This window comes from Nocardia sp. NPDC060255 (assembly GCF_042727395.1).
Lineage (GTDB): Bacteria > Actinomycetota > Actinomycetes > Mycobacteriales > Mycobacteriaceae > Nocardia.
Window position 1 is genome coordinate 1 of sequence record NZ_JBHXAU010000007.1, and the last position, 115,343, is coordinate 115,343.

Below are 115,343 nucleotides of genomic sequence, written 5' to 3' on the forward strand. Positions count from 1 at the left end.
TTGCCCGCGACGATCGCCGCGAATCGATCGCGGCCGGCCGTGCCACTTGCGGCGATGAGATGGTCGGTCGGCACATTCGCCGCCACGGCGTTGCCCGACGAGATCAGCACGCAGGCAATCGAATACGGCTGTGCGCTAAGCGATCACGGCAGCACGACGCATGCGGGGCCGAGGTTGAGGCCGGTCCCGACGGTCACCGTCGTCATGATGTAGGACTCGCCTTGGACGTACTCGGCGGCCCAGATGTCGTGCTTGCCCTTCTTGACGGGGGTCCAGGTGGTGCTGGCCTTGCCGGATGCGTCCGCGACCTGGGTGACCGGCTTGAACGTATCGATGGTCCGGCCGCCCTCGACATCGTCGAGGTACGTCACGGTGGCGCCGGGTCGTGCGGTCGCGGTGACCGTGTAGGAGCAGCCGGTGCCGTAGCCGCCGCCCGAGCTACCGAAACTTAGTCCGGGCGCGACGTCGACGCGGGTGACCGCGGCCCCAGCGGTCGGTGCGGCCAGCGCGATCGCGGCGGTCAACGCGCCGAGCGTGGCAGCGGTCTTCTTTGAAACGGTCACAGCAGATCCCTTCCGACAAACCGATTTCCCCACGGGGGGCCGCCCCGACACTGACACAGGCGGTGTCCGCGATCAATGGCCCGGCGCGGATCGACGGGCCGTCAGTTCCTTGGGGTCTGCCAGCGAGTTGCCGTTGACTCGTGGTGCGCTGGCATCGAATCAGGGAGGTCCCTGATGTGCAGCCACGGCTTTCGGTGGTTTGCTCGCTGTACTGGCCGGACGAATCCGCCGAAGGAGCGAGTGCCGTGCACGCTGCGATAGTGAGTACCTGGGTGTGGTTGGCGCTCGAGGTCGCCCTGCGGGTGCGGGATCGCTTGCGTAGCAAGGGATCGACCGAGCACGACCGCGGCACCCGGCTGACCATCGTGCTGCTCGTCGCGGTCGCCGTCAACGGTGCCATCGCGGTCGCGTCCTTCCTGCCCGCGACCAGCGTGTTCCAGCTGCCCGGCCGATCGCATCTGCCGTGGGAGATCGCCGGGCTCGCGATCATGTGGCTGGGGCTGGTCGTGCGAGTGTGGGCAATCACGGTGCTGGGCAGTTCGTTCCGGACGACCGTCGAGGTCGACAGTGACCAGACGGTGGTCGACCGGGGCCCGTACCGGTGGGTGCGCCATCCGTCCTACACCGGTGTCCTGCTGATCACGACCGGCCTGGGCCTGGCCGCGGGGAATTGGCTCTCGCTGCTCATCGCCGTCGCGCTTCCGGTCTATGCGTTGAGCAGGCGGATCGACGTCGAAGAGCGGGCGTTGGTCGAGACCATCGGCCGCCCGTACGAGACATACCGAGCCGGTACCAAACGGCTCGTCCCCGGCGTGTGGTGAGCAGTCGTCGCCGGTTCGCTGATAGTCATCTAAGAATCCGGCAAACGAGACACTTTTCGGGTGTTCCGGTGCGTTGAGACTGGTGAGAAGGCCAACCCGGCCACCACGAAGGAGTTCGGAATGAGCCTTATCGGGACCGTCATCGGTTACGCACTGACGATATTCATCGTGCTGCTGCTCGCGCGCATGGTGTTCGACTGGATGCTGGCCCTCGGCAACAGCCCGAGCTGGGCCAACCGCCCCCGCGAACTGGCGCACGCCGCGACCGAACCGATCATCGCACCGGTCCGCCGCGTCCTGCCACCGATCCGCGCCGGCGGTCTCGCGATCGACCTAGCCTTCACCGTGGTATTCATCGTCGCACTGGTCCTACGCGGAATCGCCTTCAGCCTCTAGGCCATCGCGCCCAGGCTGACAACTGCCGCACCTTCTCTCGGGATCGGCACTGTCTTTAGGGCCCTAAAGACAGTGCCGATCCCGAGAGAGAGTGCGGATTATGCTGTGCGCGGAGGGTCAGGCGGCGGGCCGTAGGGGAGTAGGGTGCGGAGGCCGCGGGCCAGGGTTTGCGGGTCGATGTCGCCGATTATCAAGTGTTGCAACATGAATCCGGGTATCACGCCCATGATGGCGGTGGCTACCGCGTGAATGTCGGCGTCGGCGGGTAGCCAGCCTGCGTCGCGCATGCGTTCGGTGTATTCGTACCAGCAGTTGCGGATGGCGAGGATGGCTTCTTTGACGTACTCGGCGGCGTCGGGGTGCACCAGCGCCAGCGCCCACGCTTGCGGGACCAATCGCAGCGGGTCGTCGGGTCCGCTGCGGGCGGTGACGTGCTCGGCCAGCGCGGCGACGAGAACGTCCGGTGGCGGCAGCGGTTCGCTGCGGATCAGCTCGGTCATCAGCGCGCGCAGGGTGACTGTCGTCTGGCTGGCCAGCGCCCCGATGAGGTCGTCCTTGCTGTTGAAATAGCGGTAGACGGCCCCGGCGGACAGTCCTGATTCGGCGAAGACATCCTGCATGGAGGTCTCGTGGAAACCCTTGCGGGCGAAGCACCGGCGGGCGGCGTCGAGGATCTGCTGCCTGCGGCGTTCCAGGTGTTCTTCGCTGACTCGGGGCATGCTTCTAAAGTAAAACGAACATCCGTTCTTGACAAGCTCATGGGTGCGGGCGACGATGAGTGCATCGAAAGAGAACGGTCATTCGATTTACGGGAGAACGTCATGAATACCACGCAGCGTGCGCTCGCCGTCGGCGTCGGCGCCGCTTTGCTCCAGGCTCTGATGCTGATCGCCTTCGCCTGGCCCGCCGCCAATATCGCCCCCCGTGATCTGCCCATCGCGGTCACCGGCCCGCAGGCCGACGTGGTCGTCGGCCAGCTGACCGAGCACGGTCCCGACGCCTTCGATATCTCCCGCCCCGCCGACGAGGCCGCCGCCCGCGCCGCCATCGAGGACCGAAAGGTGTACGGCGCCATCGTCACCGGCGACGGGCCGCTGCGCGTGTTGATCGCCTCCGCCGCGAGTCCGGCTGTCGCGCAACAACTCACGCAGATCGGCCAGCAGCTGTCCGGCCTCCCGGCGGTGCGAGTGGACGACGTGGTCGCCGCCGACTCCGACGATCCACGCGGCACCGCGTTCGGCGCCATGGTGCTGCCGCTGGCGTTGTCGGGCATCGCGGCGGGCGTATTGCTCAGCTTGCTGATCCCGACGATCGGCGGAAAAGCGTTGGGGCTGGTGACCTTTGGCATCGTCGGCGGATTGTTGAGCATGGAGATCATCCAGGGCTGGATGTCGGTCGTGCCGGGTGCCTACCTCGAACTGGCCGCCGTCGCCGGCTTGGTCTCGTTCGCCGTCTCGGGCGCGGTAGTCGGCCTCTCCGCCGCCATCGGCCGGGCAGGCATCGGCATCGCCGCACTGACCATGCTGCTCATCGGCAACCCGTTCTCCGCCGCCACCTCCGCACCCGAACTGCTCCCGCAACCGTGGGGCGCCATCGGCCAACTCCTCCCGCCGGGCGCCGCCGCCGCACTACTACGTTCGGTCGCCTTCTTCGACGGCGCCGGCGCCACCAGACCCCTTGTGATACTGCTGATCTGGGCCGCCGCCGCCCTCGCGCTCCTCGGCATCGGCGCCCTGCGCGCCCGCACCCCCGAAATCCCCACCACCACCCCTACCCCCATCCCGGCCACCATCGGCTGAGCTTCGCCGAACGGGACGTCGTCAAACGTCGAGTAGACGCGCCGTCATGTCCCGTTCGATGGCCCGCACCCTTGGTGGGGGTTATCGCGCTAGCAGCGGTCTTCCTTGCGGGTATCAGTTCAAGATAATTTTCGGTGGAAGCATCGGAAGGATACCGATGCGCAGGGTCGAGCGCCCGAGGATGTGGCGTCCGGCTGCTCCGGGCAGCAGAAAAGCACCGGCGGCCGAAAAGTATTCGGGCGCCGGCGCTTTGGGGTATGCGTGGATCAGCTGACGGTGAACGCCAACGTGGGTGCGGTGGCCGCGCCGTCCGCCTTCTGGCTGTTGTAGGTCAGGACGTAGTTGCCGGTGGCGTTGGCCGGAACGACGAAGACGACGAAGTCCTTCGCGTTGTCGATGGTCTGGTTCGCGCCGAGCAGTTCGTTGATCGGGCTGCGATCGTCGGCGACCAGGCTCTGTCCGTCCGGCGTCTTCAGCGAGAAGTACTCGGTGAAGATGTTGCTGCCGCCCGCCGAAACACCGGACCCGCCAATGATTTTGATGTGTAGCGCGAGCTCGTACTTGCCGTGCTCGTTCTTGGTGTAGCTCGGGCTGAGCTTGCCCGCGGTCACCTCGATGGTGGTCTGGTCCTGGGTCAGCGTGCCGGTGACGGGCAGTGTCTTCGGCTGCACGCTGTCCACCGTGCCCGCGGCGCTGAGCGGAATCTTGGTCTGGTTGTCTGCGGCCTGCCCGTACACCACGGTCATCGTGTCGATCAGATGCTCGGCGTCCTTGGCGGACTTGACCGACGTGGTCACCTTGCCCGCGGCCGATCCGCCGCCGGGCACCGTCGGGTTGTCCCAGCTGGCGCCGCCGTCGACCTGGCCGCCGACCAGCAGCGAGGTGTTGCCGCTGATCGTGTTGTTCTCCAGGGTGGTGTTCTTGTAAGTGATGTCGATCAGCACCTTCGCGCCACCGAATTCGTCGGGCACCACGGTCGCCTTGTTGACGGTGATGTCGAAGCCCTCGTACCAGCCGGTCTTGCCGACGGTCCGTACCGTGGACTGGCTCGCGTTGTTGCTGCCTGGCGCACCGTTGCTGCCCGGCGCACCGTTCGCGGCCACGCTGGTGGCCGGTGTTGCCGAAACCGGTTTTGCCGCACCGTCTTTGTCGTTGCAGGCGGTCAGGACCATCGCGGCCGCGCTGAGCAGCGCGACCGCACCCGCGGCGGTGCGGATTCGGCGGCTACGCGCCGGAACTACAGATGAAATCAGGGTCGTACGCACGCTGAGCCTCCCGGAAATGTGCAAACCCCAGAGCGCGACACCCGGGTCGGCCGGGCGTTCGTGGGTTCGCGTTGAAATCTGCACGGGGAGGCGCGGTGTTAACCAGAGCTCGGTCCGCTGAGTGAACCGAGGCGTGGACTACAACGTGGTGCGGCCGTCGCCGTTGCCCGCCGACACACAGGACGCGCAGGTGCCGAACACCTCCATGGTGTGGCTGACCTCGGTGAACCCGTGCTCGCGCGCGATCGCACCCGCCCAGGCCTCCACGGTCGGGCCCTCCACCTCGACCGTGCGTCCGCAGTTGCGGCACACCAAATGGTGATGGTGGCCAGTGGAACACTGGCGGTAAACGGACTCGCCGGTGTCGGTCCGCAGCACGTCGACCATGCCCGCGTCGGCCAGCGACTGCAGCGTGCGATAGACGGTCGTCAGGCCGATGCCCTCGCCGCGCTTGCGCAACTCGTCGTGCAACTCCTGTGCGGAGCGGAACTCCTCGATGTCGCCGAGCAGTGCGGCGATGGCACTGCGCTGTCTGGTGCTGCGGATGCCGACCGCCTTCTGCGGAACGACACTGTTCTCAGGCACGAATTACCCTTCCTCGGCGTGCGCGACGGCGTCGACCACGATATGTGCGAGATGGTCGTCGACGAGTTCGTAGAGCACCTCGCGACCGGACCGCTCGCCGTGGACGACGCCTGCGGACTTGAGGATGCGCAGATGCTGACTCACCAGCGGCTGGGTCACCCCGAGCGCGTCGACCAGCTCGTGCACGCAGCGCGGCGACTCGCGCAGCTGCAGCACAATGGCGATGCGAACCGGTGCGGCCAGCGCGCGCAGCAGCTCGCCCGCATCCTCCAGGACGGTTCGCGCCGGTACCGCCGCGGGCGCGGGCGAGCGGTACGGGTTGTGCGGATGGGCGGTGGTGGTCTCGGCGGTCATGGCACCAACTCCTTATTGGAAAGCGATCCCATTTTGATATGCACAGTTGCGCATGTCAAACGGGCGCGCCGCGGCGTGCGCGTTTTCCGCGAAGCGCCGACGGTTGCCCGTGCGGTGGAAACTGGGTTGGGCAGGGCCGATAGTCTGTCTTCGTATCGTTGCGTACTCGCAAAACAATGGCCTGAACGCACAATCCGACTCGTAGTGGATGGAGAATTCTCGAGTGGCACCCAAGTCGAAGGTGGACACCGTTGCCAACCTCGCCAAGCGCCGGGGTCTGGTGTACCCGAGCGGTGAGATCTACGGAGGCACCAAGTCGGCCTGGGACTACGGTCCGCTGGGCGTCGAGCTCAAGGAGAACATCAAGCGGCAGTGGTGGCGGTCCATGGTCACCAGCCGCGAGGACATCGTCGGCCTCGACTCGTCGGTGATCCTGCCGCGCCAGGTGTGGGTGGCCTCGGGCCACGTCGGTGTCTTCAACGATCCGCTGGTGGAGTGCCTGAACTGTCACCACCGTTTCCGGCAGGATCACCTGCAGGAGGCGTACGCGCTCAAGCACAAGATCGACGATCCGGACACGGTCTCGATGGAGCTGATCGCCTGCACCAGCTGCGGCACCGTCGGCAAGTGGACCGAGCCGCGCGACTTCAACATGATGCTCAAGACCTACCTCGGCCCGATCGAGTCCGAGGAGGGCATGCACTACCTGCGGCCCGAGACCGCGCAGGGCATCTTCGTCAACTTCGCCAACGTGATGACCACCGCGCGCAAGAAGCCGCCGTTCGGCATCGCCCAGATCGGCAAGAGCTTCCGCAACGAGATCACTCCCGGCAACTTCATCTTCCGCACCCGCGAGTTCGAGCAGATGGAGATGGAGTTCTTCGTCAAGCCCGGCGAGGACGAGCAGTGGCACAAGTACTGGATCGAGACCCGCTTCGCCTGGTACACCGACCTCGGCATCAACCCGGACAACCTGCGGCTCTACGAGCACCCGAAGGAAAAGCTGTCGCACTACTCGGCGGGCACCACCGACATCGAGTACCGCTTCGGCTTCCAGGGCAACGAGTGGGGTGAGCTCGAGGGCGTGGCCAACCGCACCGACTTCGACCTCAAGACGCACTCCGAGCACTCGGGCACCGAGCTCAGCTTCTTCGACCAGACCACCAATGAGCGCTACGTGCCCTACGTCATCGAGCCCGCGGCCGGCCTGACCCGCTCGCTGATGGCGTTCCTGGTCGACGCCTATGCCGAGGACGAGGCGCCGAATGCCAAGGGCGGCGTGGACACTCGCACCGTCCTGCGGCTGGACCGCAGGCTCGCGCCGGTCAAGGCAGCGGTACTTCCGTTGTCGCGCAACGCGGATCTGACGCCGAAGGCGAAAGACCTTGCGGCGCAACTGCGCCGGAACTGGAACGTGGAGTTCGACGACGCGGGCGCGATCGGCCGTCGCTACCGTCGGCAGGACGAGATCGGCACCCCGTTCTGCATCACCGTCGACTTCGACACCCTCGACGATCAGGCGGTGACCATCCGCGAGCGCGACACGATGACGCAGGAGCGGATCGCGCTGGACAAGGTCGAGGGCTACCTGGCGCAGCACCTGCTGGGGTCGTAGGACATTCGCGAAAACGAAACGACCCGCGCCGAGTGATCGGTGCGGGTCGTTCTTCGTTTCAGTGCGTCGGTGGCAGCGGCGGAGTCGGTGGCGTCGGCGGTAATTGCGGACGCTCCGAGCCGGAACTGTTGCCCCGCACGGTGATTCCGATCGCGGTCGGAATGAGCAACGCCATGCCCCACGGCACCGCCACCCAGAACGGCCAGAAGTAGCCCGCGCCGGTGGCCACCCAGATCAACAGGGTCAGCATGTTCACGAAGACCCACGGGGTCCACATGATCACGACCCACTGCGGCACCCGCTTCGATACCGGCGTGCGCGAGTCGCGTTGGGCCGGAAGGTCGGCCAGCACCGGCGTCAGTTCCCCGTAGGTCTTGGCGCTGTACACCTGCTGCAGCCGGTCGTCGTACTCGTGCAGCGTCAGCCTGCCCTCGTTCATCGCGTGCCGCAGCTGGTCGACGATTTTCTCGCGGTCCGCATCAGACGCCCGCACATTCTCCGCACCCACGAGTGCCAGCGTAGGGCGGTTGCGGACGATCCGCGCTTCAATTGCCGCCCGGACATTCAGTGGCAGTGCGGCGCGGCCGAGTCGTAGCTGTCGTGATGCACGGCCTCGCCGACGTGCTTTTGCCTGCCGAGCGGGGTGAGGTCCAGGTAGTTGTGGGTGCCGATGTGGATGTCGCCGCCGCGGGCGTAGGACGAGTAGGTATGGAAGACGGCATCGTCGTCGTCGCGCCAGAAGACGCTGGTGCCCGGCTGTTCACCGTCGAGCTGCCAGGTCTGCCCGCCGGCCTCGATCTCGGCCTCGGTGCGGAAGTTGTATTCGATCGGGGTGATGGACGCGTCCTGGGTGGCGTGGTAGTCGTAGTTGAAGTCGCTGCCGTGCGAGGAGTACATGGGGAAGGTCCAGCCCATGCGATCCTGATAGCCCCGCAGCACATCCCACGGTCCGCGCGACACCACCGCGAACGAGGTGTTCTGGTGGTGCAGGTGGGCGAGGTGCCCGACATTGTCCAGCAGGAACGCGCAACTGGGACAGCCCGCGTTCAGGTCCCAGCGCCACATCATGTGATAGACGATGAGCTGGCGGCGCTGCTCGAACAGCTCGCTCAGTGTGAGTTTGCCTGTCGCGCCTTCGAATACGTACTCCTTGTCGATCGCGACCATCGGCAGGGCGCGGCGCGCGGCCGCGAGCTCGTCCTGTCGGCGGGTGAGCGCCTTCTCTTCGGCCAGCAGGCTCTTGCGGGCCGCAAGCCATTCGTCGCGGGTTGCTACGGCCGGACGGTTCATGAGGTTCTCCCTTGATTCGGGCACAGTGATCCGTGTGTGTAGACGGGATGTTCGGGGCGAATACATCTGCCGGTAGGGCACGGGTGTGTTCAGCGGGCTTGACGGACCGGGGGTGATCTGGGTTTTCGGACTCGCTGTCGCGGGAAATAACCGGGCCGGGTGGGCCGTTGACGCTCGATGTGCCTTAAGTCACCGAAGCGAGGAGCTCAGCATGGCAAGAGCGGTGAAGTTCGATCGGTATGGCGGGATCGACGAGTTACGGGTGGTCGAGGTGGCGACGCCGACCGCCGGGCCTGGGCAGGTGGTCGTCGCGGTGGTCGCGGCGGGCCTCAATCCGGGTGAGGCGGCTATCCGCAGCGGGGCGCTGCACGATCGGTGGCCCGCGACGTTTCCGTCGGGTGAGGGCACCGATTTCGCGGGGCGGATCGTGGAGATCGGTGCGGATGTCGGTGGTATCGAGGTCGGGGACGAGGTGCTCGGGTTCACCGACGACCGGGCCAGTCATGCGACGCATGTTGTCGTGCCCGTCGCGCAGGTGACGCCCAAGCCCGCCGGACTGGACTGGGATGTCGCCGGCGCGTTATATGTCGCTGGCACAACAGCTTTCGCAGCGGTGCGGGCGGTGGAGGCCAACGAGGGCGATACTGTCGTCGTATCCGGTGCCGCCGGCGGCGTCGGCTCGATCGCGGTGCAGCTGTTGCGTGCGCGCGGGGCCGAGGTGATCGGTATCGCGAGTGACGGCAATCATGACTGGCTGCGGAAGATCGGGGCGACGCCGGTTGCGTACGGGGACGGGCTGATCGACCGGCTCCGGGCTGCCGCACCGGAGGGTGTGGACGCGTTCATCGATACGTTCGGTGCCGATTATGTGGACATCGCCGTCGAACTGGGTGTTCCGGTGGAGCGCATCGACACCATCATCAACTTCGCCGCCGTGGAGAAGTACGGCGTGAAGGCTGACGGCAATGCTGCCGCGGGCACCATCGATGTGCTCACCGAGCTGGCCGATCTCGCGGCGGCAGGCACCATCGAGGCGCCGATTGCCGGTGTGTATCCGATCGACAAGGTGCAAGAGGCGTACCGCGAGCTGGAGCAGCGGCACACTCGCGGCAAGATCGTGCTGCGCCCCTGATTCCCGCACGCCTCTTGATTTCCCGCGCCTGAAATCGCATGCGGATTTCGGTCCCAGCTGCGATTCCAGGCGCGGGAAATCAAGAGGCGTGGGTCTTCAGCGGGGGACATCCCAGAAGGCGAGCTCGTGGCGCATGCCTTCGCGGAAGAGGTGTTCCGCGCGGTCCGGGTCGGCGCCCGCCTCGTCGATCATCTGGGCGCAGCGGCGGGTGAGGGCGGCGAAGGCGGGGTCGGCGTAGGTGTCGACCCAGCGGCGGTAACGCGGTTCGGCGGGCGGGTTCTCGGCGAGGCGCGCACCCAGGGTGGAGTAGCCCCACATGCACGGGTACATCGCGACCAGACCCTCGGCGTAATTGGCCGCCGAGTCGAGCAGGAACTTCGTATATCCCGCGCAGGCAACACCTTTGGTGACACCGCCGAGGTCGGCGCCGAACTCCGCGGCCAGCGAACGGTGCAGCGCGAGCTCGTCGTGATACGTGGCGTGCGCCAGATCCACCAGGTCGCCGAGGTGGTCCGCCGGGGCCTGCCAGGCCAGGCGGCTGAACACCCGGACGTAGTCGAGCAGGAACAGATAGTCCTGCTCCAGCCAGGAACGGAAGATCGGCTCGGGCAGGTCGCCCTTGGCGATGCCCGCCACGGTCGGATGGTCGAGCTGATGCTCGACCAAGGGACGGCCGAGTTCTTCCAGATGCGCGGCGAGACTCATGTTGTCCAGTGTTCCTCATCCGTTCATTTGCGCCTCGAGCCGGTGTTGCCGCACGCTTGCGAGGTGTGGCGGGATGAGGACTACGTGGTGCGCGTATTGGCACCATCGGAACAGCGATTTGTACGGCACGGCACCTACACGGGCCGGTCGGTGTCGGTATCGGGAGAACTCGATCCGGCAGCGTTGAAAGAGGCTTTCGCCGCATTGCAGCTGGCGTTTCCGGTCGTGATGTGCCGGATCGAGGAAGACGCGGCCGGGTCGGGTTATCTACTGTCCCCGGGAGATTCGCGAGTCGGAGCTTCGATCACCGCGGGCGACGTGGCGACTGTGAGTTTGCCGGCCACCCCGGTGGACCCCGCGACGCAACTGGCGTATCTGGACGCGGTGACGTCCGGCGCCGGTCGGTGGCGGGTCACGCTGTTCGCGCATCACAGCATCGCGGATGCCGGGCACTGCGTCGAACTGCTGTCGCGATTCTGGGACTTTTACACCGACATCGTCGAGGCCGCGCCGATAAGTGTTGTGCCGCAGGACTATCCGCAGTCACTGGAATGGCATGTGGCGCAACATGGCATTACCGAGGGTCGCGTGTCCGGCTTCGAGGGCGTGACGCGACCGCTGCCACCGACGGGAGCGCCTGTCCCCGTTGGCGATCCGGCACCCAGTTCGCTCGTCCAGCCGAGGCGCGCTCGACTCGACCAGGCCGCGACAGCACGGATCGTCGGACTCGGGCATCATCGGGCCGTGAGCGTCAACGGGTTGGTCACGGCCGCACTGTTGCGCGCTTACGCGTCCGAAACATCCGATGCCACAAGCGGTCCGGTCCCGCTGAGCTGTCTGTATCCGGTGGACATGCGGTCGCGGCTGGACCCGAGGGTGGCACCCGCCGCGGGCACCAACATGGCCGGACTCGCGTCGTTCGCCGCCGGGATCGATCTCTCGGACAACGTTCTCGAACTGGCCCAACGGATTTCGGAACGACTACGCGACGACCTGGCCGACGGCATCGTGCAACAGTCGGTACTGCACTTCCCCGACTGCTACGGAACCAACCGAACTCACGCCTTGGCCGAGCACGTCGCGATCACCAATACCGGCGCTGTGCCACCGTTCCGGACACCCGCCGGACTCGTGCTCACCGACTACGAAATCGTCTACCTCTCCGCCCACCCCAGGCCGTCGGCAGGTGCTTCCGCCGCGGTCACTTTCCTGCTCTACACATTCCACGGTCAACTGACCATCGGGCTGCTCGGCGGCGGTGCCGACGCGGACCGGCTGCTCGCCGCGGTAGGCAAAGAACTGACCGCGCTGTCCGAGGAGACGATCGAGCTGGCCGCTACTGGTAGCCGACGCGTTTGGGTCGCATGACCAGCACGACGGCGGGGGAAACCGGCTGGCCGATGCTGCGGTTCGGGCAGAATGCTTGGTGACAGCGGACGATCGGGTTGGAAGCGGGTGTGCCGGCGGTGGTGACGAACGGAGACCGGAGCGGGGTCGCAGCGGCCGTGGTCGGGGTGGCGGCGCTCGGGGCCGGCGAGGCGATCGCCGCGACCCGGGGTGGCTCGCTGATCGACACCCTGGGGCGTGCGCTCATCGATGTCGCGCCGGTGCCGGTCGTCGAGGTCGCCGTCGCCGCGTCCGGTCGGCACGACAAGGTCGCCACTCGGCTCGGTGTCGCCGCAGGAGTGGTCGCGGCCACCGTCGGGCTCGGTGCCTTGCCCGCACGGCTGCGCACGCCGGTCGCGGTGGCGTCCGGTGCCGGTGCGGCCGCGTTGGCGACGCGGCTGCCAACGCGCTCGACGTCCACCGTCGCCGGTGCGGTCGCAGCCGTCGGGGTGCTCGCCGCCGGTCTACGCCGTAGGCCGCACGGACTCGGCGCACTGGCCTGGCTGGCGACGGGCGCCGGGATGTTCGCGGCCGCGCATACCTTGCAGCACGATCTGGACCGCAAGCAGGACAACGACATTCGCCGGATCGGCCCGATGGGCGCGCTGGGTGTGGTGCCACAGGACGGGCTCGAGGACGAGCCGGGGCTGTCGCCGCTGGTCACCGCGGCACACCGAATGTATGTCGCCGATGTCAACCTGCGCCCGCCCCGGATCGATCCAGCCCACTGGCGGCTGTCCGTCACCGGCAAGGTCGCGCACCCGCTGCGCTTGTCGCTGGACGAATTAGCCGATGACGCAGTGGAATTCGACGCTGTCATGGTGTGCGTGCACAATCACCCCGGCGAAGGCCGGGCGGGCAACGGCCGCTGGTTCGGCGTCCCGCTGGCCGATCTGCTGAAACACGCCATCCCGGAATCCGACGCCACCCGCCTGGTCACCAGGGCCGTCGACGGCTACACCATCTCGCTGCCGCTCGACCCGCTGCGCTCCGGCGAATGGCCCGCCTACGTGGTGATCGGCATGAACGGCGAACCACTCACCCCCGCCCACGGCTTCCCCGCCCGCGTCTTCGTCCCAGGCCTCTACGGCCAATACACCGGCGCGAAATGGCTTGGCGAACTGGAACTCACCGACGACACCCACGTCGACTACTGGTGGCGCCGCGGCTGGCCCGCGGGCCCCCTCGCGGTAACACCACAGGCCCGCATCGACGTCACCGCACCCGGCCGCGCCGCCGCGGGCACCACCACGATCGCCGGAGTCGCCTGGGCCCCACCGCACGGCGTTGCCGACGTGGAGGTCCGCATCGACGAAGGCGACTGGCGCCCAGCCGATCTCGCCACCGAACTGGCCCCCGCCGCTTGGCGCCGCTGGCGCATCGCCGTGGAACTGGCACCGGGAGACCACCGAATCCAGGCCAGAGCTACCAGCCGCTCCGGCGAAGTCCAGGAGGGCCGACACCGAGCACCCTTCCCCACCGGCCCATCCGGCTTCCACACGATCACCATTCAGGTCTGACCGCCCGGCCGTCCTACTTGTCGCTGCGACGCTCATCGGCCGCAGCCCTCGCGGGGTCTGTGCGATTTCTGGGTACCCGCACTGTGTGCGGCTCCCGAGAAAGAACGCGGGACTCGACGCCGTCGACCCTGTGGTGTCGCGTCCCGGAGTTTACGATCAAGATCAACGGGAGCTGGTGCTGGCATTTCCCGAGGAAGCCACCAGCACCAGTTCCCCCTGATCTTGAAGACGCGGGCTACTTCGGGACGATCGGCTCCTGTAGTTCGGTAACCCAGCCGCTCGTGTCTTCGGTGTAGACCAGCGTTACCTCGCGGCTGGGGCCGCTGAGGCGGTAGCCGTTTTCGTCGACCCAGCGGCCGAGGGCCTGCCAGGGTTCGAGCACCTCGTTCATGCTGCCGCGGTGGACCAGCGTGGCGGCCTGTGGGATGGCGGGCAGGTCGACGACGGTGAAATCGTGGGTGTCGCTCGGGGCGAGGTCGACCGGCACTGCGGCGTGCGCGAGCACTGTGCCGTCCTCGAGCTGGTCGTAGTAGGCGATGGCGCAGCCGATGATCGGCACGTCGGCCTTTTCCAGCCGCCTGCAGATGTCCTCGAAGAGTGGGCCGATCACCGGTCCGATCGATTCGGGCTCGAAATCGGCAGCGACAGCAGACAATTCGGCTACCCGGACCGCCGGAATGGATTTGATGATCACGTCGTGGACAGGCATGGCGCCCTCTTTCTCGATGATGCGGAGCCGCGTTTCGACCTGGACGAGCCGGGCGCGGTCGCTCGCGATGCGCTGTTCGAGTTCGGCGCGGCGCAGGGTGAGCATGCCGCGCAGTTCCGCGCCGCTCACCTGGTCGTCCAGGATCTGGCCGACCTGCTCCAGCGTGAAGCCGAGATCCTTCAGTGCGACAAGGCGATTGAGCCGGGCCAGCTGCCCGCCGGAGTAGAAGCGATAGCCGCTGTGCTCGTCGACCCGATCCGGGCGGAGCAGCCCGATCGCGTCGTAGTGGCGCAGCATGCGCACCGACACCCGGCCGTGTCTGGCGAAGTCTCCGATGGTGAACATAACGACTCCTGGTCTATGACCTCACACGGTGTCAGGGTCAAGTCTCAGAACCGGCCGCCGCGGCTGATCCGCCGCGAGCCCGTCGAACCGCCGTAGGAGCCCGCGCTCCAGCCGCCCGACCCGGAGCGACGGCCGCCGCTCGCGGCGCCGCGCAGCAGTCCGTCGATCAGGATGCCGCCGAGCACCGCCCCGGCCTGCGATGTTCCCGACACCGGTTGGGCCGTCTCCCACGCTCGCACGCTGGCCTGCGCGGCCTGCAGCGCCCGGCCGCCGAGGTCGGCGGCGGCCTGGGCGCTGGTCAGTGCCTGCGCGGGATCGGTGGCGCTGAGTTGTTGCGCCGCATCGAGATTGCGTTGTGCCTCGGACAGCCGGGTGCGTGCCTCGGCGTCGATGCCGCCGCGCCGGGTGGTGAGGTAGTCCGATGCGGCGCTCACGCGGGAGCGGGCGTCGGTCAGTGCCTGGTCGAGCCTGCGCCGCAGATCCTCGGCGGCGAGTTTGCGATCGGTGGCCGCGGCGATGGCGCGGTCCAGTTCGCCGTCGGCGGCTACCGCGTCGTGGAAGGCGTCGAGTGGGTCGGCTGTCGCGGCGGCCGCGGCCTTGTCCAGGGTGGTCTGCGCGGTCGCTGTCGCGGCGGCCAGCTCCGGGCCGCCGTAGCCGGAAAGCTCGGTGGCGGAGGCGATATCGCGGCGCAACTCGTCCAGCACCGCGGCCAGGCCGTCGCGCGCCTGCTGGATGTTGGCGGACGCGTTGTCGATTCCGTCGAGCAGGGTGCGGGCCTGGCCGACCGCTGCCTCCGCCGCGCGGATCGCGGCGACCGCGCCGCCCTGCTTGCCCACCGGCTGGGTGAGCGCCGCGCGACCCGCGTCGATGTTCTGTTCCGCGAAGGTGATTCGTTCGCGCGCCATGGTCGCGTTGTCGTGGATCGGGGCGAGCACGCTGGCCGGGTGCGCGGCGGTGAGCCGGGTCAGTTCCGCCTCGGACGCGGGCAGGCGGCTCTTCAGCTCGACGAGATCCCTTGTCAGCCCGTCCAATCGGTCGGCGGCGTTGATCAGCAGATTGCGCATAGCGTCGAATTCGGCGACCTGGGCGTCGAGTTCGCGATCGGCGCGGCCGACCGCGCCGATCAGGTCGACCAGGAGCGTGCGCTGTTCGTCCGGCGTCTCCGGGATGTCGTCATCGAGGCGCTGCCTGATCGAGAAGGCTTTGGAGGCAGCTGTTTTCGCGTGATCGAGCGCGGTGTTGAAGGGCAGCGCCGCGGTGGTGCCGAACTCGCCGGTGGCCAGCTCCAATTCCTCGGCGCTGGTGCGGATCGCATTGTCGATCTCGACGAGCGCCTCCCGCGAGCGCGCGTGCAGCGCCTCCAGCGGAAGCGCGCCCAGCGCGGCGGTGTTGTCCGGGTCCACCTCGCGCGCCACCGCGAGCTCGGCCTTCGCGCGGTCGCGCCGCCGCTTGCGCGCGAACAGCACGAACCCGCCTGCCACGAGCACGACCAGCACACCGATGACGAGCAGGAAGCCGACGTTCACGCCGCCGCCCCGCATCGCCGACTGCAGCCCATCCGCCGTCGCGACACCGGCATCCGCCCACCGGCCGTCCCGTAGCGCGGGCTCCACGTCACGGGTCAGCAGGCTGTTCAGCTTGGAATCGCTGACACCGCTTGGCAATTCCCCATAGAACCAGTACGAGCGATCCTGGGTGGCGACCGCGAGCAACAGGTCGCGATCGCCGAACCCGGACTGCGACGCGGTGCGCTGCGCCCACACCTCCGGCCCGAGCCCACCGAAATCGCGGACGTAAACCACCCACAGCCGCACCTGCTGATCGGCATACAGCTGATCCACCGCCGACCGCACCTGATCGAGCTGCCCGCCGTTCAGCGCCCGCGCGGAATCGACGACGTAAGTGTCCATCCGCAGCGGCGCCTCCGCCGTCCCCGTCGGCGCACCGACCAGCGCGGCCCCGGCGAACAGCACGCTGAGCACCGCCCAGGAAGTCCAGCGGGCAACACGATTCGGCAGCGACATGGCACGAATCTATCGCGCGACCGCGCCATCGGGCTGCTGGTCAACGCCGCAACCGGAAGTTCCGGGCCGGACGCACGTGCATTCCGTTGGCGCACGAGCCACCGCATGCCTCGGACGAGGCTGTGCCCGGCGGACCCGAACGCTGCCGACCAGCTGGGGAACGCGCGGAATGGCAGCCGATCGCGCCGGTCGATAGCATCGACGGTGTGATCAACATCGATCGCCCGTATACCGGTCATGTCTCGCCGGGTTCCGATCCGCAGCAGCATGACGTTCCGGGTGCCCGCATCGTCAAAATGTCCGTCGGCGGCATGGACAATAACTGTTACCTCGTGCAATGCACGGCCACCGGCGCGGCGCTACTCATCGATGCCGCCAACGAGGCCGAGCGCGTCGCGGAACTCATCGACTTCGTGGCGCCGGGTCAGATCGGCGTCATCGTCACGACGCATCAGCACCCTGACCACTGGCAGGCGCTGAAGGAGACCGCGGCCGCCACCGGGGCGCCCACTGCCGCACACGAACTCGACGCCGACCCGCTCCCGGTCCGCCCCGACCGGCTGCTCGACGACGGCGACCACATCCACATCGGCGAGCTGACCTTCGAGGTCATCCACCTGCGCGGCCACACGCCGGGCTCGGTCACCCTGGCCCTCACCGACGGCGACCAACGAGTCCACCTGTTCACCGGCGACTCCCTGTTCCCCGGCGGCCTCGGCCGCACCACCAGCCCGGCGGACTTCGACTCCCTCTACCGCGACGTCACCGGCAAGCTCTTCGCCCGCTACTCCGACGACACCGTCGTCTACCCCGGCCACGGCGACGACACCACCCTCGGCACCGAACGTCCGCACCTGTCCGAGTGGCGGGAACGCGGCTGGTAGCCGGGATCCGGACCTGCCCGACTCGGGTAGATCCCCGAACAACCCGGGCGAAGCACCCGTACTGGCAGACTTGGGGAGTGGATTCGCCAACGATGCGCGCTCGAGCCGATGCGGCGCCCGGTCCCGTCCCGCCGCGCGGCTACGGCGCCGGCGTGCTGCGGTGGATTCGCCGACTCGTTGCCGGGTCGGTGTTGATGGGGTTGGTGCTGGTCGGCGGGACGGCATTGCGGGTGTGGCAGGTCGCGCGCATCGACGATTACACGACGGCCGACGCCATCGTGGTGCTCGGCGCCGCGCAATACGCCGGCACACCGTCGTCGGTGTTCGAGGCGCGACTCGACCAGGCTTACCGGCTGTTCCGGCTTGGCGTGGCGCCGCGGGTGATCACCGTCGGCGGCAAGCAGGAAGGCGATCTGTACACCGAGGCGGCGTCGGGCAAGAACTATCTGCAGTCGCGCGGGGTGCCGAGCGACAAGATCCTGGCCGTCGAGACCGGCTCGGACACCTTGCGCAGCATCGAGGCGGTCGCCACCGCCATGCAGGCCCGCGACATGGGTTCCGCGGTGCTGGTGAGCGATCCGTGGCATTCGCTGCGCACCCGCACCATGGCCCGCGACGAGGGCCTCGACGCGTGGACCGCGCCGACCAGGACGGGCCCCGCCGTCTACACCCGCGAGTCGCAGGCGCACGGAATCGCCAGGGAGACAGGCGCTTTGCTCTGGTATCAGCTCACCCATTTCGCAGCGGACTTCCGATATACGGCAGGACAGTAGTGGACGGCTATACCGAACACGATTACGAACGGCTCGTCGTCGAGCGCGCCAAGACCGCCGGACTCGGGCCGCCGCGCAGCGAATTCGAGTCCGGTCACCGCACCGAATTCGCCCGCGACCGGGCCAGGGTGCTGCACTCCGCGGCACTGCGCCGCCTCGCCGACAAGACCCAGGTGATGGGCCCGCGCGACGGCGACACCCCGCGCACCCGGCTCACCCATTCGATCGAGGTCGCCCAGATCGGCCGCAGCATCGCCGACGGCCTCGGCTGCGACGCGGACCTGGTCGACCTGGCCGGGCTGGCCCACGACATCGGCCACCCGCCCTACGGACACAACGGTGAGAAGGCACTCGACGTCTTCGCCGACGCGCACGGCGGTTTCGAAGGCAACGCGCAGAACCTGCGCATCCTCACCCGCCTGGAACCGAAGGTGCTCGACGCCGACGGCGTCAGCGCGGGCCTCAACCTGACCCGCGCCTCCCTCGACGCCGCCCTCAAATATCCTTGGGGCAGAACGGGTCCCGGCACCAAGTTCGGCGCCTACGACATCGACACCGAGCGCCTCGACTGGATCCGCAAGGGCGCGCCCGAGCGCCGCCGCAGCCTGGAATGCCAGATCATGGACTGGTCCGACGATGTCGCGTACTCCGTGCACGACGTCGAGGACGGCGTGATCGCGGGCCGCATCGATCTGCGCGCGCTGGCCGATCCCGTCGAACAGGATGCGCTGGCCAGCCTCGGCAGGCACAAGCACTACTCCCTGTCGGCGGACGAGTTGGTGGCTGCGGCCCAACGACTTTCGGAGCTACCCGTCGTTGCCGCAGTGACCGTTTACGACGGCACGCTTTCCAGTTCTGTTGCGCTCAAACGACTTACGAGCGAATTGGTCGGCCGCTTCGCCACCGCCGCCATTCTCGCCACCCGCGAGACCGCCGGCGGCGACAACCTCTCCCGCTACGATGCCGACCTCGAGGTCCCGCACGTGGTCGCCGCCGAGGTGGCCGTGCTCAAAACCGTCGCCCTCCGGTACGTCATGTCCGATCCCGACCACAAACTCCGCCAAGCCGCCCAACGTGACCGCATCCACGCCGTCGCCGAAGGTTTGCTCGCCGCCGCGCCACAGAGTCTCGATCCGCTGCTGCTGCCGTGGTGGGACGCCGCCGACGACGACACCGCGCGAGTGCGGGTGATCGTGGACCAGATCGCGTCCTACACCGAGAGCAGGCTGGAGCGGGTCGCGGCGTCGTTCGGTCACTGATCGGCGTCGCGCAGCTTGCGCATGATCCGGGTCATCGTGGCTGTTTCGGTCGCCGTCAGCGCGTCGTAGATGTGCCGCCGCGTCGAGCGCACCGCGTCCGCCAGGCCCGCGTCGGTGAGTGTGACGAGGATGACGCGGCGGTCGGTGGGAGGTACGCCGCGCGTCGAATTCCGCGATCCGGCCGCCGCGCACAGCCGGTTCGACGCGCCGGAGTTTCAGGAACTCGAGGCACTGCAGCGGTCCGGCGCGAGCGCCGACGCCAGCTTCTTCGAGGGTGAGCCGCCGGAGTTGCGGTCGAGCGAGCAGCCATAGGTGAAAGACGTCGGTCCCGGCGGGTACGCTCACTGCCGTGCCCGGACGACTCCCTGATCGCGATATCGCGGCGATACGTGACCGCGTCCGCATCGAAGACATTGTGGGGGAGTACGTCGCGCTGAAGCGCGCGGGCGCCGACTCCATGAAGGGGCTGTGCCCGTTCCACGACGAGAAGTCGCCGTCGTTCCACGTGCGGCCGAATCACGGCCTCTTCCACTGCTTCGGCTGCGGTGAAGGCGGTGACGTCTTCGCGTTCCTGCAGAAGATCGACCACGTCGGCTTCGTCGAAGCGGTCGAGCAGATGGCCGACCGGATCGGCTATCAGATCAACTACGAGGGCGGCGGCACCTCGGTGCAGCGCGATCGTGGCACTCGTTCCCGATTGGTCGCCGCCAACGCCGCCGCGCACGAGTTCTATATGGCTCAGCTGCGCGAGCCCGGCGCCGAGACGGCCCGCAAGTTCCTCACCGATCGCAATTTCGATGCCGCCGCGGCCGAGCAGTTCGGCTGCGGTTACGCGCCCGCGGGGTGGGACACGCTGACCAAACATCTGCTGCGCAAGGGTTTCGAGTTCAAGGAGCTGGAGGGCGCCGGGCTGTCCCGGCAGGGCCAGCGTGGTCCGATCGACCGGTTCCACCGTCGGCTGCTCTGGCCGATCCGCAACCTCGGCGGCGACGTCATCGGGTTCGGCGCGCGCAAGCTCTTCGACGACGACACCATGCCGGGCAAGTACATCAATACCCCGGAAACGATCCTGTACAAGAAGTCTCAGGTGCTGTTCGGCCTCGACCTGGCCAAGCGAGACATTGCCAAGGGACACCAGGCCGTCGTGGTCGAGGGCTACACCGACGTGATGGCCATGCACCTGGCCGGCGTGAAGACCGCCGTCGCCTCCTGCGGTACCGCGTTCGGCGAGGAGCACCTCGCGCTGCTGCGCAGGCTGCTGCTCGACGACAACTTCTGGCGCGGCGAGATCATCTACACCTTCGACGGTGACGCGGCGGGCCAGGCGGCGGCGCTGAAAGCCTTTGCGGGCGACCAGAAGCTGGCCGGGCAGACCTACATCGCGGTGGCGCCCGACGGGCAGGACCCGTGCGAGCTACGCCAGCACTCAGGTGACGGCGCCGTCCGCGATCTGGTGGCGCGGCGTACTCCGTTGTACGAGTTCGTGATTCGTGGACTGCTCGCCGATCACAACCTGGACACCGCCGAGGGGCAGGTCGAGTCGCTGCGCCGGGCGATCCCGGTGGTCGCGCAGATCAAGGACAACGCGCTGCGCAAGGCGTACGCGACGAAGCTGGCCGGCTGGGTCGGCTGGGACGATATTCAGACCGTGGTCCGCCGGGTCGGCGACGAGGCCAAGCGCAACCGCATGGGCGGCGGTAACAGCGCCGGTGGACGGCAGGCGCCGCCCGCACGGCAGGCCGAGGTGATCGCCGAACATCCTGCGGCGCGGCCCAATCCGAACGATCCGACGCTCATGCCGCAGCGGCAGGTGCTCGCGGCGGCACTGCAGTACCCGGCGATGGCCGGGTCGGTGTTCGACTCGCTGGAGGCGGACGCCTTCACCCATCCCGCCTACGCGGCGGTCCGGTTGCTGATCTCCGAGGTGGGCGGCACCGGTACCGGGCTCGGCGGTGCCGAGTGGGTCAATGCCGTTGCGGATCGCACCGACGATCTGACCATGCGTGCGTTGCTGTCCGAGCTGGCGAACGAGCCGCTGCCGGTGAAGAACGCGGCCGGTATTCCGCGGTTCGTCGCCGGAGTGCTGGCGCGGACACAGGAGGCCTGGGTGGGCCGCCAGATCGCCGAGCTGAAGTCGAAACTGCAGCGGGTGTCGTCCACTGAGCAGCAGGACGCTTACATGGCGTTGTTCGGGGATCTGGTGGCGTTGGAGCAATACCGCAAGAGTCTGTTGACCCAGGCGATGGGTAACCACAACGACTTTGCCACCGGGGCTTAGTAACACATTCCTGCCACTCGATGGTCTCGTGCGCGAGTCGCCTTGGGCGCCGTGCTCAGCGGCGCAGCTGATCCTGGGGCACCAGGATGGTGGTGCGCTCGTCCAGCGGCTCCATCGGTTCCAGCCGCGGCTTGGTGCTGAGCTTGTCCGACAACTTCTGCCTGCCGACCAGCACCAACTTGCGGGTCACCGGGCTTTCCGACAGCGCACGGGTCGCGGCGCTGATCTGCTCGTAGCGAGCCCGCCCGGCCTTGCTGCCGAGTACATACCCGGCCGCCACGCCGATGATCAACCGCAGCATCTCGATGTGCTCCTCCCAGTTGCCTGTTCGCGGCTCTATCCTGCCCGACGCGCGGTGGCCGTGTCGATCCGGATGGCGGCTTCGGGCAGCTCTCGCGCGCGCCCTGGGTGCGTGAATTCGGCAACCGATCACGGAAAGCGGTAGGGGCCAGCGAGAATCGAGCCCATGACTGGCCTCTCGCTGACGACCGAGCGCCGGAACGAGCTGGCGGCGCTGCTGGATGACGATCATCGACTCCGCACCGAGTATCCGAAGGTTGCGGACTATCTCGATACCGCGCCGATGCTGGGTGATGCCGGTGCGGACGCTGCGTTCGATCTGCGGTTTGTGCACTTCATGACGGGTGGGGAGTCCGCTGATCCGTACTGGGACATCGTCGGGCCGTCCGTGCGGATGGACGGTGATCGTCGGGTGGTGAATGGTGGTCGGTCCAACGGGAGTGCGCGTCTGGGGTACGCGCAGACGATCTTGCAGTCGGTGTACGCCTACGCCGTGCCGTCGCCGGAAACATTGAGCTGGGTGCAGCGATTCGCGGAGGGGAGACGGGTACTGGAGCTCGGTGCCGGTCGGGGGTACTGGGCACGGCAGCTCGCACGGCTCGGCGTCGATGTCGCGGCGTTCGATTCGGAACCGCCGGACAAGTCCGAGAACCTGTCGTTTCCAGGAGCAACGGGCCAGCGGGACGTGTGGCATCGCGTCGGTGATGCGGCCGAGTACGCCGGTGCGCCGAAAGCGGAGTGCGTGCTTTTCCTGTGCTGGCCGCCCGGCTGGGGCGATCCGATGGCCTCGCGTGCGCTGCGCGACTTCGCGGCGGCCGGCGGGGAACGGCTGATCTTCATCGGCGAGCCGAAGGGCGGCAAGACGGGCGACGACGCGTTCTTCGATCAACTCGCCACCGCATGGGCACTGGAAAAGCAGGACCCGCACCATGTTTCGTGGTGGAACCTCGGCGATATCGCACAGGGGTGGATCCGCCGAAAGTAGACGGTGTCGGCCTGGCCGGGGTCACCCGACCAGGGGTCGAGACCGGACGTAGCTCAGGCGGCGAGTTCTTCTCGCTTGGCCCGATGCTCCTCGCACAGCTGTCGCGTGCTCCGGCGGATGAGCGCCGGATCCAATCGTTGCGCGAATGTCAGATTCTCGTTGCGCCAGCAATCGCCGCATGTGAACTCGCTCATGTCGGCCTCCTCGTTCCTTTGCTCAGCGGGTTGCTGAGGAGTGCCCACTTCGCCACGCGCTCAGCGTCTATGTATTCATACTCGCCCCCGATGGTGGCCGTACCGTTACTTCCATGTGAGAACGGTCGAACACGCCCCGTTTCATGAACCTCTCATCTAGCGCGGCCACCGTTGGCGTCATGCTGCACGGGACTTTCCGAGACGTGACCCTCGCCGCGGCCGCCGCGCTCCTGGGCGGGCTGCTCGTTGCCCATCGAGTGCTGCCGGAGATCGGCGGGATTCGCCAGGTAGTCGGCAGTTTTCTGCCGTGGTTGCTGGTCCCGGCGCTGCTCCTCGCCACTGCCGCGCTGGCCACCGGCTCCAAGATCGGCCTTGCCGCTGTCGTGATACCGATCCTGGCGTGGTCGATACTTTTCGTGCCGCAAATCATCGAACAGCCGTACGGCGGGTCATCCACCGGCGTGTTACGTGTCGCCACCCAAAACCTCGGCGCGCACGGCACCGCCGCCGAATTATCCGACGCCGCAATAATTTCGGTCCAGGAACTCACCGATCGCAACCGCCCCTCCGTCGTGGCAGCCTTGGACCGAAACCACCCGCACGTCGCCACAGTCGGCACCGTCGGCCTGTGGAGCCGCTATCCCCTCGACGACGTCGAACGCCTCGACCTAGGCCAAGGCTGGGCTCGCGCCTTACGCGCCAGAATCGAAACACCCACCGGCGACATCACCGTCTACGCCGTCCACCTCGGTTCCGTCCGATTCGGCGAAACCGAATCCCGCAACCGCACCCTGCACACCCTCATCAACCTGGTAGCCCGCGACCCGTCGGACCGCCTACTCATCCTCGGCGACCTCAACACCGCCTCCACCGACCCCGAGTTCGCCCCGCTCACCCAAACCCTCCAAGACGTCCGCACCGGCCTCGCCTTCACCTGGCCCGCCGACTTCCCCCTCACCCGCCCCGACCACATCCTCACCCGAGGCTTCACCCCCCTTGACGCAACCGTCCGCCGAACCACCGGCAGCGACCACCGCGCCGCCACCGCCACCCTCAACTTGACCCCACAAGTCAGCAGGTAGCGACGCGATTTGGGCGGGCGCCCGCCCATACGCTAAAGTTTCTCCTCGGCCCGCCTAGCACAGACGAGCCAAGGATAGTCCCCTATAGCTCAATTGGCAGAGCAGCCGACTGTTAATCGGCAGGTTTCTGGTTCGAGTCCAGATGGGGGAGCCTGAACGGCCCCTGACCAGGAGTTATCATCCCGGTCAGGGGCCGAACTCGTACCAAGACCCTCCGAGTCGACAAAAAGTCGGCGAAAAGTCTCCGCGTGTCCCTTCCCTGTGTGATCTTGATGGCCGTGCTGTACGCCATCTCATGTGGCGTGTCCCGAGACCCATCCGTACCTCCGTCCGGTACGAATCAGATTCGTTATCAGTCGGTTTTCAATAAGGAGGGCTTCGGATGAGAGTGCTCAACTATGTTGGCCGACTGGTCCTTGTCGGCTGCCTGCCCGGCGCTGTAGCGGTAGCCGGCGCTCCGGCAGCGCACCTGGTCATCCCGGCCGACGCGATCGCTGATGCGACTGGCGCGCACGACGACTGCGTGATTCGTCCCGTGTCCGAGTCCAGAGGCACCATGGACGAGACCACCACGCTCAGCCCGGATGCGGCGGCCCGCGCCGAACAGGACTTTCACCAGCGCTCAACTGTTCAGCAGCTGATCGCGGCCCGAGCAGCCCCGGCGACGATCAATGTCGTCGTGCACGTGATCTACCGCGACAACTCTCGCGCCGGCGGCAACGCCCCGGACGCCCAGATCTCCAGGCAGGTGGACGTGCTGAATACCGCTTTCAGTGACACTGGCTTGCAGTTCAGGCTGGTGAGTATCGATCGGTCACTCAACGCGAACTGGTTCGACAATGCCAAGCCCGACAGCGAGCAACAGCGAGAGATGAAGAATGCGCTGCGTAAGGGCGGCACGGCAGATCTCAATCTCTACACGGTCGGGCTCCCCGCGGAAGCCGGGGGCTACCGGACACTCGGTTGGTCGACACTCCCATCTTCCGTCAAGCAAGACTCTGCCGACGATGGTGTGGTCATCGCCGCGGACACACTGCCGGGTGGCTCCTTCAAGCCTATCGACCTGGGCATCAACGCAGTCCACGAAATCGGCCACTGGGTGGGGCTCTACAACACCTTCCAGGGCGGATGCGATTCGCCGGGTGACTACGTCGATGACACCCCGGCAGAACGCTCTCCCGCGTCAGGCTGCCATGAGGGCCGGGACAGCTGCCCAGACCTCCCGGGGAATGACCCGATCCACAACTACATGGACATGAGCGACGACGCCTGCCGCAACCAATTCACCCCCGGCCAGATCACGCGGATGCGCGACCAGCTGGCGACCTATCGAGGATTCCCCGCCTGACCCATGCCGCACCACATACTCGGCGCGAACACCCTCTTCTGCCGCGACCCGCGCGTTGGTCGATCGTCCAAACCGGCTGGCTGGCAGCACTTCTCAATGTCGCTTCTGCCAATTTCAGTACGTCGCAGCCGTAGCAGCATCGATCGCAAGCTCGAGGCTGTTTATCCGGATCTCACGAACGTTTGCGTTCGATCCAGTGGGCTCGACATCAACGGCTACCTTTGTTGTGGCAGTGAGTGATTCGACTGAGAGGCAGGGCAACCGGCATGTCTGAGCAAGATCAGAAGAGCAATGACCAGCCACGCTTGGCGTTGGAGTATCGAGACGGCTTGCCAGTGATCACGGTGACCGGCGGCAACGTCATCCCGGGCGGCATTCGAGTGGAGACCGATTCAGGTGCCCCGGTAGCGATCTACAAGGCCGAAACCCTCGAACAGGTCCAGAGTCGGCAAGCGAGGGCCCTCGGGCCTGACGTCCTCCTGACCCTTTTCGAGGAAGTCCCGGACGAGATTGAATTGTCAGAGCCCCCGGAGGGTCTCAGTTTCGGTGTGGACAACAGGTAGGCGCGGCTTTTGGTGGTGCCGTTACCCGCGCGGGTAGCGGCACATCTCGTTTGGACCGAACGCACGGTATGCCGCCTGGCGCGCGTTGCCCAAGTCAGCTCATCTCGGTCAGGTGTGTTACCGACTGGCTGAGCCGGACCGCACCGTATGGCGTTTCGAGCGGTGATCGCGATGGATTCGCGCTCGGCGCTGGAGGGGTTGGTCCACGATTCGTGTCGGTCCGTCGACTTAAGGTGTTGTCTGTGAAGCTGACTGAGCATCTGGCGTCATCCGAGCGTGAGAAGGTCGAGGCGAGGCTTCGGTCGAACCTCATGGCGTGGCTGACGACGGTCGACCCTCGGGGACGGCCGTCCAGCGTGCCGGTGTGGTTCCTGTTGCAGGACGATGAGACCGTGCTCGTCTACAGTCAGGCGGGCAAGCAGAAGCTGCGTAACCTGGCAGCGAATCCGCACGTGGCGTTCGGCCTGGATGTGACCGATATCGGGCGCAGCAACGTTCGGATCGCGGGCGACGCTCATGTTGGGATGGGCGTGCTGCCTGCCGACCAGAATCCCGCCTACATGGCGAAGTATCTCGAGCGCATCGGTGCGTTGTTCGGCACCCCAAATGCCTTCGCTGAGTTGTTCACGGTCCCGCTGGTCATTACACCGGATCGACTCATGACGGGCCCGTAATCCTCGCGGGACGCGCGATCCGGGCGGCCCCCGCGAGGTACCCGGAGATCAACACGGAGATGCCGAAGTGCGGGCTTCGGTCAGCACCTGGCCTCGCTCCGTGGCGTACTGTACGGTCTTGACGCGCGAAACAGCTTGTCCCGCAGGGTGTTGCGCCGTGACGTTCTGGATCGTGATGAGAGGGGCCCGACCACATGGCCGATACGACTGATCTCGAGCTGCCCGACAACTGGGGCCGGTGGGGATCCGACGACGAACTCGGCACGCTCAATCTCATCGACGACGACGTGCGTGCGAAGGCCGCCGCGGAGGTGCGGACCGGCCGATGGGTGTCGCTGGCCCAACCGATCACACCGAACCCGATGATCAGCAGTCCTTTCGCGCCGACGACGGTGGAGGTCTCTCCGGTACAGCAGATGATGTCCCACACCGGAGTGGGTGTGGCGGCCGATCTGTTGCTGGTCACGAATCATCACGCGAAGTCGACGCACATCGATGCGCTGGCGCACTGGTCGACCGACGGCGAGGTGTATCCCGGTCGCCCGAGGGACCAGGTCGTGACGGCCGCGGGCGTCACTTTCGCCTCGACGACCGCCTTCGCTGCCGGAATCGTGACGCGGGGTGTGCTGCTGGATCTGGCTGTCGAAGCGCCGCTCCCATCCGGGCACGCGGTGACATCGCGCGACTTGGAGGAGGCCGAGCAGCGCCACGGCGTCGAGGTGCGGGCGGGTGACGCGCTGGCGGTGCGGTTCGGCTGGCCGGCCGACCCGCTGATGCCGGGCCGGCCGACGCCCGGAATCAGCCTCGACGCAGTGCGTTGGATGGACCGCCGCGGGGTAGCGCTCTACACGGGCGACCGGGGTGATGCGTACCCACCACTGGACCCGGGTGGACCGCCTCCGATGCACGGTGTCGCGTTGGGTCGGATGGCGATGCCGCTCATCGATGGCGCGCAGCTCGACGATCTCGCACAGTTGTGCGCAGAGCTCGAGCGCTACAGCTTTCTGCTCACCGTCGGCCCGCCGCGCATCCACGGTTTGACCGGCGTCGCGGTCAACCCCATCGCCGTGTTCTGACCACGCGACCGGGCCGATCGCCAACGCCTCGGTCGCCGACCTCGGCCGAATGCTGACCGCGATCACGCGCGCCGAGCGATGCCATGGCAGCACAGCTGCGCGCTCGCCCGGCGGCACCCTCCGCAAAGTCCTGCTCGCAACGGATCAGAACTTCCTAGCGTTCCAAGCAGTTCGACGAGAATGAGACAGCGGGCCTGCGAACGTCCGCAATCGCCGCTGCGGGTGTCCGGAACTGCCGTTGTATGAATCGGTATCCGCAGACCCGAATTTCGCGCCGAACCGAAATGCAGAGGCGTACGCGCGCGCTGGGCGGGCGGTCTGCGCGGGGAGATCGACTGCGGCGCAGAACGTCCGGTATTGCCGATTACAGGATGTTCGAGGAGCGGTGACTCGACACAACCGACGTCATCGCCACGCCAGAACACCTGGCGGTGAACCCAGCCTCCGGGATCTGACGATTGTTCCGATTATCTTCCTCGTGTGGGCCTTCCCCGCAGCGCGGCAGGCTTCACATGCTGGTGACAAATCCGGTGAGGCTGTCGAGCTTATCGATGAGATACGTAATCGGTGATCTGTTGTGCCCGAGCTGAGGCAAACAGAGGTGGTCAACAATCCGGAGGGGTCATGAGCGACAACACGACGTCGAACACGCCGAAACTGCGGACGATCGCGCTCGAGGAACATTTCGGCCACCCCTCAGCGCTGGAGAAGACCCCCGCCGGTGACGTGGACTTTGTCGCCTTGAGCAGGTCTGAAGGGGTCCCGGCAGAGGTGATGAAAATGCTGTGGGGACTGCTCACCGATTTCGAGCAGACCCGGCTGTCGGAGATGGACGCGCACGGAATCGACGTGTCGATCCTGTCGCTGACCACTCCAGGCGTTCAGGGGATGACCGACCCCGTTGCAGCCGTCAGCACCGCACGAGAGATCAACGACTTCCTCGCTGATCGGGTCGCCCGGCACCCCAGCCGTTTCGCTGGCTTCGCTACCGTCGCACTGCAGGAGCCTAAAGCTGCCGCCTCCGAGTTGGAGAGGTGCGTGCACAAGCTCGGCTTCAAAGGCGCGATGATCAATGGTTACACCAGCACCCCCGACGGCGGGGGCCAGTATCTCGACGACCCCCGCTTCTTGGAGTTCTGGGAGGGCGCCGCGGATCTCGGCGCCCCCATCTACCTGCATCCCAGACCTGCCCTGCCTCCGGTGCCCGCCTACGACGGTCACCCCGAGTTCGGCACGGGGGCTGCCTGGGCCTACGGAGTCGAGACCGCCAACCACACGCTCAGGCTGATTTTCAGTGGCCTGTTCGACCGGTTCCCGGGCCTGACCCTCATCCTGGGCCACCTCGGCGAGTTGCTCCCGTACACACTGTGGCGCACCCAGTACATCTTCGAAAGATTGCCGTACGGCAAGAAGACCGACAAAACGTTGGCCGAGTACTTCGCCGACAATATCTACATCACCACCTCCGGCGCGTTCAGCGATCAGACCCTGATCTCCGCACTGCTGCTCGTCGGCTCGGACCGAATCCTCTTCTCTGTCGATTACCCGTACGCCGAAATGAAACACGCCGCCGAATGGCTCGAGCGCGCGCCCATCAGTGTGTCGGACCGGCGCAAGATCGCCCACGGCAACGCCCAGCGACTGTTCGGCCTATGACGCTGCGCCGGAATCATCCAGCAACCCATCGGAGGTCCCGGGGCCCTTGATGCCCGGATATCCGGTCGGGTTGCAAACCGGGTCCAGTCGTACACCCACCATCGGCGAACACGGGCGTTGTGTGGTCAACCTCGGAGGTCGGTGACGATTGCGGTCAGCCCAACGTCCGATATGCCGCGACCCGCGCGGTCCGAAGTGGCCAGCGCAAGTCTGCGGAAGATCAACCGGCCAAGCGATTCCCGACCGCCGGGAGTGCGCGCTCATGCCGATGTGCGTGCGTCCATCACCGATTTTGGCCGCGCGGAAGGCCCGCCGACAAACCCTGCGACGTCGATCTTGCCAGGGGGCTTTGGCTGCGCAGGGATATATCAGGCGGGACGCGGTGGACTACTGGCGTGCGCGGCCCGCCGACGTGGAAGTGCGCTCTGTACGCGAAACGTGCCGTCGGGGCGGGCGGTGGTCGTCGCGCCGCCTGAACCGTTGATTGTCGAGGGCCTGAGGCGAAGTGTGTCCCCGTCCGTGACGGGCGCGGCAACGAATAGTGCAGCATGTGCTACGCAAACATCTACCGCAACTCCGCGACCACTTTTCCGGTGAGGGCGTTCATCATCGGCGCGGTCGCCGGGCTGGCTCTGTCAGGGGTGGTCACGTTGGCTTCCTCGGCGCACGCCGCGCCGCCGAAACCAGTGCAGCTGGGTGCATTCGAGGTCATTGCCCCGTCTTCAGCAATGAAGGATCTCAATGCCTTTTTGGGCGAGTACTGTGCGTCGAACAAGCTGGACAAAGAAACGGTCAAAAGGATCTCCGACGGAGCGTTACCTGTGATGACAGAACTCTTGGCAGGTGAAGCCGAAGAAATCATGCCGATCATTGAATCCTCCTTCGAGTCGTCGGAAGCCGTGGCAGAACGGTATGAGGATCTGTGCACAAAAGATGCTCAAGCGGAGATAGCGAAGGAGCAAAAGAAGATCTCGGAGTCGCACCCGAAGGCGAAGGTGATGTACGCAAAGAACAAAAAACTGATCGACGGGGCGGTCGTCGAGGCGGTCGCAAAGATCCGCGAGATCCTCGCTGGCTGACCTCGCGCGACAGCGCACCCTCCCACATCAGCGTAAGACGTTCTGCACCTCACTCATCCACGCTGACTTCAGTCAGAACGAGTGAGCGATAGGGCGTTAGACGGCGGCGACCTCTCCTATAGTGCGTTGTTGGAGAAGGCAGAGAACCCTTGATCGCCCACGCCGCGCGTCGATAGGGAGCGATAAGAGCGCCAGGATCCGCCGCGCGAACTACGTCCGATAATGCCGCGACCCGCGCGTTCAGTGGTCTCGTGTAGGGCGTCGAGTGTGCGCCGTGTCGTGGGTGCTGATGTCGCTAGAGGCGGCGGCAACGATACCTGGTAAGACCCGATCCGAAGGCTGTTCGGGAACGAATAGGTCATTGGAGGCGAGTCGGATTGGCTGGTTTGCCCCGAGGATCAGGAGGACGGATTGCCTTTCACTTCGGGGCGACTCGCAGCGTTCGTGACCGTTTTTGGGTTGGCTGCCGGATCGTGGCTATTGACAGCACCGGATGCCTACGCGGCAGACCAGACGACTTACAACTGCGATAGCGCCAAACTCCAGGACGGCACGCTCACAGCCTCGGGATGCTCCCCGACAGGTGGGCACGTAAACAGCAAGGGAGAAGCCACGAACACCCTCGTTGCGTACCGCAAGAGGGCAGACCTCAGGAAGAGAAAGTCCTCCGGCTCCGTGCTTTGCGCCAAAACTGTCATCAAGGATAGGGAACTGACCGGCACTTCTTGCCAACTCAACTAGTCTGCCGGAGAGAGTTGTCCGGTGTATTGATACTCGGTCCCGGCTTGACGCGACGCACCAACACCGGTCTGTCCGACCGCCGGTAACGCCCGATTACCGGCGGTCGGCATCCGAACGTCCACGTCGGCGCAAGTCGTTTTGCATCGCACGACTCCACGCTGACTTCAGTCGGAACGAGTGAGCGATAATGCCGCTTACGGCGCTGAGCGTGGCGGCCATAGAACGCGCCGTCGTCTCGGCCACGACACTCTATGACCGAGACCCACTCGGAGTAGAGGCGGGCAATCACTGTGGGACGGCATCCCGAGGTCGGACGGAGCAGTCCAGGATTCGGCCGTCGAGGGTTCCGATCAGCAGGCGGCTTGGCTCGGCAACCAATGACATTGGCACTACCGGTATTTCACGAATTGCCAGTGGTTGTCGCCAACGCATTTCTCCGGTCGCGGCATCCAGAGCGAGCAGTTCACCGGAGTAGAGCGTAATGAACACCGTCTCGTCGTTGCCGTCGAGTGCGGTAATCGGGTGGTCGGCGGTGAAGACCCACTCGGGTGCGCCATCACCTAGGTGCCGTCGGACCACGAACCGGTTCCCCGGCAGCGCTGCACGATTGCTCGAAACAGCGCCTGCGTGAATGATGGTGTCGCGTACCTGGATCGCCGGACCGGCGCTGCATGCGTAACCGTCGGGTTGATCCTCCCACTCCAGAGGAAACAGGGGTGTCACTGTGCCCGACGTCGCGTCGACTGACATGACCTCGGTGGCGTCATTCCAGATGCTGTCGCCGCAACCAGCGACCAAGTAGAGCGTGGAGGCTCGGCGGACCTGAAATGAGTAGTTGAGAGGGTCGAGTCGACCGAGCCTCACCGACTCTACGGATTGATTGTCCGGCCCGACCAAGACCATCTCGGTGGGATTCGCGGCGTACTTCGAATTGCGTAGAGCGAGCCACCCTTTGGTATCCATTGTGGCGATCACCGGGAAGCCCGGAGTCAATGTCTGGATCACCTGGCCGTCAGCCAGCGAGACCCTGGCCACCGAGGAGAACGGGTCCATCAGCCCTGAGCTGGTCCAGACCTGATCCGATGCGGTGTTGGTCCAAGCCGATTGCTGATCGGCACAGACTTCGATCTGCCTGCCAACAGACTGCGAGGTGAGCACCCATTCACGCTCACCGGAAGGCAGCCACGACTCCAGCTGAACGCCACCCAATGCCGCCAGCACACGGCCGTCAGCCAGCCGAGCCATGTCCCATACCTGCCGACGCGAGGTCCGATCCACATTCGGCCGCCTGGTCACTCGCTCGCAGTCGATCTCCGGTCCGGCCAGTTCGGCACGACCGATCGAACGTTCGGAGACCGCGGACCAGTCGCTTCGTTCTATTTTCACGTCGACCCCTCGGGTCCACGGCGCCTCGACATCGTGGTCACTGATCGGCCCGAGGATCATCCGGAGCGTTTGCTCTCCGTGCCACTGCACCTTCCGGACCTCACGTTCATCCTGGAGTGCACGGGTCAGGCGCCCTGATTCGGCATTGAGCAGCAGGAGTTCGCCTTTGAAGAAATAGCCGCCGTCATAGTCCCCGACGCCGATCGCGATGAGCGGCAACGTCGGATGGATATCGATCGAATGGACCGGATACCCCGTGGACATCAGATACCTGCACCGCCCCTCCGGTGCGTAAACGCCGAGCTGCCAACCCGTAGACCAGCCACCCGCCTGACTGCCGATATCGAACCGCAGTCGGCCGACATCTCCTGCTGCCACGGTGATTTCGCCCCGCGTAACCACCTGCCCCAACATCCCCATCTCAGCGAAGGGTCCCTCGCCGAGAACTCTTTCCACCGTCAATCCCGCTGAACTGGTCATATGCCTTGAGCATAAACGCAGCAATGGGCTGTCCGGCGGAACCGCCTACCGCGGAGAACCTGCGGCACCGGAACGTCGGCTATTACCGCGTACATGTCGAACCGAGCCCGACCCGCTCAGCCAGAAGGTGCAGAGCTGGTGATATCACGACAGGTTCATCGCGGGTAAGGCCTCTGGTGGTGTGCTGTACGCCGCTCGGCGTAGCGCGGAATACGTTCGGCGGCGCAGGCGCGACCGCCGGACGCGGCCTACGCTGGGGGACAGCATGATTCGTTCCCCTGGTGAGGCGGTTGACATGACCGATTTCGATCCCACCGTGTTCGGGCCGCCAACCCTGCGTGTCGGCACCGCAGAACGCGAGCGGGCAGCGGAAATGCTCGGTAAGCATTTCGCGGCCGGTCGACTGGACGTCGATGAATACGACGAGCGCGTCGGCCGCGCCTACACGGCCAAGACGGCCGACGAACTGGCAGTGCTGTTCACCGATCTGCCGTCGCCTGCTCCGCCAGTCACGGCAACCCCTCCCGCAGGGCGCCCGTGGAGGTTGCTCCCGGTCGCCGTGGTTGCCGCGCTGGTGTTCGCCACAGTGGTCGTCGTGACGACGCACTTCGTTCCGTTCTTCGTGTTCCCGCTGTTGTTCTTCGCTCTCGTCCGCAATGGCCGAGGCTTCAGGCCCGGCTACCGCGGCGGAGCCCGTCGATACTAGGTGGAGATCACTATCACGGCTTGGTCGGGCACTGCTTCCACGCGAAGTGATAGACGGTGACAATACTTGCGTCCGTGGAATCCATTGTGATGAAGCTGGTGGTCGTGTCCGGGTCCGATGTGCCGGCTTTCACACGCAACTGGGTATTGATATCGAAGTCGCGGGATTCGCCACAGGGCAGGAAAGAGATCGCCCCGACCGGGGTCGAGTCCGTCGTTTGCCAATCATCGTTCATATAACCATTGAACGTGTGGTCGACGTACGCGGTCGGCGAATCGCCCTGGAAATAGTACCTGGCCCTTTCCAGTGCGTTTGCTCCTTTTTCCAAATGTGCGAATCCACGGTAATCCGCCGACGCTATCCCGTAGGTGAAGCCCTGCGGGATATGCACTCTCAGGTCGAGCTGACAATTCTTCCGGAAATCGATCGGGCCTGCCCCCGCACCCACTTGTGCGGTGTATCGGCTATAGGTCACCGTGAAGGCCGTGTTGTCCTCCGCGACCGCCACGGCCGCAGTTCCATTCGGACAACCAGATCCATTGACGGTCACCACGTCGATGACAATCTTGTCCGGAGGGGGTGTGTTCAATTCGGGTGCCGGTGCTCCGAAAGCTTGTGAACCCGACATCGGTAGAGCGAGTGCGAATACTGTAGCGCCTACAGCGGCTAACTTTTTATACATGGCTCACTATAAACGCGAAGTGAGTGGCATCACATTTGCCGAATAGTCGCTCGGTGGATGGTCTCCATGCTGCTTGCTGCCGATTCAGGTAATTGCCCGCTGCCAATCTCGATCGCCATCCGATCCGCGTCATCCTCGTACCTCGGAGAAGCCTTTCTCCGACCCTCGCCGCCATTTTCTACACCACTTTACAAACGTAAACTAATGAGTTCGCTGTCCGGAAGCTTCGAGAATCCCCAGATACTCCCCAGACGGATTTATGCGATATCCGGCCAAGGCTCCAGCTGGGCTTTGTGATGTTGGGCTGTCGACTGCGCCCGCAGCCCAGGTGATGTGCCGGCCAGCCTGACGTGGTGGCGGCGTGAGTGTAAGCAGCGCAACAGGTTACGTTGCGGCGTGGCTGCGGTGAGGGCCGCCGCCGGGAAGTTCCGCCACCGCCAACGCTGCCACCGTCCACCCACCCGCGCCGCCGCCGGGCAGGTCTGGCGAAGGCACTCACGCTCGTTTAGGCGCAGCATCAGTCATTAGTTCGCAACTCGTCCATCGCTGCGGCGATCATGGCGCGCGCATCCTGGCCGTGGATTGCTACGTCCTTGAGCCGGTGGAAAGCCTTGTCGTACAACGCTATCTCGCTGGGTTGGGTGATCGTCAGCTCAGCCGAGATGGTCTCGACCTGCACCATGCGGGAGTCGAACATGATGAAGTTGTTCATCACAGGCGTGCGGTAGTCGCTGCTCGTCGGCACGATGCCCAGCACGACGCGAGGCAGCGACGTCGCCGTGAGCAAGCGGTCCAGCTGTTCGAGCATCGTGTCTGCGGTGCCTACACGGGCATGCAGAACCTGTTCGCCGACGAGGAAGAAGAAGCGGTGATTGCCTCGGTACAGGACTTGCTGACGTTCGAGGCGCGCGGCTAACCCAGGTTCGAGGTCGGCGGGTGGGTCGTCGTAAAAGTCGAGAACCATAGTCAGCAGTGCCGCAGCGTAGGGCGGCGTCTGCAATAGGCCCGGCACCACGACGGGCTCGTACCAGCGCATGAGGTTGGTCTGACCTTCTGCGGCGATGGACTGCTTTTGCCTGTGCGGCAAGCGCATTCGCTTCTGTTCAAGGTAGGCGGTTTCGACGTTGCGCAGGTTCGCGACGAGATCGGGCACTTGATCGGCAGTGTGCGTGTGGATGCACCAGACGCGCACGTCATCGTTGGTCGGCGTCTGCTTGCCGTACTCGATCTTCGAGACCTTGGAACTGTGCCAGCCGGCAAGCTCAGCGAGTTGCCTACCGGTCAGCCCAGCATCCCGACGGAGGTTGCGCAGGCGCTCACCGAACGCCTCGCGGGCCTCTTTCGCGGTTGTGGTCACGCCTTGACGTAATCAGCGTGGGGTACTGCTTTGTCCCACACCCGATTCCACACCACCCGTATGTGGTCAACGATCACGGGGTCTTGCGTGAACGCACCGCCCACGAACTGGCCTGACGGCTCGAAGACAGTGAACGCTACGAGGTTGTCATCGAACAGCCAGAAGTCGTCTGTAGTCAGCTCGGACGGGTCGATCAGGTGTCGTGCGAGATAGCGGATCTCTTCGCCCGCAGCGATGTTCTGTTCTGCGACGACGAGACCCCACCTGCTGTAGTCGGTGTGTGGCTCGGTGATGACGCGGGCACGTCGCATCTGCTTACCGCTGGAAGTGATCGCGTGCACCTCGTCGGCCCAGTCCTTGAACCACTCGTAGTCGTCGGGTTCGCCGGCCAAAAACTGCTGAAACGGCTCGGACTCTTCCGGTGTCTCGTACGTGTCGAGGACTTCGAGGTGGTACGCGGTGCGCTCGAACGTGTGGAAGAACTCGTCGAACGCTTCACCTTGTAAGAGCTGCATCGCCCCTGATCTCCTGTCCTACGGGAACCTCGAAGCAAGTTTCGTGGTCCGGTATATCCATCTGCGACAACGCTTCCGGGTCCCTGACTACGTCGCCGGACAGCAAGAACGTTCCGTGCCCTGTGTCCTGAAGCGGCACGCCCAAGCACGTCCCTGGTTCGAGGAACGCGAGTAGCGGGTGTGGGATCTCCAGAACGTCGCTGCGGCCCGGGACCCGCCAGCCCTGCACGATGTACGTGCCGCGATCGGTCAGGAACAGAGACGGGCATCCGTTCTTGTTCGTGTTGTTTCCGAGGAACCGTAACTTCATGGGTTCTTTCCTTCGCGAGGAGTTGCGCACGTTTTCTTGCGCATGTCGATCGTCAGTGACCAGGAGCGACCAGTCAACCAAAATCGTCTCCGCTCGCAAACCGCAGCAAACCTGTTCAGAATTTCGCCCTCAGTTCCTTAGGTTCGACGGCAACGGGTCGGGTGAGCTGTCGTTGTCGTTCACCCGATCCGGAACCAATCGTTCGCCGAAAGGTTCTGGCGTGCAAGACAATCAGTGCCACGTTCGCATCGTGTTCGGGTCTCTCGTCTTCGACTACTGCGCGGCGCGGCAAGCGGCGATTCTGTACGCGCACGACGTAGGCGAGTGGCTCGGGGTTCCCGTGCTCATAGACGATGAAGTCCGCGACGATATGCCGCATCTGCCTTGCGAGTCGTTATGGTCGTGACCGCCTTCAACGTCGCCGTAGTCGCGATCCTCGGCCTATTCTTGCTGAAGCGGGTCCTTCGGCGCCGCGATGATCCTCTTCGCCACCGAGATCGCTACGACAACCTTGCTGAACCTGCGCGGTCACGCCGTCAGTCAGAGAATGCCCATCAGCGTTCGATTCCGCGTCCTACCCAGTCGGCGAACTCTTGGACTTTGTCTGCCAGTTCTCTGTCCTCGCGGACACCTTCGATGATCGTCTTGTGGCCGTACACGCGGATGAGGTTCGCTGCGGCGTTCAGGGTTTCGACATCGGGGACGAACTGACGCCCGTAGTCGGCAACGGCGCGATCGTAGGCGGCCTGGTCGATGGGCGGCGGCTCAGCCGGGGCCGGAGTGACCGTTATCGCGTACTCGCGGCCGGCCGCGGACGTTGCCGTGAACACGCCGTGTCCACGAAAGCTGAACGCCACGCCACCGTCATCCTCGATGCCGCGTCGAATTACCCCGGCGAACTCCGCAAGCTGACCATCGCGCCACTGTTCGCTCATATGCCTCAACATGCCAGACGAGTTCGGCGGCCTTCGCCGAGGCCGGTTCGCGGCTTGTTTTGATCACCGGCGTTGTACAGCCGAATTTCGGGTGCTGGAATATACCCTTGCCGGGTGACTGTCTATGCATCCGGCAGTGGGTGGGATATGTCGGTGGAGAATCGTCCGATCCCGTCCCCAGATCATCTGGGGACGTTTATTCGGCGGGTGCGGGCGGAGGTGCCGGAGTCGTTGTGGCGGGTGATCGAGCCGTGGTCGCGGCTGCCTCGTCGGTGGGTGCCTGAGGCGTATGGCATCGATGTGCCGCCGGTGGGTGAGGCGTTGTGTGAAGTGCATGCGCCGATTCGTTGGCACGAGGTCATCGAGGAGGTGCCGGTGGCGAGTTTGTTGCATCCCTCGCCGACAACGGAGCAGTTGCGCGTCATGTGGGAGCAGCTGGAGGCGGCTGGGTTGCGGCCGGCCGCCTGTGTGCACCTCGGGCCGTGGAACCCGGGTTGGTTGCGTGACGGTCGGGCGCCTGATGAAGGGATGTGGGCCGTCGATGTGGTCGGGGTCAGTGCGATCGGGTGCGTCGAACCGGAGCATGCGCAGGAGCTGGCCGGGTTGATCGATGGTCGCGTCGATACGATCACCAGGTGTCCGGAATGGGCGTATTGGCGGACTTGCTGATCGGGGCCTGCTCGACCTTGGACTGTTTGCAGATCCGTTGCCACACTTGGCAAATCCCGTTATGATTGCGGCGCTGCGGTCGGTGAGCGACTCCCGAGCCTGGAGCAAGAGTGCTGTCGGGGGTAGCTGCTCGGGTACCTTTCGGTTCGAACGGGAGTCCGGTTATGGAAATCAGTCAGGCGGAGTTGGACGGCGCGCGGCCGTACTCGCCGATGATGCTTCGCGTCTACGATCTTTATGTGCTGGGTTTCAACAACCGGTTCGTGTGGCGTTGTCCCACAAAGAATCTGAGGCGGCTGTACGACGGCAACATCTCCGGCGATCACCTCGACATCGGTCCCGGAACCGGTTGGCAGTTGAGCCATGCCAAGTATCCTGTCGCACACCCGAAGGTCACCCTGGTCGACCTGAATCAGCATCCGATGGCGATGACCGCCCATCGGCTTCGTAAGCGCGGCATCGAACCCGTCAGCCACGTCGGCAGTGTGCTGCAACCGTTGCCGGTCGATCGCCGATACGCCTCTGTCGCAGCGAGTTTGCTCATGCACTGTGTGCCGGGCAACTGGGACAGCAAAGGCATCGCTTTCCGGCACATCGCCGATGCGACCACCGATGACGGGGTTTTCTTCGGCGCAACCGCCTTGTCGCACGGTGTCCCGAGTACGGCACTCAGCCGTGCCACCTCCAGAAACTTCCAGCGCCGCAACGGATTCCATAACCAAGATGACGATCTGACCGGCCTGGTCGACGCGTTGGAGCGGGCGTTCGCCGCAGTCGAGGTGAACACCATCGGCTCGTTTGCGCTGTGGACCGCCCGCGGGCCCCGCCGCACGGAACAGCCGGGCACCGCCGTTCCGGGCACTGACGACTAGCCTGCCTTGCTGGTCGCGGGCACGAGAAGGATCGCCAACGGAACCTCAGCGGCTTGCCGAGCGTTCGGCACCGCGAACGTGGCGACATTGAACCGGGACCCCTCGATCGAAATCGTCTGTTCCACAACGGTTTCGTGCGACGTCGCCGGGGTGATCCGTTTCATGTCGATCTGGTCGAGCACCCGCCGGAGCAGCGGTTCGTCGCTGTCGAAAGCCGGCGCCAGTTCGCCCGTGGTGCTCACGACGAACCCGGAGCGGGCGTCCACCATCAGCAGCGTGGAGTTGGTGTACCGGACAAGGGTGCTCATCCGGGTGTCCATCTCACGATGACGCAGTTGCGCGGTGAGCCCGTACACGGTGCGATCACGGTCGCCGGACGCGCCCAAAGCCGTTGTGCTGGACCAGAAATGCACCCACTGCCCGGGATCGTCGGGGCGACGTACCGACCAGGAAGCCTCGGTGAGCCTGCCCTCTTTGCCGTTCTGGGCGCCGTAGTACAGCGCCAAGAACTCGCCGGCGTCGTCGGGGATCATGTGTCGTAGCAGGTGCCGGATCGCCCGTTCCTCCCCGGCCTTGCGGCCGTCGCCGATGATGCTGAGGTTGTCACCACCGCTGCGCGTGGCTACCTTCTGCAAATCGAGAATCCACGAGTTGTAGACCGGACGAGGCGTCGTGGGCGGGGCCGCTATCCAGACGACCAGCCCGACTGCCTGGCCGTCGGGAGCCGCTATCCAGTGCGTATGGCACTCGATGCCGCCCTCCGTCCGCACATGATCCACCTGCGGACCGGCCATGATGTCCGTGATGACACCGGTGAACAGCGCTTCACCCTGACGGTCGAACCCCAGCTGCGATGCGACGCGGCGTAACGGCCGGGCGACTCGATGTCCGTCCGAGGAATGGATGACGATCTGCTCGTGCAGGAGGGTGGCGATGACGTCGACGCTGAACCAACGTCTAGGCAGCTGCATACCGAGGCAGCGTAGTCATTTCGAGCCGAACTAAGAACAGATACTGCGGAGTCCAGCACAAAACGTCAGCTTATGACAGTCGCCGCCGCTGGCCGGTGATGCTAGAGTATTGGGCGCACCGGCTGGTGAGCGACTCCCACGCCCGGAAGCAGACATCCTCTTACGTTGGGGATCGCTTTCGGTTGCGTCTGATGGGAGGGCCTCATTAGCAATGGGAGTGCAGCATCATCTACGACACGCAGCGTTGTCTGGGGAGACAACTGTGCGTGGGATTGTTCGAGAGAGTCACCACGCGCTTACTCCGAGCGCGAATTGCTGCGCCCGGTTTCCGGAGCATGGGGTGATCACATGAACGATTCCGGTGGCACTCGCGTCATGACCGACAGGAAGATGCACGGCGATCGCACGTCGACTCCGCAGCGGTCGGCGATGACATCGCTGGAACGTTGCCCGTACTGGTGCGAGCGTCCGGACGGCCATGGCTGGGAGGACGGCGCGGCGTTCGGTGAACTGATGAGGGTACACCGACACACCTTCCCCATTCCCGGCACCGATCACGGCAGCTTCATGGTGCTCGCTACCGAGTGCCTCGGCCGGGCCGGTATCGAGCGTGAACCGATGAGCTATGTCGTCGATACCGGCATCGGCAGCGACGGCGACCTCGGCCCCGCCGGTGCCCTTGGCCTCGCCCAGGTGCTGGCTGCGGCGCTCGCCCTCGAAACCCACGGCTGGGCAGGTAGATCCACGGCTTGCCCGGCCGGTTGGACAAGTACATCGGATATCGATGAATGAGGTGCACCAGAGATTGCCGGGTGGTACGGGCCACGCCTGATCCTTGGCTCGACAGAGGGGATCGAGCCAAGGATCAGGGCGGTCTGGTCGACCACCGGCAGGTGTCCGGCACCAGGCACCACAACGATTCGGCTGTTATTTCCATTTCGGGGGAGAACATGACTATCAGTGCATTTCCGGCAACTATGAATGTGCGGCTAGGCGATCGGATCAGTCTGCTCGACATCATCGCCGCCTATGGTCCCGATGCGGTGGTGGCGCGCATCGCGGCACTGCGAGCCAATGGATGTCGTTCCGCCGCGCGGGCAATGGAGCGCGAACTGAACACAATCGACTTCCGCAGCAGAAGCCTTGATTGATTTGCGGCCGAACCTTGGTCGAGCGGCGGACTCACCACGCGGGAGACGACGACGATGACGGACCTGGGAATCCTGCTCGCATTGCGTCGGGAAACACCGGAGCCCGAATACTGGCGTCGCCGGGTTGCCGCCGAGCAACCCCGCGCCATGTGCACTCTCGGCATCCTGCACGCCGAGCGCGGTGAGATGCCGGAGGCGGAGAACTGGTTCCGGCGGGCCGCGAACGCCGACGACTCCTGGGCGATGAACATTCTCGGCCTCTTCCTCGCCGAGCGTGGCGCCACGCGGAGTGCCGAATACTGGTTCCGTCAAGCCGTCGCCACTGGTCACCCTGACGCGATGGTCAACCTGAATATCATGCGGGCCGGGCGATTCGAGGAACGCGACGCCGAATTCTGGTATCGCCAGATCGCCTACGCAGGCCACCTCGAGGCTATGACCACCGTGGCCACCATGCACGCTGAGCGCGGCGAGACGGACGAGGCCGAATCCTGGTTCCGCTGGGCGGCCTGCGGCAACCACCCTCGTGCGATGGACTGCCTGAGCAGGCTGCTTGCCGACCGCGGTCAGCTCGACGAGGCCGGCTACTGGCGTGGACGGGCCGAAAGCAGGTAGCGGCTCACTTCGGTGGCAGTGTCTGGATCAGTTTGCGCAGCAGGGGGATCAGGGTTTGCTGCTCGTCGGTGGTCAGGCCGGAGAGTAGTCGCGTTTCGTTGCGCAAGTGCTGTTCGAATGCCTTGTCGATGACGTCGCGGCCGCGGTCGGTCAGCTGGATCAGGCGGCCACGAGCGTCGTCCGCGGCCGCACGCCTGTTGACCAGTCCGGCGTGTGCGAGGCGGTCGACGCGCTTGGTGACCGCGCCCGAGGTCACCATCGTCGAGTCGCGTAGTTCGCCTGCGGTCAGCTCGAACGGGGGACCGGAGCGGCGCAGGGTGGCGAGTACGTCGAATTCGCCTCGGCCCAGGTCGTAGTCGCTGAAGACACGATCGAGCTGCTCGTCGAATGCCCAGTGCAGGCGGGTGATTCGGCCGATCACCTGCATCGGGCTCGGGTCGAGGTCGGGACGTTCGGTGCGCCATTGGCTGACGATGTGGTCGACGGCGTCGGGTTCGGGTGGGGTGTGGTCTACGGCCATGCCTTGACTGTACCTTCCATGGAAGATAATCTATCTTCCATGGAAACTAACTGACGGGACCGTGTTCCTCCCTGCTCGACTGTTCACCCGATGGTGGGTGGGGGAGTCGCCAATTCGGCGATGGCCGAGTCGTTTTCGTCTGACCGATCACTGCTCCGATATCGCGAGCGGTCCGCTATTGATCGGCCATCTTCGAGGGCTTCCGGTAAGCCCGAACAATCAGAAAGAAGCAGTTGGCTACACAGGATGAACACCAGAATTCTGCCCTGCGATCGTGGCTGGGCGTCGCGGCGATTACCGCCAGTTTGTTCGTGTTCGTCACGACCGAGCTGATGCCCGTCGGTCTACTTACTCCGGTGAGTACCAGCCTGAGCATATCGGTGGGCGTCGCCGGGCTGATGGTTACTTTGTACGGCATCTCGGCCGGGCTCGGCGTGCCGTTCATCGTGGCATGGACCAGGCGCGTCAACCGGCGCATGCTGCTCTCCGCGCTACTGGCGATATTGGCGCTCGGCAATCTGATCACCGCTCTCTCGCCGAACTATCCGCTGGTCCTGACGGCAAGGCTGGTCATGGGATTCGCCAACGGCGTGTTCTGGGCTATCGGCGTCGGCATGGCGATGCGCCTCGTTCCGGAACGGCACGCGAGCAGGGCGGCCGCGGTCGCGTTGTCCGGCATCTCGATCGCCACGGTGGTCGGCATGCCGTTGGGAACGTTTCTGGAAAGCCTAACCAGTTGGCGGACCACGTTTCTCATCTGGAGTGGTCTCAGCGCGCTGGTCTTCCTCGCGGTCGCGGCGATAGTTCCCTCGCTGCCCTCGGACAACGCGGTCTCGGTCCGGGAAGTATTCGGGCTGCCGCTCAAAAATGTACAGCTGCGTTTGGTGATGGTTACCGTAATATTGTATGTACTCGGCCATTTCGGGGCATATACCTTCATACGTCCCTTCCTGGAAGGCAATTCGTCCGTCACACCCGCCTACATCACCGGATTGTTGATCATTTATGGCGCAGGCGGCGCGGCCGGGAACTTCATCGCCGGATATACGGTGACCAAGAATCTGCGGGCCAGCTTCATCGTCGCCTGTGCGGGACTTGTGGCTTCCTTGCTGTTGCTGCTCATCATCGGTCACAGCGCGGTCGGGCTGATCATCTCGCTGACCTTCTGGGGAGTGTCCTTCGGTGCGATGAACCTCTGTCAGATCAACATGACGCTCGCCGCCGCGCCGAACACCTTCGAGGCCGCCATGTCGCTGAATACCTTGGGCTACAACACATCTATCGCCCTCGGCGCGCTCTTCGGCGGACTGTTCGCGGATCACCTGGGTGTCCGAAGTGTGTTCTGGTTCGGTGTGGCGCTGACCGCCGCTTCGCTGCTGCTCACGCTCAGTACTCGCCGGAGGGCCGCCGATCCGGTGCCGGACGAGGCGCTGGTCGCCGCTAGCTAAGCCGGTGCTATGTCTGGCAGAGTGTCGAGCGGTGCCAATGTTCGCGGACCGGGGGGTTAGAGACTTGCGTAGCAACGGAATCGGCTTGGAAAGTGACGCCTACTCGGTGTCCGGAATCCTCGGGCGCGACGGTTGGTATCGAGATCCGATGTGGGCGGTAGCTTTTCGGCTGACCCCGGTGGAACAGCAATTGCTGCGGACTTGGGAGTTGCGGCGACTGCAGTTCATCGCGCACGCCGGTGCCGCCGCTCTGACGACGAACCAGACCTACACCCGACTCGAACACAGTCTCGGATTGCTCACACTGGTAGCGCATTTCGCGCCGGACGATGAGGTCGCCAGGGTCGCGGCGCTCCTGCACGACATCGGGCATCTACCGTTCAGTCACACCTTCGAAGGCGTGGCCGATCTGAACCATCACGAGCTGGGTCGGCAGCGTATCCGCGGGCTGGCACCGCTGCTGGCCGCACACGGCATGGACACGGAGACCGTGCTCCGGGTGGAAGAGCCGGGCGGCGTGTCGGTGCTGCGCGGACTGCCCGGAGGGCTCAAGCTCGATCACCTCGAGTCATTCGTGCGCAGCGGCCGCACCCATGCTCGATTGTCCGAATCACCACCGGACACGTTGGCGAAGCTGCGATTGGTCGACGGGGCGGTGCACACCGACCGGGCCACGGCCCGCTATCTGGCGGACCTGGCGTTCGGCGAAGCGCTGTACCTGTGCGGTTGGGACAACGTGCTGCCGAACGGTGCGCTGCGCGGGCTGGTCGGTGTCCTGCTCGACGAGTCTCCCGAACGAGCCGCCGACATCGCGCCGATGACCGATGACGAGTTATGGGCCCTGCTGCTCACCGATGCGCGGACGGCCGAACTGACCCGGCACCTCCGCCGCGATCCCTTGGGCTGGCAACTGCTCGCCGACGGCCACCCGGACGCCTCGCTCGGCTGGGTGTACCAGGTCGACCGTCTCTACCTGGACACGGCCTGCGTGGATGGGGTGCCGCTCGGGTTCCGGGCGGAGCAGTCGGCCGAACTGCCCCGGCTGCCGTGGCGGTGCGTGGTCGTCCCGCCGAGCTGAACGGCGGTTCAGTTGGTGATATTGGCGACGGTCCACGCTTGCGTAGGTACCTAGACCTCCAGGAACCGTTGAAACGCAACAGCTCCCATGGTTGACCCCGACGTGATCGCATTCGTCGCCGTACCCTCGAACGCAGTTACCGCAGACGAAGGGATCGACGCGATGGCCGAAGCGGCTTACCTCACCATCGCGGACGACTACGCACGACGGATACGCAACGGAACCCTCCCCGCCGATGCTCAGCTACCCAGCCACGCTGAGCTAGCCGAGCGGCACGGCGTATCGCGTTCGGTGATCCGGCAGGCAATCCAACTGCTGGCCAATCAGCAACTTGTGCGGACCGTCCCGCGGCGCGGGACCTTCGTCGTCGGTCAATCGCAGGCCCGGCAGCCCGACCCCGTCCAGTTGGACGACGACGTCGACGAGATCCGCTCTGTCGCGCACCCCATCCGGCGGGCCCAGCTCGCGGGCAACCTCATCACCCACTACCAACTCCGCATCGCCGAACTCTCCGGCATCCGCCAGACCGCGATCGAAGACGCCCACGACCACGGTATGAGCATCGCCGACATCGGCGAACGACTCGGCCTGACCAACGGACACATCGGCTAGTTCGCTGCGGACAAGCCGCGATGGCGCGGATTCCCGGCCGCTGAGCCAGCCCGCTCTCGGACTCGTAGTGGGGGATGAAAGCGTGCCATATGAAGATTGCTAGAAGTTCGCTGGACGTAGATTGTTGCGCTGTAATCTGGGTCACTTCGGCGAGATGTCAAGGGTTTCCGACGTCGGCATCCCGTAAAGATAATCCGCGGCGGATTAGTTGCTAAAACGCTTCTACCTGCGAGGATATGCAAAAATCTAAACTTGTTTGTTGACTCGCCCTGATGCCGTCCCAAGCCTGGATGCATGAACAGAAACACGAGCTGCGCAACATTAGCTGCCGTCTACGTGTCGACCATCGTGTGTTCGGTGTTCGTCGCGGGCTCAGCCTCGGCTGACCCACCTCCTTCCGGTTGCACCTCCGACTACGCGGTGCCCAATCAGCTCACCATCACCTGCGAGCCGGGGTCCGGCGCCGGACAGCATGCGTACATCCGCTGCCGCGATATCGGCGGTGTCCTGCACACCCGGATCGGCACCACCGTCGGATCCAACGGCGGATGGTCACGCGCGGTCTGCGCGACCGGCGAAAGCGGCCCGGTCTAGCCCACCCGAATTCGTCGTCGTTCGGAGAGCTCTGCGCGAGCTCAGCCTGCCCAGTCGAATCCGGCTGGGTGTTCGCTGCCTCACCTTTTCGATCGAAAGGTTGTCCCATGTCCGCAGCCAACGAACGTTCTCGAACAACCAAGCGCGCCGCGCGGCATCGCAAGGTCACCAAACGTAATCGCAAGGGTCTCTACGCGGCGGCCGCGTTCGCATCGCTGGCCACCGTCATGGTGTCGACCGGCGAGGCGTCGGCCGAAGCACCTGCGTTCCCCTCGATCCCGGCAAATCCGACCGACCTTATCCCCGGCCTGAACGCGGCCGTGCCCGGTCTCGCTGACACGGTCAACGGGGCCGTCACGGAATTCGGCGGATCCGTACCGGATATCGGTGCGGCGGTCCCCGAACTCGGCAACGTCGCGACGAACCTCGGACCGGCCGGCCAGAACGTGATCGACCAGGCGTTGAACGCGCTGGACAACGTCACCGCAGGCACCCCGGTGGAAGGTGCGGGCGAGATGATCCGCGGCTTCACCACACCGCCGGCCACGCAGGCCGATCAGTCCGCACCCGCGGCTACGCCCCTGGCTGCCACAGTGCCCGGCGCTACCGCCGCCTCGGGCCCGATCGGCCTTGTGCCGTCCTCGGTCACCGAGCTGGCCGCCGTCGCCGAGCAGGTCATCAGCACCGGCGTCGATCTGGAGCAGCTGGCCGGGTGGGCGGACAAGACCTTCCCGAGCGGCCCGCTGCGGCAACCTGTCGAGGATCTGCTCTCGTTCGTCAACTCGGCGATCGAGCAGGCCGGCGCCCGCCGCGACCCGATCGCCTCGCCCATCGAGGACCTGATCAGCCAGGCGCGCACGCTGTTCGACTTCCCCAAGGACGGTCCCGACACCGTGCAGGCGTTGCGCGACCTGTTGACCCCGATGCTCGGCCAGACCGTAGGCGACGGAGATCCGTTGCGGGGCTTGGCCGAAGGCGTTCAGCAGCTCCTCGCGGACCCGGCGGGCACGCTGCACGCGGCCCTCGCGCCGGTGCTCACCGAAATCCGCAGCATGCTGAACAACGACGGGTTGTTCAGCACCCGGCATGCGGCCCTGCCGCTGCTGGCTTTGCCCGTCATCGTCGCCGTGGTCATCGGTGTCTTGGCGATCGGCGCCGTTGCGCTGCTGGCCGCGCCGGTGATCATCGCGGCTCTCGTGGTCGGTGCCATCGTGCTGGCCGCGATCGCCGTGCCCGCGCTCATCGTCATCGGCATCGTGATTGCCGTAGTGGCGCTGCCGGTTCTGGTGGTGCTCGGCGGTATCGCGCTCGCCGCCGTGGCGTTGCCCGCGCTGGTCGTGCTCGGCCTCGTCGGCTTGGGTCTCGCCGGCACAGTGACGCTGGCCGCGCTGGCCCTGGCCGCGGTGGCGACGGTCGCGGTGCTGGGCTTCGCCGCGCTGGTGGTCGTGCTGGTACTGGGCTGGACCGGATTGCCCGCGTTGATCGCGCTGGCCGCCATCGGTCTGGCCGGTGTGATCACGCTCGGTGCGCTGGTATTCGCCGCTGTCGCCGCGCTGACGGTGTTCGCCGTGGTCGAGACGATCGCGCTGGCGGCGCTCGCCCTCGCCGCGCTGATCGTGATCGCCGCGGTGACCTTCGCCGCGCTGGTCGCAGTCTTCGCGCTGGGCTTGCCCACGGCAATCACGCTCGCCGCCATCGCATTCGGTGTCGCGGTTGTTGTCGGCGTGCTCGCCCTTGCCGCAGCGATCGTCTTCCTCGCGTTGGGTTGGACGGGACTGCCCGCGCTGATCGTGATCGGCGTCATCGCCGTGGTCGCGGCGATCGTGGTTGCCGCGGGTTTGGTGGCCTCGGTAGTGGTGATCGCCGCGTTCGCAACTGCTTTGGTGGCCACGCTCGCAAGCCTCGCCGTCGGCGGAGCTGTCACTCTCGCGGCGCTGGCCTTCGCCGCGCTGGTTGTCATCGCCGTGTTCGGCGGACCCGCGCTGCTCGCGTTCGGCGCATTCGCCGCAGTGGTCACCGTCGCCGCCGTGGCAGCCCTGATCGCGCTCGCAGTTCTCGCTGCTCCGTTTGTGCTGGGTGCACTTGCGATTGCGGCGGTGGTCGGGGTCGGCATTCTGGCCGCGATTGCTGCTCCGTTCGTGCTTGGTGCGCTAGCGATCGCCGCGGTGGTCGGGCTTGCGCTGCTTGCTGCTCCGTTTGTGCTTGGTGCACTGGCGATTGCGGCGGTGGTCGGGCTTGCGGTGCTTGCATTGCCGGTGCTGGCGCTGGTTGTCGGCGCGGTGGTGCTGGCTGCGATTGCCGCTCCGTTTGTGCTGGGCGCGTTGGCGATCGCCGCGGTGATCGGGCTCGCGGTGCTTGCCGCGATTGCCGCGCCGTTTGTGCTCGGTGCGCTCGCGATTGCGGCGGTCGTCGCTGTTGTCGGGATCGGTGCGCTGATCGCCACGGGTGCGGCGATTCTGGCCGCGTTGGTTATCGGCGCAGCCGTGTTGGCGATCGCGGCGGCACCCATTCTGCTCGGGCTCGGCGCGGCTGCGCTGGCCGTGCTCGCGGTTACCGCGGCGGTTGTGCTCGGTGCGCTCGGATTGGGTCTGGCGGGTGTGGTGACGCTCGGTGCACTGGCTCTGGCCGGTGTGGTGACCACGCTGGTGCTCGCGTTCGCCGCGCTGGCGGTGGTCGTGTTGCTCGGCTGGACCGGCATTCCCGCATTGATCGCGCTCGCCGCTATCGGTCTTGTCGGCGCGATCGTCCTCGGCGCGCTGGCCCTTGCCGCGGTCGTCGCACTGACCGCGTTCGGTGTCGCGAGCACGATCGGCCTGGCCGCGCTGGCACTGGCCGCTGTGGTCACGGTCGTCGCGGCGACCCTCGCCGGACTGGCTACGCTCGGCGCGCTCGCGTTGGGCACGATTGTCACTCTTGGTGTACTGGCCCTCGCCGCCGTGGCGGTCGTGGTGTTCGCGGGCTGGACCGGACTCCCGGCGCTGCTCGCGCTCGGTGCGATCGCGGTCGTCGCAGTGGCCGTGGTGGCCGCCGCTTTGACTGCTGCTGCGGTCGTGGTTGCCGGTCTCACGGTGGGCACGCTGACCGTGCTGGCAGGCTTGGCGTTCGCCGCCTTGGTGGTCACCGCGGTGCTCGGCTCGCCGGTGCTCGCCGCGCTGGCCGGTCTGGCCGTCGCGGTGGCAATCGCCGCTCTCGCAACACCATTCGTGCTCGGCGCGCTCGCCATTGCCGCGCTGGCACTGCCTGTGCTCGGTGTGATCGCACTCGCTGTGCTCGCAGCACCGTTCGTGCTCGGCGCGCTCGCTATCGCCGCGCTGGCACTGCCCGTCGTCGCGGTGGTGCTCGGCGGGCTGGCCCTGGCGATCGCGCCGTTCGTGCTGGGCGCGCTTGCCGTTGCGGGAGCGATCGCACTGGCGGTGCTCGCGGCTCCGTTCGTGCTCGGTGCCATCGCGCTGGCGTTGCCTGCGCTGATTGTGCTGGGTGCGTTGGCACTTGGCGCGGCCGTAACTATCGGTGCGGTGCTTGCGGCAGGTGCTGTCGCGCTCACGGCGCTGGCTCTGGTTGCGGCGCCGGTGATCCTGGCGGTGCTCGCAGTTGGTGCCGTGCTCGCGCTGGGTGCGCTGCTTGTGGCCGGCGCGGTCACTCTCGCCGCGCTTGCTATCGCGGCACCGATTGTGTTGACTGCCTTGGCTATCGGTGCTGTCATCGCGCTCGCCGCGCTGGGGTTGCCGGTCGCGGTGGTACTTGGGGCGCTGGCCCTGGCCGCGCTCGCCACCGCCGCTGTGCTCGGACTGCCTGCGCTCATCGCGTTCGGCGCGCTGGCGCTCGGCGCGCTGGTCACCCTGGGCCTGCCGGTGGCGATTGTGCTCGGCGCCTTGGCCTTCGGCGCGATCGCGGTGGCCACCGCACTGGCACTGCCCGGCTTGATCGCGTTCGGCGCACTCGCGCTGGCCGTTGCGCTGCCCGGGTTGATCGCGTTCGGCGCGCTCGCGCTGGCCGTGACTGTCACGATCGCCACCCTGGTCGGGGCGCTCGCGCTCGGCGCGGTGATCACGACGGCGGTGCTGCTGACCGTCGGCGCGGTCTCGCTGGCGGCGCTCGCCATCGCACCGCTGGTGGTCGGCGCCGTCGTCGTCGGCGCGGTGATCGCGTTGCTCGGTGCGGGGGCGGCAGCAGGCCTGCTTGCCCTGGCCTTGGCGGCGTTGCCGCTGCTGGCGCTGGCTACTGCTGTCGCAGTGGCGGTTTCGGTGGCCGTGACAGCCGCCGTGGTGACCGCGGTGATCGGTCTGCCGCTCATCGCCTTCGGGGTGCCTGCGGCGCTGGCCGCGCTGCTGACCGTCGCTTTGCTGGCGACGCTGCTGGCGGTGGCCGTGCCGGTCGGCGCGGCGGCCGCACTCGGCGCGGCCGCGCTGGCGGGCCTGGCGCTGGCCGCCGGTGGGGCAGCCCTCGTCGGTGCTCCGCTGCTGCTCGCCGCGGCGGCGACCCTGCTGCTGGCCGGCGTGTTGCCGGTGGTGGTCGTGGTGCCGTTGCTGCTGCTCGCGGTGATCGTGGTGGTGCCGCTGGTCGCGCTGTCGAGCCCGGATGTCAAGTCCTACCTCGTTTCCGCGATTCGGGCCTGGCGCGACCAGAACACCCCGCGCGGTGACTCCAACAGCGGTATGACGCCCACCGGAACTCAGTTCCTGGACGACATCCAGGACACCGCGAGCCTCGAAGACCTCATCGCGTCCCTGCAGAAGGCGCTTGCCCCCGCGCACGCCGCCGCGCCCGCCCCGCACGCCGAGATCCCGCTGGTCGGGAACGGCGCGGCGGACGGGCACACCACGAATGCCGACGACCGCCGTCTGGTCGCCGTTTCTCTCTGAGTCACTTCGAAATCACTGTCGCGCAACGCGATACCAACAAAGGAGACAATCATGAAGCCTGAGCCGAGCAACGTCGACACCGAACTCAACCCCGAGTACCCGACTCTGCACCTGGAGTACCTGTACGGCCCGCAGTGGCGTGACGTCGCCCAAATCGTCGAGCGTGCCGCGCAACTCACCCCGGGTGAACGTGAACAGCTCAACACCACGGCGGGCAACGGTCTGCAGGACGGGCTGTCCACACTGTCCGGCGGCGCGGGTGTGGCCGGCTTGTTCGCCAGCATCGGCGCCTCCTCGGAGCACTCGCAACCGGTGCAGGTCGCGGCCGAGACGGCTAAGGAGTTCGGCCGCGCACGGCACATCCAGATCGCGGGAACCATTGCCGGACAAGCGGTGTCACCAACATCGGGGCCCGGCGCCGATGACATGGGTGCGCTGCTGAAGTCACTCACCTCGATCGGCGCTCTCGTCGTGGTCCATCGAGCGGTCACCGCGGCAGTGCTCGGCGATCTGGTCGGGCGCGGCGAGTTCACCAGGGAGGTCTATGACGCGCTGATGAAGCCGTGGACCGACACCATCCGCTGATCCGGCACGCACGACCAAGACCGAGGAGGTTCGATCATGTTCGATACCAGGTTCTCCGGCAGCACCGCCGATCCACTCGGCGGACTGCTCGATATCAGCTCGGCGCCGGTCGGCTTCGGCTACTACGAACAGAACGCCACTGACGCCGAAACCATCTCCCGTTGCCATGACCGGACCCGGGTCGGCCCGGTCGGGTGGTGGAACCGGCATCGACGGCTCGGCCTCGGCGTCGGCATGACGCTGGTGACGTCCTTGGGCTTCCTGCCCGCGGTGCAGAACGCCATCCTGATGGGCCTGACATAGGTCGCACAGCACCGAGTGACGCGCACCGCATCCGCCGCGGTGCGCGTCACGCTGCTGTGGCAATCGCGTCGCAAACCGGACCGAACGATGCTGACTGATACCCTTGTTCCGCCATCTGAACTGCTGTGCTGTCGCCGGTGCCGCCCGGTGGCAGCGAAGAGATCCGAAACAGTCCGGCTTTCACGCAAACATGAAGCATTACCGGCCCGTCACGACAATGTCCTGGACACCCGACACCCCGGAGAACATGCGATTGTCCGTTTCGCTGGTCTGTGCAGCAGCCACGACGTCCGCTCCGTGGCGATAGACCGCTGATGGACGAGGGTCGTCGCCACTTCGCCGCCCGGTTCGGCGAACTGTTCGCCGCCGCTGGAACGCCGCCGGCGAAGTCGGTAGTCCGGGCCGCCAACGCGCGGATCCCCGACGGCGCGGGCAAGGTCACCGCGCAGCGAATCAGTGACTGGCGGCGCGGCAACCGCACACCGGCCACCTTCATCGCGGTGCGGCCGGTGCTGGAAGTCTTGATCGCCGAGGCGCGTCGCCACGCCGCCGACGACTCGCGTATCGATCCTTCCCTGCTCGATCTGGTGCGCTGGCACGAGGATTGGAAGGCCGCCAAGGTCGAGCCGCCGAGCATCGATATCGGACGTGAGCCTTACCGTGGCCTGTGGGAGTATCGGGTCGAGGACCGCGATTTGTTCTTCGGTCGTGATGACGCGAAAAAGCAACTCCTCAAGCTTATTTCGACCGTCGAATCGAGCGATGGCCCGGCAATCGCGGTGCTGCTCGGCCCGCCGGGCGTCGGAAAATCATCGTTGCTCGCCGCCGGGCTGCAGGCCGCACCGGGTGCCAGGATGCCGATAGCGATGATGCCCGGTGACGACCCGATGGCCGCGCTGGCGGCCGCCCTCGAGGCGCGGCCGTCCGGTCATTGCCTGCTGGTGGTGGATCGTGGTGAGGAGCTGTTCACCCGCTGTGCGAATGAGGCACTGCGACAACAGTTCCTGACCGCGCTGGCCTCGCTCGCCGCAGTGGATGCGGACGCGCCGACCACCGTCGTCATCGCGTTCGACACTGTGTACCTGCCGGAGCTGTTGCGTTACCCGCTGTTGACGATGGCGCTGCGCGATCACGCGATGTTGCTCAATCCCATGACACTGCAGGAACTTCGGGAGGCGATCGTCCGTCCCGCCGCGGCCACCGGCCTGCGGGTCGAGGACAGCCTCATCGACACGCTGCTACAGGATTTGGACGCCATCGACGCGCACAGCTCGATACGGCTTCCGTTGCTGTCCTTCGCGCTGGCCGCGACGTGGGCGAACCGGCGTGGCCGCACCCTTGGCCTCGAGGCCTACCGGGAAGCGGGCGGGATGGCCCGCGCGTGTGCGGTAGGCGCCGAATCGTTCTGGTCCCGGCTCACCGACCGGCAACGCGATGCGGCGCGACATGTGCTGATCGCGTTGACGATCATCGGGCCGACCACGATCATCCGCAACCGGATGCCGGTCGAGCAGTTGATCGAGGAGTCCACGGATCCGGATGCCACCCGGGCGGTCATCGCGCGGCTCACCCGAGCGCGAATAGTGGTGCAGCGCAACAGCGAGGTCGAATTGGTGCACGACCTGCTGCTGACCGGCTGGCCGCGGATGGCAGGCTGGCTGGCCGGGGAGAAGGAGTTCGCGCCCGCCCGCCAACGCATCGAAGCGGACGCCCGCGAGTGGGCGCGCCATGACCGGCCGGTGTCGCTGCTCTATTCCAGGACCCGGCTGGAGGACGCGGCGGCGTGGCTGCGTCGCACCGAGACGCCGAACCTGCTGGCCCGCGAGTTCGTCGCCGCGTCGCTGGCCCGGCAGCACGCGCGCACAGTGCGCAGGCAGGTGCTCTGGTCCGCGGTCGCGGTGCTCGTCGCGCTGGCGCTGGTGCTGTCGGGAGTGGTTGTCGTGCAACGGGTGTCGGTCGCGCAGGAACACAAGGACGTGATACTCGGCCAGCTCATCGAGGAATCGCAGCGGATCGAGGACGTCGACCCCGGGCTCTCGGCTCAACTCGCGCTGGCCGCATATCGGTTCAACCCGGACGACCAGGCCGCGCGTACTCGGCTGCTCGCGGCGCAGGCGCTACCGTTGGACATCGCCTCGGCGGCGGCGCACGACGGATCGGTGCGCGATCTCGCCTTGGATCCGAACCGGAAGCTGCTCGCCAGCGCGGGCAGCGATGGTCTGGTCCGGTTGTGGGATGTCTCGGATCCACGCGAGATCACCCCTGCCGGACCGGACCTCACCGGTCATCAGGGAAACGTCGACGCGGTGGCGTTCGCTCCTGGCGGAGCCACGCTGGTCAGTGCGGGCGCTGACGGCTTCGTCCGGCTGTGGGATGTTCGCGATCCGCGCCACGCGAGCCCGCTCGGCATGTTCGACAGCGGCGCGCCGATCACCACCGCGGTCTTCCTGCCGGACGGTCGCGGCGTGGTCGTCGGTGGCGTCGACGGAGCCATAAGATTCTTGAATATTACTGTCCCGCAGAATATTCAGCTGCTCGGTGGATCGGTCGCGGCACACGTCGGCCCGGTCAGGTCGCTGACGCTGGCACCGGACACCGCGGTACTGGCCAGCGCGGGTGACGATCGCGCCGTCCGGCTGTGGGCGGTGGACGACGCCGCAAACCCCACTCCGTTGGGGGCGCCGCTCGACGGCGAAGGTGCCGTGCAGGCAACAGCTTTCGGCCCTGCGGGCAAGTTCGCGGCGGGCACCGCCGACGGCGTGGTGCACGTGTGGAATGTTGCTGATCCAAACCGTCCGCAACTGCTCGGCCGACAACAAACGCGCCCGGTGCCGATAGCGGGGCTCCAATTCTGGTCGGGCGGGCAGGTGCTCGGCGTAGCGGATGTCGGCGGCACCGTTCGGTTCTTGAACACCAACCGCATCGATCGAATCGCCCCGGTCGGCCGGGAGCTGCACGGCAACAGTGGTTCGGTCCGCACCTTTGTGATCGTCTCGGACACCCAGGCGGTGAGCGCGGGCACCGACGGGCGAATCCGGACCTGGAGTCATGCGCGGGTGAACGTTCCCATCGCGTTCGCGGGCTCGCTCGGTTCGATCGGCTTCGACGGTGCGGGCAAGCTGCTCGCCAGCGGACTTCGTGACGGTCAGGTCAACATCTGGGGCGTCACCATTCCGTTCTACAGCCGATCACTCAGCGCGATCACCGTCGGTCCGCCGGACCGCCACGGGGCGCAGGTCGCCTTGCGGCCGGACGGCTCACTCCTGGCCACCGCGGGCAACAACGAGGTGCGATTGTGGAACCTCGCCGATCCGGCCCGGCCCGTACCGATCGGTCCGCTGCCCGGTACCGGTCTCGGCGGGCCGCTCGCTTTCGCGCCCGACGGCGACCGCCTGCTCACCGGAATCGGCCGTCGGTCGCTGCAGCTGTGGGATGTGTCCGACCCGGCCGCCGCGCGCCCGCTGGGGCAACTGCTGACCGGACACGACCGGGAGCTCGAACTGGCGGCGTTCGCGCCCGCGCGGCCGCTGGTCGCCGCGGCCGACGACAGCGCGCGAATCCACCTGTGGGACATCGCCGATCCGGCCAAGGCCGTGATGACGTCGATCGACGTCCACGGCGCGAACGTGCGGGCGTTGGTCTTCGCGCCGGACGGTAAGACGCTGTTCAGTGCGGACAGCAACGGTATGATCCGCGCATGGGACATCGCCGACCCGGCACGAGTGCGTGAGCTCGGCTCGGCACGGGCGCACACCGCCGCAGCGCGGACCCTGGCGATCGATCAGTCCGGTCAGCGCCTGGCGTCCGGCGGCGACGACCAGGTCGCCAGGGTCTGGGATATCGCGGACCCGTCCGACATCCGGCCGCTCGGCGCCCCGATCGAAGCGAAGCTCGGCTGGACCTGGTTCCTGCGCTTCGACCCACGCGACGAGTCCCGCCTGCTCGGCGTCGGCGACCAAATGTCGGCCGAGTGGTTCATTGATCCGCAACGGGTCGCGGACCAACTCTGCGCGTCGTCGGCGATGCGGGTGGACGAGCAGACCTGGCGAGACCTGTTGCCCGCCATCCGTTACATCCGCCCCTGCTGAACGTCACGGGCGCTCGTTGCGATCCGCTGGTACATCGGCGACCGGCATCAATTCGACTGTGTCCGAGGCAAATACGACAGGCCCCGGCTAGGCGCGGCAGACCGTCGGCGTAGTCGTATCCTCGGCATGTACGCCGGATCGACTGCTGGCGCGTCGGGTTGTGCACGCGGACAGTCTTGCTCGGAAATCGGCCTGAATCCAAGTTAGAGAGTGATCGTTCTCTACTATGGAAAGGTGGAATCGAGCGGAGGGCTGCGGCATGTCTGAGTGGCGGCTGGACGGCAAGGTGGCGGTGGTGACCGGCGCGGCGTCGGGGATCGGGGCGGCGACGGCCGTCGAATTCGCCCGCCGCGGTGCGACATTGGCGCTGGCCGATATCGATGAGGTCGGAATCGAGGAAACGGCACGCCTGGTGGCGGCGCTCGGTGTCGAGGTCAGTACGCACATCGTCGATGTCGGGCACGAGGACGCGATCTATGCCTTCGCCGACACCGTCGAAAGCCACTGTGGCGGAGCGGATATCGTGCTCAACAACGCCGGGGTCGCGGTACTCGGGGATGCCGTGACGATCAGTGACGACAGCCTGCGCTGGATCGTGGACATCAACTTCTGGGGCGTCGTGCACGGCACCCGGGCATTCCATCCGATTCTCGAACGATCCGGTGGCGGCACCATCGTCAATGTGTCGAGCGTATTCGGGTTGCTCGGCATGCCGAGTCAATCCGCCTATAGCGCAACAAAGTTCGCGGTACGTGGGTTCACCGAATCGGTGCGAATGGAACTGTTGCTCGCGGGCTCACCCGTGCGCGTTATGGCGGTACACCCGGGTGGGATCCGGACCAATATCGCGCGGTCCACCCGGATCGAGGGCACCGGTGTCGCGCGTGCCGATTCCGCCGCGGCCAATGTCGCGATGTTCGACCGGATGGCGCGAACGTCGCCAGAACAGGCGGCAGTGGCGATTGTCGACGGGATCCGGCGCGGTAAGGCGAAGGTCCGGATCGGCGCCGACGCGGTGGTGCTGGATGTGGTCCAGCGGCTGTTCCCCGTCGGCTATCAGCGCATCATGCTGACCGTGATCAAGCGTGGCCTCCCGGCATTGAAAAGAGCATCGGCAGAAAAGGAATCATGATCCGTACCGAACGTGACGGCACCATCTGACCGTGTGGCTGAACAACCCGCCCTACAACTTCTTCACCAGTGAGATCATGACCGCGCTATTCGTCAGCCACTACGACGTCGCCGAAATCCGTTTCGGTTCGTGACGCCCGTCATAGAGATCGGTCGCCTTATCCACGGACAGTTCACCGAGAGTTAAATCCGATCTCAGTAAACTTTCGCACCAAGGGGGTTACGGGGGAATTCATACGTTGGATCGAGCCTCGCTGGAGGGCCGGTGGAGGTTCGTCGTGGATATCGATGTGGGTGACGCGGGCACCGACACTCTGGAACAGAGTGCCGGGAAGCGCAGTATTCGGCTGATTGCCGTGCTCGGCGCGCTGTCCGCGTTCGGTCCGGTCACCACCGACCTCTACCTGCCGAGCCTGCCGCAAACCGCTTCGGCACTGCACACCTCCCAGTCGGGGGTGCAGTCGTCGCTCACCGCGTGCCTCATCGGACTCGCGTTCGGTCAGCTGGTCGTCGGTCCGATCAGTGACGCGCGAGGCCGGCGCGGGCCGTTGCTGGCGGGCATGGTGCTGTTCTGTGCTACCTCGCTGCTGTGTGCGGTCGCGCCGAATGTGCTGGTATTCGATCTGTTTCGGCTGCTGCAGGGGCTCGCGGGGGCGGCGGGCATCGTCATTTCGTTCGCCGTTGTCCGGGACGTGTATCAGGGTGCGGCGGCCGGAAAGGCCTTCTCGATCCTGCTCGCCGTGAATGGCGTCGCGCCGATCATCGCGCCGGTGGTCGGCGGTCAGTTGTTGCGATTCGTGGACTGGCGTGGGGTGTTTCTGGTCCTCGCCGGACTGGGCGTGGTGTTTCTGGCGCTCGCCTATCGCTGGGTGCCCGAGACCTTGCCGGTCGATCACCGGCGTGGTGGCGGAATCGTGATGATGGGCCACGATATGCGACAGGTGGTGCGGGACCGGTCCTTTGTCGGTTATGCCCTCGTTGTCGGTTTGTCGTTCGGTGCGATGGTCGCCTATATCTCCGCGTCGTCGTTCGTATTCCAGGAGGTGTACCGGGCCTCGCCGCAGTTGTTCAGCGTCTTTTTCGCGATCAACGGCGCGGGAATCCTGGTTGCCAATGCGGCCAACGCCCGCCTGCTGAGTCGGCGTACACCCCGCTCGCTATTGGATATCGGTTTGGCTGGATTGGCGATCGGCGGCCTGGCGGTACTCGTCGTGGTCGCGGTGGGCAGCCTCGGCCTGGGGTTTCTGGTGCCCGCGCTGTTCGTCATGGTGGCCTCGATCGGATTCATCATGCCGAACGCCACCGCACTCGCACTCGAGCCGCACGGCGCGACGGCCGGCAGCGCCGCCGCCGTGCTCGGGTGCACGCAGTTCCTGTTCGGCGCGGTGGTGGCGCCGCTGGTCGGGCTCGGTGGGGTCAGTGCGATCCCCATGGGCGTTGTCGCCATCACTTTGTGCACGCTCGCCGTCGTCGTCCGAACGGTGCTGTGCCGTCCGGAGATTCGGGTCGACGGTGCTTCGAGAATTCCAGGGAGTCGAAGGCGATGGAACAAGATGTCGTCGTGGTGGGCCTCGCCTGCCGATACGCGAACGCGCGCGATTCCGGAGAGTTCTGGCGAACGTTAGCGACCGGACACTCCGACATCGCGGAAGTCGGCCCCGACCAATGGGATCGGGACCGCTTCTTCGCGCCGGGCGACCGCAACCCCGGGAAGATCAACACGAAGTGGCTGGGCAAGCTGGCGGGGGCGCGCTACTTCGACAATGCGTTCTTCAACTTGTCGCCGCGCGAAGCGGTTGCCATCGATCCGCAGCATCGACTGCTGCTGGAGGAAACGTGGCACTGCGTCGAAGATTCCGGGCTGCCGATCGACCTGCTGCAGTCGGGCCGCACCTCGGTGAACGTCGCGCTGATGGCGCAGGACTACCTGATCAAGGGCATCTCCAACAATAAACAGGTCGACGCCTTCGATCCCACCGGCAACTACGCCTGCATTGCGGCCAACCGAATCTCGTTCCTGCTCAACCTGAACGGGCCGAGCAGAGCCGTCGACACCGCCTGCTCCGCCTCGTTGGTCGCGTTGGCGCAGGGCCGCGCCGACCTGCTCACCGAGGACTGCGATTTCGCGCTGGTCGGCGGGGTGAACGTGGTCTGCTCGCCGTGGCGGTATCTGGCGTTCTCCCAGTCGCGGATGCTCAGCCCTGATGGACGGTGCTTCACCTTCGATCGGCGCGCCAACGGGTACGTCCCGGGCGAGGGCGTCGGCGTGGTGCTGCTGACCACCCGCGCCAAGGCCGAACGTCTCGGCTGCCACATCTACGGTGTGCTGCGCGGTATCGCCACGAATCACAACGGGCACAACCGGAGCCTCACCGCGCCGAGCGTCGCGGCGCAGGCGGACGTCATCAACCGGGCACTGGCCGCCGCAGGGGTCGAACCGTCGGCGGTGAGCTATGTGGAGGCGCACGGCACCGGAACCAGCCTCGGCGATCCCATCGAGATCGAGGCGCTGAACAGCGTGTACGGCCGGGATCGCGGGTCGCCGCTTGCCGTTGGCTCGGTGAAGACGAACATCGGCCATGTCGAGGCGGGCGCCGGGATGGCCGGGCTGATCAAGGTGCTGCTGATGCTGCGGCACGGTCGCATCGCGCCGACGTTGAACATGGAGATCCACAACCCGCTGTTGCATGCCGTCGGTGCCACCATTCGCTTCCCGAATGCCCTCGTCGACTGGCCCGCCGAGCAGGGGCCGCGGACCGCGGGGATCAGCTCGTTCGGCTTCGGTGGTGTGAATTGCCATGCGGTGGTTCAGGAATACGAGGCGCCGGTCGGGCGTCGCGCTGTCGCATCGCCGCGCACACCCGCCGTCTTCACGCTGGCGGCGAAAACACCTGAGGCACTCCGCAATACGCTCGCCGCGTGGGCGATCGAACCGCGTTGGGCCGAACCGGAATTCGTCCCGCAGCTGTGTCACGCGGCCAATCAGCGGCTACTGAGCCTGCCGTATCGGCTCGGCGTCCCGGTTGCTGACATCCCGGACCTGCTTGCCGCGGTACGGCGGGGCCAGTTGAGCTCCGTCCGGCACGTCGCCGCGCAGCCCGAGCCGGTGGTGTTGCTCGCGCCGCACGACACGACCAGTGCCACAGCGCGTCTCACGGCCGTGTCCGACTCCGCCGCCGGTCGAGAGCTGCGCGCGCTGATCGCCGATCGGGACGGCGAGTTCGCTGCGGACGGGCGGCTCACGCGATTCGTGGCACACCTCGACGGGCTTGCCGAGTTGACTCGGCGTCGGGTGGCGATCACCGAGGTGGTCGCCCTCGACGCGGTCGGCGCCGCCGCGGCACTCGTGCACGCGCAGGCGATTCCGATGGAGGAGGCCGTCGGCGCGCTGCTCGTCGACGATCCGCTGGTGTTGCAGGCACCGCCGCAGTACACCGTGCTGGTCGGCGGGGAATGCCTGCTACCCAACGAGATCGACGCGGACTACCTGCACGACCTGGTGACCGGCTGCGCCAGCACGCTGACCGAGGTCACGCCGTACATCACTCAGGCAGCGCTGCTATTGGACCACCAGCACACCTTCGCCAGGGCGCTCGGCCGGTGGGAGCAGTTGCTCTCTGCCCGAAGCTTTTCGGTGGTCGACGCTATTCGCCGGTTCGCCGAGGTGGCGCCGGAACTCACGCCGGAACAGCTTGCTGTGCTCGCCCTCGCGGTGAATGTGGCGGCGGGCGAGATCGATCGCGCGTGGGGATTGACGCCGCCGGGGTGGTTGCCGCCCGCAACCGCGGAGTTGGCCGTGTTGATCTGCGACGGCATCGTCGACCGAAGTGACGCCGTGGCAGCGCTTTTCGGCGCGGCCGAGCTGACAGCTCTCGCGGACAGCGCGCGCGGCCGGACAGTGGTGCGATCGGCGCGGCTCACCCGATTCGGCGCGCTGACGAAGCGGACCGAGCAGGCATACACGGGTCGTCGACTGGAGCTCCCTGCTCCGGGTGCCGACCTCGCTGCCGCCGTCGCCACGCTCACCGAACGTTCCTCGGCCGTGGTCGTGCTCGGCCCGCTGGACGGCGAGCCGGCTGGTGATGTCGTGCGGATCGCGGACGGCGACCTGCGCACCATGACCGCGGCATTGCTCGAATTATGGTTGCGCGGTTGCGATGTCGATTGGGCCGGACCGCAGCTCGACGAAACACCACGGCTGCCGGGATTGCCCGGCTATGTGTTCGACCAGCACTCGTTCTGGCATGAGGACACCGATCTCCGTATCGACGGCCAGGTGCCGTCGGCTCGGCAAACGCCGGAATCGAGTGGTGACGTTTCGGCTGAAAGTCCCGACTCGTCCCCGGCGTTCGCCGGGAAGACTGCGGTGACGTCGGTCCCTGCGGTTGCCGGAGCGGCTGCGATCAGGTCGCAGTTGGAACAGCTCCTGATCGCGCTGATCGCCGAGGCGACCCGTTCACCCAGCCAGAGTCTGCATACTGCAACAGAATTCGCGGACATCGGCATCGATTCCTTGATCATCCATACCCTCAACCTGCAACTCTCCGAACGGTTCGGCGACATCGCCGCGACCCTGTTCTTCGAATGCCGCAACATCGGCGAGGTCGCCGCCCGGATCCAGCGCGACTATGCCGACGGCGTCCACAAATACTTCGACTCGGCGCCGGCGCCCACAGCGACAGTGGCACCCGCAATCCCGCCCGCGGTGGACTCGGCATCTCCCGCCGTAGCGCCGACCGCGCTCGCCGTGCCGGCGGCACCTGCCTCTGCGGCAGCCAAGGTTGCCGTACCTCCGGCGGAACAGCTCGTTGCGCGGCAACGGGTTCCGCGTGAGCCGGCCGCGGACGGCATCGCTGTGATCGGGTTCGATGGCAGGTTTCCCGGGGCTGACTCGGTGCCGGAGTTTTGGCGGAATCTTTGTGATGGAGTGGATTCCGTTGCCGAGATTCCGGTTGAACGGTGGGATCACGCCGAGTACTTCGATCCGCAACGGAATGTGCCGGGCAAGGTCTATTCGAAGTGGGGTGGATTCCTCTCCGACGTAGACCTTTTCGACGCTGCGGCCTTTGGTATCGCGCCGGTCGAGGCGGCGTTCATGGATCCGCAGGAGCGGCTGTTCCTCGAGGCCACGCGTGGCTGCTTGGAGGTCGCGGGCTACTCGCGGGAGCGGATCGCCGGGGAACATGACAATGCGGTCGGCGTTTATGTCGGCGCGAGTTTCAACAACTACCAGCTCGTACAGCATGAAGCGGCGGGCGCGGATTCTTATGTGCCGATCAACTCGCAGACCTACGCGGTGGCAAATCGTGTCTCGTATCTCAACGACTTCCGTGGCCCCAGCCTGACTTTGGACACGGCGTGCTCGTCGTCGCTGTACGCGCTGCATCTGGCGTGTGAGAGTCTGCGGCGCGGCGAGTGCTCCCTCGCGGTCGCCGGTGGCGTGAACCTCACGCTGCATCCGTCGAAGTATCAGATGCTGGCGCAGTACCAGTTCCTGTCCTCGGATGGCCGCTGCCGCGCCTTCGGTGCGGGCGGCGACGGCTACGTGCCTGCCGAGGCGGTCGGGGCGTTTCTGCTGAAGCCGTTGGCGGACGCGGTATGTGACGGTGACCGGGTCTACGGGGTGATCCGGGGGAGTGCCCTGACGCACGGCGGCCGGACCAGCAGTTTCAGTGTGCCGAGCCCGGCGGCACACACCACGGCCATCGAGCGCGCGCTCCGGCAGGCCCGCTGGACGCCCGACACGATCACCTACTTCGAGGCGCACGGCACCGGCACCCGGCTGGGCGATCCGGTCGAAATCGCCGCTATCCGTTCCGCTTTCGAGACGGAAACGCCGCGACGGCAGCAGTGCGCGATCGGTTCGGTCAAATCGAATATCGGGCACGCCGAGGCAGCCGCCGGCGTCGCCCAGTTGGCCAAAGTGCTACTGCAACTGCAGAACCGCACCCTGGTCCCCTCGCTGCTGCACGCCGAGCGCACCAATCCGGCCATCGATTTCACCAACTCGCCGGTCTACGTCCAACGGACCCTCGAGGACTGGGATCCCGCCCGGATGGGCGCGGGTGCCACCTCGCGTCGCGCGGGACTGTCCTCGATCGGCGCGGGCGGCACCAATGTTCATGTCCTGATCGAGGAGTACCAGCCTTGAATGCACCCGTACCCCGATACGTCCTCGGCGTTTCCAGCCACACCGCCGAAACCCTTGCGGGCCAAGCCAGCACCCTCGCTACCTACTTGGCCGGTACCGAACAGGATCCCCGTCGAACGGCCTTTGCCGGCACCGTGACCCTCACGGCCGTAGCCAAGACCCTGCTACGACACCGAGCAGGGCTGCCGCATCGCTTCGCCTTCGTCGCGGCCGGACTGTCCGACGCGGTCGAATCCCTGCGCTTCTTCGTCGAACATCAGGACAGCGGAAACCAGCTGCGGGGCAACGGAATCTACGCGAGCCGGGTCGAGATGGACTCGTTCGGCGACAGGTTGGCCGCAGATCAAGAGTACGTGCGCCAACTAGCCGCCGACGGATCCTACGACCGGCTGGCCGCCCTATGGTCTGTGGGCTTCCCGATCGACTGGAGCATCGTTTACCCGGAATTGGAAGCTGAGCTACCCGCGTACCTACCGCCCACCCCGCTGACGCGCCAACGGTTCTGGCCGACATCCGCCACGCCTGTCGCCGAGGCTGCCGTTGCCATGCCAGCAGCGGTCGCCCCCACTGCGACTGCGCCGACTGTCGTGCCGGTCCTGTCTACTTCGGCGGGCACGACCGTGCCGACAGCCGCGACCGGCGGGTCTGCTGCGTCTACGACGAATGCTGCGCCGGGCGCGCTCGAAACCGGCGATGGGGACCTGCGCGCTGAGCTGGCAGAGCTGCCGTCGGCGTTGCGGCGTCAACTTCTGCGCGGGCGGTTGCAGGGGTGGATCGGGGACGCCCTCGCTTATCCGGATGGTGAGTTGCCTGCCGTGGACATGGGGTTCTTCGACATCGGTATGACCTCGATCCAGCTGGAGGAGGTTCGTGTTCGGATCGCTGCCGCGCTGGGGTTTCTGCCCGATGAGACGACGGCGTTCGACTATCCGACGATCGCCGAGTTCGCCGAATATCTCGAGCGGTCGCTCGATAGTGCAGCGGCCCAGCCGGTTTCGGTTCCCGAGGTACCGGCCGCCCGCGTCGCGGAGTGGTCCGATGGCGAGAACGCGCTGACCGCATTGGATTCCGCTGCGATCGATGAGTTGTCGCCGGTGGAGCTCGAGCGCGTGTTGACGGCGATCCTCTGATGACACCCGAAGAAGAGAATGGGCAGCTCAGGGCACTGTTGCGGAAGTCGCTCGCGACGATTCGGGAACTGAACCGAGAGACAAGCGGCCGTACCGCGGCACCCGTTGCCATCATCGGCACGGCATGCGAGCTGCCCGGCGGGGCCGATTCACCGGAGGCCTTCTGGGAGTTGCTGAACTCCGGAAAGTCCTGTGAGCGTGATGCTCCCGCGAGTGAATGGCTGCGGAACGTACACAATCACTATTTCGCGCAGCATCCTGCGGCGGCGCCTTATGCGTCGGCGAACTATCTCGATCGTGACGTAATGCGGTTCGATCCACGGGCTTTCAACATCTCGCCGAACGAAGCGCGCGAGATGGACCCGACTCAGCGGCTGGCGTTGAAGCTCACCGCGCAGGCGCTGGAGCGGGCGGGATACAACCCGTGGCGGATGACGGGCAAGGTCGGCGTCTACTTCGGTGTGATCGGCGGCGAATACGGCGCGCTGGCCCGGAAGTCCGGGGAGCCAGGTCATTATGTGGCAACCGGCACGCTCGACAGTGTGGTGTCCGGGCGTATCAGCCACACCTTCGACTTCGCCGGTCCCGCGCTCTCCATCGATACCGCGTGCTCGTCATCGCTGGTTGCCCTGCATCTGGCCTGCGAGGGCCTCCGGAATGGTGACTGCGATATCGCGGTGGTCGGCGGGGTGAATCTGCTGCTCGACCCGTCGGTGGTGGGAGCGCTGGCCGGATTCGGCGCGCTGTCGCTGGACGGCCGCTGCCACCCGTTCACCGGCGACGGGCAGGGCTACGGGCGCGGCGAAGGCGGTGCCGTTGTCGTGCTGAAGCGGTTGGCCGACGCCGAGCGCGACCGCGACGACGTACTCGCCGTCGTGCGTGCCACCGCGGTCAATCACGACGGCCGGTGCAGCGGCTTGACGGTGCCGAACGGACGAGCGCAGCGGCACTTGCTGACCGAGGCCTTGCGTAAAGCGGGTCTGCGCGGATCCGAGCTGGACTACCTCGAAACCCACGGAACCGGAACACCGTTGGGCGACCCGATCGAGCTGACGGCGGCCAGCGCCGCTTACTGCCAGGACCGTCCGGTCGACCGGCCCCTGATCGTCGGCGCCAACAAGGCCCAGATCGGTCATCTGGAGGCCGCGTCCGGACTGGCATCACTGCTCAAAGTGATTCTGGTGCTGCAACATCGCCGTATCCCGGCCCAACCTGGATACGACGCGCTCAGCCACACGATCGACTTCGAAAAACTGGGCTTGCGAGTCCCCGGCACACACCTGGACGTCCCAGGACGCGAATTGGTCGCCGCGGTCAGCTCATTCGGATTCAGCGGCACCAACGCGCACGCGGTGATCGAAAGCTCCCAGGATCGAACACGGACCGCGGGCATCGAGCACCGCACGCACGCACTGCTTCTCGGTGCCCGCACCGCGAACACATTGGCCGCCACCATCGATGACGCGGTGCGATACCTCCGAGCCACACCGAACGCCAACGCCGAGGACGTGTGCTTCACCTACGCGACAGGACGCGCGCACGGCCCCTTCCGCACCTACGTGACTGGTACGAATCGTGACGAACTGCTCGACGCACTCGAAACCCTCGCCACTACCCCGCATTTCACCACCCGCTCCCGGCTGACCCGAACCGGTCCGCTGAAGCCGGTCTTCATCCTGTCCGGACTGATTCCGCAGCAACCGGATCCGCGAGCCGCCGCCTGGTATCGCTTGTTCAGCGGTTTCCGCAGCGGCTTCGACGCCGTCGCCACCGCATGGACGGCACATCGCGGCACGCCACTGCCGCGGGGGAGCCGCACGGACAGTCCGGCGGCAGCGGCGTGCCACCAACTCGCCGTACTGTCCGGCCTGATCCGAATGTGGCACAGCTTCGGCATCGAACCGGAGATCTGGTGCCCCGACGGCATCGGCATGTACGCGACGGCCTTGGCGACCGGTGCGCGCAGTGCCGAGTGCATTGTCGGCGAATTGATCGACTTGTTCGTCACCGCGCCGGATGAGCCGAGTTTCCTGTCGCCGACCGGCGTTGCCGCGCTGCGGCTCCCGGCGGGAACCGGCCCGGCAATGCGAGAGCCCGCGCAGGCGTTCCGTTTCGAAGCCGCCGTGATCTGCCCGGCCACCGGCGAATTCCTCAGCCCGCGCAGGGCACTGGAGCCGGACTACTGGCGGCAGGCCGCACAGGCGACGCCCGACCTCGGCCGCACCGCGCGGCTCTGCGCCGGCCATGAGGCGCGGGTGGCGGTCGTGCTCGGCCTCGAATCGGCGCCGACGCGGACGCGGGCCGACGCACTGACCGTGGTCGAGCTCGCCGCGGACCCGGACGCACTGCTGGCCGCCCTGGTCCGCCTGTACGAACTGGGCGCGGAGGTGAATTGGGCGGCCTGGTACGAGGACACGGGCGCTCGTCGTGTCCGGGTGCCTACCTCGGCCTACGAAGAGTCGGTCTACGTCCTGGAATCGCTGCAGGAGGAGCCGACCGCCGTACCCCTCGGTGACCCACTGGAACCCCGCACACATCCCTCACCGCGCGGCAGCTCCGAGCTTGACTTCGTGCTCGCGAGCACCGTGCTCCCGCTGGCCGACACCCACAACATCGTGCACATCGGCTATTTCGTCGAGATGCTGCTCCGCGCGACCGCCGGGCTCGTCCCGGACGCCCGCTTCGACATCGCCGAGATAACCTTCAGCACCGCGCTCGTCGTCGCGGACAAGCCGGTATCGGTGCGGCTGACCTTCGACGACCTCGACTCCGCCGCACCACGGTTCGGTTTCCACTCATTGGTCGATGCGAACACGAACCGCTGGCGGACGCACGTCTCCGGAGTGCTCGCGAAGCGCTCCGACCCACCGCCGGTCTTCGCCGAAATCACCGGCGCATCAGTCGGATCCGACACTGTGTACACCGGCCCCGAGTTCTACGCCGCCCTGCACGACCGTGGCCTGCGGCTGGGGCCGAGCGTCCGTGCCGTCGGTGCGGTGCGCCGCTCCGGAACTGTCGCCATCGCGGATATCGACCCCGCGCATGTCGTCCGCACGGAACGCGCGGCGGCCCGCGTCGCTCCCGGCATCCTCGACGCGTGTGCCCAGGTGTTCCACGTCCTCATGCCGGACGTGGTTCCGGCAGGTGCCGCGTTCATGGTCGAACGGATGGCCGGCGTGATCGTGCGACCCGGCGAACCGGTTGCGCCACAGACGATCCGGGTCGACGGCGTCCAACTCGCCCCCGACGGCAAGAGTGTGACCGGCCGATTCGCCCTATTGGACGCCGACGCGGCCACGATCGTCGAATGCCGAGCCTGCACCGTCCGGTGGATCGACAGCGGCATCGACTCGGTGATCGCGGCCTCGGACGCATCGGCGGACACGCTGTGCCTGTCTCCGGATGAGATCGCCGAAATCAGTGCGGCACAGGGCTCCTCGGCACAGCATCTCCTCGAGGCCGCGATAGGTCGATTGATCGCCGAACTGACCGGCATCCCGGCCGCCGACCTCAGCCCCGCCGACACGACGGCCGCGCTGGGCATCGACTCCATCCAGGCGACCCGGTTGTACCGGGCAATCGAACCGGTCAACCCGCGCGGGCGCATCGAGCTGAGCGATCTGGTGCAAGGCATCGCCATCGCCGAGCTGGCGACCCGGCTACGCGCCGACGCGAGTTCCTCCTCAGCCGAGCAACTCCGGAAACCGTATCTCCCGCCACGCAATTCCACCGCGCCACTCCGGCTCCTCTGCGTCCCGTACGGCGGCGGCAGCACACTCCTGTTCCACGGCTGGCAATCCCTACTCCCCGCCGACATCGAGGTCTGCCCGGTCGCGTTACCCGGCCGCGGCACCAGACTCGCCGAACCCTTGGTATCCGACGTCTACCGCATCGTGGCCGAACTGACCGACGAAGTACTGCGTTCCGGCGACGAACCATTCGCTCTGTACGGCCACAGCGCAGGCGGATTGATCAGCTACCTCCTGGCCCTCAACCTGCGCGAGCGCGGCCACCCAGGACCACGCCACCTGTACATCGGCGCATTCAGTAGCCCTGACCACACCGGCAACCCCTTCTATCTGGCTTGCCGGGAGGAGCTCAGGCAGGCGGGTTACCGAGACCTGCCGAGCGACAAGGAGATCCGTGACCTCACGGACCCACAGCTCGAAAACCTCGCCGCGCTACTACGTTTCCCCGTCCCCGACGCCGACGCGGCTTTCCTGCGGATGGCATTGCCGATCCTGGCCAACGACATTCGCATGGTCGGCAGCTTCCGTCAGACCGAAGCGAAGGTCCTGGACGTGCCGATCACCGCCCTGCACGGCCGCGACGACGACCGCGTCACGGAGGCGAACATGCGCGGCTGGTCCGCTTGGACCTCCGCAGAGTTCGACCTGCACGTCCTGGACGGCGACCACTTCTTCCTGCACCCCGAACAACGCCGCAAAGACGTGCTGGACATTCTCGCAAGGGGTGCTAGATGAGCGGATTCGCCACCACACCAACGCAATACGACGTGATCATCGTCGGCGCAGGCCCCGTCGGCCTTTTCACCGCCGTGCTGCTCGGCCAATATGGCGTGCGCACATTGGTGGTGGAACGCAGACAGGAGATGTACACCTACCCACGCGCCATCGGCATCGACGACGAAACCATGCGTGCCATGCAGGCGACCGGCATTGCCGCCACCCAACTTCCACAACTCCGGTACTCGCCGACCATCGAATACCTCTCCCCGGTCGGCTATTCGCGCTTCCAACCGCCCGCTACACCGGGCCCGTTCGGCCACCCGTTCCTCGCCACCTTCCTCCAGCCGCGCCTGGAAGCAGGCCTGCGCGTCCGATTGACCGAACTACCCACAGTCGAGCTGCGCGAGGGCACCGAATTCGTCGACTTCGACGAGGCGGGCGGCATCGTCACTCTGATGCGCGACGCAGACGGCCGGGAACAGCGTGCCGCCGCCCGCTACCTGCTGGCCTGCGACGGCGGCCGCAGCCGTGTGCGCCAGCAACTCGGTGTGGAACTCCTCGGCGCCACCCAGCAGGAGAAGTGGCTGGTGGTCGATGTACGTGACGATGACGTACTCGCCGCGGCCATGCGCGACCGCCACCAGGACGCCGCCGATCAGCCCATGGTGTCGATCTCGCTACCGGAGGGCCTGCGCCGCATCGAATGCCGACTGCCGACGGCGACCGCACGAGCCGAAACCGTTGGGCCGGAGCTCATTCAGGACACACTGCGCCCCTTGGTCGCCGATCACCCGGTCGACGTCGTGCGAGCCGCGGTGTACGAGCGCTACTTCCGGCATGCCGAACAGCTGCGCGACGGAAACGTTTTCCTGCTCGGCGACGCCGCCCACCTCGTTCCGCCCTACGGCGGCCAAGGGCTCTGCTCCGGCGTTCGCGACGCGATCAACCTGGCGTGGAAGATCGCCTTCGTGCTCCAGGGCCGCCTGCCCGCCGACATCCTGGACAGCTACGACACCGAGCGCGGCGGACACCTCACGCGCACCGTGGCCTTCGTGCGGCACCTGGCCCGCCGGATCGAGGGTGACAGCGGCGAGGCCCCGGACGCCGTCGAACTGTTGGTGGAAGACCAGCGCCGCGCCAAACCGGCACCCGAATACGATGTCGGCTTCTTCGACGAAAAAGCCGGTGGCGGAAAGATGTTCCCGCAACCGGTGGTACTGCACGAAGGCCACACCCAACCACTGGACGACCTCCTCGGTGATGGCTTCGCGGTGCTGGCGCGAACACACAGCCGCATCTCCGCCATCGGCTGGCGCGCGCTGCTCGGCGCCGACACGGTGGTCGCCCAGGTGCGTGCCCACGGGGAGCCGAGCAAACCCGGGGTGCTCGTGCTCGACGACGTCACCGGCGATCTGGTGCGCGCCATCGGCGACGCCGACTTCGTTGTCCTGCGGCCGGATCGATTCGTCTTCGCCGCGTACCGCGACGCGATGGCCCCTCGGATCGCCGAGTGCCTGTCGGAGTGGCAACTGTCCGGTGGAGGTGCCCGGTGATCGAAAGCCGGAACGGCACAGGGCAGGTCGACGTACTCATCGTCGGCGCGGGCCCGGTCGGGCTCACCATGGCCTTGGCCCTGGCCAACAATGGGGTGCGATTCCGCATCGTCGACAAGCTCGACCGCTGGTCGGAGCTGAGCAAGGCGATGACGCTGACCCCGAGGACCCTGGAATGCTTCCGGATGCTCGGCGTGGCGGACCACTTCCTGGAGGAGGGCATCCTCTCCCGCCGCATCCACCACTACACCCAGCGACGAAACCCCATCGCGGTCACCGATCTTGCCGAGCTCGACGGCGAATTCCCCGGCGTACTGCATCTGAGCCAGCGCAGGACGATCGAAATCCTCACCGCCGCACTGGCCGAGCGCGGCATCCTCGTCGAACGCGGCCTCGCGCTCACGGAGATCGAGCAGTTCGGGGCAGTCCACATCTGCACCATCACGACGGCCGACGGTGCCGTCACCACGATCGAAGCCCGCTATGTGGTCGGCGCGGACGGCAGCCGAAGCCGGGTGCGGGACGTGATCGGCACCGCCTTCGACGGCGCGGAACAGTCGGAGACGTTCATCATGGCCGACATCGAAATGGCCGGTTTCCCTTACCATCCCGAGGATCGGCACGCGTTCTATCTGGATGAGGGCACCTTCTTCACCATCCTGCCGATCGATGGACGCTACTTCCGCCTGATCTCCACCTCCCGCACCGCGTCCGCGGACGTCGACGAGGAATTCATCCTGCGCCGATTCGACGCCCTGCTAAGCACCGTCGGCCTCGCACACGTGAAACTCGGAGATCCGTTCTGGCTCACCCGCTTCAATCCACGCCAGTATCTCGCCGAACGACTACAGGTGGGCGGCATCTTCCTCGTCGGCGACGCTGGGCACATCCAAAGTCCTATCGGCGCACAGGGATTGAACACCGGCATCCAGGATTCGATGAATCTGGCCTGGAAACTCGGCAGCAGCCTGCGGCACGGCGGCACGGCCGTATTGCGCAGCTATCACGATGAACGACACCCGGTCGCCCAGCACCTCTTCGCCTACAACAACATGCTCAGCGAACGCATCTTCGGCCGCAATCGCCTCAAGCGGCAGCTGCTGCGCTACCAGAACTATCTGCTCCGCCTGCCCAAGTTCCATGCCGACGAGCTGGCGAAGGTCAGCCAATTCCGGGTCGGCTATCCGGCGGGCGGCCTCTTCGCCCGCCCCGAATCGGGCAGCACGCCGGGCGGGCCGCGCGTGCGCGTCGGACAACGCATGCCGCACTGCGCCTTCGAGACCGCGCACGGTCACCCGCTCCGGCTACTGGACGAACTGGGTGCCTACCGGCATGTGCTGCTCATCTTCGCCGGCGAGGACACCGTTGCGCCGGAAGCGTTCTCGGCGCAGGCCGGGCACGAGACCGTCAGCTACGTCGTCTACGACCGGCCGTCACCACGACAGAGGTACCGGCGACCGGTGGGCGGCAACGTACTGTTCGACGTTTCCGGCCGTTGGCGTGCACGGCAACAGCTCGCACCACATACCGGCGTGCTGATCCGCCCGGACGGCTACGTCGCGGCGATATTCCGGCACGGCGACCATCACACCCTCGAAACCTATTGGGACCTACTCACATCGCACACCGAGGACGGACAATGAAGGCACTGCGTTTCGACCGGATCGGCTCCCTCGACGCCCTCGTCCTGGCGGAAGTGCCTCGGCCACCGGCGGTTTCGGGCGAGGTCGTCGTGCGCATCCATGCCGCCGGCGTGAACCCGAGCGACTTCAAGAACGTACTCGGCAAGTTCCCGTACACCACGGTGCCGCGCACCCCCGGCCGCGACTTCGCCGGTGTCGTCGTGGACGGCCCCGCCGGATTGCTCGGCCAGGAAGTCTGGGGCAGCGGCCGCGAACTCGGTTTCGTCCGCGACGGCTCGCACGCCGAGTACCTCGCGCTCCCCGCGGCCGGTGTCGCCCGCAAACCCGCCACCCTGTCCTTCGCCGAAGCCGCCGCCTCCGGTGTGCCGTACCTGACCGCGTGGGAGGCCGTCGAGCGCATCGGCGTCGGCGCGGACACGAGTCTGGTTCTCATCGGCATGGGCGCGGTCGGCACGGCCGCCTACCTGCTCGCCACCGCTCGTGGCGCGGATGTCGTTGTCGGCGTGCGCCGTTCGGAGCATGCCGGCGAACTGCGCGCCCGCGGCATCGAGGCGATCGTGCTGGACGACACCGAGAAGTTCGCCGCACAGGTGCGCGATCGCTTCGCCGACGGCGCCCAAGCCGTATTCGACACCACCGGCTGCTGGCTGCCCGCGGCGATCACCGCGCTCGGCACGGGCGGCCACATCGCGGTGATCGCCGCACCCGCGGACGGTCACGAGCGCGTGCCGGTGCTCGATCTCTACCGCCGCGGCGGCACGCTCGTCGGCGTCAATTCGGCCAGGCACGACACCATCGCCAGCGCCGCCTCGCTCAACAGCCTCGGCGAGCTGTTCGACTCCGGTGCCCTGCCGGTGCCGACCGGCATCGTCGCCCGGCCGCTGGACCAGGCGGTGGCCACCTATCGCGAGCTGGCGGCGGGAGCGAACGATAAGTTCGTCTTCACCGATACGGAGCACTGAACGATGCCCGTCTTCGTTTTCCCAGGCCAGGGTGCACAGTTCCCCGGCATGGGCAAGGAACTGTTCGACGAGTTCCCCGACCTTATGCGCGAGGCGGACGCGGTCCTCGGCTACTCGGTGCGCGAGGTGTGCATGGAATCGGGTGGCGCGCGCATCGCGCAGACCCGATACGCCCAGCCCGCCATCTACACCGTAAATGTCTTGACGTACTTACGTTTTCAACGCAAGTCGCCGCTGCGGCCGTCGTATCTGCTCGGCCACAGCCTGGGGGAGTACTGCGCGCTGTACGCGGCAGGCGCATTCGACTTCGCCACCGGGCTGGAGCTTGTCGCCCGGCGCGGCGAATTGATGGCCGAAGCCGACAGCGGCGCGATGGCCGCGGTGGTCGGCCTCACCGCCGAACAGGTCGAGGCGGTCAGGCCAGGCGACGGAATCTGGGTCGCGAACCTGAACACGCCGCATCAGGTGGTGATCTCCGGCGGCACCGAGCAAATACGTTCGGCGCGCGACGACTTCCTCGCCGCGGGCGCGACCCGCTACGTCGTGCTACCGGTCAGCGGCGCCTTCCACTCGCCGCTGATGGCGGACGCTCAGACTCGCTTCGAGGAGGTGCTGGCCGCCGCGCCGCTCCGCGACCTCCGAATCCCCGTGGTCGCCAACCTGACCGGCGAACTCCACACCGACACCGGGCTGCGGGCCTCGCTCGCCGCGCAGATCTCCGCGCCCGTCCGCTGGGCCGACAGCATCCGATTGCTGTTGCACCGCGGCGAGACCCGTTTCGTCGAAACCGGTACCCGCCGCGTACTCACCCCGATGATCGAGAAGATCGCCGCCTGAACGTGACTACTTCTCGAACTGGGCCCGCTTCCAATCCCCGTACGGCTCATCGCGTTCCCGTACCGCTTCCCGGAAACCGGTAGTGGCCGACCGCAATTGGAACGCATATCCCTCGCGGGTATGCCGGGAGATACCGTCGAAAACGGTGCTGATCATGCCGGAGTTCGCCACCCCTTGCGCGAGCAACGCACTGTTGAGTGCCAGCTTCGCCATCACCAACTGATTGATCGGCATCCGGGCAATCCGTTCGAGCAACGCCTCGGTGCGCTCGTCGAGTTCGTCGGCGGGCGCGGATTCGACCGCGAGCCCCCATTCCTCGGCCTGCTTGCCGGACAGGCAGTCGCCGGTGAACAGCAGCCGCTTGGCGCGCTGGTCACCGAGGCGGTGCGCCCACATACCCGCGGCCGGAATGCCCCAGACCCGAGTGGGCGGATAGCCGATCTTGGTGTCGTCGGCGCAGATGATCTGGTCGGCATAGAGCGCGATATCGGTGCCGCCCGCGACGGCGAACCCGTGCAGCTTGGCGACCGTCGGCTTGTTCGCGTGCAAGAGGCTGGCGAAGCCGCGATTGAATCGGCTCATCATCGCGTAGTCGACCATCGGATCCCAGGTACCCCAGGGATTGTGGTTGCGGGCCTGGACCACCGGATCGAGCACGGTACCGGTGGACGAATCCGCCGACTCGCCGGAATCGAAGCCACTCTCGGCGAAGATCGACAGGTCGTAGCCGCCGCAGAAGCCCTTGCCGCGCCCGGACACCACCATGACGTGCACGCGCGGATCGAGATCGGCCCGCTCGACCGCGTGCGCGAGCTCGACGGGGGTGTCGGCGGTGATGGCGTTGCCGTGTTCGGGGCGGTTGAAGGTGATCCGCGCGATCCGGCCGGTGACCTCGTAGGTCAGCGTGCGATAGCTGATTTCGGTCGGCGGCAGCGCGCGGTCGGCCCACGGCGAGTCGGGCGCTTCGGTAAGTCCCTCGTACCAAGCGGCCGGGCGGGTGCCGGAATGATTCTCGAACTCTGACAAGAGGGTTTCCTGACTACTGCGGGGACGGCGAACTTCTCACATATATTACATACTTGTGTCAATTGACGGAGCGCTGTAATACTGATTCATGGCCACCCACGCGGTAACAAACCAGGTTCCCCCGCTCGTCGACTACGACGCCGCCGAGCAGCCGGTGCTGCTCGAGGCGCTGCACCGCGCGGGCGCCGCACACGCCCTCGACGAGCTGCACGAGATCGGCCGACTGGCGGGCAGTGCCGAAGCCATCGAGCTCGGTGATCTCGCCGAGGCACATCCGCCCACGCTGAAGACACACGACCGCTACGGCAACCGGATCGACGAGGTCGTGTACGACCCCAGTTATCACCGGTTGATGACCCACGCGGTCGGCTTCGGTCTGCACGGCGCGGTGTGGGCGGACACCCGGCCGAATCCGCATCTGACGCGGGCTGCGAAATTGAGCGTGTGGGGTCCGGTCGACGCGGGCCACGGCTGCCCGATCTCGATGACCTACGCCGTCGTCCCGGCCCTGCGCGCGGCACCCGAACTCGCCGCGCAGTACGAACCCCTGTTGTGCGCAAAGGAATACGATCCTGTGCTGCGTGCGCCGCTGACCAAGCGCGGGTTGATCGCCGGGATGTCGATGACCGAAAAGCAAGGCGGCTCGGATGTTCGGGCCAATACCACCGCCGCCACGCCGATGTCCGACGGGACTTACCGGATCACCGGGCACAAGTGGTTCACCTCCGCGCCGATGTCGGATGTGTTCCTGGTGCTCGCGCAGGCGCCCGGCGGGCTTTCCTGTTTCTTCGTCTCGCGCGTGCTGCCCGACGGCACCCGCAATACCTTTGCGCTGCAACGGCTCAAGGACAAACTGGGTAATCACTCCAATGCCAGCAGCGAGGTCGAATACGACAACACGGTCGGCTGGCTGGTCGGTGACGAAGGCCGCGGCGTGCCGACGATTATCGAAATGGTGAATCTGACCCGGCTGGACTGCACCATCGGCACCGCCACCGCGATGCGCACCGGTGTCGCCGCGGCCGCGCATCATGCCGCGCACCGCACGGCTTTCGGTGCGACGCTGGCGGATCAGCCGTTGATGCGCAATGTGCTCGCCGATCTCGCGATCGAGGCGGAGGCGGCTACCACTGTCGCAATGTGGCTCGCGGACCTCACCGATCGGGCGACCGCCGGGGCGGACGGCGCCGACCAGTTGCGCCGAATCACGTTGGCGGTGAGCAAATATTATGTGTGTAAGCGCGGCCCGATCCACGCCGCCGAGGCGCTGGAATGCTTGGGCGGCAACGGTTATGTCGAAGAATCGCGGATGCCGCGGCTGTATCGGGAGGCGCCGTTGATGTCGGTCTGGGAGGGGTCGGGCAATGTCGCCGCGCTCGATACGCTGCGCGCGATGGCCAAACAACCGGAAACCCTCGGCGCCTTTTTCGACGAAGTGAAACGCGCCGCCGGTGCCGACACACACCTCGACGCCGCGATCGTCCGGCTCGAACAGCAATTCGGTGATTTCGACACCATCCAGCATCGCGCCCGCCGCATCGTCGGCGATATGGCGCAGGTACTTCAGGCGTCGCTGCTCGTTCGCTACGGGCATCCCGCGGTGGCGGATGCGTTCACCGTCAGCAGGCTCGGTGGTGAACACGGCGACGTTTTCGGCACCCTACCGACAGGTATCGATACGGCCGCGATCATTCAACGCGCCACACCCAAGACGGGCTAGCGGAAACCGACCGGCACACTTCGTCGGATGGCACTACACATCCGAGGTGACGAGTAGCTGCTCCGCGAATGCCATGAATTCGGTTCGGAACGCCGCGTATTCGGCGCGCAGCGCTGACCCGGGCCAGTCGGCGGGCAGCAGCGGATCGGGTAGCAGCGGGTCATCGAGAATATGCCGCACCGCCGCTGCCGCCACCTCGAACCGCGCCCGCAACGAGGACGAACTCGCGAACTCGTGCAGCAGCCGTTGCGCGTCGCGAGCCCAAAGTTGTGGTGCGAAAAGGGTTTCCGCCATCGCGACCGGCGCATCCTGCGGCACCGCGGTGAACACCGAAACTCGCCGGCCGGCCTCCGGCCCGAGAACGATCTCGATGTTCGCGGGCCGGGTCCACACACCCTCACGTAATTCGCCGAGTTTGCGGGCGCGCATCGTGTCGCGGAAAGCGGTCCGGGCGGGCGCATCGTCGCCGACGGTCGTCACCACCGCCAAAAACCATGCGCCGTCCCAGGTTTTCACCACGGGGCGCACCGCGGCGTCCTGCCTGCGTTGTCGCTCGATCAACCGATCCGAGAGCCGATACACGCCATTCGCGCGTTCCAGATCACCCATGGCCACCATCCGGGTGAGCGCGACCCGCACGGCCGATTGCTGCAGGCCGAGTTCCTCGGCCACCGAAACGATCCAGCTGACCGGCGCCTCCGCCGGATGCGCGCCGAGCAACGCACTCAGAATTGCCGACCGAGCGGTCAGCTTCCGCACGCGCATCGCCACACATCCCCGTCCTCTCCGAGTTACCGCCTGCCGAACTCCGGCGGTCGAACCCGAAATTCTACCGACGAGCCCGCCACCACCCGCCGCGCGACATCGCCCGCCCGAAGTCCGCGGCGTGGGCCGTGAACCGGCGATGTGTCCGGCCGAGGCACGAATCCCGTGGTACGGCTAGTTCGCGTTGTTATATGCCGCGACAATGTCGGCGGGGATCCGGCCACGGGTCGATACGTTGTGCCCGTGCTTCCTGGCCCATTCGCGGATCGCGGCTGTTTGCTCGCGATCGGTCGCGGAAGTCGCTTTGCCGGTGCCTTTCCGCTTCGCCCGACCCGTCTTGCGCGCCTTTTCCGCCCACGGCTCGAGCGTCACCCGCAGCTTGCCCGCGTTCTTGGTGGACAGATCGATCTCGTAGGCCACGCCATCGATCGAAAATTGAACTGTTTCATTCGCTTTCGACTTGCCGTCGTAGTCGTCGACGAGGGTGACGGTGACTTTCTTGGCCATGGGATGCGTCCTTCGCGTAGTCACGAGTAATTGCTCGAAATACTAATACCGTATCTTATCGAACTCGGCGAGGAGAAAAGGACTGTGCCGCAGAACTGCCGGGAGCGAATGCGCGCGGCTGCGCGATCAACTGCACAACCATCCGATACGTCCGACTCAGCGTAGCGATTCTGCCGCCGTCGCGGCTATCGCCGAGGCGACCGCGCTCAATGCCGGTGAGTCGAGCCGCCATTGCTGCCAGTACAGCGGGACATCGATGAATGCCGCGCCGTCGATGGCCACCAGCTCGGTAGTTCGGAAATTGCGTGTTTGCAGGTCCGGCAGCATGCCCCAGCCCAATCCGAGCCGAACCGCCGCGAGGAAACCGGCCGAAGAAGGGACATAATGCCGCGGCGGATCCAGCGGTTGCCTACTACGGCGGCGCAGGTGACGGTCTTGCAGATCGTCTTTGCGGTCGAATAGCACCACCGGTGCCGCGGCAAAAAACTTGGCGGTGGCACCGTCGCCGAACCAGGTGCGCGCGAAGTGCGGTTCGGCCATCGGCCGGTAGCGCATCGCGCCGAGTCGTTCGACTGTGCAGCCCTGCACCGGGGTGGACGTGGCGGTGATCGCCGCCATGACCGTGCCGTCGCGCAGCAGCCTGGTGGTGTGCTCCTCGTCCTCGCGGTGAATATCGAAGCAGACGCCCTGCGGTGCCGCGGTCAGCGCGGGCAGCACCCAGGTTTCCAGTGAATCGGCGTTGACCGCGATGGACAGTCGGGCCGGGCGATGTGCCTCGCCGAGTTCGGTGGCGGTGTCACCGGCGAGCAGTTCGATCTGCCGGGCCAGCCGCAGCACCGCGAGCCCGGATTCGGTGGCGCACACCGGTTTTGTGCGCTGCACCAAGACCCGTCCGGCCGCGTCCTCCAGCGCTTTGATGCGCTGACTGATCGCGGACGGGGTGATCCGCAGGCTCTTGGCGGCGGCGTCGAAGGTGCCCTCGGTGATCGCCGCATTCAAGGCGCGGAGCTGATCCAGCTGGAGATCCATGTTAAGGAATCGTAATGGTAGTGCAGAAACTTTAGTTTGCCTTGAGATAATGCCGTGCTTAGCGTCGATGGTCATGGAAGTGTCTTCGGCCGCCCTGGCGGCCCTGTCCGGTCTCGGTTTCGGACTTTCGCTGATTGTCGCCATCGGCGCGCAGAACGCCTTCGTGCTGCGCCAGGGGGTGCGCGGACAGCATGTCTTCGCCGTGGTGGCGGTGTGTGCGCTGTCGGACATCGTGCTGATCGCGGCGGGAGTCGGGGGATTCGGGGTTGTCGTCCAATCGGCGCCCGTCGTGGTGACGGTGGTGCGGTACGCGGGCGCCGCGTTCCTGCTCGGCTACGCCGTCCTCGCGGCCCGCCGGGCTTTCGCGTCCACCGCACTGATCGTCGGATCAGCGGGCACGACGGTCGCGCTCGGGGCCACCGTCGCCACCACGCTGGCTCTTACCTGGCTGAACCCGCACGTCTACCTGGACACCCTGGTCTTGCTCGGCTCCCTCGCCAGCACCTACGCCACCCCTGACCGCTGGTTCCTCGGCGCGGGCGCGATGCTCGGCAGCATCGTCTGGTTCACCGCGCTCGGTTACGGTGCCCGGCGGCTCGGCCCGCTGTTCGCCCGTCCCGTCGCCTGGCGCGTGCTGGATTCCGCTATCGCCGTGGTGATGACGCTGCTGGGTCTGGGTCTGTTGCTCGCGGGCCCCTCGATGTGACGTCGAAACCCGTTGGTTTTCACTGTTCCAGGCCGGTGGACAAGTGAAATCCACGCCCGGTCAGCGGAAACTCGAATGTTGCCACGATGCGGTATCGAGTGTTGTTCGGCGAGAACAGGGTTGGCTGCGCAGACGGCGTGACGGGAGACACAGCCCGCATTGCGTCCGGGGCTGATTGGGGTCAAAGGGCCCGGGTATGCGGCGAATGACCGACCACACCCGAGTTGGAGGAGTTCTTATGACCACGGACAACAGCGGACCGCGCGAGGCCGTCGAGGGCGTCGTCGAAGACGTCAAGGGCAAGGCCAAGGAAGCCATAGGCATTGTCACCGGGAAGGAAGGCCTGAAGAGCGAGGGTCGCGCCCAGCAGGACAAGGCCGAATCCGAGCGTGAGGCAGCCAAGAAGGAGGCCGAGGCGGAGAAGGCACGCGCCGAGGCCACCCTGAACGAGGCTCGCCAGAGTGCTTACGAGAGCGGCAAGGAATCCTAGTCGCCAGAGCTTGCGGCGGCGCGGGGACGATATTTCGTCCCCGCGCCGCCGATTTATGTTGCGCTGCGGAACATTTGGGCCGCCTGCTCCCGCTCGGCGAGGATCTGGCGCCGTCGCTCGGCCATCGCGGCGGCCGGTGAGCCGCCGGACGTGAGCGCCGCGGCGAGAGCCGCCGCATCCTCGATGGCGTCGCGGGCGCCGACACCCGCGGCCGGGGTGATCGCATGATCGGCGTCGCCGCACAGGATTACCGGAGTCCGCGGCGGACGCGCGTCGGTGAGCGGCACGGTGCGCGCGTTGGAGACGTGCACGGTGGTAGTGGCGGCGAGCACGGTCTCGACGAGTTCGGGGATCGCGACGGCACCGGCCCGAATTGGTTCCGCCCAACCGTCAAGAGACTGAGATCCGATGTCCTGCATGGCAAGCGGGCCGCGGGTGAGGCGGGTGAACCAGACCGAGATCGCGGTGTTCCAGAAGTGCCCGAACGTGCCGGCAGGCCGGCCGTTGTCGTCGAGCTCCCGGTGGAAGTGCAGCACGGACGGGTCGGTGTCCGGCTGGATCGGCCGGTCGGTGATGCCGTAAATGATGATCTGGCCGGAGTATTCGGCGGTGCGCTCGGGTTCGAGGTGGCGCCGGGCGAGGGAGTCGATGCCGTCGGCCGCGATGATCACGTCGTCGGCCGGAACCGGGTTTCCGCCGCTGAAGAGCGTTCCCTCGGTGCTGTTCAGCTCGGTGACCGGGGTGGCATAGTGCAGCTCGGCCGTTGTGCCGGTGGCGAATTCGGTCAGTGCGCGCATGAGCTCGGCGCGCAGGTACAGCCTGCGCCCGGTGCGGGAATCGCTGCGGATCACCCCGGAATGGTCGGCAGCGCGCAACTCGGTCAGCGGATACGAGGCCTCGTGCAGTCGATCGATCCCGACGCCGAGCCCGGTCAGCGCGGCGTGCGCCCGATCGTCCAGTGCCAGAAAGTGTCCCGCGCCGACGACCGGTTGACTCTCATACACCGTGACCGGCCGCTCGTTCCGCGCGAGCGCACCGGCAAGCAAGGTGCCCGCGATTCCACCGCCGATGATCGTGACCATGCCCCCACCTTAGGTCCCACCATCGGGGCGCGGTGGCGTCCCGCAGCCCGATGGTGGGCGCCCTGGCGGCGATCAGCAGTCGGTCGGTGCCGGTACGCCGCGGAACCGTTCGTCGATCCAGGACATCGCGGCAGGCGCGCCGAGCACCGCGGTGGTCAGGTGGTCCGGGCTAGGGAACAACTCGGACTGCACGCGCACCCCGGCCGCGCAGTACCGCCGCACGGTGTTGTCGATCGAGGCCACCGGAATCAGCGCGTCCTCCTGCGAACGCCATTGGTAGATCGGCATTTTCGGCACACCCTCGTAGAGCTCCAGGCTGTTCTCCTCCAGCACCGAGCGGGCGCTCGGATCGTCGGCCAGCGAGGTGGAACTGGCCACGTCCAGCACGTTGTGCCCGGCACCGGCCGCCAGGATCTCGTTGGTGCAGCCGTTGGCGATCTGATCGCGGGTCGCCCGGCCGAAATCGTTGAGGTTGTCGCTGATCGGCAGCCGCGCCGGGTACTCCCGCTCGAGCCCGATGGCCGCCGCCAGCGCGAGCCCGAACGCCGGATGCCGGGAGTAGCCGAGTCCCTCGGTCATCTTCACCAGGTTCATCGGAACACCACCCTCGGCCGCACCGACGATGTCGAGTTCCGGTGCGTAGGTGGGTGCCAGCGCGGCCGCCCAACCCGTCGCCATGCCGCCGCCGGAGTAGCCGAACATCGCGACCGGGCTCTGCGCGACGCCGAGCTGCGCGACCTGGCGGGCCGCGCGGATGCCGTCGAGGGTGATCATTCCGCCCAGCTTGGCCGCCCCGTAGGCGCTGGTCGGTCCGAGATGATCGGGCAGCGCCACCGACCAGCCGCGCAGCAGCACCGTGTTGAGCGCGGGTGCCTCGCGGACAGCGAGATTCGGGTCGCCGGTGTACAGCACCCGCGAGACGGCGCACTGGGTGCCGAGGCCGTTGATGATGTGCTGATAGGACAGCAGCGGGCCGCCGGGGACGTGGTCGTGCGGGGTCAGCACCGTGGTGGTGGCCGCGATCGGATTGCCCGCCGAATTGGTGGACCGGAACTTGATCATCGTGACCGTGCTGCCGGGAAAGCCGATCAGCGCGGGCATCGGCCGAACGGCGAGCACGTCACCGGGTTTCGCCCGATCGAGGTCGGGGGGTTGCGCGTAGAAGGGGTCGGGGTCCGGCTTGGGATAGATCGGTTGTGCCGCAGCGGTACCCGGCACGACGGCCACGTGTGCGACCGAAATCAGCAGGGCGACAACGGCGAGCGCGGGGCGGATGTGTCGAAACATGGCGATGAGCGACTCCCATTCATCACGACATTCACGGGGATTGTTGGGCATGTGGAAAGTCGAATAATCCGAAAAGTGGCCGTGAATAATCGCCCGGCCGGTGTTCGGACGAGCGACACGATATGGGAAAAAGGGAATGGCCAGAGGGAGCCGCGCCGTGCGAGCCCAGCGATCCGCGGTGGGGCGGCGCGGCATCGCCGCGTGGTTGCCCTCGCGCCGGTTACGGTGGTTCGGTGATGCTGCTCGTTGTCGGCCTTGTCCTGCTCGGGGTGTTCCTGCTGAGGTTCCGCCAGGATCGGCGACGCTTGAGCAACGGGGTGTTTCTGCTGCTCGGGTTGGCTTTCACCGGGGTATGGGCGATCGGATCCGGCGCGCAGGGTGATCTGCCGGTGGTGCTGGCGGGCCTGCTCGTGCTGCTTTCGCCACTGCTCGTGTTGCTGCTCGCCGGGTTGCTGATGATCAACGGTGTGCAGATGATTCGCCGGGAAGGATTGCGGATCGCGAACCTGCTTCCGCTGGGACTCGGGGTGGTGCTGCTGGTGCCCTATGTCTTGCTCGCGGTGGCCATTTTCACCGGTGATATCTGGTCCGTCGTGATTTTGGCGTCGGGCACCATGGCGGTGAGCTACATCGGATTCTTGTTCGCCAGCTTCCTGCTGTATTCGCTGTTCTACGGGTCGTTGCCTTATCGGCCGGGCATGGACGCGATCGTCGTGCACGGCTCCGGCCTGGTCGGCGCGCGGGTGCCGCCGCTGCTGGCCGGCCGCCTGGATCGGGCCATCGAGGTGTATCGCGCCGAGCTCGCGGCGGGGCGCAGGCCGCTGCTGATCGCCAGCGGCGGCAAGGGTTCCGACGAGGCCGTGTCGGAGGCCTCGGCGATGGCGGGCTACCTCGTCGACCAGGGGGTGCCCGCGGACAGCATTGTGCTGGAGGACCGTTCGACGACCACGCGGGAAAACCTGCTCTACACCAAGCGGTTACTGGGCGAGCGCGGCGAAACCACTCGAATGGTGTTGGTGACGAGCAACTTCCACATCCTGCGCACGGCGATCCTGGCCCGGCGCCTCGACCTGGACGCCGAGGTGACCGGTGCGCGGACCGCCTTCTACTACCTGCCCTCGGCGATGCTGCGCGAGTTCGCCGCGGTCGTCGTGGCCTACAAATGGATCAATGTGATCGCCTGTCTCGCGTTGATGGCATTGCCGGTACTCGCGCTGGTGCTGACCCGGGACCTGCCGCACCACTACGGCGACTGAGGTCGGCGCCTACCGCGTCCGGCTATTCGAAGGTCTTGTGCGGAATGCCGACCGTGAGGCCGCCGTCGATGACGAATTCGGCGCCGGTCGAATACGAGGATTCGTCGCTGGCCAGGAAGGTGATCAGCGCGGCGACCTCGGACGACTCGGCGGCCCGGCCCAGCGGGATCTGCAGGAAGTCCGCGGGAATGCCCTCGGTCATCGGCGTGCTGATCAGGCCGGGATGGACCGAGTTGACCCGAATCTTGTGCTGCGCCAACTCGAGTGCCGTCGACTTGGTCAGGCCGCGGACGGCGAATTTGCTCGCGACGTAGCCGTGCAGTCCGGGGCTGCCGCGCAGGCCTTCGACGGAGGAGATGTTGATGATCGAGCCGCCGCCCGCCTCGATCATCGCCGGTGTGGCGGCCTGCATGCCGAGAAACGTGCCAGTGAGGTTGATGTCGATGATCCGCTGCCATTCGGCCAGTTCGAAGTCGACGAGCAGGTTGCCGTTGGCGATGCCCGCGTTGTTCACCAGCACATTCAGCGAGCCGAACCGCTGCACCGCCTCGGCGACCGCGCCCTGCCATTCGGCGGGTTCGCGCACGTCGAGGTGCACGTAGGCGGCGGCGTCGCCCAATTCCTTGGCGACCGCGGCGCCTTCCTCGTCGAGCACGTCACCGAGCACCACGCGGGCGTCCTCGGCCACCATGGCCTTGGCGTGTGCCGCGCCCATGCCGCGGGCCCCGCCGCTGATCAACGCCACCTTGCCGGTCAACCGCCCCATCGAGGCACCTCCGTCTTTCGTTCGTCCACGCCAACGTACTGGAACACGTTACAGAAATGTGCCGGATCGGGTGCTGGCCGCGCGTCCGATGGTGCCACATCGGTGCTGCCGCCGGGGAATGTCGTTGCGGGCCAGCGACTTCGGGAGGGCGCGTCCGCGGCGCGGGAGGCGGTTTCTGATTCCGCGCCGCGAGCACCCCTAGCCTATATTGTCTCAGACAGCGGTCGCGGGCTTTCGGCGATCAGATATCGGCCGAATGCTCTCGTCCCGGTGGGCCGCTCGATTTAGGGTTTCCATATGAGTGAGCCCACCATTTTCACCATGGAATCGCTGCGGAAGGCCGCGGGCGCCGACCTCGGCGTGAGCGGCTGGATCGAGATCGGCCAGGACCGCATCACCGCGTTCGCCGAGGCCACCGAGGATCGGCAGTGGATCCACGTCGATCCGCAACGGGCGGCCGATGGGCCGTACGGCACGACCATCGCGCACGGGTATCTGACGCTGTCGCTGCTCCCGGCGATCATGCGGGAGATATTCGATATCGCCGACGCGGGTGCGCGGATCAACTACGGCCTCAACAAGGTTCGGTTTCCGTCGCCGGTGCCGGCGGGTTCCCGTATTCGCGGCCGGGCCACGATCGTCAGCGTCGACGAGGTGCCTGGAGGACTGCAGGTCGTCATTGCGACGGTCATCGAGCGGGAGGGTTCCGACAAGCCCGCCTGTATCGCCGAAACGATCGTCCGCGCGCTGGCTTAGGCGCTCGCTCGGCCGTCCGGCCTTCGCGGGACGGCGCGCTGTGGCATCATCGTGTAGAACACGTTCTAATTCTGTCCGCGATTCGCGGGAGGCGCACGATGACGAACTCACCATCCTCGGCGGCGCTACGCCGCTTCGCCAGGCGGGTGCCGGACATCGCCGAGGTGCCGGGCGGGCGACTGGTCGAGTTGCCGGGGCGGGGCCGCACCTACGTGGTCGACATCGCCGGACCGGCGGGCGCGCCCGCGCTGGTCCTGTTGCACGGCACCGGATGTACCGCCTACCTGAATTGGTTTCCGGCGCTGGCGCCGCTGGCCGAGCGGTACCGGGTGATCCTGTTCGACCAACGCTGGCACGGACGGGGGATTCGCTCCGAGCGTTTCTCCGTGCACGACTGCGCGGACGACGTTGTCGCCGTGCTCGATGCGCTCGGCGTGGAACAGGCTGTGTGCGCGGGATACTCGCTGGGTGGAGTGGTGAGTCTGGCGGCAGCGCACCGGCATCCGGATCGAGTGAGCGGACTTGTGCTGTGTTCCACGCCGTATCGGTTTCAGGAGAAATGGCGCGAGCGCGCCTTCCACCGGGCCTTCGGGGCATTCGCCGAGTCGGTCGGACCGTATTCCTTCCGGCGCATCGAGGAATTCGCCGGACGGCTGCCGGAAATGCCGGAAATCGCGTGGGCGCCGGGCCGATTGGATCGGTGGGCGCTCACCGAACTGCGCAGTACCAGCGGCTGGGCGATTACCCAGGTGATCGGCGAGGTCGGCCGATTCGATGCCACGGACTGGTTGTCGAGCCTGAAAATGCCGACCGCCGTGGTCATTACGACGCAGGATCGGGCCATTCCGGTCTATCGGCAGTTGGAGATGGCGACCATGATCCCCGGGGCGAGCATTCATCTGATCAAGGGCGGGCATGCGGCCTGCGTGCTGGCGGCCGATCTCTTCGTACCCGCGCTGCTCGAAGCCTGTGCGGCGGTCGCCGCGAGATTGTGAGTCCTGTTCGGCGGCAATGGCGAACAGGGCTTATCCGCGGATCACCCTAACTTTCTGGCGGCGGCAAGCAATTCGGCGACCACGCCGGGTACTGCGTCGGCGAGCGCGGAAATGTCGGGCACCAGTTCCCGGCAGGCGATGAAGCCGAAGTCCAGGTCGTCATTGTTCGAAATCACGGTCACCGTGAGTCCCGCGCCGTGGAACACCGGACCGAACGGGTACATCCCGTCCACCCGAACGCCGAGAAAGTACAGCGGCATCGGCGGGCCGGGCACATTCGACACCACCAGGTTGTGCACCACCGGATGCCGCTCGGCCAGCTTCAGCGACGAGTACACCCGGGCCGCGAGCTGAAAGGTGTTCGGCGGAGCGTACTTCGACCAATCCTGGAGGAAGTCCGCGCCGATGAGATCGTGTTCGGCCTTGGCGCCGCGGTTGTCCTCGGCCACCTGCAGCAGGCGTTGCACCGGATCCTCGACATCGGTGCCGAGCCGGGCGAACAGCGTGGACACCTTGTTGATGCCCGCGGTGTGCCGCGACGATTCGTGCACGGAGACCGGCACCGAGGCGACCAGCGAGCGATCCGGCAGTTCGTCGTGCTTCTCCAGATAGGCGCGCAGCACGCCGGCGACGACGGTCAGCACCACGTCGTTGATCTTCACCCCGAACGCGGACTTGATCTCCTTGATGGCGCCGAGTTCGGTCTCGGTGAACGCGACCGCGCGATGCGGGGTGATGGCCAGGTTGAACGGCGTGCGCGGCGCGGAGAACGGTAATGCCATGCCCGCCTTGTCGTTACGCCGCCGGTTCGCGAAACCGGCCACCAGGCCCAGGGTTTTCGGCACCATGCCGACGATGCCCGCCTTGGTCGGGAACTTGACCACCGCCTTGGCCAGCAATTGCCAATCGTTCGGGCGCGCTTCCGGCCGCCATTCCGCGGCGGGCGGGGTCTTGGCCGCGTGCGGTTCCAGGTCGCACAGGTGCATCATCATATTCGTGCCGGTGATGCCGTCCACCGCGGCGTGGTGATATTTGCAGATCACCGCGACCTTGCCGTCGTCGAGGCCCTCCACCACCGACATCTCCCAGAGCGGGCGGTCGCGGTCCATCGGACGGCTGGCGATATCCCCGACCAGTTCGGCCAGTTCGCGGCGGCCCGCCGGGGCCGCGATGCCGATGCGCCGAATGTGATAGTCCAGGTCGAAGTTCTGATCTTCCACCCAGACCGGGTGATCGAGATTGAACGGCACCTCGTAGACGCGGCGGCGCATCTGGGGGATCAGGGGTAGCCGCCTGCCTAGTTCGGCCTTGAATTTTTCGAAGGAATAGTCCGCTGAGCCGGGGTCGAGGATCAGCAGCGCACACACGTGCAGGTGCTGGGTCCCGGTTTCCAAGTAGAGAAAGCTGGCATCCAATCCGGTTAGTCGCTCCATAGCGAAAGACTACTAGAACGCGTTCTAGTTATTGGGCGAACGGGAGCGAAGTGGATCACAGTGGAGCGCCCTATTGTCAAGTGGGCTAACGGCATTGGCGGCTACTGAATGGCTAGTGGTTCGCGTCCGGTCGGGGGGTGAAATGCCTGGTTGGGCCGTTCCGGATCTTTATGTAACCCGGAGTTTCATGTATGTGTATGATGATTGCTACGGCCATGCAGGAAGGCGCGCGACGATGCAGTCGTGAGAGGAGTACCGATGAAGCTACTTCGTAGAGGTGAGCGACGACCGGACATCGATCCGGGCGAGGTGGCGTTGCACGCCCGCAACGTGCAGTTCCAGTGGGCCGATACGCCCCTGCACTGGATGCCGAACGAGCCGATCGCCTCGCACCTGATCAACTCGCTGAACCTGCTGCTGCCCGAGGGCGAGCGCATGTTCTGCGCCACCTACACCGAGGCGCTGCCGTTCGTGAAGGACGACAAGCTGCGCGAGGCGATGCTGGGCTTCATCGGCCAGGAGTCCATGCACGCCGAGACGCACGACAAGGTGCTCACCGAGGTGCTCGCCGCGCACGGCGTCGACCCGGAACCCTATGTCCGGCAGGCCGAGTATCTGTTCCGAAAGACTCTGGGGCCCAGGGGAAACGAGGGCATCGCGGAGCGTCAGACGCTGGTCGAGCGGCTGGCGGTCATCGCTTGCCTGGAGCACTTCTTCGCTTATCTCGGCGACTGGGTGCTCAACGCGGACCTGGAGAAGTTCGACGCGGAACCGCGCATCGCGGACCTGTTCCGCTGGCACGGCGCCGAGGAGGTCGAGCACCGGCATGTGGCGCACGATGTCGCGGTCTATTTCGGCGCAGGCTATCTGCGGCGCGCGGCGGTGATGACGTTCGTGTTCCCGACCTTCATCACGCTGGTGGTGCGCGGCACGAAATACATGGTGCACCAGGACCCCGAGCTGTCCGACCTCGGTTACCCGCGGTTGATCACGCGTGTGTTCGGCGCGATGTGGCGCGGCGCACTGCCCGGTGTGCCGTCGCTGTTGCGGAGCGCGTTGTCGACCTTCAAGCCCGGTTACAACCCCGGCTCGGTCGGGTCCACCGCGCAGGCGGTGGCATACCTCGCGAAGTCGCCTGCCGCGCAAGCGATTGCGTCGTGAATCTGCGTCCTGTTCCCGAGCGGCTGCCCGCAGATCTGTTCGGCAAGCGTGACCAGGATCGGGCGGTGCGGGTGCTCGACGCGGTCGCCTCGGCGCGGTTGAAGTGGACCACCATGATCAACCGGCGCGACCTCGCGCCGAAGGTGGACGACCATCGGCTGGCGCTGGTGGTGACCGAGCGGCGGATCGAAGCACACGACCAGGACGTGGTGAGCCTGCGACTGGAGGCGCCGGATCGGCGGGAACTGCCGCCGTGGCGGCCGGGCGCGCATCTCGATCTCGAGCTGCCGTCGGGGCGGCTGCGGCAGTACTCGCTGTGCGGTGATCCGGCCGACACCCGCGCCTATCGGGTTGCGGTGCGGCGCATTCCGGACGGCCTCGGCGGATCGGTGGAGGTGCACGACGCGCTGCCGGTCGGCGCGCCGATCACCGTGCGCGGGCCGCGCAATGCCTTTCCGTTCGCCGTGCCGGGCCATGGGTCACCCGCTGCCCGTTTGCATTTCATCGCGGGTGGCATCGGGATCACGCCGATCCTGCCGATGGCGAGGCTGGCGCGGCGGCTCGGTATCGAGTGGTCGATGGTGTACACCGGGCGTAACCGCGACACCATCCCGTTCCTCGACGAGATCGCCGGGTTCGGCGACCGGGTCACCGTGCGCACCGACGACGAGCACGGCCTGCCCGACGCCGCCGTACTGCTGCCGGGAGTTACCGCCGATACCGCGGTCTACTGCTGCGGTCCGGTGCCGATGACCACCGCCGTCGCCGCCGCGGTGCGCGAAATGCCCGGGGTGGAACTGCATTCCGAAAGGTTCTCGCCGCCGCCGATCGTGAACGGCGTGCCGTTCGAGATCCAATTCGCGTCCACCGGCGAGGTGGTCGAGGTGGCGGCGGATCGTTCCGCGCTCGACACTATTCTGGCGGCGCGCCCGGACCGTCCCTACTCGTGCCGTCAGGGCTTCTGCCGCACCTGCAAGGTGCGGGTGCTGTCCGGCGAACCCGAACACCGCGAAACCGTGCTCACCGCAGCCGAACACGAGGCGGGCGAGATGCTCGTCTGCGTATCCCGTTCGCCCGGTGGGCGACTGGTGCTCGATCTGTAACCACGACCTCTGGTCAGCAAGGAGAAACCGATGACGACCATCGAACCACCCGCGTTGGTGGCCGCCGAGCGGACGGTGCGCAGCGGCGAATTCGAGCTCGCCGTCTACGAATACGGCGATCCGACCGCGGAAACCGTGGTGCTGGTGCATGGCTGGCCCGACACCCATCACCTCTGGGACGCGGTGGTGCCGCTGCTCGCGCAGCGCTTCCACGTCGTCAGCTACGACACCCGCGGGCACGGGCGCTCGACCAGGACCCGGCGCACCGAGGACTTCCGGCTCGACGCGCTGGCCGGCGACTTCTTCGCCGTCGTCGACGCGGTCAGTCCGGACCGGCCGGTGCATGTGCTCGCGCACGACTGGGGCTCGGTGCAGGTATGGGAGGCGGTGTGCGAGCCGAGGGCGGCCGCGCAGGTCGCGTCGTTCACCTCGGTCTCGGGGCCGAACCTGGACCACATCGCGAACTGGATGCGTAACCGGCTGTCCCGGCCGACGCCGCGCAACATCTGGCAGCCGTTGACGCAGACGTTGTCCTCGGCCTACACCTTCTTCTTCATGACACCGGGGCTGCCGCGCGCGGTGTTCGGTCTGCTCGGCACCGAGCGGCGGTGGCAGCGGGTGGTCTCGATCATGAACGAGACGCCGCCCGCGAATGTGACGCTCGGCCCGACCTTCCGGCAGGACATGGTCGACGGGCTGCTGATCTACCGGGCGAACATCGTGCAGCGCCTGCTTTCGCCCCGGGATCGGCACACCGAGGTGCCGGTGCAGTTGATCGTCGCGGGTCGCGACGTCGCGGTCCGGCCCGCCGGATACGACGACGAGCGCAAGTGGGTGCAGCGGTTGTGGCGCCGCGATGTGCCCGCCGGGCACTGGATGCCGTTCTCCCACCCCGAATTACTGGCCACCGCGACCGCCGAACTGATCGACACGGTCAACGGCGGGACTGCGCCGCGTGGGCTGCGCCGGGCCGAAGTCGGCCGCAGCGCAGGGCGGTTCGAGGACCAGCTGGTGGTGATCACCGGCGGCGGCAGCGGCATCGGTCGCGAGACGGCGCTGGCCCTCGCGCGGCGCGGCGCCGAAATCGTGCTCTCGGACATCAATCTGGACTCGGCCAAGGAGACCGCCGAGCTGATCGCCGCCGAACACGGTGTGGCGCACCCGTATCAGCTCGACGTGTCCGACGCGGACGCGGTCACGGCGCACGCCGAGATCGTGCTGGAAACCCATGGCGTGCCGGACATTCTGATCAACAACGCCGGAATCGGCCAGGCCGGTGGGTTCTTCGACACCTCGGCGGCGGAATTCGACCGGGTCATGCGGATCAACCTGGGCGGCGTGCTGAACGGCTGCCGGGCCTTCGGATCCGCCATGGCCGAGCGCGGTCTGGGCGGGCATATCGTCAACCTGTCCAGCATGGCGGCCTACAGTCCGCAGCAGGGGTTCAGCGCGTACTCCACCAGCAAGTCGGCGGTGTTCATGTTCTCCGACTGCCTGCGCGCGGAACTGGCCGGTCGCGGCATCTCGGTGCACACCATCTGCCCCGGCATCGTGCACACCAATATCGTTGCCACCACCCGGTTCTCGGGTGTCAGCGCCGAGGAGGAGAAGGCCAAGCAGCAGCGCTACGACAACCTCTATCGCAAGCGCAGTTACGGGCCGGAGAAGGTGGCCGAGCAGATCGTGCGGGCCGTGGAGAAGGACCGCAGCATCGTGCCGGTGACACCGGAGGCGCGGTTGCAGTACCACTTCAGCAGGCTCGCGCCCGCGGTCGGCCGGTTCGTCGCGGCGCGGGTGAAGCTCACCTAGGCGGACCGGCCGCGCAGGTCGGCCTCGATGGCCGCGACGCGCTCGGCGTCGACGCCCCACGGGTGTTCGACGCCGACCCTGCGGTCCAGGTCCCACAGCAGGCAGGACTCGTCCGGCTCGGCGACCAGTGCCCAGGCCACCACGGTGCGGCCGAGCTGCTCGCCCATCGAACCGTGCGAAACCTTCGGCGGCCCAGCACCTTCCGGGAAATGGTGGAGGAAGCGGCCGTAGGCGGCGGCGCAGAACTCGGCGTAGCGCTCGGTGCAGAGAATGAACCCGTGCCAGGCCTCGTCCACGGCGTGTGACGGCATGCCGATAACCTGCCCGTCGCGCATGGCCGCGCCGCAGCAGCGCAACCATTGGCGCAGGCCGATTTCCACGAGTTCACGGGGTTGCCACGGGGAGGTCTTGTAGACGGCCTCGGGCAGCTCCAAGGCCGCGACGGTGGCGTTGACCGTCGCGAGGTCGATCGCGCGCGGCCGGGACTTGCGGAAGCTGAAAGACGGCACAGTTCACTGTACGCAGCGGCGGTGGGCCGTTACGGTTCAGGAATGGGTGAGGTCCTGATCGCGCTGGTGGTCATTGTGCTGGTGTTCGCGACGCCATTCGTCATCATCGGATTGATCGCCAGGGCTTTCCGCAACAGGCGGGTGCCGCCCCACCGGGGTACGCAACGGCGAAACGGCGGGGGTTACGACAGTTCGGACCCGTACTGGGCGGCGGGGGCCGCCGGGTACGCCGGTTCGGACGGTGGTTCGTCGAGTAGCTGTAGTGGTGGCTGGGATACGGGGCACGGCGGCGGGCATCACCAGCACGGTGGTCATCACGACAGCGGGGGCAGTAGCTGTGGTGGTGGAAGCAGTTGCGGCGGCGGGAGCAGTTCTAGCTGTGGTGGTGGGAGTAGCAGCAGCTGTGGCGGTGGGAGCAGTTCCAGCTGTGGTGGCGGTAGTTCCTGACCGGTGTCCGTGGGGCGCGCTGATTACGCGCTGAGCGTAATAGCTGACACTCGTCTTGACCTCAACGTTGATTGAGGTTCCATGCTGGTCCCTGTCGGACGAATCAGGGAAGCGATGGAGGATGGTCATGCGGGCTGTGCAGGCAGTGGAATTCGGTGGACCCGAAGTGCTTTCGGTGCGGGAAGTGCCCGAGCCGGTCGCCGGGGCGGGCGAGGTCGTGGTCGATGTGGCCGCCGCGGATGTGATGTTCCTGGACACCCGTTTGCGTAGCGGCTGGGGTGGCGAGTATTTCAAGCTGGCGACGCCGTACGTGCCGGGTGGTGCCGTCGCCGGGGTGGTCAGCGCGGTGGGCGACGGTGTCGATTCGTCCTGGGTCGGTAGGCGCGTCACCACCTCGACGGCGGCCAGCCAGATCGGTGGTGGCCAGCCGATCGGCGGTTACGCCGAAAAGGCCTTGGCCAAGGTCGAATCGCTCACCGCCGTGCCCGCGGGGTTGAGCCTGTCGCAGGCGGTGGCGCTGGCGCACGATGGCCGGATGGCGTTCGCGGTGTTCGATCGGGCCGCGATCCAACCGGGGGAGTGGGTGCTGATCACCGCGGCCGGTGGTGGCTTGGGCACCTTGCTGATTCAGCTCGCCCGTGCGGCCGGCGCGCACGTCGTCGCTGCGGCGCGGGGACATATCAAACTGGAGCTCGCCGAGCGGCTCGGTGCCGACACCGTGGTGGACTACTCAGAACCGGGCTGGTCGGACAAGGCCCGAGCGGCGACCGGTGGCGCGGGCGTCAACGTCGTGCTGGACGGTGCGGGCGGCGCGCTGGGTGCGGCCGCGCTCGACGCTGCGGCGGATAACAGCCGGTTCTATGGATACGGTGCCTCCGCAGGCGAATTCGCCGCGCTGGACACCGCGGCGGCGTCGGCGCGCGGCATCACCGTCTACGCGCTGTTCGACATCACCGACGCCGGCACCGATTGGCCTGCGCTGGCCGAGCGCTCCCTCGCCGAGGCCGCGGCCGGGCGGCTGGAAGTGGTGATCGGCCAAACCTTTCCGCTCGACGACGCCGAAAGCGCGCACGCCGCCATCGAATCCAGGACCGCGGTCGGCCGCACCCTGCTGACCGTGGGTTCTACCGTCTGAGACCGTTCGGTCGAGCACCTAGCGGGCACCCTGGCTCGGCGCTAGGGTGCCCTGCGTGGAGACTCTGATCGTTGTTGGTGTGGTTCTCGTAGTGCTCGCCGTCGTCATCCTGGTCGTGCAAATCGCCAGCAGACCCCCGGCCGACGAGAGACGTTGGGACAGAGACGATCCTGACGACTACGACGGCCACTGGGATGACCGCGACGACTACGACGAGCGGGACTGACCCTGCTCAGCCGACCGGCGTCAGCACCACCACGGGGATGGGCCGCTCGGTCATCTTCTGATAGGCGCTGTAACGCCCCTTGTTGATCTTATCGACGATCGCGAACCGGCGGGCATAGTCCGCATCCTCCGGATACGTGGGCCGCGCGACCACCGCAATCGTGCGCCGCCCGATCTGAATCTCACACTCCGGCTTGGCTTTCACATTCGCCAGCCACCCCGGCGGCCGCGGCGATCCACCATTGGACGCCGTCACCAAGTAGTCCGCCCCATCCTCCCCATACGTCAGCGCCGACGTGCGCGCCTGCCCCGTCTTGCGCCCCACCGTCCGCAGCAGCAACGTCGGATTGCCGAACAGCACCCGGTGCCCCACCAGCCCGCCGCTGTTCTCGTACACCCACTGATGCACCTTCAGCACATTCGCGAACACACTCGACATGATCGACCCTCCAGATCGGTTGCCGGACGCCCAACCCTAACCGCCACCCCGGGTCCAACTGGTGCAAGCCCCACCCCAGCCGGTAGCATCCCCCACGCCTGCGGTTCACCCGCAGAACAGGGGCGGTAGCTCAGTCGGTTAGAGCCGTGGACTCATAATCCATTGGTCGCGGGTTCGAGCCCCGCCCGCCCCACAAACCCGCTGCACTCGTACGTGAGCTGTGCTCATGCGGCGCATTCGCCTGGCTCGTTTCGCTCGAATTTTGCGGGGGGCGAAGCCTCCACGCCCCACTCGGCGGGCTGCGCCCCCCGGACCCCCATCCCGGTACGCCGGTCCCGAGGCCGTGCCCCGGACTCCTCCCAGTGATCCGCAAGGCTGTGGTTTTAGAACACGTCGCGCAGGGTCTCGATGACGCGGCTGCCGTTTATATCGATGCCGTCGGCTGCGGTCGGCGTGGCGCTGAGCATTGTCAACGCCTCGCTCGGTTTGCCGGACGCCAACAGTGCTTTCGCGGTGTTGGCGGCCTCGGCTTCCTTTGCACGGTGGCCGATCTTCCGAAACAGGTCCAGCGCCTGCTGGGAGAGGTCGGCGGCGCGCTCGGGATCGCCGATCGCGAGGTAGACCGCGCCGAGGTTGGCGAGTGCTTCGGCTTCGCCGAGGCGGAAGCCGGTCTCCCGGAACAAATTCAAGGCTTGTCGGGACAGGCTTGCGGCCTGCTCGAGGTTGCCCGTTTCCCGGCGCACCGTCGCGAGGTTATTGAGGTTGGTGGCTTCGCTGACGGGGTTGCCGATTTCCCGGAACAGAGTCAATGCGTGCTGGATGTGGGCGGCGGCTTGCTCGTGATCCCCGATGTGGTGGCGCACGAGGCCGAGGTTGCCGAGGGCGGTGGCTTCGCCGCTGGGGTTGCCGATTTCGCGGAACAGTGCCACGGCGGGCAGCAAAACGTCGGTGGCTTGTCCGTAGTCCCCAGTCTCGCGGTGCACGCTGCCGAGCATGTTGAGAGCGTCGGCTTTGCCGAGGCGGTACCCGGTCTCTCGGAACAGGATCAAGGCTTGCTGGAGCAGGTCCGTGGCCTGCTCGTAGTCGCCGGTATCCCGGAATATGCAGCCGAGTCTGGCCAGCGTGTCGGCTTCGCCGATGGGATGGTCGGTCTCCCGGTACAACGTCAGGGCCTGCCAGAGCAGGTCGGCGGCCTGCCCATAGTCACCGGTGTGCCGGTGTAAGCCGCCGAGGATGGCCAAGGTGTCGGCTTCGCCGACGGGATACCCGGCCTCCCGGTACAGGTTCAATGCCTGCCGGATCAGGTCGACGAGGGGCTTCCCGGTCGACCACTGCACGATGCCCAGGTTGGTGAGGGCGTTGGCGTGGCCGATGCGGTCGCCGAGATGGTCCGCGGCCGTGGCGGCGCGCCGGTGCAGCCGCAGGGCCGATGACCACGATCCTTCGCGTTCCAGCAATGCTGTCAGCACCTCGGTCAGGTCGACCATGCGTGCCGGATCGTGATCGGCGGTGTACTCGACACAGGCGAGCAGATTGGCTCGCTCGGTACGCATCCATGTCAGCGCGTGCACGTCGTCGTCGAATTCTCGCACCAGAGCACCGGGCACGGCGGCGGAGTTGTTGCCGTCGGCAAGCCGTGGCCTGCGCGTCAGCCATCGGTCCGCCGCCGCCGCGGTGCGTTGGTAATAGTCAAGCAGCCGTGATCGCGCACCGCCTCCGTCGCTGGATGACGCGGCGGCGAGGGCGCACGCGTATTCGCGCACCAGGTCGTGCAAGCGGTACCTACCGAGTGTTGTCTCCTCGACGAGGTTGTCGGTGTACAGAGCGTCGAGTTCGGTTCGGGCTTCCACGAGGGAGATGTCGTTCAACGCGGCAACGGCATGGGCGTCGAAGTCGGGGCCCGGATGTACTCCCAGCATGCGGAACAGTCGCTGCCTACCGGATGGCAGATTGTCGTAGGAAGCGGTTAACGCAGCACGAACTGCGCGCTGACCGCCATCGAGTTCACCGAGCCGATCACGGGCGGCGCGGAACTCCTCGGCCAGCCCAGTGAGTGTCCACACCGGATGGTGGGCGAGTCGGCCGGCCAGTAGCACGATCGCCAGTGGTAGGTATCCGCACAATCGGACGATCTCGGTGACGGCTGCGGTGTCGTCGCCGTACGGGTTCCGTTGTGCCAGTTGGCAGAACAGGTCGATGGCGCTGTCGGGGTCGAGGGTGTTCAGTGGCAGTGGGAGGGCGCTGTCGAGGGCGATGAGTCGGCGGCGGCTGGTGATCAAGGTCAGGCATTCCGGCCCGGTCGGCAGCAATGGTTCGATCTGGTTGTGGTCGCGGGCGTCGTCGAGGATCAACAGCACCCGCTTGGCGGCGACGCGGTCGCGCCACAGGTCTCGTCGTGCTTCTAGGGAATCCGGAATGTGCTTCGGTGCGATACCGAGCCCGGTGAGCAGCGTGGCCAGCACGTCGATGGGATCTGCGGGCACCTGCCCCGGAGTGTGCGAATTCAATTCGACGAAGAACCTGCCGTCAGGAAACCGGTCCGAGAGCAGATGCGCCGCGCGGGTGACCAGCGCGGTTTTCCCGACACCGGGCATGCCGTCGATGGTGTGGATGGAGACCACCCGGCCTGGTCCTGCGGCGTCCACGATCCGTTTTACCTCGAGGTCGCGGCCGACGAAGGTGGGGATATCGCGTCGCAGCGAGGTCAGCACCGTGGGGCGTACGGGTTGAGTGCTGGCCGCCTTCCACAAACGCTTCCAGGCCGACCGGTTCGATAATGATGAGGGGAGGGCGGGACCAGATTCTTGCCGGGCCAGCGAAATCAGTGTCACCAGCACTGGATCCAACGATTCGAAACGGGATGGCACGTTGCGCCCGCTGCGCCAATCGCTGATGCGCTGCATCGATGAGCGCTGATTCTGTGCCGGTGTGCGGGCGGCCTTCAGTCGTTCCTCGGTGGCGGCCGCGACTCGCTGCAGCGTGGGATTGCCTGCGGCCTCCCAGAGTTCGGCCAACCTGGTCACGAACAGCGCTCGTGGCGAGCAGTCTTCGCCAGAACCTCCGTCCCGGCCGGTCTCCGTTGTCTTGCCACGCACAGCAACACACGATAACGGTCTCGGGCCGCAGGTTCGACAGGTCGAGGTGCCGCAGGTGGAGGGATCAGCGGCGTCCAGTTATCCGGGCCGATGCGCGGGAGTCGATCTCGAGGGCTCGGTCGGGAGGGCTTCGAGTGCTGCGAGATAGGTTGTCGCGGTATCGGTTTCGGAGGCGCCCAGGTGGCGGTAGAGGTCGATGGCGTGGCGCAGGTTAGTGGTGGCGGTGGCGGTGTCGCCGAGGGCGGCTTGGCAGCGGGCGAGGCCTTCCGCGGCACGGGCTTGCGTAATTCGGCTGTCGATGCAACCGGCTACGGTCGACGCGGCGGTGAATATCGGCAACGCCTCGGCGGGTTTGCCGGATGCCAACAGCGCCTTCGCGGTGTTGGTGAGTGCTTCGGCCTCGCCGAGGCGGAAACCGGTCTCTTGGAACAAGGTCAGGGCCTGTCGGGACAGGCTTGCGGCCTGCTCGTGGTTGCCTATTTCCTGATACACCGTCGCGAGGTTGTTGAGGTTGGTGGCTTCGCCGCGCTGGTGGCCGATTTCCCGGAAAATGGTCAATGCGTGCTGGATGTGGGCGGTGGCCTGCTCGTGATCTCCGATGTGGTGGCGCACGAGGCCGAGGTTGCCGAGGGCGAGGGCTTCGCCGTCGCGATTGCCGAGTTCTCGGGACCGCGCCGCACCACGGAGCAGCAAGTCGGTGGCCTGTGCATAGTCTCCGGTCTCGCGGTGCACGGCGCCCAGGATGCTGAGCGTGTTGGCTTCGCCGAGGCGGAAGCCGTTCTCGCGGAACAGGATCAGGGCTTGTTGGAGCATTGCTGCGGCCTGGCCGTAGTCGCCGGTGTCGCGGAGTACGCGGCCGAATTTGGCCAGGGTGTCGGCTTCGCCCAGGGGATGTCCGATCGCCCGGTACAAGGTCAAGGCCTGCCGGAGCAGCTCGACGGCCTGCCTATAGTCGCCGATGTATCGGTATAGGCCGCCGAGGTTGGCCAGGGTGTCGGCTTCGCCCATGTGGTGGCCGATCGCCCGGTACAGGGCGAGGGCTTGTCGGAACAGGTCGACGGGTCGCTTCCCGGTATGGCACTGCACGATGCCGAGATTGATGAGGGCGTTGGCCTGGCCGAGGTGGCTGCCGAGGCGGTCCGCGGCCGCGGCGGAGCGCTGATGCAGCCGCACGGCCGATGACCACGGACCGTCGCGCTCGAACAATGCCGCGAGCACCTCGGTCAGCTCGACCATTCCCGCCGGATCGCGGTCGGCGGTGTATTCGATGCAGGCGAGCAGGTTGGTTCGTTCGGTACGCATCCACGCCAGTGCGCGCATCTCGTCGCTGAATTCCCGGATCACGGCACCTGCCACGACGAGGCCGCCGTCGTCGGGGCGTGGCCTGCGCGTCAGCCAGCGGTCCGCCGCTGTGGCGGTGCGGCGGTAGTAGTCCAGTAGCCGCTGTACCGCTTCGTCGTTGCCGGATGGCACTGCCGAGGTGAGGACGCGCACGTATTCGCGCACCAGGTCGTGCAGGCGGTACCGGCCGGGTGTGGTCTCTTGGATGAGGTTGTCGGTGTAGAGCGCCTCGAGTTCGGTGCGGGCTTCGGTGGGTGGGATGTCGTTGAGTGCGGCGACGGCGTAGGCGTCGAAGTCGGTGCCGGGGTGTAGGCCCAGCGTGCGGAATAGTTGTTGTCTGCGGGGTGGCAGGTTGTCGTAGGAGGCCGTGAGTGCGGCGCGGACCGCGCGTTGTCCGGCGTCGAGTTCGCCGAGTCGATCCTGGGCGCTACGGAATTCTTCGGCGAGGCCGGTGAGTGTCCAGGCGGGGTGGTGGGCGAGACGACCGGCCAGCAGCACGATCGCGAGCGGCAGGCGTCCGCATAACCGGACGATCTCGGCGACGGCCGTGATGTCGTCGCCGTGCGGGTCGCGTTGGGCCAACCGATAGAACAGGTCGATGGCATTGTCGGGGTCGAGGGTGTCCAGTGGTAGTGGGAGAGCGTCATCGAGGGCGACGAGTCGGCGGCGGCTGGTGATCAAAGTCAGGCATTCCGGCCCGGTGGGCAGCAAGGGTTCGATCTGGTTGTGGTCGCGGGCGTCGTCGAGGATCAGCAGTACCCGCTTGCTGGAGATGCGGTCGCGCCACAGGTCCCGCCGTGCGTCGAGGGAGTCCGGGATGTGGCCGGGTGTGATGCCGAGCCCGGTGAGCAGGGTGGCCAGCACGTCGGTGGGATCCGCAGGTGTCTGTCCTGGGGTGTGCGAATTCAATTCGACGAAGAACCGGCCGTCCGGGAACCCGTCTGACAGCAGATGTGCCGCGCGGGTGACGAGTGCGGTTTTGCCGACGCCTGGCATGCCGTCGATGGTGTGGATGGATACCACCCGGCCCGGTCCGGCGGCCTCCAAGATCCGCTGTACCTCGACGTCGCGGCCGACGAAGGTAGGGATATCGCGTCGCAGTGAGGTCAGCACCGTGGGGCGGACGGGTTGAGTGCTTGCCGCTTTCCATAAACGTCGCCAACCGGCCCGGTTCGACAAGACCGAGGGAACAGGGCCGGGTGTTTGCCTGGCCAACGCGATCAACGTGACCAGTACCGGGTCCAGCGATTCGAATCGGGAGGGCACATTGCGTCCGCTGCGCCAGTCGCTGATGCGCTGCATAGACGACCGATGGCTCTGCGCTGGCGTGCGCGCTGCTTTCGTCCGTTCTTCGGTGGCGGCCGTGACCCGTTGCAGCGTCGGATTGCCCGCGGCCTCCCACAGTTCCCCCAACCTGGCCACGAACAGCGCTCGCGGCGACGAGACGTCGCCACTACGTCCGTCCCGCCCGGTCTCCGCTCGCTCCCCACGCACAGCAACACACGATAACGGCATACGCCCGCATGTTCGACAGGTTGCTTCCGACGATCAGATGCTCCGGTGTTCTCCGGACCGGAATTTCGATCTGTGGGGTTCTACCTGCTGATTCAGGGTGGATCGATGGATCTGTCTTGGCGGTACTTCAGTGTTTCCAGTGATGATTGCGGCGCCATCCAGGAGTGATGGTCGAGGTGCCGCAGGTGGAGGGGATCAGCGGCGTCCAGTTATCCGGGCCGGTGCGCGGGAGTCGATCTCGAGGGCTCGGGCGGTGGGGGTTCGAGCGTGGCGAGATAGGTTGTCGCGGCATCGGTTTCGGATGCGCCCAGGTGGCGGTAGAGGTCGATGGCGTGCCGCAGGTGGGCGACGGCGGTGGCGGTGTCGCCGAGGGCGACGTGGCAGCGGGCGATGCCTTCCGAGGCGCGGGCTTGCTGGATTCGGCTGTCGATGTCGTCGGCCACGGTCGACACGGCGGTGAACATGGTCAGCGCCGCATCCGGGTTGCCGGACGCTAACAGCGCCTTCGCGATGGTGGTGAGTATCTCGGCTTCGTTGACGCGGTAGCCGATCTCCCGCGACAGGTCCAGCGCTTGCCGGGAGAGCTCGGCGGCCCGGTCGTGGTCGCCCATCTCGAGACGGACGGCGCCGAGGTTGGTGAGTGCGTCGGCCTCGCCGATGCGGTGGCCGGTTTCCCGGAACAAGGTCAGCGCTTGCCGGGAAAGGCTTGCGGCCTGCTCGTGGTCGGCTGTGTCCCGTCGCACGATCGCGAGATTGTTGAGGTTGTTGGCTTCGCCGATGCGGTGGCCGCTTTCCCGGCACAGGGCCAATGCCTGCTGGATCAGCTCGGCGGCCTGACCGTGATCCCCGATCGCGCGGTGCACGAGACCGAGGTTGCCGAGGGCGGTGGCTTCGCCGGTGCGATAGCCGATCTCCCGGTACAGCGCCACGGCACGCAGCAGTGTGCTGGTGGCTTGTCCGTAGTCTCCGGTCTCGTGGTACACGCTGCCGAGCAAGTTGAGCGCGCCAGCTTTACCGATGCTGTAGCCGGTCACCCGGAAGCGGATCAAAGCTTGTCGGAGCAGGTCGGCGGCCTGCCGATAGTTACCGGTGTCTCGGTGTAAGCCGCCGAGTCTGGACAGGGTGCAGGCCTCGCCGTTGGCGTAACCGATTGCCCGATACAAGGTCAGGGCCTGCTGGAGTAGGTCAGCGGCGCGCGGATAGTTACCGGTGTCGCGTTGTAAGCCTGCGAGATTGGCCAGGGTTTCGGCTTCGCCGTCGCGGGAGCCGGTCTCCCGGCACAGGGGCAGAACCTGCCGGAGCAGATCGGTGGGTCGCTCGAACTCTCCGGTCCGCCACAGCACGATGGCGAGGTTGGTGAGGGCGTTGGCGAGGCCGAGGCGGTTGCCGAGGCGATCCGCAGCCTCGGCGGCGCGCTGGTGTAGCCGCAGGGCCGTTGACCACGGGCCTTCGAGTTCCAGCAGGGTCGCCAGCGCCTCGCTCAGTCCGACCATGCGGGCGCGATCGCGGTCGGCGGCGTACTCGACGCAGGTGAGCAGGTTGGCTCGCTCGGTACGCAGCCAGGCCAGGGCGTGCAACTCATCATCGAATCCGCGTACCAGGCCGGAGGTCCGGTTGCCGTCGGCGAAGCGGGGTCTTCGGGCCAGCCATCCGTCTGCCGCCGCCGCGGTGCGCTGGTAGTAGTCCAGCAGTCGATCGACCGCACTGTCGCCATCGCTGGTCGACGTGGCGGCCAAGGCGCGCGCGTATTCCCGCACCAGGTCGTGCATGCAGTAGCGGCCGGGTGTGGTCTCTTGGATGAGGTTGTCGGTGTACAGCGCGTCGAGTTCGGTTCGTGCCTCGGCGAGCGGGATATCGTTCAGTGCGGCAACGGCATACGCGTCGAAGTCGGTGCCCGGATGGAGTCCCAGCGTGCGGAACAGTAGTTGTCTGCGGGGTGGCAAGTTGTCGTAGGAGGCGGTGAATGCGGCGCGCACCGGGCGTTTGCCCGCGTCGAGTTCGCTGAGTCGGTCTTGGGCGGTGCGGAATTCCGCGGCGAGGCCGGTGAGCGTCCAGGCGGGGTGGTGGGCGAGCCGGCCGGCCAGCAGCACGATCGCCAGGGGTAGGTACCCGCACAATCGGACGATCTCGGCGACCGCCGTGATGTCATCGCCGTGCGGGTTGCGTTGTGCCAGTTGGCAGAACAGGCCGATGGCACTGTCGGGGTCGAGGGTGTCCAGTGGCAGCGGGAGCGCATCGTCCAAGGCGATGAGCCGACGGCGGCTGGTGATCAGCGTGAGGCATTCGGGTCCGGTGGGTAGCAACGGTTCGATCTGGTCGTGGTCGCGGGCATCATCGAGAACCAGCAGCATCCGCTTGGCGGACACCCGGTCGCGCCACAGGTCACGGCGTGCGTCGAGGGAGTCCGGAATATGGCTCGGTGCGATGCCCAGGCCGGTGAGCAGGGTAGCCAGCACATCGGCGGGATCCGCTGGCATTTGTCCCGGGGTGTGTGAGTTCAGTTCGACGAAGAACCTGCCATCGGGAAACACCTCCGACAGCAGATGTGCCGCACGAGTAACCAACGCGGTCTTCCCGATGCCAGGCATGCCATCGATGGTGTGAATAGAGACCACCCGGCCTGGCCCTGCGGCCTCGAGGATGCGCCGCAGTTCGGCGTCGCGACCGACGAGCGTGGGGATATCGCGGCGCAGCGAGGTCAGCACCGTAGGGCGGACGGGCTGACTGCTCGCCGCCTTCCACAACCGCCGCCAGGCCGACCGGTTCGACAAGACCGACGGAACGGGACCGGGTGTCTGCCGGGCGAGCGCGATCAGTGTCACCAGCACCGGATCCAGCGATTCGAAACGAGACGGCACGTTGCGTCCGGCGCGCCAGTCGCTGATGCGTTGCATCGATGAGCGCTGGCTTTGCGCCGGTGTGCGTGCGGCTTTCAGCCGTTCCTCGGTGGCCGCCGCGACACGCTGCAACGTGGGATTCCCTGCGGCGGCCCACAGTTCGGCCAACCTGCGCACGAACAGTGCCCGCGGCGAAGAGTCCTCGCCACGACCTCCGCCCCGGCCTAGCTCCGTTCCCTCGCCACCCACAGCACCACACGATAATGGCCTGGTCCGTGCCCCGCCGGTGCGAGCCCCGCCCGCACCACCGTTACTTCGGCGCGCCCTTCTCCTTGGTTTGCTTGGCGAGTTCTTGTTCGAATTGTTCGGGGGAGAATTTGCCGTCGGTTTTGAAGGCCCAGCAGCGGGTGGCGGTGAGTTTGGTGGGGAGGTCGGCGGTGCCGGATTCTTTTGTGGCGGGGGCGAAGGTGCCGTTGGGGGCTATGCCGCAGACGTAGAAGACGGTTTTGTCGAGGATGAAGAAGAAGCCGGTGATGGGGCCTTTTTCGGGGGCGTTGGTGGCGGTGCACTTGCTGGCGGTGATGGGGGTGGGCTTCTTGTCGCCGGGGGCGGGCTTGCCGGGGGCAAAAGTTTCGCAGCGGTAGGTCGGGGAGGTTGTTTCGGCTTGGGCGGTGGGGGCGAGGGCGAGCAGGGTGGCGAAGGTGGTGATGCCGGCCGCGGTGAGGTGGGTGGGGCGGTAGGGCACGGGGTGGGCCTCGTTTCTGGGGGTGGTGGACCATCCCGCTATTCGGACCCGAGTTGGTTGTTGGATTGGTTCGCAGGCGCGCGATCTCGGCCAGCGCGGTCATGGCACCGAATCAAAGTGCTCATTTGGTGAGCACTTCGGTGTGGATGATGAGTGTCATGGCAAGCATTGATGCAGGTTCTGTCCGTTTTCCCGATGCGGCGCATTGGGATTCGTGGCTGGCCGACCGGCATGACGAATCGGCGGGTGTGTGGTTGGTGATCGCCAAGAAGGGGGCGGACGGGCTGACGATCGGCGAGGCGCTCGACGTGGCGCTCTGCTACGGGTGGATCGATAGTCATCGCAAGGGGCTCGACGAGCATTACTACCTGCAGCGGTATTCGCCGCGGCGGGCGAAGAGTCCTTGGTCGCGGATCAATGTCGGGAAGGCCGAGGCGCTGATCGCGGTAGGACGGATGCGGCCGCCCGGATTGCTGGCGATCCGGGCGGCCGAGGCGGACGGGCGGTGGGCGGCTGCGTGGGCGCAGACGACCGCGCCTACTCGGGGCGTGTCACTCGCGCAGACCGGTCGAACGCCGCTTGCGCACGCTGGGCCAGGTCGGCGCCGAGTTTGAAGCCCTGGGCGGCGAGGTCCTGATGTGCTTGCGGGTCACTGGTTTCGGTGCCGTAGAGGATTTCGATGGAGGATTGGGCGATCTCGGAGTAGCCGGCGATGCCCTCGTGCAGCTGGAGTGTGATCGAGTCCTTGTAGCCGCGGCGATCGAAACTGTCCTGGTTGACGCCTGCCAGCGCGATGTAGTGCAGCTCATTGATCGCGCTCGGTCCGTTGGGGGAGGTGTTCTCGTAGGCCCAGCCTCGGCTGAATACGCGATCGATCCAGCCCTTGGCCAAGGCGGGCATCGACCACCAGTAGACCGGGAACAGCAGGGCGACGACATCGGCCGACTCGATCAACTCTTGCTCGCGCCGCACGTCGGCGGGCACGTCGCTGAGCAGTCGGTGGACCGCGAGGTCCGCTGCGGTGAATGCGGGGTTGAAGCCCGCCGCCGTCAGGTCATGCGTGGTGGCAGTGGTACTTCCGTCCGCTTGAATGCCCTGCTCGACCGCGCGGGCGATAGCCCAGGTGGCGGACTCGTGATCCGGGTGGGACACCACGAGCAGTACGTTCGGCCGACTCCGTTCGTTCGTCATACGGCCAAGGTAAGGTATGACATTAACGTCAATGTCAAGCGAGGAGCTCGCGGGTGCAGATCAAGGATTTGAGCGAGCGCACGGGCGCGAGCCCGCGGATGCTGCGCCACTACGAGAACGCGGGCGTGCTCACCCCGCGACGCGACCCCAACGGCTACCGGCATTATCGCGAAGAGGACGTCCAGACGGTGCACGACATTCGCTGCCTGCTCGCCTCCGGCCTCTCCCTGTCCGAAGCCGCCGCCGTGATCCACATCGCGTGCACCGCCCCGCACAGTGCCACCGACCAGGATCGCGACGATGTGCTCGCGCAACTCGACGAGCGCACCCGGCAATTGGACGCAGGCATCGAACGCCTGCTCGCCGAGAAGGCCAACCTCATCAAACTCCGCCAGGACATCACTATCGGTCGCTGACCACCGCTGCAACCCGGCAACTCTCGTACTGTGGGTTACGGACTGCCCACTTGCCGGGGTCCCGAGCCGAGCCGAACGCGCGGTCAGGGTCGCGGCCGAGCCGAGCGCGAGGACCATGTCGGACAACGCCACAGCAGCTAGACCCGGTTTCGACGCGGTGATCGCGGCCGCCGACTACCCGGTGTTCGTCGTGACCGCCCGAGCCGACGGCCGCCAGGCGGGCTGCCTGGTCGGCTTCACCTCGCAGGTGAGTATCGAACCGCCGCGGTTCCTGGTCGGCATCTCCAAGAACAATTTCACCTTCGGCGTCGCGATGGCCGCCGAACACCTCGCCGTGCATCTGCTCGGCCGGGAACAGTCTTCGCTGGCAGCGCTTTTCGGCGCGGAGACCGGCGACGACATCAACAAGTTCGCGCACTGCAAGTGGGCGCCGGGCCCGGCCGAGCTGCCCATCTTGGCTGCGGCCGCGGGCTGGTTCACCGGACGCATCCTCGAACGGCACGACCTCGGCGATCACGTCGGCATGCTCATCGCGCCCGAGGAGTCCTCGGCTCCGTCTTCGTCGATCGAACCGTTGCGCTATAACTCCGTCGCCGACCTGAAGCCAGGCCACGTGGCATAAACGCGTCAGGCCACCTGGGCGGGTTCGTCCGAGGCCTGTTCACGCAGGGTGTTCAGCGTCTTCGACAGAATGCGCGACACCTGCATCTGGGAAACACCCAACTGCTCGGCGATCTGCGCCTGCGTCAGCGATTCGAAGAACCGCATGATCAGCACCCGTCGCTCCCGCGCGGGCAGCGCCGCGATCAACGGACGCACCGTCATCGACTGCTCCAGCAGCTCGTAGCACGGTTCATCGGCGCCGAGTCCCGCGGTGACCGGCAGCGGCGAGTTCTCGCCGTCGTCGCGGGTGACCCCGTCGATCGAGCTGGTCTGATAACCGTTGCGCGCGATCAGCGCCTGGGTGACCTCGCTGAGCTCGACCTCGAGCTCGGCGGCGATCTCCCTGGCCGTGGGCACTCGCCCGAGCCGGTTCGACAATGTTTCGGTGACGGGCCCGATCAGCTGCTGAATCTCCTTGAGCCTGCGCGGAACTCGCACCGCCCAGGTCCGATCCCGGAAGTGCCTGCGCACCTCGCCCATGATCGTCGGAACGGCGAAGGACAGGAATGAACTGCCGCGCGAGACGTCGAAGCGGTCGATCGCGAGAAGCAAACCCACCCTGGCGATTTGCTGCAGATCGTCGAAAGCCTCACCGCGGCCGGAGAATTTACGCGCGATGTGCTCGGCCAGCGGCAGACACAGCCGGGTCACTTCCTCGCGCAAGTCATTTCGATGCGGGTCGTCCGCCGCGAGTGTCGCCATCTTCTCGAACCATGGCTCGATGTTGTCATAGCTGTCGCCGCGTGAACTCGTGCGTCGCGGCGCATCGGCCAGGTCGGTGGTGAACTCACGTTGCATCGGATGTCCCTCGTTCCCAACTGAATTCGATGGCTGTCGGATACCCGCCCGCGTCGAGATCAAAAGAGCCCTGGATCATCTCGGCCGAATCGGTGAGCACCTGCACCAACTGCCAGCTCAGCGGATCGCGACTCACTTCGACATCCTTTGTCGTCGTCGCGCTGATCCGTACGCTGATCCGCCGTCGGTTGTAGGTGAACGCACACCGCAGGGTCGAGCCGGGCACCGCGTCGAGCATCAACGCGGTCGCCGCTTCGCTGAGCACCAGCCGAATATCCGGGATCGCATCGAGCGTGACATCGGCCATCATGCACGTGGTATCGGTGAGCGCACGCAACATCCCCAGTTCGTGCGGCTCAGCCGCCAGTTCGAGGGCCACTTGGTGCGCGACCACCGCCGTCCGGGGTGGTGTCGAGACACCGGAATCCACCTTCATCATGTTCACCGCCTCCCTAACGATTCACTCCGGCCATACCCGCGAAGCGTGGCCCCAATCCGAGAGCCGATATCGGGCCGCCGCGATGTGACTCGTCTTACCCGCGCGGATAGGGCACAAAGTCCCGCCGGGCAGGGCACAAAGACTCTGAATGTGCGGTGTTTCATTATGATTCCGACACGAGCGGACGACCCTCGGCACGGCACAAAAACCGCAGGTAGCGCGCATACTTACCCGGTGATGGAAACAGGCGCGACGGCCACTGAAGGGATGACCCACGCGGTCGTTCAGGTGGTCGGTGGCGGCACACCGCAGGCGACCGGCAGCTTCAATTTCTGGTTCGCCGATCAGCGGTGGGAATGGTCGGACGAGGTCGCCGTGATGCACGGGTACGAGCCGGGCACGGTGACACCGACGACGGAATTGCTGCTGTCGCACAAGCATCCGGACGACCGTGCGCAAGTCGCGGAGACGATCGCCAAGTCGTTGCGCAATGCCGAGCCGTTCTGCAGCCGCCACCGCATCATCGACACCACCGGCCAGATTCGGCACGTGATCGTCTTCGGCGACACCATGACCGAGGGCGGCGCGGTCGTCGGCACCACCGGCTACTACGTCGACCTGACCGAAACCATCGACGAACAGCGTCAGGAGATGCTCGCGGGCACACTGCCGGAGCTTTTCGAGGCGCGGGCGGTGATCGAGCAGGCCAAGGGCGTGCTGATGCGGGTCTACCGGCTCAACGCCGAGCAGGCCTTCCGGGTGCTGCAGTGGCGGTCACAGGAAACCAACGTCAAGCTGCGCACGCTGGCCATCCGGATCATCGCCGCACTCGACACCTTGCCGCCGGCACCGCCGCAGGTGCAGACCGCGTTCGATCATCTGCTGCTGACCGTGCACGAGCACACCGAGTAGCGGTCAGGCTTCCGGTCGCCGCGTGGTTTCGCCGGTGCCGCTGCGGCTGACCTCGTAGCCGAGCAGTCGTTCGGCCTCCTCGATGCCACCCTGCAGATCGCCGACCGCGTTCATCTTGGACAGGTCGAGCCCGATGGTGACCAGCGTCAGCGCGATCTCCGAGGACAGACCCGTGATGATCACGCTCGCACCCATCAGGCCGGACGCGTCGACGGTCTGGACCAGGTGGTTGGCCACGGTGGAGTCGATGGTCGGCACACCGGTGATATCGATGACGACCACCTTGGCGCGATTGGCCCGGATCGCGCGCAGCAGCTGTTCGGTGAGCTGCCGGGCCCGCTGCCCGTCGAGCACGCCGATGATCGGCAGGATGAGCAGCTGTTCACGCACCTGGAGAACAGGCGTGGACAGCTCGCGGATCGCCTCCTGCTGCTGGCGGATGATGCGTTCACGTTCCTCGACGAAGGAAACGCCTACGGTATTGGCGATGCGGTTCGCGGCCGGTTCGTAGGCGTCGAGCACCGCGTTCAGCAGCTGGAAATCCGCCTGGTATTTCTCGAACAGCGAGCGGGCCAGCACGTCGCGCAGCAGCAGCACGATGCCGAGAACCTCGTCGGTTTCGACGCCTCTCGGAATGATGCGCTCGGACAGATCGCGCGCGTAATCCTGCAGCGCCTCCACCGAACCGGTTTCCAGCACGGCCACGTAGTTGTCGTAGACCGACGTCGCCTCGGAGAACATTTCGTCGGGCGTCATGGCGGTCAGCAATTGGGCCTCGGTAATGCGGCGCGCCCACTCCTCACGCAGGACGGTGCGGTTCTGCCGCAGGTGCTCGACCAGTTCGGAAAGCAGACCCTCGCTGACACCGTTGGAGCTGGTGTCCGCCGCGAAAGCAGTAATCGACATCTCGGACAATGCCGCCTCCCGGTCCATCCCACGCACGTCTGACTTGCGTGCTCGAAAAATACGGTGGCCGGCCTGTTGTTGGACCGTTTCACCGCCCGCAGAATCGTATACCTATCGCGGGCGGTGCAGCCATCGAAAGGGGCCGGACCCGGTTTCGGGCGCGGCGACGAGGGTATCCCGGCGGCTGCTTCTTTATCCGCTCTCTGCCAGGCGAAGTCGTTCCCGCGCCCTCGGTGCCGACCCGTGCCCACTGAGCAGATAGGCGACATCGGTGTCGGTCACCGGGTCGCAGCGCAGGTAGGACTGGTCGAGCAGGCGGGGTTGGGGCGGCGTTTCCAAGCACACGATTTTGTCCGCGTGATAGGCCAGCGTTCGCACGATCCGGTGCGGCGCCACCGGGACGGCCAGGACAACACGGACCGCGCCGCGACGGTAAGCGGCTCGGCAGGCGGTGCGTGCGGTGATGCCCGTGGTGACGCCGTCGTCGACGACCAGTGCGGTGCGTCCGCTCAACTTCGTTGGCGGACTGTGCCGTCGGAACCGTTCGGACCGGCGGCGCAGACTCGCGCGCTCGAATGATTCGGTCTCGGCGAGCTCCTCGGCGGTCAGGAAGGCGCTGCGCACGACGACCTCGTCGATGATCCTGGTGTCGTCCTCGCTGATCGCGCCGAAGGACAGATCCGGCCGATAGGGCACGCGGAGCTTGTTGACGACGATCGTGTCGAGCGGCAGTCGCAGGTGGTCGGCGATCTCACACGCCACGGTGATGCCGCCGCGCGGGACGCCGAGGACGACGACATCCGGGCCGCGGAAGGCCTGCAAACGATCTGCTAGCCGACGGCCCGCGTCGCGCCGGTCGAGGAACAGCGGGCGCGGGTGTGCGCGGTGATCGGTATGGGCATTGGATAACGCGGGATCATCCATGTCGTCCCCCGAGAGTCGAGTGGCTGAATCCGGAGCCGCGCTTCAGGACTCAGGAGGACATCGCCAATTCTACCCGGCGGTATCGCTTTCGTTGCTGGTTTGCCCGGCCGTCGGCCGTTGAGTGTCCGAACTGTGTTGGGGGAGTGGATCGATCACGATCGGCGGTGCTGACGCGACGCCTGGCCCGGCTCGACGAAGTGCGGCGCGGCGGGTTTACTGCCGGTCACCGTCTCGATGATCTCTACCGCCAAATCCGCGACGCGGACATTGCGCCGCTGGGACCTGTCTCGTAGTACCTCGAAAGCCGCGTCGCGGTCGCATCGGCGTTCGGCCATCACGATGCCGAGCGCCTGATCGATGGTGGAGCGGGAGGCCAATGTCGCGCGCAGTTGTTCGGTCAGCTTGGCCTGCCGGGCGGTGTCGGCCGCGACGGCGAGCAGCGTGCCGATATGTTCGGCCGTGAGGGCGCTCGCCCGCTGGATCCGGTCGGTGAAGCCGTTCGGCTTGGTCGAGTAGAGCGATAGTGCGCCGACTGCCTCGCCGTTCGACGAAAGTGGTTGGACGTAGATGGATTTGACCCCGTGGGCCAGCATTCGGGTCGAATAGTCGCCCCAACGGTGCTCCACCGCGACATCGGGCACCGAAACCTGTTGCGCGGTGTCGATGGCCTGTTGGCCCGGGTAAGACCCGTCGCTGAATCGGGATTCCGCCATGAGCATGGCGTGCGCGCTACTCGAACCGCCAACGATGGTGCCGTGCTCGCGGGTCAAGGTAACCCCCGCCATCGGGTGGTCCGGCAGCATCCGGACGACGGTATCGGCGATGGCGCACAATGATTCGGCGACATCGCTGCCGGTCAATAGCAGCGCCGTCAACTCCGACATCCCTAACGCGAGCTCTTCAGCCATTGAATACCCTGACGGTCAACATAATTGGTATCCGTCCTCCAGTACGCGGCGCGAGATTTCCGAGAGGGCAATGCCTTCGGCGAAGGCGCGTCCGCGCAACAGGGCCAGCGCGGCGTCGAGATCGCAACCGCATTGCACGGCAACCATACCGACGGCCTGATGAACGGCGGTGAGGTAGTCGGCATCGTCGAACAGGGTGCCTTGCGGCGCACCGTCGTCGTCGGTCCCGTACGAGGCGAGCAGCACCGTATTGGCGAGGGCGTCGGCCACTTCCTCGGCGGCCGAGGTGATTTCGATGCATGGGCCGTTTCGGTTGGTGAATATGCAGAGGGAACCGAGCAGGCGCGAGGAGCGCAACGGGACCGCGACCACCGACCGAACGCCGAGTTCGGTCAGCGCCGGGCCGTAGTGCGGCCAGCGCGCGGCCATCCCGATACCCTCCTCGGTGACGAATGCCCGGCCGTCCAATGCGTCGCGAGCCGGCCCCTCGCCGATCAGTAGTTCGAGGTCGTGCGCGGCCCGCGCGGTAATGTCCGAGGCCGCGACCAGCAGTTCCGCACCCGTCTGGCCGAATAGGGTGACCGCGGCGCTGTCCATGCCGAGGTGCTGCGCTACCGCGGCCATGAAGACGGGCCGCAGCGCGGCCCGATCGCCGATACGCCACCGCTGCAGGCGCAGCGCGTGTATCCGATGCAGTCGCGCGCAGGCGAGGTGGCGACTTTCGATCTGTCGATGCAGCTCTGCCATGCGCTGCCGGAACGGCTGCATCGACGACGGCTGCTGGGTGGCCTGTGTCTCGTATTTCGCGGCCACCGCTGCCGCGCGAGCGGCACGTTCTCGCTCGGCGCTGAATTCCCGCCACTCACGGGCGATTTCCTGGTGAGCGTCCGAATACGACCGCACATTGGTAAGCCTACCGGCTTGCGCCACTAGCAGGGTTAATGGGCCTGTATGTTCGCCGACGGAACTTCTTCCATGAGCAGCACTACGCCGTCCCTGCTGCCGTCCAGCGGCGAGCAGGTCACCGCACAGATGATCGAACGCCCGATACGGTTGACGGCCGGTATCTCCACCGGTGTGCCGCGGCGTACCGCTTTGAGGCAAGCCTGGATGCATTCGTGCAGCAGCCGGGTAGGCAGCCCGAATTCCAGCGTGAAGAATACCTGATGCCTGACCTCATCGAAACGGAGCCCCCACATTTCCTCCGCCCCCCGGTTCCAGCTCCTGACCCGCAACTGTTCGTCGAGCACCACCACGCCGGCCGCGACGCTGGACAAGACGCCTTCGAGGAACGTCCGGGTCTCGTTCAATTCGTCGGTGCGGATCCGCATTTCGTCGTTCATCGTTTCGAGTTCTTCGTTGGTCGACTGGAGTTCTTCGTTGGTGGTTTCGAGTTCCTCGTTGGTCGATTGCAGTTCTTCGTTCGTGGTTTCCAATTCCTCGATGCTGGATTGGAGTTCTTCGTTGGTGGTTTCGAGTTCTTCGTTGGTCGATTGCAGTTCTTCGTATGCGGTCTCGAGCTCCTCCCGCTTGCCCTTCACCTCGAGCGAGAGCCGAGTGGGCACCGTCGTATCGATGAAGCTGACCACGACCCCGACGTCCGAGCCATCGCTGCCCCACTGCGGCTGGATATCCACGTCGAAATACTGGGGTTCGTCCAGGCCGAGCTGGCGTTCCGCCGCGCTGACCCTGATGCTGCGGCGTTCGGATACGGCCTGCTCGATCAGCGACCGCAATTCGACCGGCCGGTAGGAGATTTCCAGCTCACTCAGCGGCCTGCCGATATCGTTCGGCGTCAAGCCGAATTGGCTGCGCATCAGATGATTGAGGATGGCGACCTTGCCGTCGACGTCGAGGCCGAGCACCCCGAACGGCGCTGTCTCCACGGCGAGCTCGCCGAGCTGGCGTTTCCGGACCAGGCCCTGCACCTCCTGGCCGAGGTCGACATTGATCCGCGCCGCGATCGGCTGCCGCGGCGGCCTGACATCGCCGATCCGGCGCCGGAAGACGCGCTGGCGCATGCTTGTCACCGAGAACCGCTCACCCTCGGACAGCAACAGCTCCGCCTTGCCGAGAACCAGGAACGCGCCCTCCCGCAACGCGAAGCGGAACCGGTCCAGGATGAGCGATTGCGTCTCGGCGTTGAAGTACATCAACGTGTTTCGACACACCAGCAGATCGAGGCGGGAGATGGGCGCATCGCGGGTGATGTCGTGCCTGCCGAAGATCACCCGGCGGCGCAGGTCGGACCGGAAGGCGAACCTGTCGCCGATCGGCTCGAAGTACCGATCCCGCAGCTCCTCGGACAGATGGCTGAGGGCCTTCGCCGGATAGACACCGGCCCGTGCCTCGCGCAGCGCTTCCTCGTCGACGTCGGTGCCGTAGATCTTGACCCGGTTCGCGCACTCCGCCAGACCGAGCACCTCGGCGAACGCGATGGCCAGCGTATAGGTTTCCTGGCCGCTGGAGCAGCCCGCGCTCCAGATCCGGATCTCACTGTCCGGCTTGGTATTCGCGATCAGCTCCGGCAGCACTTCGCGCTGTAGGTATTGCCAGGCCTCCACGTCGCGGAAGAAGCTGGTGACATTGATCAGGATGGTGTTGAACAACTGGCGGAATTCGTCCGCGTTGCTTTCCAGCAGATCGCGGTAGTCGAGATAGCCGGTGATCTGTACCTCGTGCATCCGCTTGCGGATCCGCCTGGTCAGCGACGAGCGCTTGTAGCCGGTGAAGTCGAAGCCGCGTGAATCGCGAATGAAGAGCAACAGCTCTTCTAGTGCCGGGTCGCCGGTGTCGAGGTCTGCACCAGAGGCCGCCATGATCTCCTCGCTCGGTTCGGTCACGATGCGCTCGCTATCACGAGGCCGCGAATCACACCGGCGATCTCGTCAAGTGGCACAACGAGATCCACGTCGCCGGTGGATACGGCGGCACCCGGCATGCCCTTGAATTCCGCTTCGGCGGGATCCTGCGCGACCACGGTGCCGCCCCGTGACTTGACGGCGCGCACGCCCGTCGCGCCGTCGCTGCCGGAGCCGGTCAGCACACAGACGATCGCGCGTGGACCGTACTCACCTGCCACCGATTCGAACAGCAGGTCGGCGGAGGGACGGACAAAGTGGACGAGCTCGCTGCTGGACAGCGCGAGGACCCCGTGCGGCTCCACCAGCAGGTGGTAATTCGGCGGCGCGATGTACACGGTGCCCGCCTCGACGGTTTCGCCCGCCTCCGCCAGCTTCACGCGCAATTCGGTTCGCCGCGACAGCAATTCGGCCAGCACGGTCTTGTGCCGCGGGTCGAGGTGCTGAACGACGAGAACAGGCACCCGCAACGTGGCCGGAAGGGCGCCGAGGACCTTGAAGAGCGCGGTGATACCGCCCGCCGACGAGGCTATGGCGACGACGGCGTATTGGTCATCCGTGGTCATGGTCGCGCGGACCAGCCGTGAAATGCACAGGATCAGCGTAACGCGATGGCGGATACCGACCCAACGGTAGCCGCGGCGCGGCTAGCGCCGCCTTTTGCGGCGCAGTTCGGCCATCGGGGCGGCGGCGGTCAGGCTGAGCATCGCCAGGCCAGTCGTGCGGATCATCGAATCGAGATTGGCGAGGATGTCGACGATGGCGGCGCGGTGCTCGTCGAGTTCTGCGGTCGTCAGCCCGTCCTGATCGAACGCCATGCGGATGGTGTCGAGCCGCAGGCCGGTATCGAACAGTTTTCGGACCAGTCGGTCGCCCAATTCGGTGAACTCCGCGGTGTCGGCCGACTGCGTGGCTGCGGGCTCCGGCGGCGGGCGCGAGGTCGCGTGCTGGACGAGTTCGTCACGGGAAACGAGAGTCATGATTCCTCCGGGTTCGGTCGCGTGCACGCCAGAGCCACGCTGTTGGACTCGGGAGGGATTTTCACCTCGAACTGTACGCCGAAACCCCAGGTGGGGGGCGTGAGTACGGGTTACCGACGGTACCGGTGACGGCCCGTGCGTGTTTGCATC

General features: G+C 66.3%; 102 protein-coding genes and 2 tRNA genes. 60 read left to right on the forward strand and 44 right to left on the reverse strand.

The genetic code is table 11. The features are described 5' to 3' along the window. Positions 1-143: 143 nt before the first annotated feature. Positions 144-563: a hypothetical protein gene (locus ACFWF1_RS15370; protein ID WP_379282587.1), complete on the reverse strand. Its 420-nt coding sequence runs from the start codon at positions 561-563 to the stop codon at positions 144-146. 260 nt (positions 564-823) lie between these two features. Here ACFWF1_RS15370 and ACFWF1_RS15375 point away from each other — a divergent pair, with 260 nt between their 5' ends. Further along, the gene (locus ACFWF1_RS15375; RefSeq protein ID WP_379282588.1) at positions 824-1,384 is read left to right on the forward strand and encodes a methyltransferase family protein; all 561 of its coding nucleotides are present in this window, start codon (positions 824-826) and stop codon (positions 1,382-1,384) included. A gap of 120 nt (positions 1,385-1,504) precedes the next feature. Continuing rightward, positions 1,505-1,780, forward strand: coding sequence for a YggT family protein (locus ACFWF1_RS15380; protein ID WP_379282589.1), 276 nt, complete (start codon positions 1,505-1,507; stop codon positions 1,778-1,780). Positions 1,781-1,878: 98 nt separating this feature from the next. Here ACFWF1_RS15380 and ACFWF1_RS15385 read toward each other — a convergent pair whose 3' ends face one another. After that, the gene (locus ACFWF1_RS15385) at positions 1,879-2,499 is read right to left on the reverse strand and encodes a TetR/AcrR family transcriptional regulator (protein ID WP_379282591.1); all 621 of its coding nucleotides are present in this window, start codon (positions 2,497-2,499) and stop codon (positions 1,879-1,881) included. A gap of 102 nt (positions 2,500-2,601) precedes the next feature. Between ACFWF1_RS15385 and ACFWF1_RS15390 the strand changes: the two genes are divergently transcribed. After that, complete coding sequence (locus tag ACFWF1_RS15390; protein ID WP_379282592.1) at positions 2,602-3,579, forward strand: hypothetical protein; 978 nt, start codon at positions 2,602-2,604, stop codon at positions 3,577-3,579. Between the two features lie 266 nt (positions 3,580-3,845). On the opposite strand, the gene ACFWF1_RS15395 is transcribed toward ACFWF1_RS15390, so the two are convergent. The 3 genes from ACFWF1_RS15395 to ACFWF1_RS15405 all read right to left on the reverse strand — a co-directional run bounded on the left by ACFWF1_RS15395 (position 3,846) and on the right by ACFWF1_RS15405 (position 5,783). After that, on the reverse strand, positions 3,846-4,844 hold the full coding sequence (locus ACFWF1_RS15395) for a hypothetical protein (protein ID WP_379282594.1): 999 nt from the start codon (positions 4,842-4,844) through the stop codon (positions 3,846-3,848). A gap of 138 nt (positions 4,845-4,982) precedes the next feature. Further along, positions 4,983-5,429 carry a Fur family transcriptional regulator gene (locus ACFWF1_RS15400; RefSeq protein WP_379282595.1) on the reverse strand — a complete coding sequence of 149 codons (447 nt, stop codon included), beginning with the start codon at positions 5,427-5,429 and terminating at the stop codon, positions 4,983-4,985. 3 nt (positions 5,430-5,432) lie between these two features. Beyond that, complete coding sequence (locus ACFWF1_RS15405) at positions 5,433-5,783, reverse strand: ArsR/SmtB family transcription factor (protein ID WP_379282596.1); 351 nt, start codon at positions 5,781-5,783, stop codon at positions 5,433-5,435. A gap of 223 nt (positions 5,784-6,006) precedes the next feature. Here ACFWF1_RS15405 and ACFWF1_RS15410 point away from each other — a divergent pair, with 223 nt between their 5' ends. Further along, positions 6,007-7,398, forward strand: a complete 1,392-nt coding sequence (locus tag ACFWF1_RS15410) for a glycine--tRNA ligase (protein ID WP_379282597.1) — start codon at positions 6,007-6,009, stop codon at positions 7,396-7,398. A 58-nt stretch (positions 7,399-7,456) separates the two neighbouring features. Here the strand turns inward: ACFWF1_RS15410 and ACFWF1_RS15415 are convergent, their stop codons facing one another. Both ACFWF1_RS15415 and ACFWF1_RS15420 read right to left on the reverse strand, forming a co-directional pair. Further along, positions 7,457-7,906, reverse strand: coding sequence for a DUF1707 domain-containing protein (locus ACFWF1_RS15415; RefSeq protein WP_379282598.1), 450 nt, complete (start codon positions 7,904-7,906; stop codon positions 7,457-7,459). 56 nt (positions 7,907-7,962) lie between these two features. Beyond that, positions 7,963-8,688: a DUF899 domain-containing protein gene (locus ACFWF1_RS15420; RefSeq protein WP_379282599.1), complete on the reverse strand. Its 726-nt coding sequence runs from the start codon at positions 8,686-8,688 to the stop codon at positions 7,963-7,965. Between the two features lie 211 nt (positions 8,689-8,899). Between ACFWF1_RS15420 and ACFWF1_RS15425 the strand changes: the two genes are divergently transcribed. Next, positions 8,900-9,820, forward strand: coding sequence for an NADP-dependent oxidoreductase (locus ACFWF1_RS15425; protein WP_379282600.1), 921 nt, complete (start codon positions 8,900-8,902; stop codon positions 9,818-9,820). A 96-nt stretch (positions 9,821-9,916) separates the two neighbouring features. Here ACFWF1_RS15425 and ACFWF1_RS15430 read toward each other — a convergent pair whose 3' ends face one another. Continuing rightward, entirely contained in the window at positions 9,917-10,525 is a 609-nt protein-coding gene (locus ACFWF1_RS15430) for a TenA family protein (protein WP_379282601.1), read from the reverse strand. Between the two features lie 63 nt (positions 10,526-10,588). Between ACFWF1_RS15430 and ACFWF1_RS15435 the strand changes: the two genes are divergently transcribed. Both ACFWF1_RS15435 and ACFWF1_RS15440 read left to right on the forward strand, forming a co-directional pair. After that, positions 10,589-11,893 carry an acyltransferase gene (locus ACFWF1_RS15435; RefSeq protein ID WP_379322187.1) on the forward strand — a complete coding sequence of 435 codons (1,305 nt, stop codon included), beginning with the start codon at positions 10,589-10,591 and terminating at the stop codon, positions 11,891-11,893. A 98-nt stretch (positions 11,894-11,991) separates the two neighbouring features. Beyond that, complete coding sequence (locus ACFWF1_RS15440) at positions 11,992-13,431, forward strand: molybdopterin-dependent oxidoreductase (protein WP_379282602.1); 1,440 nt, start codon at positions 11,992-11,994, stop codon at positions 13,429-13,431. Between the two features lie 235 nt (positions 13,432-13,666). Here the strand turns inward: ACFWF1_RS15440 and ACFWF1_RS15445 are convergent, their stop codons facing one another. Together ACFWF1_RS15445 and ACFWF1_RS15450 are read right to left on the reverse strand one after the other, a co-directional pair. Continuing rightward, positions 13,667-14,485, reverse strand: coding sequence for a MerR family transcriptional regulator (locus tag ACFWF1_RS15445; protein ID WP_379282603.1), 819 nt, complete (start codon positions 14,483-14,485; stop codon positions 13,667-13,669). A 44-nt stretch (positions 14,486-14,529) separates the two neighbouring features. Then, positions 14,530-16,509, reverse strand: a complete 1,980-nt coding sequence (locus ACFWF1_RS15450; RefSeq protein WP_379282604.1) for a TPM domain-containing protein — start codon at positions 16,507-16,509, stop codon at positions 14,530-14,532. Positions 16,510-16,715: 206 nt separating this feature from the next. Between ACFWF1_RS15450 and ACFWF1_RS15455 the strand changes: the two genes are divergently transcribed. The 5 genes from ACFWF1_RS15455 to dnaG all read left to right on the forward strand — a co-directional run bounded on the left by ACFWF1_RS15455 (position 16,716) and on the right by dnaG (position 21,703). After that, positions 16,716-17,393 carry an MBL fold metallo-hydrolase gene (locus ACFWF1_RS15455; protein ID WP_379282605.1) on the forward strand — a complete coding sequence of 226 codons (678 nt, stop codon included), beginning with the start codon at positions 16,716-16,718 and terminating at the stop codon, positions 17,391-17,393. Between the two features lie 92 nt (positions 17,394-17,485). Continuing rightward, entirely contained in the window at positions 17,486-18,166 is a 681-nt protein-coding gene (locus ACFWF1_RS15460; RefSeq protein WP_379282606.1) for a YdcF family protein, read from the forward strand. Next, entirely contained in the window at positions 18,166-19,425 is a 1,260-nt protein-coding gene (locus ACFWF1_RS15465; RefSeq protein WP_379282607.1) for a deoxyguanosinetriphosphate triphosphohydrolase, read from the forward strand. The genes ACFWF1_RS15460 and ACFWF1_RS15465 overlap by 1 nt, the downstream gene beginning before the upstream one ends. A gap of 129 nt (positions 19,426-19,554) precedes the next feature. Next, on the forward strand, positions 19,555-19,737 hold the full coding sequence (locus ACFWF1_RS15470) for a hypothetical protein (protein WP_379282608.1): 183 nt from the start codon (positions 19,555-19,557) through the stop codon (positions 19,735-19,737). Positions 19,738-19,774: 37 nt separating this feature from the next. Next, positions 19,775-21,703 carry a DNA primase gene (gene dnaG, locus ACFWF1_RS15475; RefSeq protein WP_379282609.1) on the forward strand — a complete coding sequence of 643 codons (1,929 nt, stop codon included), beginning with the start codon at positions 19,775-19,777 and terminating at the stop codon, positions 21,701-21,703. A gap of 55 nt (positions 21,704-21,758) precedes the next feature. Here the strand turns inward: dnaG and ACFWF1_RS15480 are convergent, their stop codons facing one another. Further along, on the reverse strand, positions 21,759-22,004 hold the full coding sequence (locus ACFWF1_RS15480; RefSeq protein ID WP_107654933.1) for a hypothetical protein: 246 nt from the start codon (positions 22,002-22,004) through the stop codon (positions 21,759-21,761). Between the two features lie 165 nt (positions 22,005-22,169). Here ACFWF1_RS15480 and ACFWF1_RS15485 point away from each other — a divergent pair, with 165 nt between their 5' ends. Beyond that, positions 22,170-22,988, forward strand: a complete 819-nt coding sequence (locus ACFWF1_RS15485; RefSeq protein ID WP_379282610.1) for a hypothetical protein — start codon at positions 22,170-22,172, stop codon at positions 22,986-22,988. Between the two features lie 53 nt (positions 22,989-23,041). Here the strand turns inward: ACFWF1_RS15485 and ACFWF1_RS15490 are convergent, their stop codons facing one another. After that, complete coding sequence (locus ACFWF1_RS15490; RefSeq protein WP_357382767.1) at positions 23,042-23,182, reverse strand: hypothetical protein; 141 nt, start codon at positions 23,180-23,182, stop codon at positions 23,042-23,044. A gap of 143 nt (positions 23,183-23,325) precedes the next feature. Between ACFWF1_RS15490 and ACFWF1_RS15495 the strand changes: the two genes are divergently transcribed. The 8 genes from ACFWF1_RS15495 to ACFWF1_RS15530 all read left to right on the forward strand — a co-directional run bounded on the left by ACFWF1_RS15495 (position 23,326) and on the right by ACFWF1_RS15530 (position 30,660). After that, positions 23,326-24,264 (forward strand): endonuclease/exonuclease/phosphatase family protein, encoded by a 939-nt coding sequence (locus ACFWF1_RS15495; RefSeq protein WP_379282611.1) that lies wholly within the window; start codon positions 23,326-23,328, stop codon positions 24,262-24,264. A gap of 78 nt (positions 24,265-24,342) precedes the next feature. After that, positions 24,343-24,415, forward strand: a tRNA-Asn gene (locus ACFWF1_RS15500). Between the two features lie 231 nt (positions 24,416-24,646). Next, entirely contained in the window at positions 24,647-25,612 is a 966-nt protein-coding gene (locus tag ACFWF1_RS15505) for a zinc metalloprotease (protein ID WP_379282613.1), read from the forward strand. A gap of 266 nt (positions 25,613-25,878) precedes the next feature. Further along, complete coding sequence (locus ACFWF1_RS15510; RefSeq protein ID WP_379282614.1) at positions 25,879-26,175, forward strand: hypothetical protein; 297 nt, start codon at positions 25,879-25,881, stop codon at positions 26,173-26,175. Between the two features lie 242 nt (positions 26,176-26,417). Next, the gene (locus tag ACFWF1_RS15515) at positions 26,418-26,849 is read left to right on the forward strand and encodes a pyridoxamine 5'-phosphate oxidase family protein (RefSeq protein WP_379282616.1); all 432 of its coding nucleotides are present in this window, start codon (positions 26,418-26,420) and stop codon (positions 26,847-26,849) included. A gap of 194 nt (positions 26,850-27,043) precedes the next feature. Next, on the forward strand, positions 27,044-27,925 hold the full coding sequence (locus ACFWF1_RS15520; protein WP_379282618.1) for a cyclase family protein: 882 nt from the start codon (positions 27,044-27,046) through the stop codon (positions 27,923-27,925). A 624-nt stretch (positions 27,926-28,549) separates the two neighbouring features. Continuing rightward, entirely contained in the window at positions 28,550-29,581 is a 1,032-nt protein-coding gene (locus ACFWF1_RS15525) for an amidohydrolase family protein (protein WP_379282619.1), read from the forward strand. Between the two features lie 593 nt (positions 29,582-30,174). After that, positions 30,175-30,660 (forward strand): hypothetical protein, encoded by a 486-nt coding sequence (locus tag ACFWF1_RS15530; protein WP_379282621.1) that lies wholly within the window; start codon positions 30,175-30,177, stop codon positions 30,658-30,660. Positions 30,661-31,686: 1,026 nt separating this feature from the next. On the opposite strand, the gene ACFWF1_RS15535 is transcribed toward ACFWF1_RS15530, so the two are convergent. Continuing rightward, positions 31,687-33,267, reverse strand: a complete 1,581-nt coding sequence (locus ACFWF1_RS15535) for a hypothetical protein (RefSeq protein ID WP_379282623.1) — start codon at positions 33,265-33,267, stop codon at positions 31,687-31,689. A 295-nt stretch (positions 33,268-33,562) separates the two neighbouring features. On the opposite strand from ACFWF1_RS15535, the gene ACFWF1_RS15540 reads away from it, so the two are divergent. Further along, positions 33,563-33,973, forward strand: coding sequence for a DUF1707 domain-containing protein (locus tag ACFWF1_RS15540; RefSeq protein WP_379282624.1), 411 nt, complete (start codon positions 33,563-33,565; stop codon positions 33,971-33,973). Between the two features lie 13 nt (positions 33,974-33,986). Here the strand turns inward: ACFWF1_RS15540 and ACFWF1_RS15545 are convergent, their stop codons facing one another. The 5 genes from ACFWF1_RS15545 to ACFWF1_RS15565 all read right to left on the reverse strand — a co-directional run bounded on the left by ACFWF1_RS15545 (position 33,987) and on the right by ACFWF1_RS15565 (position 37,772). Then, a complete protein-coding gene (locus tag ACFWF1_RS15545) occupies positions 33,987-34,601 on the reverse strand; it encodes a DUF4360 domain-containing protein (RefSeq protein WP_379282625.1) in 615 nt (204 codons plus the stop codon). A gap of 571 nt (positions 34,602-35,172) precedes the next feature. Continuing rightward, positions 35,173-36,012, reverse strand: coding sequence for a helix-turn-helix domain-containing protein (locus tag ACFWF1_RS15550; RefSeq protein ID WP_379282626.1), 840 nt, complete (start codon positions 36,010-36,012; stop codon positions 35,173-35,175). Further along, a complete protein-coding gene (locus ACFWF1_RS15555) occupies positions 36,009-36,527 on the reverse strand; it encodes a DUF6879 family protein (protein ID WP_379282627.1) in 519 nt (172 codons plus the stop codon). Before ACFWF1_RS15555 ends, ACFWF1_RS15550 begins: the two co-directional genes overlap by 4 nt. Continuing rightward, positions 36,508-36,837 carry a hypothetical protein gene (locus ACFWF1_RS15560; protein ID WP_379282628.1) on the reverse strand — a complete coding sequence of 110 codons (330 nt, stop codon included), beginning with the start codon at positions 36,835-36,837 and terminating at the stop codon, positions 36,508-36,510. The genes ACFWF1_RS15555 and ACFWF1_RS15560 overlap by 20 nt, the downstream gene beginning before the upstream one ends. 554 nt (positions 36,838-37,391) lie before the next feature. Continuing rightward, positions 37,392-37,772, reverse strand: coding sequence for a hypothetical protein (locus tag ACFWF1_RS15565; RefSeq protein ID WP_379282629.1), 381 nt, complete (start codon positions 37,770-37,772; stop codon positions 37,392-37,394). Between the two features lie 114 nt (positions 37,773-37,886). Between ACFWF1_RS15565 and ACFWF1_RS15570 the strand changes: the two genes are divergently transcribed. Beyond that, positions 37,887-38,441, forward strand: a complete 555-nt coding sequence (locus ACFWF1_RS15570) for a hypothetical protein (protein ID WP_379282630.1) — start codon at positions 37,887-37,889, stop codon at positions 38,439-38,441. Positions 38,442-38,605: 164 nt separating this feature from the next. Further along, positions 38,606-39,313 (forward strand): class I SAM-dependent methyltransferase, encoded by a 708-nt coding sequence (locus ACFWF1_RS15575; protein ID WP_379282631.1) that lies wholly within the window; start codon positions 38,606-38,608, stop codon positions 39,311-39,313. Here ACFWF1_RS15575 and ACFWF1_RS15580 read toward each other — a convergent pair. Beyond that, on the reverse strand, positions 39,310-40,284 hold the full coding sequence (locus ACFWF1_RS15580) for a hypothetical protein (RefSeq protein WP_379282632.1): 975 nt from the start codon (positions 40,282-40,284) through the stop codon (positions 39,310-39,312). The genes ACFWF1_RS15575 and ACFWF1_RS15580 overlap by 4 nt on opposite strands. A gap of 375 nt (positions 40,285-40,659) precedes the next feature. Here ACFWF1_RS15580 and ACFWF1_RS15585 point away from each other — a divergent pair, with 375 nt between their 5' ends. The 3 genes from ACFWF1_RS15585 to ACFWF1_RS15595 are packed head-to-tail and all read left to right on the forward strand — an operon-like array spanning position 40,660 to position 42,050. Beyond that, entirely contained in the window at positions 40,660-41,076 is a 417-nt protein-coding gene (locus ACFWF1_RS15585) for a hypothetical protein (protein ID WP_379282634.1), read from the forward strand. Between the two features lie 20 nt (positions 41,077-41,096). Beyond that, positions 41,097-41,435, forward strand: a complete 339-nt coding sequence (locus ACFWF1_RS15590; RefSeq protein ID WP_379282635.1) for a hypothetical protein — start codon at positions 41,097-41,099, stop codon at positions 41,433-41,435. A gap of 54 nt (positions 41,436-41,489) precedes the next feature. Next, positions 41,490-42,050 (forward strand): tetratricopeptide repeat protein, encoded by a 561-nt coding sequence (locus tag ACFWF1_RS15595; protein WP_379282636.1) that lies wholly within the window; start codon positions 41,490-41,492, stop codon positions 42,048-42,050. 4 nt (positions 42,051-42,054) lie between these two features. Here the strand turns inward: ACFWF1_RS15595 and ACFWF1_RS15600 are convergent, their stop codons facing one another. Then, positions 42,055-42,570, reverse strand: coding sequence for a MarR family winged helix-turn-helix transcriptional regulator (locus ACFWF1_RS15600; RefSeq protein ID WP_379282638.1), 516 nt, complete (start codon positions 42,568-42,570; stop codon positions 42,055-42,057). Positions 42,571-42,803: 233 nt separating this feature from the next. Here ACFWF1_RS15600 and ACFWF1_RS15605 point away from each other — a divergent pair, with 233 nt between their 5' ends. The 17 genes from ACFWF1_RS15605 (at position 42,804) to fabD (ending at position 74,016) form a co-directional block, all read left to right on the forward strand. Continuing rightward, entirely contained in the window at positions 42,804-44,018 is a 1,215-nt protein-coding gene (locus ACFWF1_RS15605; protein ID WP_379322188.1) for an MFS transporter, read from the forward strand. A 64-nt stretch (positions 44,019-44,082) separates the two neighbouring features. Continuing rightward, a complete protein-coding gene (locus tag ACFWF1_RS15610) occupies positions 44,083-45,096 on the forward strand; it encodes an HD domain-containing protein (RefSeq protein WP_379282640.1) in 1,014 nt (337 codons plus the stop codon). A 162-nt stretch (positions 45,097-45,258) separates the two neighbouring features. Further along, positions 45,259-45,708 (forward strand): winged helix-turn-helix domain-containing protein, encoded by a 450-nt coding sequence (locus ACFWF1_RS15615; RefSeq protein WP_379282641.1) that lies wholly within the window; start codon positions 45,259-45,261, stop codon positions 45,706-45,708. A gap of 294 nt (positions 45,709-46,002) precedes the next feature. After that, complete coding sequence (locus ACFWF1_RS15620) at positions 46,003-46,302, forward strand: hypothetical protein (RefSeq protein ID WP_379282642.1); 300 nt, start codon at positions 46,003-46,005, stop codon at positions 46,300-46,302. A 107-nt stretch (positions 46,303-46,409) separates the two neighbouring features. Next, positions 46,410-51,164 carry a hypothetical protein gene (locus tag ACFWF1_RS15625; protein ID WP_379282643.1) on the forward strand — a complete coding sequence of 1,585 codons (4,755 nt, stop codon included), beginning with the start codon at positions 46,410-46,412 and terminating at the stop codon, positions 51,162-51,164. Between the two features lie 51 nt (positions 51,165-51,215). Continuing rightward, positions 51,216-51,749: a hypothetical protein gene (locus tag ACFWF1_RS15630; RefSeq protein ID WP_379282644.1), complete on the forward strand. Its 534-nt coding sequence runs from the start codon at positions 51,216-51,218 to the stop codon at positions 51,747-51,749. Between the two features lie 36 nt (positions 51,750-51,785). After that, complete coding sequence (locus ACFWF1_RS15635) at positions 51,786-52,052, forward strand: hypothetical protein (RefSeq protein WP_379282645.1); 267 nt, start codon at positions 51,786-51,788, stop codon at positions 52,050-52,052. Between the two features lie 314 nt (positions 52,053-52,366). Beyond that, positions 52,367-56,140, forward strand: coding sequence for an NACHT and WD repeat domain-containing protein (locus ACFWF1_RS15640; protein ID WP_379282646.1), 3,774 nt, complete (start codon positions 52,367-52,369; stop codon positions 56,138-56,140). A gap of 259 nt (positions 56,141-56,399) precedes the next feature. Next, positions 56,400-57,272, forward strand: a complete 873-nt coding sequence (locus tag ACFWF1_RS15645) for an SDR family NAD(P)-dependent oxidoreductase (RefSeq protein ID WP_379282647.1) — start codon at positions 56,400-56,402, stop codon at positions 57,270-57,272. A gap of 277 nt (positions 57,273-57,549) precedes the next feature. Continuing rightward, complete coding sequence (locus ACFWF1_RS15650) at positions 57,550-58,896, forward strand: multidrug effflux MFS transporter (protein ID WP_379282649.1); 1,347 nt, start codon at positions 57,550-57,552, stop codon at positions 58,894-58,896. Continuing rightward, positions 58,815-63,422: a beta-ketoacyl synthase N-terminal-like domain-containing protein gene (locus ACFWF1_RS15655; protein ID WP_379282651.1), complete on the forward strand. Its 4,608-nt coding sequence runs from the start codon at positions 58,815-58,817 to the stop codon at positions 63,420-63,422. Before ACFWF1_RS15650 ends, ACFWF1_RS15655 begins: the two co-directional genes overlap by 82 nt. Then, positions 63,419-64,552 (forward strand): phosphopantetheine-binding protein, encoded by a 1,134-nt coding sequence (locus tag ACFWF1_RS15660; protein ID WP_379282653.1) that lies wholly within the window; start codon positions 63,419-63,421, stop codon positions 64,550-64,552. Before ACFWF1_RS15655 ends, ACFWF1_RS15660 begins: the two co-directional genes overlap by 4 nt. Beyond that, complete coding sequence (locus ACFWF1_RS15665; RefSeq protein WP_379282654.1) at positions 64,552-69,036, forward strand: beta-ketoacyl synthase N-terminal-like domain-containing protein; 4,485 nt, start codon at positions 64,552-64,554, stop codon at positions 69,034-69,036. The genes ACFWF1_RS15660 and ACFWF1_RS15665 overlap by 1 nt, the downstream gene beginning before the upstream one ends. After that, a complete protein-coding gene (locus ACFWF1_RS15670; protein WP_379282655.1) occupies positions 69,033-70,574 on the forward strand; it encodes an FAD-dependent monooxygenase in 1,542 nt (513 codons plus the stop codon). The genes ACFWF1_RS15665 and ACFWF1_RS15670 overlap by 4 nt, the downstream gene beginning before the upstream one ends. Continuing rightward, on the forward strand, positions 70,571-72,217 hold the full coding sequence (locus tag ACFWF1_RS15675; protein WP_379282657.1) for an FAD-dependent monooxygenase: 1,647 nt from the start codon (positions 70,571-70,573) through the stop codon (positions 72,215-72,217). Before ACFWF1_RS15670 ends, ACFWF1_RS15675 begins: the two co-directional genes overlap by 4 nt. Continuing rightward, positions 72,214-73,179, forward strand: a complete 966-nt coding sequence (locus tag ACFWF1_RS15680) for a zinc-binding alcohol dehydrogenase family protein (RefSeq protein WP_379322189.1) — start codon at positions 72,214-72,216, stop codon at positions 73,177-73,179. The genes ACFWF1_RS15675 and ACFWF1_RS15680 overlap by 4 nt, the downstream gene beginning before the upstream one ends. A 3-nt stretch (positions 73,180-73,182) precedes the next feature. Further along, a complete protein-coding gene (gene fabD / locus ACFWF1_RS15685; RefSeq protein ID WP_379282661.1) occupies positions 73,183-74,016 on the forward strand; it encodes an ACP S-malonyltransferase in 834 nt (277 codons plus the stop codon). Positions 74,017-74,022: 6 nt separating this feature from the next. Here the strand turns inward: fabD and ACFWF1_RS15690 are convergent, their stop codons facing one another. Further along, positions 74,023-75,042 carry a crotonase/enoyl-CoA hydratase family protein gene (locus ACFWF1_RS15690; RefSeq protein WP_379282662.1) on the reverse strand — a complete coding sequence of 340 codons (1,020 nt, stop codon included), beginning with the start codon at positions 75,040-75,042 and terminating at the stop codon, positions 74,023-74,025. 88 nt (positions 75,043-75,130) lie between these two features. Between ACFWF1_RS15690 and ACFWF1_RS15695 the strand changes: the two genes are divergently transcribed. Continuing rightward, entirely contained in the window at positions 75,131-76,762 is a 1,632-nt protein-coding gene (locus ACFWF1_RS15695; RefSeq protein WP_379282663.1) for an acyl-CoA dehydrogenase family protein, read from the forward strand. 33 nt (positions 76,763-76,795) lie between these two features. Here the strand turns inward: ACFWF1_RS15695 and ACFWF1_RS15700 are convergent, their stop codons facing one another. From ACFWF1_RS15700 to ACFWF1_RS15710, 3 genes are all read right to left on the reverse strand, one after another. Further along, complete coding sequence (locus ACFWF1_RS15700) at positions 76,796-77,527, reverse strand: PaaX family transcriptional regulator C-terminal domain-containing protein (RefSeq protein WP_379282664.1); 732 nt, start codon at positions 77,525-77,527, stop codon at positions 76,796-76,798. A gap of 174 nt (positions 77,528-77,701) precedes the next feature. Further along, the gene (locus tag ACFWF1_RS15705) at positions 77,702-78,034 is read right to left on the reverse strand and encodes an Lsr2 family protein (RefSeq protein ID WP_357382689.1); all 333 of its coding nucleotides are present in this window, start codon (positions 78,032-78,034) and stop codon (positions 77,702-77,704) included. 156 nt (positions 78,035-78,190) lie between these two features. Beyond that, on the reverse strand, positions 78,191-79,063 hold the full coding sequence (locus tag ACFWF1_RS15710) for a LysR family transcriptional regulator ArgP (protein ID WP_379282665.1): 873 nt from the start codon (positions 79,061-79,063) through the stop codon (positions 78,191-78,193). A gap of 73 nt (positions 79,064-79,136) precedes the next feature. Here ACFWF1_RS15710 and ACFWF1_RS15715 point away from each other — a divergent pair, with 73 nt between their 5' ends. After that, a complete protein-coding gene (locus ACFWF1_RS15715; RefSeq protein ID WP_379282666.1) occupies positions 79,137-79,769 on the forward strand; it encodes a LysE/ArgO family amino acid transporter in 633 nt (210 codons plus the stop codon). A gap of 238 nt (positions 79,770-80,007) precedes the next feature. Then, positions 80,008-80,259, forward strand: coding sequence for a CsbD family protein (locus tag ACFWF1_RS15720; RefSeq protein ID WP_379282667.1), 252 nt, complete (start codon positions 80,008-80,010; stop codon positions 80,257-80,259). Between the two features lie 53 nt (positions 80,260-80,312). Here the strand turns inward: ACFWF1_RS15720 and ACFWF1_RS15725 are convergent, their stop codons facing one another. Next, entirely contained in the window at positions 80,313-81,341 is a 1,029-nt protein-coding gene (locus tag ACFWF1_RS15725) for an FAD-dependent oxidoreductase (RefSeq protein ID WP_379282668.1), read from the reverse strand. Between the two features lie 72 nt (positions 81,342-81,413). After that, complete coding sequence (locus ACFWF1_RS15730; RefSeq protein WP_379282898.1) at positions 81,414-82,628, reverse strand: lipase family protein; 1,215 nt, start codon at positions 82,626-82,628, stop codon at positions 81,414-81,416. A 236-nt stretch (positions 82,629-82,864) separates the two neighbouring features. Here ACFWF1_RS15730 and ACFWF1_RS15735 point away from each other — a divergent pair, with 236 nt between their 5' ends. Then, positions 82,865-83,884, forward strand: a complete 1,020-nt coding sequence (locus ACFWF1_RS15735; protein WP_379282899.1) for a YdcF family protein — start codon at positions 82,865-82,867, stop codon at positions 83,882-83,884. A gap of 22 nt (positions 83,885-83,906) precedes the next feature. On the opposite strand, the gene ACFWF1_RS15740 is transcribed toward ACFWF1_RS15735, so the two are convergent. Further along, on the reverse strand, positions 83,907-84,650 hold the full coding sequence (locus tag ACFWF1_RS15740; RefSeq protein ID WP_379282670.1) for a glucose 1-dehydrogenase: 744 nt from the start codon (positions 84,648-84,650) through the stop codon (positions 83,907-83,909). Positions 84,651-84,947: 297 nt separating this feature from the next. Between ACFWF1_RS15740 and ACFWF1_RS15745 the strand changes: the two genes are divergently transcribed. Both ACFWF1_RS15745 and ACFWF1_RS15750 read left to right on the forward strand, forming a co-directional pair. Beyond that, positions 84,948-85,406, forward strand: coding sequence for a MaoC family dehydratase (locus tag ACFWF1_RS15745; protein ID WP_379282671.1), 459 nt, complete (start codon positions 84,948-84,950; stop codon positions 85,404-85,406). A 98-nt stretch (positions 85,407-85,504) separates the two neighbouring features. Then, positions 85,505-86,401 (forward strand): alpha/beta fold hydrolase, encoded by an 897-nt coding sequence (locus ACFWF1_RS15750; RefSeq protein WP_379282672.1) that lies wholly within the window; start codon positions 85,505-85,507, stop codon positions 86,399-86,401. Positions 86,402-86,442: 41 nt separating this feature from the next. On the opposite strand, the gene ACFWF1_RS15755 is transcribed toward ACFWF1_RS15750, so the two are convergent. Further along, positions 86,443-87,834 carry a wax ester/triacylglycerol synthase family O-acyltransferase gene (locus ACFWF1_RS15755; RefSeq protein WP_379282673.1) on the reverse strand — a complete coding sequence of 464 codons (1,392 nt, stop codon included), beginning with the start codon at positions 87,832-87,834 and terminating at the stop codon, positions 86,443-86,445. Positions 87,835-88,092: 258 nt separating this feature from the next. On the opposite strand from ACFWF1_RS15755, the gene ACFWF1_RS15760 reads away from it, so the two are divergent. Genes ACFWF1_RS15760 through ACFWF1_RS15770 form a run of 3 tightly spaced genes read left to right on the forward strand, consistent with a single transcriptional unit; the run spans position 88,093 to position 91,907 of the window. Next, on the forward strand, positions 88,093-88,995 hold the full coding sequence (locus ACFWF1_RS15760) for a metal-dependent hydrolase (protein WP_379282674.1): 903 nt from the start codon (positions 88,093-88,095) through the stop codon (positions 88,993-88,995). After that, entirely contained in the window at positions 88,992-90,098 is a 1,107-nt protein-coding gene (locus ACFWF1_RS15765) for a PDR/VanB family oxidoreductase (protein WP_379282675.1), read from the forward strand. The genes ACFWF1_RS15760 and ACFWF1_RS15765 overlap by 4 nt, the downstream gene beginning before the upstream one ends. A 30-nt stretch (positions 90,099-90,128) precedes the next feature. Further along, a complete protein-coding gene (locus tag ACFWF1_RS15770) occupies positions 90,129-91,907 on the forward strand; it encodes an SDR family oxidoreductase (protein WP_379282676.1) in 1,779 nt (592 codons plus the stop codon). Here the strand turns inward: ACFWF1_RS15770 and ACFWF1_RS15775 are convergent. Then, positions 91,904-92,416, reverse strand: a complete 513-nt coding sequence (locus ACFWF1_RS15775) for a hypothetical protein (protein ID WP_379282677.1) — start codon at positions 92,414-92,416, stop codon at positions 91,904-91,906. The two genes, ACFWF1_RS15770 and ACFWF1_RS15775, sit on opposite strands and share 4 nt — an antisense overlap. A gap of 574 nt (positions 92,417-92,990) precedes the next feature. Here ACFWF1_RS15775 and ACFWF1_RS15780 point away from each other — a divergent pair. Further along, positions 92,991-93,998, forward strand: a complete 1,008-nt coding sequence (locus ACFWF1_RS15780) for a zinc-binding dehydrogenase (protein WP_379282678.1) — start codon at positions 92,991-92,993, stop codon at positions 93,996-93,998. Between the two features lie 55 nt (positions 93,999-94,053). After that, positions 94,054-94,224 carry a hypothetical protein gene (locus ACFWF1_RS15785; RefSeq protein ID WP_379282679.1) on the forward strand — a complete coding sequence of 57 codons (171 nt, stop codon included), beginning with the start codon at positions 94,054-94,056 and terminating at the stop codon, positions 94,222-94,224. Positions 94,225-94,230: 6 nt separating this feature from the next. Here the strand turns inward: ACFWF1_RS15785 and ACFWF1_RS15790 are convergent, their stop codons facing one another. Further along, positions 94,231-94,662 (reverse strand): nitroreductase family deazaflavin-dependent oxidoreductase, encoded by a 432-nt coding sequence (locus ACFWF1_RS15790; protein ID WP_379282680.1) that lies wholly within the window; start codon positions 94,660-94,662, stop codon positions 94,231-94,233. 119 nt (positions 94,663-94,781) lie between these two features. On the opposite strand from ACFWF1_RS15790, the gene ACFWF1_RS15795 reads away from it, so the two are divergent. Further along, positions 94,782-94,855 (forward strand) — tRNA-Ile (locus tag ACFWF1_RS15795). Positions 94,856-95,045: 190 nt separating this feature from the next. On the opposite strand, the gene ACFWF1_RS15800 is transcribed toward ACFWF1_RS15795, so the two are convergent. The 4 genes from ACFWF1_RS15800 to ACFWF1_RS15815 form a co-directional block, all read right to left on the reverse strand. After that, positions 95,046-97,685: an ATP-binding protein gene (locus ACFWF1_RS15800; RefSeq protein ID WP_379282682.1), complete on the reverse strand. Its 2,640-nt coding sequence runs from the start codon at positions 97,683-97,685 to the stop codon at positions 95,046-95,048. A gap of 150 nt (positions 97,686-97,835) precedes the next feature. Next, positions 97,836-100,592 (reverse strand): ATP-binding protein, encoded by a 2,757-nt coding sequence (locus tag ACFWF1_RS15805; protein ID WP_379282683.1) that lies wholly within the window; start codon positions 100,590-100,592, stop codon positions 97,836-97,838. Positions 100,593-100,822: 230 nt separating this feature from the next. Next, positions 100,823-103,699, reverse strand: coding sequence for an ATP-binding protein (locus ACFWF1_RS15810; protein WP_379282684.1), 2,877 nt, complete (start codon positions 103,697-103,699; stop codon positions 100,823-100,825). A gap of 61 nt (positions 103,700-103,760) precedes the next feature. Continuing rightward, positions 103,761-104,195, reverse strand: a complete 435-nt coding sequence (locus ACFWF1_RS15815; RefSeq protein ID WP_379282685.1) for a hypothetical protein — start codon at positions 104,193-104,195, stop codon at positions 103,761-103,763. Positions 104,196-104,353: 158 nt separating this feature from the next. Between ACFWF1_RS15815 and ACFWF1_RS15820 the strand changes: the two genes are divergently transcribed. Next, complete coding sequence (locus ACFWF1_RS15820; RefSeq protein ID WP_379282686.1) at positions 104,354-104,809, forward strand: YdeI family protein; 456 nt, start codon at positions 104,354-104,356, stop codon at positions 104,807-104,809. Here ACFWF1_RS15820 and ACFWF1_RS15825 read toward each other — a convergent pair. Continuing rightward, on the reverse strand, positions 104,733-105,386 hold the full coding sequence (locus ACFWF1_RS15825) for an NAD(P)H-dependent oxidoreductase (protein WP_379282687.1): 654 nt from the start codon (positions 105,384-105,386) through the stop codon (positions 104,733-104,735). The genes ACFWF1_RS15820 and ACFWF1_RS15825 overlap by 77 nt on opposite strands. 53 nt (positions 105,387-105,439) lie before the next feature. Here ACFWF1_RS15825 and ACFWF1_RS15830 point away from each other — a divergent pair, with 53 nt between their 5' ends. Together ACFWF1_RS15830 and ACFWF1_RS15835 are read left to right on the forward strand one after the other, a co-directional pair. Further along, on the forward strand, positions 105,440-105,802 hold the full coding sequence (locus tag ACFWF1_RS15830) for a MerR family transcriptional regulator (protein ID WP_379282688.1): 363 nt from the start codon (positions 105,440-105,442) through the stop codon (positions 105,800-105,802). Between the two features lie 115 nt (positions 105,803-105,917). Continuing rightward, entirely contained in the window at positions 105,918-106,424 is a 507-nt protein-coding gene (locus ACFWF1_RS15835; RefSeq protein ID WP_379282689.1) for a flavin reductase family protein, read from the forward strand. 5 nt (positions 106,425-106,429) lie between these two features. Here the strand turns inward: ACFWF1_RS15835 and ACFWF1_RS15840 are convergent, their stop codons facing one another. Both ACFWF1_RS15840 and ACFWF1_RS15845 read right to left on the reverse strand, forming a co-directional pair. Further along, positions 106,430-107,263 (reverse strand): RNA polymerase sigma factor SigF, encoded by an 834-nt coding sequence (locus tag ACFWF1_RS15840; RefSeq protein WP_379282690.1) that lies wholly within the window; start codon positions 107,261-107,263, stop codon positions 106,430-106,432. Further along, positions 107,253-107,702: an anti-sigma factor gene (locus ACFWF1_RS15845; RefSeq protein ID WP_379282691.1), complete on the reverse strand. Its 450-nt coding sequence runs from the start codon at positions 107,700-107,702 to the stop codon at positions 107,253-107,255. Before ACFWF1_RS15845 ends, ACFWF1_RS15840 begins: the two co-directional genes overlap by 11 nt. 267 nt (positions 107,703-107,969) lie before the next feature. On the opposite strand from ACFWF1_RS15845, the gene ACFWF1_RS15850 reads away from it, so the two are divergent. Then, complete coding sequence (locus tag ACFWF1_RS15850) at positions 107,970-108,614, forward strand: PAS and ANTAR domain-containing protein (RefSeq protein WP_379282900.1); 645 nt, start codon at positions 107,970-107,972, stop codon at positions 108,612-108,614. Positions 108,615-108,617: 3 nt separating this feature from the next. On the opposite strand, the gene ACFWF1_RS15855 is transcribed toward ACFWF1_RS15850, so the two are convergent. The 7 genes from ACFWF1_RS15855 to ACFWF1_RS15885 all read right to left on the reverse strand — a co-directional run bounded on the left by ACFWF1_RS15855 (position 108,618) and on the right by ACFWF1_RS15885 (position 115,193). Next, the gene (locus ACFWF1_RS15855; RefSeq protein ID WP_379282901.1) at positions 108,618-109,520 is read right to left on the reverse strand and encodes an STAS domain-containing protein; all 903 of its coding nucleotides are present in this window, start codon (positions 109,518-109,520) and stop codon (positions 108,618-108,620) included. A 192-nt stretch (positions 109,521-109,712) separates the two neighbouring features. Continuing rightward, positions 109,713-110,444, reverse strand: coding sequence for a phosphoribosyltransferase (locus ACFWF1_RS15860; protein WP_379282692.1), 732 nt, complete (start codon positions 110,442-110,444; stop codon positions 109,713-109,715). A 152-nt stretch (positions 110,445-110,596) separates the two neighbouring features. Further along, the gene (locus ACFWF1_RS15865) at positions 110,597-111,352 is read right to left on the reverse strand and encodes an ANTAR domain-containing protein (RefSeq protein ID WP_379282693.1); all 756 of its coding nucleotides are present in this window, start codon (positions 111,350-111,352) and stop codon (positions 110,597-110,599) included. A 15-nt stretch (positions 111,353-111,367) separates the two neighbouring features. After that, positions 111,368-112,255 (reverse strand): GAF and ANTAR domain-containing protein, encoded by an 888-nt coding sequence (locus tag ACFWF1_RS15870; protein ID WP_379282694.1) that lies wholly within the window; start codon positions 112,253-112,255, stop codon positions 111,368-111,370. 35 nt (positions 112,256-112,290) lie between these two features. Then, entirely contained in the window at positions 112,291-114,195 is a 1,905-nt protein-coding gene (locus ACFWF1_RS15875; protein WP_379282695.1) for a CheR family methyltransferase, read from the reverse strand. Next, positions 114,192-114,779, reverse strand: coding sequence for a chemotaxis protein CheB (locus tag ACFWF1_RS15880; protein WP_379282696.1), 588 nt, complete (start codon positions 114,777-114,779; stop codon positions 114,192-114,194). Before ACFWF1_RS15880 ends, ACFWF1_RS15875 begins: the two co-directional genes overlap by 4 nt. Before the next feature lie 81 nt (positions 114,780-114,860). Beyond that, positions 114,861-115,193 (reverse strand): hypothetical protein, encoded by a 333-nt coding sequence (locus ACFWF1_RS15885; protein WP_379282697.1) that lies wholly within the window; start codon positions 115,191-115,193, stop codon positions 114,861-114,863. Positions 115,194-115,343: the final 150 nt, after the last annotated feature.

Excerpts from the sequence above, each read along its gene's own strand:
- ACFWF1_RS15380 (WP_379282589.1), top strand. The coding sequence starts at position 1,505 with ATGAGCCTTATCGGGACCGTCATCGGTTACGCACTGACGATATTCATC.
- ACFWF1_RS15385 (WP_379282591.1), bottom strand. The coding sequence starts at position 2,499 with ATGCCCCGAGTCAGCGAAGAACACCTGGAACGCCGCAGGCAGCAGATC.
- ACFWF1_RS15390 (WP_379282592.1), top strand. The coding sequence starts at position 2,602 with ATGAATACCACGCAGCGTGCGCTCGCCGTCGGCGTCGGCGCCGCTTTG.
- ACFWF1_RS15405 (WP_379282596.1), bottom strand. The coding sequence starts at position 5,783 with ATGACCGCCGAGACCACCACCGCCCATCCGCACAACCCGTACCGCTCG.
- ACFWF1_RS15420 (WP_379282599.1), bottom strand. The coding sequence starts at position 8,688 with ATGAACCGTCCGGCCGTAGCAACCCGCGACGAATGGCTTGCGGCCCGC.
- ACFWF1_RS15425 (WP_379282600.1), top strand. The coding sequence starts at position 8,900 with ATGGCAAGAGCGGTGAAGTTCGATCGGTATGGCGGGATCGACGAGTTA.
- ACFWF1_RS15430 (WP_379282601.1), bottom strand. The coding sequence starts at position 10,525 with ATGAGTCTCGCCGCGCATCTGGAAGAACTCGGCCGTCCCTTGGTCGAG.
- ACFWF1_RS15445 (WP_379282603.1), bottom strand. The coding sequence starts at position 14,485 with ATGTTCACCATCGGAGACTTCGCCAGACACGGCCGGGTGTCGGTGCGC.
- ACFWF1_RS15450 (WP_379282604.1), bottom strand. The coding sequence starts at position 16,509 with ATGTCGCTGCCGAATCGTGTTGCCCGCTGGACTTCCTGGGCGGTGCTC.
- ACFWF1_RS15460 (WP_379282606.1), top strand. The coding sequence starts at position 17,486 with ATGCGCGCTCGAGCCGATGCGGCGCCCGGTCCCGTCCCGCCGCGCGGC.
- ACFWF1_RS15470 (WP_379282608.1), top strand. The coding sequence starts at position 19,555 with ATGACGCGGCGGTCGGTGGGAGGTACGCCGCGCGTCGAATTCCGCGAT.
- ACFWF1_RS15480 (WP_107654933.1), bottom strand. The coding sequence starts at position 22,004 with ATGCTGCGGTTGATCATCGGCGTGGCGGCCGGGTATGTACTCGGCAGC.
- ACFWF1_RS15485 (WP_379282610.1), top strand. The coding sequence starts at position 22,170 with ATGACTGGCCTCTCGCTGACGACCGAGCGCCGGAACGAGCTGGCGGCG.
- ACFWF1_RS15490 (WP_357382767.1), bottom strand. The coding sequence starts at position 23,182 with ATGAGCGAGTTCACATGCGGCGATTGCTGGCGCAACGAGAATCTGACA.
- ACFWF1_RS15495 (WP_379282611.1), top strand. The coding sequence starts at position 23,326 with ATGAACCTCTCATCTAGCGCGGCCACCGTTGGCGTCATGCTGCACGGG.
- ACFWF1_RS15505 (WP_379282613.1), top strand. The coding sequence starts at position 24,647 with ATGAGAGTGCTCAACTATGTTGGCCGACTGGTCCTTGTCGGCTGCCTG.
- ACFWF1_RS15510 (WP_379282614.1), top strand. The coding sequence starts at position 25,879 with ATGTCTGAGCAAGATCAGAAGAGCAATGACCAGCCACGCTTGGCGTTG.
- ACFWF1_RS15520 (WP_379282618.1), top strand. The coding sequence starts at position 27,044 with ATGGCCGATACGACTGATCTCGAGCTGCCCGACAACTGGGGCCGGTGG.
- ACFWF1_RS15525 (WP_379282619.1), top strand. The coding sequence starts at position 28,550 with ATGAGCGACAACACGACGTCGAACACGCCGAAACTGCGGACGATCGCG.
- ACFWF1_RS15535 (WP_379282623.1), bottom strand. The coding sequence starts at position 33,267 with ATGACCAGTTCAGCGGGATTGACGGTGGAAAGAGTTCTCGGCGAGGGA.
- ACFWF1_RS15540 (WP_379282624.1), top strand. The coding sequence starts at position 33,563 with ATGACCGATTTCGATCCCACCGTGTTCGGGCCGCCAACCCTGCGTGTC.
- ACFWF1_RS15545 (WP_379282625.1), bottom strand. The coding sequence starts at position 34,601 with ATGTCGGGTTCACAAGCTTTCGGAGCACCGGCACCCGAATTGAACACA.
- ACFWF1_RS15555 (WP_379282627.1), bottom strand. The coding sequence starts at position 36,527 with ATGCAGCTCTTACAAGGTGAAGCGTTCGACGAGTTCTTCCACACGTTC.
- ACFWF1_RS15560 (WP_379282628.1), bottom strand. The coding sequence starts at position 36,837 with ATGAAGTTACGGTTCCTCGGAAACAACACGAACAAGAACGGATGCCCG.
- ACFWF1_RS15565 (WP_379282629.1), bottom strand. The coding sequence starts at position 37,772 with ATGAGCGAACAGTGGCGCGATGGTCAGCTTGCGGAGTTCGCCGGGGTA.
- ACFWF1_RS15575 (WP_379282631.1), top strand. The coding sequence starts at position 38,606 with ATGGAAATCAGTCAGGCGGAGTTGGACGGCGCGCGGCCGTACTCGCCG.
- ACFWF1_RS15580 (WP_379282632.1), bottom strand. The coding sequence starts at position 40,284 with ATGCAGCTGCCTAGACGTTGGTTCAGCGTCGACGTCATCGCCACCCTC.
- ACFWF1_RS15585 (WP_379282634.1), top strand. The coding sequence starts at position 40,660 with ATGACCGACAGGAAGATGCACGGCGATCGCACGTCGACTCCGCAGCGG.
- ACFWF1_RS15595 (WP_379282636.1), top strand. The coding sequence starts at position 41,490 with ATGACGGACCTGGGAATCCTGCTCGCATTGCGTCGGGAAACACCGGAG.
- ACFWF1_RS15600 (WP_379282638.1), bottom strand. The coding sequence starts at position 42,570 with ATGGCCGTAGACCACACCCCACCCGAACCCGACGCCGTCGACCACATC.
- ACFWF1_RS15615 (WP_379282641.1), top strand. The coding sequence starts at position 45,259 with ATGGCCGAAGCGGCTTACCTCACCATCGCGGACGACTACGCACGACGG.
- ACFWF1_RS15620 (WP_379282642.1), top strand. The coding sequence starts at position 46,003 with ATGAACAGAAACACGAGCTGCGCAACATTAGCTGCCGTCTACGTGTCG.
- ACFWF1_RS15625 (WP_379282643.1), top strand. The coding sequence starts at position 46,410 with ATGTCCGCAGCCAACGAACGTTCTCGAACAACCAAGCGCGCCGCGCGG.
- ACFWF1_RS15630 (WP_379282644.1), top strand. The coding sequence starts at position 51,216 with ATGAAGCCTGAGCCGAGCAACGTCGACACCGAACTCAACCCCGAGTAC.
- ACFWF1_RS15635 (WP_379282645.1), top strand. The coding sequence starts at position 51,786 with ATGTTCGATACCAGGTTCTCCGGCAGCACCGCCGATCCACTCGGCGGA.
- ACFWF1_RS15640 (WP_379282646.1), top strand. The coding sequence starts at position 52,367 with ATGGACGAGGGTCGTCGCCACTTCGCCGCCCGGTTCGGCGAACTGTTC.
- ACFWF1_RS15645 (WP_379282647.1), top strand. The coding sequence starts at position 56,400 with ATGTCTGAGTGGCGGCTGGACGGCAAGGTGGCGGTGGTGACCGGCGCG.
- ACFWF1_RS15655 (WP_379282651.1), top strand. The coding sequence starts at position 58,815 with ATGGAACAAGATGTCGTCGTGGTGGGCCTCGCCTGCCGATACGCGAAC.
- ACFWF1_RS15665 (WP_379282654.1), top strand. The coding sequence starts at position 64,552 with ATGACACCCGAAGAAGAGAATGGGCAGCTCAGGGCACTGTTGCGGAAG.
- ACFWF1_RS15670 (WP_379282655.1), top strand. The coding sequence starts at position 69,033 with ATGAGCGGATTCGCCACCACACCAACGCAATACGACGTGATCATCGTC.
- ACFWF1_RS15680 (WP_379322189.1), top strand. The coding sequence starts at position 72,214 with ATGAAGGCACTGCGTTTCGACCGGATCGGCTCCCTCGACGCCCTCGTC.
- fabD (WP_379282661.1), top strand. The coding sequence starts at position 73,183 with ATGCCCGTCTTCGTTTTCCCAGGCCAGGGTGCACAGTTCCCCGGCATG.
- ACFWF1_RS15695 (WP_379282663.1), top strand. The coding sequence starts at position 75,131 with ATGGCCACCCACGCGGTAACAAACCAGGTTCCCCCGCTCGTCGACTAC.
- ACFWF1_RS15700 (WP_379282664.1), bottom strand. The coding sequence starts at position 77,527 with ATGCGCGTGCGGAAGCTGACCGCTCGGTCGGCAATTCTGAGTGCGTTG.
- ACFWF1_RS15705 (WP_357382689.1), bottom strand. The coding sequence starts at position 78,034 with ATGGCCAAGAAAGTCACCGTCACCCTCGTCGACGACTACGACGGCAAG.
- ACFWF1_RS15710 (WP_379282665.1), bottom strand. The coding sequence starts at position 79,063 with ATGGATCTCCAGCTGGATCAGCTCCGCGCCTTGAATGCGGCGATCACC.
- ACFWF1_RS15715 (WP_379282666.1), top strand. The coding sequence starts at position 79,137 with ATGGAAGTGTCTTCGGCCGCCCTGGCGGCCCTGTCCGGTCTCGGTTTC.
- ACFWF1_RS15720 (WP_379282667.1), top strand. The coding sequence starts at position 80,008 with ATGACCACGGACAACAGCGGACCGCGCGAGGCCGTCGAGGGCGTCGTC.
- ACFWF1_RS15725 (WP_379282668.1), bottom strand. The coding sequence starts at position 81,341 with ATGGTCACGATCATCGGCGGTGGAATCGCGGGCACCTTGCTTGCCGGT.
- ACFWF1_RS15730 (WP_379282898.1), bottom strand. The coding sequence starts at position 82,628 with ATGTTTCGACACATCCGCCCCGCGCTCGCCGTTGTCGCCCTGCTGATT.
- ACFWF1_RS15735 (WP_379282899.1), top strand. The coding sequence starts at position 82,865 with ATGCTGCTCGTTGTCGGCCTTGTCCTGCTCGGGGTGTTCCTGCTGAGG.
- ACFWF1_RS15740 (WP_379282670.1), bottom strand. The coding sequence starts at position 84,650 with ATGGGGCGGTTGACCGGCAAGGTGGCGTTGATCAGCGGCGGGGCCCGC.
- ACFWF1_RS15745 (WP_379282671.1), top strand. The coding sequence starts at position 84,948 with ATGAGTGAGCCCACCATTTTCACCATGGAATCGCTGCGGAAGGCCGCG.
- ACFWF1_RS15750 (WP_379282672.1), top strand. The coding sequence starts at position 85,505 with ATGACGAACTCACCATCCTCGGCGGCGCTACGCCGCTTCGCCAGGCGG.
- ACFWF1_RS15755 (WP_379282673.1), bottom strand. The coding sequence starts at position 87,834 with ATGGAGCGACTAACCGGATTGGATGCCAGCTTTCTCTACTTGGAAACC.
- ACFWF1_RS15760 (WP_379282674.1), top strand. The coding sequence starts at position 88,093 with ATGAAGCTACTTCGTAGAGGTGAGCGACGACCGGACATCGATCCGGGC.
- ACFWF1_RS15770 (WP_379282676.1), top strand. The coding sequence starts at position 90,129 with ATGACGACCATCGAACCACCCGCGTTGGTGGCCGCCGAGCGGACGGTG.
- ACFWF1_RS15780 (WP_379282678.1), top strand. The coding sequence starts at position 92,991 with ATGCGGGCTGTGCAGGCAGTGGAATTCGGTGGACCCGAAGTGCTTTCG.
- ACFWF1_RS15790 (WP_379282680.1), bottom strand. The coding sequence starts at position 94,662 with ATGTCGAGTGTGTTCGCGAATGTGCTGAAGGTGCATCAGTGGGTGTAC.
- ACFWF1_RS15820 (WP_379282686.1), top strand. The coding sequence starts at position 104,354 with ATGGCAAGCATTGATGCAGGTTCTGTCCGTTTTCCCGATGCGGCGCAT.
- ACFWF1_RS15825 (WP_379282687.1), bottom strand. The coding sequence starts at position 105,386 with ATGACGAACGAACGGAGTCGGCCGAACGTACTGCTCGTGGTGTCCCAC.
- ACFWF1_RS15835 (WP_379282689.1), top strand. The coding sequence starts at position 105,918 with ATGTCGGACAACGCCACAGCAGCTAGACCCGGTTTCGACGCGGTGATC.
- ACFWF1_RS15840 (WP_379282690.1), bottom strand. The coding sequence starts at position 107,263 with ATGCAACGTGAGTTCACCACCGACCTGGCCGATGCGCCGCGACGCACG.
- ACFWF1_RS15845 (WP_379282691.1), bottom strand. The coding sequence starts at position 107,702 with ATGATGAAGGTGGATTCCGGTGTCTCGACACCACCCCGGACGGCGGTG.
- ACFWF1_RS15850 (WP_379282900.1), top strand. The coding sequence starts at position 107,970 with ATGACCCACGCGGTCGTTCAGGTGGTCGGTGGCGGCACACCGCAGGCG.
- ACFWF1_RS15855 (WP_379282901.1), bottom strand. The coding sequence starts at position 109,520 with ATGTCGATTACTGCTTTCGCGGCGGACACCAGCTCCAACGGTGTCAGC.
- ACFWF1_RS15860 (WP_379282692.1), bottom strand. The coding sequence starts at position 110,444 with ATGGATGATCCCGCGTTATCCAATGCCCATACCGATCACCGCGCACAC.
- ACFWF1_RS15865 (WP_379282693.1), bottom strand. The coding sequence starts at position 111,352 with ATGGCTGAAGAGCTCGCGTTAGGGATGTCGGAGTTGACGGCGCTGCTA.
- ACFWF1_RS15880 (WP_379282696.1), bottom strand. The coding sequence starts at position 114,779 with ATGACCACGGATGACCAATACGCCGTCGTCGCCATAGCCTCGTCGGCG.
- ACFWF1_RS15885 (WP_379282697.1), bottom strand. The coding sequence starts at position 115,193 with ATGACTCTCGTTTCCCGTGACGAACTCGTCCAGCACGCGACCTCGCGC.